Raw genomic sequence first — 115,343 nt, 5'->3', positions numbered from 1 at the left:
CTGCGCGGCAAACACGGCGACCAGCGTACCATAGGCGCCGTTGGCGATGCCGATCATCAGGATGCCGACGAAGGAGACGGGAGAATTGCGATAAAGCCCCGGCAGGTCGAGACTGACCCGTTTCAGCGGTTGCGGCGAGGCCGCCGTCGACAGCGTCGTCGGCAGGATGGCGATGCAATAAAGAATGCCGCAGATCATGAACAGGATCGGCGTCGAGACGTCGATGACGCCGACCAGAAGCTGGCCGCCGACAACGCCGAGCAGGGTAATCGCGATATAGAAGGAGAAGATCGCCCCGCGGCTTTCATTGGTTGCCCGCTCGTTCAGCCAGCTTTCGATGATCATCGAGGTGCCGGCCGTGCAGAAACCGGTGACCGCGCGCAGTGTCAGCCAGGCAACGTCGTTGACGACGATGCCTGTCAGAAGCACGTTGAGGCAGATGATCGCCCCGAAGCCCGAAAAGGCCCGTACATGGCCGATGCGACGCACGAGGATCGGCGCCACGAAACAGCCCGCCACGAAACCGCCGGCCCAGGTGGTGCCGAGCAGGCCCAGCACCTCGTTCGAATACCCCTCCATCGTCCCGCGAACCGGCAGCAGCAGGCCCTGCAAGCCATTGCCGAGAAACAGGAAAAGGGTGCCGAGGAGCAGGCTGAGGACAGGCAGGATGTTGCGTGGCATGAGAAAGACCGTTTGCGTTCCGGTTCAGGTGTCCAGACGATGTTGCACGACAATCGTTAAACTTGCTCCGCGCGAAACCCGCCCGGATCAAGAAAAACGACTTTGAGGAAGACGCGGAGCCAAAAACAACAACCCGTGCACCCGGACCGATTGACGGTTCCGAATCTCTCCCCCGAACGCTATCTGTGGTGACGTGCAAAAATGTCCAGCCTGTGGCTGACGTGATCGTGCTACAGGAAAATCATGACAAAGCTCATCGGCCTTCTGCTCATCCTGGCCATGGTCGTCCAGATCATCAAGCCGCTCGGATGGCCGGGCCTCAGGCGACGTGCAGACTTCTGGAAACTCGCGCTTCTGGCGCTGGCGCTCTGGGCGATCACCCTGCTGTTGCGTGACTTTACCTGAACGGCCCTCACCTCAGAACGCGATCTGGCCTTCCATCACCGCGGCACTTTCGCCGGAAATGACCACGGAACCTGGTTTGCCGTCGCGTTTCTCGACCGTCACCCGAATGATGCTGCGGCGGCCCATTTCCACGCCCTGTTCGATCATCACCTCGAAGAGACCGTCCGCCCGCGGGTCCAGGCTTGCAAGAAGGGCTGCGAGCGCGCCGGACGCGCTCCCCGTTGCCGGATCTTCCGGCACATTGTCGAGCGGCGCGAACATGCGGGCGCGCAGCCGAAACGGATGGGACGGATCGCGGACATAAAGGAAGACGGGAAAGTCGTTCTCCGGCGTCGCATGGCTCTCCCGCGCTTTTTCAAACAGCGAACGATCCGTGCGGGCGGCGGCGAGCGCCGCGAGATCGACAAGTTCGACCATAACGAAGGCAAGCCCGACGGAGGCCATGCATGGCAGATGACTTGCGGTGCGGATCTGCGACGGTTCGAGCGAGAGGCAGGTGGCAACCACTTCGACCGGAACGGTGGACCCGACCTCAAGCGCTTTCGGCGCGCGGATCGCAGCCGCCGTCACACGACCATCCTGCCGCTGCAGCGTGACCTCGACCAGTCCCGCCTTCTCCTCGAACACCAGCCGATCCGCGACCGGCTTGCCGAAAATCTCGCTCCTCTGGCCGATCACATAGGCCGTGCCGACATTCGGGTGGCCGGCAAAGGGCACTTCGGTGACCGGCGTGAAGATGCGCACCCTGGCGTGATGGGCAGGATCATCCGGCGGCAGGATGAAGGTGGATTCGGAATAGCCGAATTCGGCAGCAACGTTCTGCATGTCCTCATCCGACATGCCGCGCGCATCCAGAATGACCGCCAGTGGGTTGCCGGTGAACCTCTCGCCGGTAAACACGTCCACCGTCACGAATGCTGCCTTGCGCATGCCTGCCTCCTCCTGACCCAAACAGCGGAATGGCTAACGTGCCGGGCGGCGATGCGCCAACGAATGTTTGTGACGTCACCCATCAGAAACAGTGAAAGGCCGCCCTCCTGCGAGAACGGCCTTTCGCCTCCCCTCCAAAAAGGGGCTTCAAAGATCAGCCGACCTTGTTGACGCTTGCGGCGTAGATCTGGTCGATCGTCTGGGCGATGCTTGCATTGAACTCGTCGTCGCTCATCGACACACGAAGCCCCTCGGTGAGGCCGCGCGAAAAACTGGCGATCATGCCGTGATTGTGGCTGAGCTTCTCGCAAGCATCCGCCGTGGTGTAACCGCCGGAGAGGGCGACGAGCCGCACGACGGATTTGTGGGCGATGAGCGGCGCATAGAAATCGGCAACCGTCGGGATCGTCAGCTTCAGCATGACGGTTTCGCCAGCGGGAAGCTTGTCGAGCTGTTCAGCAATTTCATCGCGCAGAATGGCTTCGGCTTCCTGCTTGGTCGGGCTCTTGATCGAGACTTCCGGCTCGATGATCGGCATCAGGCCCTGGCCGATGATCTGGCGACCCACCTCGAACTGCTGCTTGACGACGGCCGCGATGCCAGCTTTGTCCGCATGGGCGATCACGGAGCGCATCTTGGTGCCGAAAATTCCCTTCTCGCGGCCACGGATGAGCAGCGCGTCGAGATCCGGCATCGCCTTCATCGTCTGCACGCCGTTCTCTTCAGCATTCAGGCCCTTGTCCACCTTGAGGAAGGGCACGACGCCGCGCTTCTCCCAGAGGAAAGTGGGGACCGGCTCGCCATCCACATCGCCGTCCATCGTCCGCTCGAACAGGATCGCGCCGATCACCTTGTCGCCGGTGAAGGCCGGGGCGCTCATGATGCGCACGCGCATGGCGTGCATCAGGCGGAACATGTCTTCTTCGGTCTGATAATCGGATTCAGACACGCCATAGAGACGCAAGGCTCCCGGTGTTGAACCACCGCTCTGATCCAGCGCCGCAATAAATCCAGGCGCAGAGCTCATCTTGTCCAACATCTTGGCGTACCCCATGCTTACACTCCTGTCCCTCAAGTCGGCGCACAATGCGTCCATATCTCGCTCAATATCATTCGCGGATAACAGAAGTTTTTTAACAGGGAAATCCTACGCTTAGCGCTTGAAACGATTGAATTTTTTTCAATCGTTTAAAACATAAAAAATTATTTAAACCGATTTACCGGAGAGCGCACCTTTCTATATAGGTGCGCTCCCGTTTTTTAGGGCTGACGCATCAACCGGCCTTGGTGAGGACGGAAACGCCCGGCAGTTCCTTGCCTTCCATCCATTCCAGGAAGGCACCGCCGGCGGTCGAGACATACGAGAAGTCGTCGGCGACACCGGCATGGTTGAGGGCCGCGACCGTATCACCGCCACCGGCGACGGAGACGAGCTGGCCGGCCTTGGTGCGTTCGGCGGCATGTTTTGCGGCTGCGACGGTTGCGGCATCGAAGGGTTCGATTTCGAAGGCGCCGAGCGGACCGTTCCAGACCAGCGTCTGGGCGCGGCTGATCCAGTCATTGATCGCCTCGATCGACTTCGGGCCGACATCGAGCACCATGGCATCGGCCGGGATCGCGTCGATCGCGACCACTTCGTTTGCGGCACCCGCCTTAAACTCGCGGGCAACCACGCCGTCGATCGGCAGGATGATGGCGCACTGGGCGCTCGCCGCCTCGATCATGATCTGCTTGGCAGTTTCGGCAAGGTCATGCTCGCAGAGCGACTTGCCGACATTGGTGCCGCGTGCGGCGATGAAGGTGTTGGCCATGCCGCCACCGATCACCAGCGCGTCGACCTTCTTGACGAGGTTCATCAGGAGGTCGATCTTGGTGGAGACTTTTGCGCCGCCGACGATCGCGACGACCGGGCGAACCGGGTTGCCGAGGCCCTTTTCCAGCGCCTCCAGTTCCTGCTGCATGGTGCGGCCGGCATAGGCCGGCATATGGTGGGCAAGACCTTCCGTCGAGGCATGCGCACGGTGGGCAGCCGAGAAAGCGTCATTGACGAAAATATCGCCATTGGCCGCGAGTGCCGCGGTGAAATCGGCGTCGTTCTTTTCTTCGCCCTTGTGGAAGCGGGTGTTTTCCAGAAGCAGGATGTCGCCGTTTTCCATCTTGGCAACGGCGGAGGCTGCCGCCTCGCCGATGCAATCATCGGCAAACAGGACCGCATGGTCGAGAACCGCCTCGACAGCCGGCGCGATCAGCTTCAGCGACATGTCGGCGACCGGCGCGCCCTTCGGGCGGCCGAAATGGGCGAGCAGGATCACCTTGGCGCCCTTGCCGGACAGTTCGAGAATGGTGGGCGCCACGCGCTCGATGCGCGTCGCGTCCGTCACCTTCCCGTCCGCAACCGGGACGTTGAGATCGACGCGCACGAGAACGCGCTTGCCCGCGATGTCGGAGAGGTCGTCAAGGGTCTTGAAGGCCGGCATGGTATGGATCCGTTCTGGTGTTGAATTTCGAAGCGGACCATAACCGACCTGACCGGGGACGCAAAGACATTCAGGGGCGTTTTTCGCCCTCGCCGGATGCATTGGCGGCCGGCGTCCCGTCAATCGGTTTCTCGGTCTTTTCGGCAGGTCCAGCTGACGCCGGAACCGGGGCTGCGGGCACAGGCTTGCCGCGATAACGCCGCAGCGTGTCGCGCACCCGGTGAGCGATTTCGCGCATGTTGATGAAGATCGGCAGGCGGGTGGCGGGCTCGACCGCTTCGAGCGAAATCCCGACGGATTCGATGTGCCCGTGTTCGTCGATGTCGCGCACGATCAGGATGATCGAGCCGAGCCGGACGCGGTCGGCATATTCCGCCCGGCCGCCCAGCCTATAGGTCATCAGATCGCCGATCGACATCGCCTGCTCGGCGACGCTGAGGAGCCCTGGACCATAAGCCGCATCCAGTTCCTTGGCCGGGCGAGAGGGCGAGATGGCAAAGGCGCCGAAGAAATCCGCATCGTCCTCGTCCACCGGCGCACGGCTGGCAAACAGACGGTCGAGCAGGCGCGAATAGCCGGGAGCAATGAAAAGATAGACCTGATCGTTCTCGCGCAGGCGACCGGCATACTGGTAGCGCATGCTGCGCCCGTCGCGGATGACGAGCGAAGGCGTTGCCCAGCGCGGAATGCGCTCGCCGCGCAAGACCGGGCTGTCACGGATGACACGGTAGGAGATCAGCTCGTGATTGGCGCGTCCCGGCAGGTCGAGTTCCACCTTGTCCACCTCGCCGATGCGCGGCGGGATGATGAGGCCGAGCCGCTCGGCAACCGGTTTGATCGTCCAGCCCTGCAACAGAAGCGAAACCAGCACGATGATGAAGGCGCTGTTGAAATAGACATGCGCATGATCGATGCCGCCGAGGATCGGCATGATGCCGAGAAGCACCGACACGGCGCCGCGCAGGCCGACCCAGGCGACGAAGCCGATTTCCTGCTGGGTGAAATCGAAGGGCAGCAGGCTGAGCCAGACCGCGATCGGTCGTGCGACGAAGATGAGGAAAAGCGCCAGCCCGACCGCCGGCAGCAGGAGTGACGGGAATTCCGATGGCGTTGCGAGCAGGCCGAGCAACAGGAACATAATGATCTGCGCAAGCCAGGTCATGCCGTCCTGGAACCGCGAGATTGCCTCCTTGGCGAATATCTTGCGATTGCCGGCGTAAATTCCGGCGACATAAACCGCAAGGAAGCCGCTGCCATCCAGCGCACCGGTAATGGAGAAGACGAGGAGCGCAAGGGCGAGCACGAAGATCGGTGCCAAACCCCGGTCGACCGGCAGGCGGTTCAGCACGTTGACGATCATTATGCCGCCCAGCAGGCCCATCACGCCGCCGAGCCCCATCTGCTTGACGAACATCGCAAAAAGCTCGAGGTTGAAGCCGCTGCTTCCCTGCCCCGAACTGATCAGCTCCACCAGCGCAATCGTCAGGAACACCGCCATCGGATCGTTGGTGCCCGATTCGACTTCGAGCGACGAACGCACCTTGTCGCGGATGTGGATGCCGCCGATACGCAGCAGGAAAAAGACGGCCGCCGCATCCGTCGAGGCGACGATCGAGCCGAGCAACATGCCTTCGAGCCAGCTGAGGCCGAGCAGAAGAGAGGCGGCAAAGGCAAAGATGGCAGCGGTCAGCACCACGCCGATCGACGCCATGGTAATGGCCGGCACCGCGGCAATCCGGAAGGAATGCAGCGAGGTTCCGAAACCGGAATCGAACAGGATGACCGCCAGCGCCAGCGAACCCAGCATATAGGCCAGCGGGAAATTGCTGAAATTGATGCCGAGACCATCGACGCCGGCAAGCAGGCCGATCATCAGGAAGACAAGAAGCAAGGGGGCGCCGAAGCGGAAGGCGAGCAGACTGGAGAAGGCGGCGACCAGCACGAGAATAGTGCCGACCAACACGATGAGATAAAAAGCCTCCAACCTGACACCCTCTTTCCAACTGGCCTGTTGCCTTGATCCGCAGCGGCAGCGCGTATGTCGCGTGCCGCGGGATCCCCTGCGCAAGACGCCATCCTGCCCGCCATCTCCGCATCCGGCACGAGACACCTGCTAAAGTTGCCATGAGAGATGTGTCGCAACGGCGGGAATCAGGCGACGGTCCATTAGACCTGTTCAAATCCGGCAAGAGAAGGGCAAACCGACCATTCGTGTCAGAAAGTTCCACGCCCGCAACCGGCGATCAGCCGGAAGAATGTGCAAAAGAAGGATTGGTTTCAATTCGAACGACGAAGGCAACGGAAAAGCAGAGAATTTGCAGTATTGGGTCGAAGTCGAGATCCGAATTCCCGGGATGAGAGCACCATGTCGTTCAATATGCCGCGCTCCAGATCATTGACTGCATCGTATCTTGCAAACCGCGATGGAAATTTCGGAATGCTGACGGCGCTTCTATTGCCGCTTCTTCTTGTGGCGGCAGGCGGATCGGTCGATCTTTACGCAGCCTACAATCAAAGGCTGCAGATGCAAACCCAGTTGGATGGCGCAATGCTGGCGGCAGCGCGCGAAAGCGATTACGACAGTCAGAAGCAAACGGTCACGAATTTCTTGTCTGCATTCGATGGAGAAACCAACGACCCCGACGAGGAGATCTCGCTCGCAGACCGCCTCGAGGTGACGCAGAACAAGGATGGCAGCCTGACCGGCGGTTATGCGCAGAACTACCCGACGAGCTTCCTCGGGCTCATTGGTCTCTCTACTCTGCCGCTCAGTGTCGAATCCTCCGTGCTGGGCTCCGTTTCCACCGAGACCAGCAGCCCGGCCTCCTGCATCTACGTGCTCGGCAACAAGAGCCAGGCGGTGCTGATCAACTCGGGCGTCAACCTGAAGTCGACGAACTGCCGCGTCGATGTCGCCTCGACCTCTGCCCCGGCGTTCATCATGAACGGCGGTTCGACAGTTCAGACGGCAAAATTCTGCGTCAAGGGAACGAACTATATCAAGAACGGCGGCACGCTGACCAATCTGGAGGTGGGCTGCCAGATCAATACCGATCCCTATGCCGGCCAGCTTCCGGAACCGGCGGTACCCTCGACCTGCACCACGAGCGGCGTGAAGGACGTCAAGACGATCACGCTCGAGCCAGGCGTCCATTGCGACGTGATTTTCAACGGCAGCCCGACGATCACCTTCAAACCCGGCCTGCACATCATCAAGGGCCGCATGATCGTCAATTCGGGCTCGACCATCATCGCCAATGGCGTGACCTTCTATTTCCCGGACGTCTACAGCGAACTGCGCGCCAATGGCGGCCTCACCTTTACGGGCACGGCCCCGACCAGCGGAACCTACAAGGGCATCCTGATGTTCGAGAAAACCTCGAACGCCGCCAACAACGCCAACAAACAGCAATATGTCTTCAACGGATCCAAAGGCGAGACCCTCGAAGGGATCATCTACCTGCCGAACCGCGACGTGACCTACAATTCGACCACCAACCAGACGTCCAGGATCAGCCTGGTGGTCAACACCGTCATCATGAATTCGTCCAACTGGATGGTCGAACCCTATGACGGCGGTCCGTCCAATGGCGGCAGCGGTTCGCAGACGATCCGATTGACCAAGTAAGAGAAGATCATCCGACGTGAAACGAAGAGGGCGGCCCGGAGATCCGGACCGCCCTTTATTGCCTGCGATGATCAATAGATCAGATCAGCTTTGCGAGCGCCACGGCCGTGTCCGACATACGGTTGGAGAAGCCCCACTCGTTGTCGTACCAGGTCAGGATGCGCACGAAATTGCCTTCCAGAACCTTGGTCTGGTCGAGTGCGAAGATCGACGAATGGCTGTCGTGGTTGAAGTCACGGGAGACGAGCGGCTCGTCGGTGTAACCGAGAATGCCCTTCAGCGCGCCGTTCGAAGCAGCGATGATGGCCTCGTTGACTTCGTCCTTCGTGGTGTTCTTCTTGGCGACGAACTTGAAATCGACGACCGAGACGTTCGGGGTAGGCACGCGGATCGAGGTGCCGTCGAGCTTGCCCTTCAGTTCCGGCAGAACCAGGCCGACGGCCTTTGCGGCACCGGTCGAGGTCGGGATCATCGAGAGCGCTGCCGCGCGGGCGCGGTAGAGATCCTTGTGCATGGTGTCGAGCGTCGGCTGGTCACCCGTGTAGGAGTGGATCGTGGTCATGAAACCATGATCGATGCCGAGCGCGTCGTTCAGAACCTTGACGACCGGAACCAGGCAGTTCGTCGTGCAGGATGCGTTGGAGATGACCAGGTGATCCTTGGTCAGCTTGTCGTGGTTGACGCCGTAGACGACCGTCAGGTCGGCACCATCGGCCGGAGCCGAAACGATGACGCGCTTGGCGCCAGCCGTCAGGTGGGCTGCAGCCTTGTCACGGGCGGTGAAGATACCGGTGCATTCCATGGCGATGTCAACGCCGAGTTCGCCGTGCGGCAGTGTCGACGGATCCTTGATCGCCGTGACCTTGATCGGCTTGCCGCCGCCCACGATGATGCTGTCGCCGTCGACCTTCACATCGGCCGGAAACTTGCCGTGGATCGAATCGTAGCGCAGCAGGTGCGCATTGGTCTCAACCGGACCGAGGTCGTTGATCGCGACCACTTCGATATCGGTACGACCCGACTCGACGATGGCACGCAGCACGTTGCGGCCGATGCGGCCGAAGCCATTGATGGCAACCTTCACAGTCATTTACGTCCACTCCCTTAACATGGGCTTTTCTGAAATCGCGGAAGGCGCCTGACGGCGCCTCCCAGAATGGCTCAGAGCTTGGCTTCTGCCGCAGCAACAACGGCGTCTACCGTGATGCCGAAATGCTTGTAGAGATCCTTGGCCGGGCCGGAGGCGCCGAAGGACTTCATGCCGATGAAGGTGCTGTCGCTGCCGATGAAGGCATCCCAGCCCTCACGCACCGCCGCTTCCACGGCAATCTTGACCGGCGAGGTGCCGAGGATCGCCTCACGGTAATCCTCCGACTGCTCGAAGAACAGCTCGACGCAGGGCACGGAAACGACGCGGGTTGCAATGCCCTTGCCTTCCAGAACCTCGGCGGCCTTGACGGCGATCTCGACTTCCGAACCGGAGGCGAAGATCGAGACCTTCGCATCGGCAGAGGGCACCAGTTCGTAGGCGCCGTGAGAAGACAGGTTCTTCTCTTCATATTCCTTGCGCACCGGCATCAGGTTCTGGCGGGTCAGCGCCAGGCCCGACGGACGATCCTTCGTCTTCAGCGCGATCTGCCAGCATTCGGCCGTCTCGGTCTCATCGGCCGGACGGAAGAGCAGCAGGTTCGGGATCGCACGCAACGCCGCCACATGTTCGACCGGCTGGTGCGTCGGGCCGTCTTCGCCGACGCCGATGGAATCATGCGTCCAGACATGCACGACACGGATGCCCATGAGGGCCGCCAGGCGAACGGACGGACGGCAATAATCGGAGAAGATCAGGAAGCCGCCCGAATAGGGGATGAGACCGCCATGCAGCGCAATACCGTTCATCGCGGCAGCGGTCGCATGCTCGCGGATGCCCCAGTGCATGTAGCGACCGGAGAAGTCCGTCGGCGTGATCGCCTTCATCTGGCTGGTCTTGGTGTTGTTGGACGGCGTCAGGTCGGCCGAACCACCGAGCGTTTCCGGCAGCAGGCCGTTGATGACTTCGAGCACGTCTTCGGAAGCCTTGCGGGTGGCAACCGTCGGCGGGTTGGCGGCAACCTTCTGCTTGAACGCGTCGATCGCGCTGTCGAAGCCGCCCGGCAGGTCGCCGGCAAAACGACGCACGAACTCGGCGCGGGTCTCGGCAGCAGCAAGACGCTCTTCCCATTCCTTGCGCGCCTTGGTGGAGCGCAGGCCAACGAGGCGCCAGGCATCCAGCACGTCCGCCGGAACGACGAAGGCTTCCGCCTCCCAGTTCAGCGCCTTGCGGGCAGCAGCGATTTCTTCCGCGCCGAGCGGCGAGCCGTGCACCTTGTGCGTGCCCTGCTTGTTCGGCGCGCCGAAGCCGATGATGGTCTTGGCGGCAATGAAGGTCGGGCGATCGGACGTCTGGGCTGCTTCGATGGCGGCAGCGATCGCGTCCGGATCATGGCCGTCGATCTCGATCGTGTTCCAGTGCACCGACTTGAAGCGGGCGATCTGATCCGTCGAATCCGACAGCGAGACCGCACCGTCGATCGTGATGTTGTTGTTATCCCAGAAGACGATCAGCTTGTTGAGCTTCAGGTGACCGGCAAGCGCAATCGCTTCCTGGCTGATGCCTTCCATCAGGCAACCATCGCCGACGAGTGCATAGGTGAAGTGGTTCTGCAAGCCCGCGCCGAATTCTTCCGACAGCTTGCGTTCGGCGATTGCCATGCCGACGGCGTTTGCGATGCCCTGGCCGAGCGGGCCGGTCGTCGTCTCGATGCCGGACGCATGACCGTATTCCGGATGGCCGGCGGTCTTGGAACCGAGCTGACGGAACTGCTTGATGTCCTCGATCGTCATGTCCTCGTAACCGGTGAGGTAGAGGAGCGAATAGAGAAGCATCGAGCCATGGCCGGCAGACAGCACGAAACGATCGCGGTCCGGCCAGAGCGGGTTCTTCGGATCGAACTTCAGGTAGCGGCTAAAAAGGACCGTGGCGACATCGGCAGCCCCGAGAGGCAGGCCGGGATGGCCGGAATTGGCCTTCTCGACAGCATCCATCGAGAGGAAACGGATCGCATTTGCCATCCGGTTGTGTTTTTCGCGAGAGGTCATGGCTAGTCCGCTGTTTTCGGTGTCAATCACGGCCCTGGACGGACCAAGTGAGGCGCGGCTGATCCTTAGCAGGTGCAACGGCCAAGTCAACAAAAGGCACGGACGCCGACGCATTGCGAAAGTATTTCGCCCCCTGTTAACTAGGCCTCCCTCCAGCGCCGTAAAGGGCGCGATCCACAGCTTAGCGGCGGCACGCATCCCGCCACTTTATTGACCGCCCGGTGCGCCCCGCTTAGGGTGCCGCCTATATTAGTTGGCGAAGGGACGCGATTCGCGTCTGATTGTCGCGCGGACCCGAGTACCAGCAGGATGCCGGTGGAAAAGACCTTAGACGCTGCCATTTCAGACCTCTGGGCCGCGGTCAACAGCCTCGAAAACGCTGTGGATGCCCGCATCGAGCGCCAGCGTGAGGCCGTCGATGCGGAAAACGAGGTCCGTCGGGTGCATGCCGACCGCGCTCGCCTTGCCCAGGAGCTGGACCAGTCGGAATTCCGTGCGAACCGCCTGGAAGAAGTCAACCGCGAAGTCTCCCGCAGGCTTGTGACGGCCATGGAAACCATCCGCGCGGTCCTCGACCGGTAATCCTAAAGGGATCAACAGCCCCATGGCGCAAGTGACCGTAACGATCGATGGCAAGGCCTATCGCATGGCCTGCGAGGAAGGCCAGGAAGGCCATCTGGAAGAGCTCGCCCAACGTTTCGACCGTTATGTCGGTCACCTGAAGACACAGTTCGGCGAGATCGGCGACCTGCGCGTTACGGTGATGGCCGGCATCATGGTGATGGACGAGCTGGCCGAGACCAATCGTCGGCTGGCAAACCTCGAACGTGAGGTGGAGGCACTGCGCACCGTGCGTGAGGGGGCCGCGGAGGCCAGGCAGAAAAGCGAGGCGGCGGTGGTCGACGTGCTGAGTGAACTCGCCACCCGGCTGAACGGCATTACCGCCAAGCTGAACGCGCGTCCGCAAACACCGGTGAATTGATCCGCCCCCTCTGGCGGACCCCATCATCATCCCCTATATTGATTTTGCGGTCTGCGCTTCCCGACAGGAACCACAATCCCTGGGGCCATACTCGATCCAAAGGGAGCTGTCCCTGACCAGGCCCGTGGGCTTGGACATATGGCGCCCACCTACGTTTGTAGGCACCCAGGATCGTAAATCTCCATCGGTCGTCGTGGATCGCACCCTTCCCAATCGGCGACAGGGTCTCTCGGATGCCAGGGCTCTCGGACGAAGGTCCGGCACGGCATTCACGCAAGGCGGCTGCAACCGCCGGGTCAGGGTCATCGCCTCACAAAAAGCAAGGCAAATCCCCTGCCCTGCGCTTTCGCGGGTCTGGCTGATTGCAAATGACGGTTGGTGCCCCTATTATTCGGGCACGCCAGCTGCCCTGCAAGGTCATCGATCATAGAACCTGCAGTCGACGCGGCAGGATTGGCCGGTTCATCGTGCCGATCCGGGATACAGGCCGCATCATTTCGCGGTATGATCCTTGGCGATACCCAATGAGCGCGTTTTGATAACCGAAATTCTCATCGTCGTCCTTCTCACCTTCCTGAACGGCGTCCTCGCCATGTCCGAGCTGGCCGTGGTCTCGGCAAGACCCGTTCGCCTGAAGATCCTTGCCGATGACGGCAACAAGGGTGCGGCCCTTGCCATGCGGCTGGCGGAAGATCCCGGCCGTTTCCTCTCCACCGTGCAGATCGGCATCACCCTGGTCGGCGTCCTGTCCGGCGCCTTTTCCGGCGCCACGCTCGGCGCACGGCTGGCCGACTGGCTGGAGCTGCAGGGTCTCTCCGATGGCGTTGCTGATGGTCTCGGCGTCGGTTCCGTCGTCGTCGCCATCACCTATCTGTCGCTCATCATCGGCGAACTGGTGCCGAAGCAGATTGCGCTGCGCGCGCCCGAAGCGATCGCCGCGCGGGTTGCGCCGGCCATGGTGCTGCTGTCGAAGCTGGCTTTGCCGCTCGTCTGGCTGCTGAATGCCTCGGGAAGTGCCGTCCTTGCCCTGCTTGGCCAGAAGGGGGAGACGGACGAGCGCATGACCGACCAGGAAATCCGCAACGTGCTGGCCGAAGCCCAGAGCGCCGGCGTCATCGAGACCGAGGAATCGGCGATGATTTCCGGCGTGATGCGCCTCGCCGACCGCGCCGCCCGTGGCCTGATGACGCCGCGCCGCGATGTCGAGGTGATCGATATCGAGGACGATGCGCAGGAAATCCGCGAGCAGCTCAGAAAGACGCAACGTTCGCGCCTGCCGGTGCGCAACGGCGCCTCCGACGAGATCCTCGGCGTGCTGTTCGTCAAGGACGCCTACGAGGCGATCAGCCGCGGTGAGGCACTCGATGTGCGCCAGCACATGCGCGAAGCGCCGGTGGTTTCCGACCTGACCGGTGCGATCGACGTGATCCAGGCCCTGCGCCGCGCGCCGGCCCAGATGGTGCTGGTCTATGACGAATACGGCCATTTCGAAGGCATCATCACCTCGGGCGACATTCTGGAAGCCATCACCGGCGTTTTCCAGGAGGATGAGGTCGAGGAACCGGCGCTGATGCAGCGCGAGGACGGCTCCTTCCTCGTCGCCGGCTGGATGCCGGTCGATGAATTTGCCCACCAGATGGGCTTTAACATGAAGGACGACCCCGACTACGAGACGGTGGCCGGTTTCGTTCTCGACGAGTTGAAACGCCTGCCCGAGCTTGGCGAGCGGTTTACCTGGAACGGCTGGTCCTTCGAAGTGATCGACCTTGACGGCCGGCGCATCGACAAGCTTCTCGTGCAGAAGATGCCGGAGCCGGCATGAGCGAGGTGGTGCTCGAAAAGAGCCGCCTCCGCTCCGAACGGCTCGCCGAACGCGACCGGATCGCCGCAGACCTGCGCATCGAAAAGAGCCTCGAACTGTGCGACCATGGCAGCGCGAGCCTGGCAATCGAGCCCGGCACCATCGTGTCGGGTTTTTCGCCGATCCGCTCGGAGGCCGACATTCGCCCGCTGATGGCAGACCTGAAACGGCGCGGCGCCCGGCTCTGCCTGCCGGTGATTGTCGACAAGCAGACCATCATCTTCCGCGAACTCGTGCCGGGCGCAGACCTCGTGCCGATGGGTTTTGGCACCTTCGGTCCCGGCCCGGAAGCGGAAGAACTCGACCCGGACCTGATGCTGGTTCCCCTCTCCGCCTTCGATGCGCAAGGACAACGGATCGGTTATGGCGGCGGTTATTATGACCGCGCCATTGACCGTCTCAACAAAAAAGGCCTCTTTCCGGAGCTGATCGGCATTGCCTTTGATTGCCAGGAGGTGGCATCAGTTCCGGTAGAACAACACGACGTCCGGCTGCATGCGATCTTGACCGAAAGCGGGCTGAGACGCTTCAACCCTTGATCGGACAGGTATGCGACTTCTGTTTCTCGGCGACATGGTAGGCAAGACGGGCCGGACGGCCGTCTGGGATCGCCTGCCGGGCCTCATTTCGGATCTCAAGCTGGATTTCGTCATCGTCAACGGCGAAAACGCCGCCGGCGGCTTCGGCATCACCGAAGACATCTTTCTCGAGACCATCAATGCCGGCGCCGATGTGGTGACCACCGGCAACCATGTCTGGGACCAGAAGGATGCGGTGGCCTTTGCCGGCCGACACGACCAGTTCCTGCGCCCCCGCCAATTATCCCGCCGGCACGCCCGGCCGCGGCTCCGGCCTGTTTTATGCCCGCAACGGGGCGCGCATCCTGGTCGCCAACATCATGGGCCGGGTTTTCATGCATCCGGAACTGGACGACCCCTTCAAGAGCGCTGAAAGCATCCTCGATGCCTGCCCGCTGAAGGAACAGGCCGACGCCATCATCTTCGATTTCCATGCCGAGGCGACGAGCGAAAAACAGTGTTTTGGCCATTTCGTCGATGGCCGCGCAAGCTTCGTCGTCGGCACCCATACGCATGTGCCGACCGCCGACCACCAGATCTTGAACGGCGGCACCGCCTACATGTCGGATGCCGGCATGTGCGGTGATTACGACTCCTCCCTCGGCATGGACAAGGAAGAACCGCTGAACCGCTTCATCTCCAAGATGCCGAAGGGCCGTTTTGAGGCGGCCTCCGGCCCGGCCACCATCTGCGGCGTCGGCGTGGAGATTTCCGACACGACGGGACTGGCGGAGAAGATCGAACCCTTGCGCATCGGCCCGCGGCTTGCCGAAGCGATCCCGTCATTCTGGCGATAGGAAGAGGCGCCCCATGAGCTTTCTGGACGACGACAGACCAAAGAAGCCGGTTGCTCACGAGGTGGGCTGCGACCTCTCCTCCCTCTCCGTCGAGGAGATCGACAGGCGAATCGGACTGCTCGAGGAGGAGATCGTACGTTTGCGGACGGATCGGGCTCAAAAGCAGGCCGGCAGGGCTGCCGCCGACAGCATCTTCAAGCGGTGAAACGGACCAAAGCAATACGTCTGGCAAGAAGAAACTATACTTGGATCTTCTTTGTTAACCGCCCATTAAGCATTCTGTCAGATGATGATTATGCCTGGTTTGCCCGGGCTCAGACGGTTTCTCCAGTCGGCGAATAGGTCTGATTTCTCCCTGTTTTACCTTGAGAGCCGCTTTCGCGGCTCTTCTTTTTACCCGCACATTTGCGTGTTCCAGCCCCATGTAAACTGTGGGAATTAACCTTTCCTTAAGAATTGGCTTGCGGATTTCGGCTACTGGTATCATCCTCCGAGCATGAACGAAGGAACGCGGAACTTTTTCTGCCCTCCTTCATTGCCTGATCAAGTGGATGCGTTAGCAGGATAATCTCGATGTCAGAACAGGTATTGAATACCGTCAGTTTCGCCGGCCGCGCCGCTAACTCGCCGCAGTTCAAGGCGCTGTATTCGGAAGGCATGTCGCTGGTCGAAGAGACCGCCGCCTATCTGGATGGCCCGGGCCGCGCTGCCTCCAAGGTTCTGCCGCGCCAGGCGACCGTGCTTTATGCAGCCGAATCCATGCGGCTGACCACCCGCCTGATGCAGATGGCCTCCTGGCTGCTCCTGCAGCGCGCCGTCAACAATGGCGAGATGAGCTACGAGCAGGTGCTCTCCGAAAAGAGCAAGGTGCGCCTCGACGGCTTCAACGTTGACCGCATGGCACCCGGCTGGGGCGACCTGCCGGAATCCTTCCGTGACCTCGTCGAACGGTCGCTGCGCCTGCAGAACCGCGTCGCCATCCTCGACCGCGAAATCTACCGCCCGCAGGAAGCCATCGTTCCCGACAACGAAAACGGCGTCCGCGCCCAGCTCGACCTTTTGCGCACGGCGTTTACCGCGAACTGAGCGGGGCAGATGATTTTGGAATGAGGGAAGCGGGCCGGGTGCCCGCTTTTTTGTGCGTGGGGATGGGGGAGGCGCGTCAGACTGCATCACAGCGAGAGGCGACAGCGGTAAGGCTGCCGATGTTCGCCATATGCCCGTCACGGATTATTTCGGATCTCCGCAAGCCAAAGTAGTAAATTTGTGAGACGCTGCCTGGCCATTTGCCGGGGATAGTTGCAATGGTTAAAAGGCGAAGTTTGTTGCGCTGGTCGGCCTCCTGATAACCGCATTCGGCCGTCCACTCTATAGTACGATTTTCTACGGGCTGACTTACGTCAAGCGACGGGGCTGGCGAACCAACGAAGAAGCTCCCACCGTTTTCATCTTCAACACTGCACTTTCATGCATCGCTTTATTGGCATTGCCGGGGAATCCCTGTGACAAAAGCAACTTGATGATCTGCTCTTCTTTGTCGGCAATCGGACGCCATGCCGCGGCCATCGTTTTCGTCCTCAACAATTACGGCGGAAGATGACACGAGATTACACGTTTTTATAACTGCTATTATCGCCATCCGGGCGAAGTCGTTTCTCGGCGCCGACCTTCAGTCGAATGTCTCAACCACTCGTCCTTCGCTGACTGATAGGTAGGATAGCTTCTTCCCGTCTTCAGAGCGCTTGAATAGGGTCCATGCAGGTTGGCCGTCACAGGTCATGAAGGATGAGACATATCGCCCGCCTTCAAGCTCAATCAGTAATTCCGGCAGACGGCCAACGATTTTCACATCCTCAACGCGAAGTCCGACGAGGGAGTTAAAAGCGCTTTCCCATTTTGCTTCGTCGCTCCAACTACCTGCTAGAATTGCCTGCTCTGTTTCTATCCGCCAACTCCATTCGATCATAATTGTATATTCACCATATGGCTTTCCATCAGAACCGTCATTCCTATGGCTAGGAAATAATTCTCCTATCTCCAAGAAAACAGTAGAACCATGCCCGCGCCAAACGGCCGCAACGCGCCGCTTATGCAGACCAGCCTGGTATGACTCGAATAGTGAAGGCAACATTGAAGCCCTGCTTCGCCCGTTCTGATGGAGACAAGCTAGGTCGTCCGCGAGTTTTGGGCAATGACCGCTAATGGCGCATCAGCGCCATGAGGCTATCGGCCCATGTCGGTCATCTTGACTGGATAGAAGGGCGATGATTGCCATGATGGCGCGTTTCGATGATCTTGATAGGTCGACGGTTATGAGTGAGTTGCTGAATTTCCTCGGTCAACTAATAAGCGGCTTTTTCGATGGCGCGGCCGCCAAGTCGCGCTGGCGTCGGCGGGCCGAGAGGGCGTTTGCAGCCATGGCGATGTTATTCGCCGCCCTGGTCATTTACCAGATGTGTAAGTAGGAACGTTCACACATGGCGCCAATCCGCCTCTCACCATCACGCAACACCAGCCGCCGCCCCCATCACCCCGCAAACACCACCATCACCCCACGCTGGCGAAAATAGGCCTGCATCAGCTTGCGGCCGGCGCGGTTGTTCTGCACGAGGCGGGAGGGATCGAACACGGCTTGCTTCTGGCCGGCTTTGGCGAGCGCTGCCTTCAGCGTGGCGATGTGCAGGTCGATGTCCACGTTGTCGTTCTGCAGCGACTGGTAGATACGGTCTGTCGCCTCGGCGACGGTCGGTTCGCTCATCGGTCTCTCCTGTCGAAAATCTTTTGAAATCGGGATGGGGGCCATCTGTCCTGGGCTGTAGCAGATGGAACGCGAGAGGCAAGCGGCAGCGGTGTTCACCACCGGTCGGCCCGCCTCCCCCGATAGGCTCTGTCAGGGTTTTGCCGCCACCATCGCGGCTTTCGTCACCGGCTTTGGCGCAACCACGGCCTTCATCTGCGGCAGGTGCTTATCCAGCATCGCCTTCATCTCCTCGTCGCGTTCCTGCGCCGTCTTGCCGCCCATCACGACGCCGATCAGCCGGTGGCCGTCGCGGTCCACGCTGGTCACGAGATTGTAGCCGGAGGCATTGGTAAAGCCGGTCTTCAGGCCCGTGGCGCCCGGATAGGTGTTGAGCACGCCGTTATGGCCGCGCAGCTTCATGCCGCGAAACACCATGCGCTTCTGCGAGAACAGCTTGAACTCTTCCGGATAGTCGCGCATCAGCGCAAGCCCGAGTTTGGCGAGATCCTTCGCCGTGGTCACCTGCGCGGGGTCCGGCAGGCCGGCCGGGTTGCGGAACACCGTCTGCGCCATGCCGAGCTGGCGGGCCTTTGCCGTCATCATCTCGCCGAACTTTTCCTCGGAACCGCCGAGCTTTTCGGCAACGGCGACGGCCGCATCATTGGTGGAGAGCACGATCATGCCGGTCACCGCCTCGGTGACGCTGATCGTATTGCCGGCGCCAATCGCAAACTTGAACGGCTCCTTGCTATTGGCGTTTTCCGAGATCGGCAGCCTTGTGTCCCAGGTCAGGCGGCCGTCATGCAGCGCCTCGAAGGTCATGTAGAGCGTCATCATCTTCGTCAGCGAGGCCGGATAGTTCAGCTCTTCGGCATTGTCCGATTCCAGCACCACGCCGCTATCGGCATCGACCAGAAATTTAGCATGGCCGGCAAAGGCCGGCGAGAGCGACAGCGCCATCAGCGCGGAGGACAGGAGAAGGACGCGGAGACTGGAAAACATGGCAAACCTTGGCAAGACGGCAGACTGAGGCACGGGAAAACCGGCCCGAAACGAAAAACCGCCCGAAGCAGGCTTCGGACGGTCGCGATAGGATACGACAAGGTCGCCGGGCGCAAGCCCCGGGCAACGAAGCGGATCGATTAGAGGCCGAGGCCGCCGAAACGCTTGTTGAACTTGGACACGCGGCCACCGCGGTCCATCAGCTGCTGGTTGCCGCCGGTCCAAGCCGGGTGCGACTTGGAATCGATTTCGAGGTTCATGACCGCGCCTTCCGAGCCCCAGGTGGAATAGGTCTCGTATTCGGTGCCGTCGGTCATGACGACCTTGATCTTGTGGTAGTCGGGATGAATGTTGGCCTTCATGACACTCTGTTCCTGCTGTGCGGGGTCCATTTGTCGCAATTGCAGCGGAGGCCCCTAGTTCGTAAATGAAGCCGCACACCGGAACCGGCGACGGCTTCCCAATTTAATGCGGAGCCTATACAGGAAGGTCTCCCAAAGCACAAGTACCCGCACCCGACTGTTGCCGGGGCAAAAAACGGGGCCAGCGTGAGCGATAACCAGAACAGATCCGACAAGACCCGCCGCACACCGCAGCCGCTGCTGCGCCTTGTGCCTTATGTTCTGCGCTACCGGTCGCTGGTGCTGGCGGCCGCCTGTTTCCTGGTCTTTGCCGCAGCAACGACGCTTGCCCTGCCGCTGGCCGTGCGCCGCATGATCGACCACGGGTTTGTGGCCGCCGACGGCGCCTTCATCAACAGCTATTTTGCCATGCTGATGGCGCTCGCCGCGGTGCTCGCTCTCTCCAGCGCGCTGCGTTATTATTATGTCATCACCATCGGCGAACGGGTGGTGGCGGATCTGCGGCGCGAGGTGTTCAACAGCGTCACCGCGCTGTCGCCCGCCTTCTTCGACGTCAACCAGTCGGGCGAGATCGTCTCGCGGCTGACGGCGGATACGACGCAGATCAAGTCCGCCTTCGGCTCCGCCGCCTCGCAGGCGCTGCGCAATGTCATCCTCTGTCTCGGCGCCATGATCATGATGATCCTGACGAGCGCAAAACTCTCGGGCCTGGTGCTCGCCGCCATTCCGCTGATCGTCTTCCCGCTGGTGGGCTTCGGCCGTTCCGTGCGGGGCAGAGCTCGCGCCGCGCAGGACACGCTTGCCGCAACTTCCGCCTTTGCCTCGGAAACCGTTGCCGCCTCCCGCACGGTACAGGCCTTCGGCGCGGAAAAGGCTGCCGGCGAACGTTATGGCCGGACCGTGGAGGCCGCTTACGATGCCGCCCGCTCCGCCATCCGTTCACGCGCTTTTCTGACCGGTTTTGCCATCCTGATGGTGTTCGGCAGCATTGTCGGCGTCCTGTGGTACGGCGCGCAGAGCGTGCTCGCCGGCACCATGACGGCGGGAACGCTCAGCCAGTTCGTGCTCTATTCGGTGATTGCCGCAAGCTCGCTCGGCCAGCTCTCGGAAGTCTGGGGGGAACTCTCGCAGGCCGGCGGCGCTGCCGAACGGCTGACGGAACTGTTGCGCGAAGTACCGGCGATCCGCGATCCGGAACAGCCGGTCGCGCTGCCTGTGCCTGCCCGCGGCGAAGTGGCTTTCGACAACGTCTCCTTCTCCTATCCGTCACGGGTGAGCGCCGTCACCCTGCACGACCTGTCGTTTACGGTGCGCTCCGCCGAGACGGTCGCGATTGTCGGCCCCTCCGGTGCGGGAAAAAGCACGATCCTGTCGCTGCTGATGCGCTTCTACGATCCGACCGCCGGAGCCGTGCGGCTCGATGGCGTCGATCTGCGCGACGCCCGGCTTCATGATCTGCGCAGCCGCTTGGCCATCGTGCCGCAGGACGTGACGATCTTTGCCGCCTCGATCCACGACAACATCGCCTTCGGCCTGCCGGACGCCAGCCGCGAGGCCGTGCGTCAGGCAGCGATTGCGGCGCAGGCGGACGAGTTCATCTCCCGCCTCGACAAGGGGTATGACACGCTCGCCGGCGAACGGGGCGTGACGCTCTCCGGCGGCCAGCGTCAGCGCATCGCGATTGCCCGCGCCATCCTGAAGAACGCGCCCGTGCTGCTGCTCGACGAGGCGACCTCGGCGCTCGATGCCGAAAGCGAAACACTGGTGCAAAAGGCGCTCGACGGGCTGATGCGCGACCGCACGACGATCGTAATCGCCCACCGCCTCGCCACCGTGCTGAAGGCGGACCGCATTCTGGTGATGGACGATGGCCGTATCGTCGAGGAAGGCACGCACCAGCAACTGGTGGCGCAGAACGGGCTTTATGCCAGCCTCGCAAGGCTGCAATTCGATGCCGGCGCGCAAGGATTCATGGCCGCGCAGTAAAGCGCGGCCAAAGCGGGGTCACACGCTGCGCCCGGCCACCCGACCGGAAAACAGGCAACCGCCGAGGAAAGTGCCTTCCAGCGCGCTGTAACCATGCATGCCGCCGCCGCCGAACCCGGCCGCCTCGCCCACCGCATAAAGCCCCGGCACCGGCTCTCCACCGGCATCCAGCACCCGCGCCGAAAGATCCGTGTGGATGCCGCCCAGCGTCTTGCGCGTCAGGATATGCAGGCGAACCCCGATCAGCGGCCCGGCCTTCGGATCGAGCAGCCGGTGCGGTTTGGCGGTGCGCATCAGTTTGTCGCCAAGATAAGCGCGGGCGCCGCGGATCGCCGTCACCTGCTGATCCTTGGCGAACGGGTTGTCGATCTGCCGGTCGCGCGCCTCCACCTGGGCGCGGATATGGCGGGCGTCCAGCCGGTTCTCGCCGCTGATTGCATTCATCGCCTGAACGAGATCCTCCAGCGTATCGCGAACGGCAAAATCCTCGCCCTTGTCCATGAAGGCCTGCACCGGGCCCGGCGGGTTGCGCCCCAGCCGTTTCAGCAGAAGCGGGATGTCCTTGCCCGTCAGGTCCGGGTTCTGTTCGGAACCGGAGAGCGCAAATTCCTTCTTGATGATCGCCTTGGTCAGAATGAACCAGCTGTAGTCGGACTTGCGCTCGCGCAGGATCTTCAGCGTCGAAAGCGTATCGAAGCCCGGCATGGCGGGTGACGGCAGCCGGTTGCCGTCGGCATCGCACCAGAAGGAGGACGGCCCGGGCAGGATGCGGATACCGTGGTTCGGCCAGATCGGGTCCCAGTTCTTCAGGCCTTCCGTGTAGTGCCACATGCGGTCGCGGTTGATGATCGATGCGCCCGCCGCTTCCGAAATTCCGATCATCCGGCCATCGACATGCGCCGGCACACCGCAGACCATGTCCGCCGGCGGCGTGCCCAGCCGCTCCTGCGGCCAGTTGCGCCGCACCAGATCCAGATTGCCGCCAATGCCGCCCGACGCGACGATCACCGCCGAGCCGCGCATCTCGAATTCGGCGATGACATCGCGCGTGCTCTTTTGACCGCGCAGCACCGGATCCTCTGAGAGCCGGCTGCCCGAAACCCCGATCACCCGCCCGTTCTCCTGCAGCAACCGGTCCACCTGGTGGCGAAAGCGCAGCGTCAGGCGCCCTGCCCTCGCCGCCTCTTCGGCACGGGCAACAAAGGGCGCCAGCACGCCGGGGCCTGTGCCCCAGGTCACATGGAAGCGCGGCACGGAATTGCCGTGACCATCCGCCGAACCGCCGCCGCGTTCCGCCCAGCCGACCACCGGAAACCAGCGCATGCCCATCCGGTGCAGCCAGGCGCGTTTTTCGCCGGCAGCGAAATTCAGGTAGGCCTCCGCCCATAACCGCGGCCAGTGATCCTCAGGGCGGTCGAAGGCGGCCGAACCCAGCCAGTCCTGGCGGGCAAGATCGAGGCTGTCGCGGATACGCATGCGCCGCTGTTCGGGACTGTCGATGAGAAACAGGCCGCCCAGCGACCAAAACGCCTGGCCGCCAAGGTTTTGCGTTCCTTCCTGGTCGACAAGGCAAACCTTCCTGCCGCGATCACAGGCTTCTGTTGCCGCAACCAGCCCCGCCAGACCACCGCCGACGACGATGACATCGAATTCGTCCATGCGCCCCTCCCAGAACGTCTCTGCTCTTACTTTTACGCAAACGTAAGTCAGGAGCAAGCCGTGGATTTCCGCCAGCCACGATCTCGTGCGCAAACGACAAGGAAATGCCGGTAGCACAGGCGGCCGATGCAGAAGTGCCTTGGCATATTGCCAATCAGCGCTCGGTCAGCTTGAGTTCGATGCGCCGGTTCTGCGAGCGTACCTCGGGCGTGTCGCCGGACGCGATCGGCTGATATTCGCCAAAGCCGGCGGCCACCAGGCGATTGGCCGGAACGCCCTTGCTGATCAGATATTTGACGACCGACGTGGCGCGTGCGGAGGAGAGCTCCCAGTTGTCGCGGTAACGCCCGGTGCCGGAGAGCGGCGAATTGTCCGTGTGGCCGTCGACGCGCAGCACCCAGTTGATTTCCGCGGGGATTTCCTGCGCCAGCTCGATGATCGCCTGGGCAAGTTTGTCCATCTCGGCCCGTCCGGCATCGTCGAGGTCAGCGCCGCCCACCGGGAACAACACTTCCGACTGGAAGACGAAACGGTCACCGACGATGCGGATGTTTTCGCGATCCGACAGGATTTCGCGCAGGCGACCGAAGAAATCGGACCGGTAGCGGTTGAGTTCCTGCACCCGCTGGGCGAGCGCCACGTTGAGGCGGCGCCCAAGATCGGCGATCTTCGCCTGGGAGGACTGGTCGCGTGCCTCGGAGGCCTGCAACGCCTGTTCGACGGCGGCGATCTGTGCGCGCAGAGCGGCGATCTGCTGGTTCAGCAGCTCCACCTGGCTCATGGCGCGGGCGCTGACCGCCTGTTCTTCCGACAATTTCTGCGTCAGGTCGACGATCTGCGCATTCGCAGCCTCGCTTGAGCCTGCGCCACGCTCCAGCAGTGCCTGCAGCCGCGACCGCTCGCTTTCGGATTGCGCAAGCGAGGCCTGCAGGTTGGCAAGCGAATCCTCGACATCCTGCTTGCCGCTCTTTTCCAGCGCCAGAAGCTCCGTCAGCTCGGCGATCTGACTGTTGAGCCGGTTCAGCACCTCGTCGCGCCCCGTGATTTCCCGGCCCAGGATGAACTGCGCCAGCACGAAGACGGTGAGCAGGAACATGATGGCGAGCAACAGCGTCGACAGGGCGTCGACGAAACCCGGCCAATAATCCACCCCGCGCTCGCGGCGGCGATTTCGCGCAAGCGCCATCGCTCACTTCCCCCCGATCTTGTCGGAGAGGCGGTCGAGCGTGCGGCGCATGGCCTTGGATTCCTCCTGCTGGGCCTCGATCCAGTCGCGCAGCATCTGCTGCTCGTTGCGCATGTTCTTGACGAGTCCCTGGATGCCTTCCGCCAGATTGCTGAGCGCGGTCAGCGATTTTTCCGTCTGCCCGGCCTCCGCCTTCGTCTGGGCGGTTACCAGTTTACGCAGTTGTTCGACGATCCGGCGCATCTCGTCGGAGACATTGCCGGCGGCCGGATTGACCACCGCCTCGCCGCCATCAACTTCCGTCACCGAAGACAGCCAGTTTTCCAGCTCCGTATAGAAACGGTTCTGCGCGCGGCCGGCCTGCAGGTCGAGGAAACCGAGGATCAGCGAGCCGGACAGGCCGAGAAGCGAGGAGGAAAAAGCCGTGCCCATGCCGGCAAGCGGCGCGGTAAGGCCGCTTTTCAGCGCCGTCAGCACGTCATTGCCATTGCCGGAATTCGGATCGAGCCCCTGGATCACCTCGCTGATCGAGCCGATCGTGCCGATCAGGCCCCAGAAGGTGCCGAGCAGGCCGAGAAAGACGAGAAGGCCGATGAGATAACGGGAAATGTCGCGGCTTTCATCGAGCCGCGTGCCGATCGAATCGAGAATCGAGCGCAGAAGCGGCGCGGAGAGCGCCACCCGCTGGCTGCGGCCAATCAGCGCGCGCATCGGGGCCAGCAGTTTCGGATCCCGTCCGACGCGGTCGGCACTGCCAGCGGCGCGGAACGAGTTGAACCAGCGCACCTCCGGAATGAGGCTGATCACCTGCGTGAAGATCAGGATGATGCCGATCGCCAGAACGCCGAGAATGAGGCCGTTCAGGCCCGGATTCGTCATGAAGGCCGTGTGGGCCTGACGGTAGAGGATCGCCGCGATGAAACCGACGATGATCAGGAAGACCACCATGGTCCAGAGAAACGGCACTGGATTCGAAAGCTTGTACCCTTGATTGCGGGGTGCCAATTCGGAACCGTTCACATCCCCGAGGGTATCATTCACCATGACGCACACAACCTCCGTACCACAAGTGGCCGGAGGCTAGTGCAAAAATGAGACGAATTGAAGTGACGCCGGCTCGGAAACGGGCAAGATTTCCGAAGCGTACACAGGACAACCGGAGGGAATGGGCTCAGGCCGTCGGGATCGGGCGGTTGATGACCTCGAGGAGCTGCTTGTGGATCAGCTCGTTGCCAGCCACGACGCTGCCGTGGTCGAAGATATCGTTCGAGCCCTTCATGTCGCTGGCAAAACCGCCTGCTTCGCGGATCAGGATCAGGCCGGCCGCCATGTCCCAGGCCGAAAGGTCGGTTTCCCAGAACCCGTCGATGCGACCGGCGGCCACATAGGCGAGATCGAGTGCTGCGGCACCGAAGCGGCGCACGCCCGCCACTTCACCCATCACATGGCGCAGTTCCACCAGGAACTTGCCGTGGTTGCCACGACCGAGATGCGGGGCCCCGCAGCCGATGACACAGTCGGAAAGAACACGGCGTGCGGCCACGCGCAGGCGACGGTCGTTGAGGAAGGCACCGCCACCCTTTTCAGCCGTGAAGAGTTCGTCGGTCGCCGGATTGAAGATGACGCCGGCGACGATTTCACCATTGCGCTCGAGCGCGATCGAGACGGCGAATTGCGGAATGCCGTGCAGGAAGTTGGTCGTGCCGTCGAGCGGATCGACGATCCAGCGGTGCGAACCGTCGGTGCCCTTCTCCTCGCCGCCTTCTTCGCCGAGGAAACCGTAGGTCGGACGGGCCTTCATCAGCTCGTCATGCACGATCTTCTCGGCCTTCAGGTCGGCCTGGGACACGAAGTCGCTCGGCCCCTTCACCGAAACCTGCAGGTTCTGCACCTCGCCGAAATCGCGCGAGAGAGACTTGCCGGCTTTCAGCGCAGCCTGAACCATGACGTTGAGAAGGGCAGAACGAGCCATTGCGGGGATCCTTGGGATAAAAGGCGGGCGTCCCTCATCATCGGGGACCTTTGTGTGTCAGTCTTTTCAGAATAGCCGCGTTCACAATCACAAAACCGGCGACAATTCAAGTCGCAGGCCAAAACGAGCGTGTCTGTGACAGGTGATCAGCTGCGACGAAACCGGTTGGCGGCCTCGATCGCCTGCTTCTGCTGGTCTTCCTCGATGCCGAGATAGAAATCTTCCAATGCTGGATCCGGCAGGCCGGCACGGCGGGACAGCACATACCATTTGGCCGCCTCGACCGGGTTCGGCCGGGTTCCGAGCGCATTGATGTAGAGATGGGCAAGTTTGTTCTGCGCAACCACATTGCCGCGCAACGCCGCAATGCGCATCCATTCGAAGCCCTTGTCGTAGTCGCGCTCGCCGCCGACACCGTTGACATACCAGAGCCCCATGTCGAGCTGTGCGGTGTCGTAACCGGCCTTGGCCGCCCGCTCCAGCCATTCGCGCGCCTTCGCCTTCTTGTCCGTCGGCAGGTCGTGGATCGCGAGATAAAGCTGCGCCACCGCATATTGCGCGTCGGAAATGCCCTGCTCGGCGGACTTCTCATAAAAGGGCAGAGCGAGCTTCAGGCCCTTTTCGCCTGGATTGTCCGCCACCAGGATCTGCGCCCAGTTGAACTGCGCGGAGGCATTGCCGGCTTCCGCGGCGCGGCGCATGTATTCGTCCGCCTTCGCCTTGTCGCGGGTCACATACCGGCCCTGCATCAGGATCAGCGCATACTGGAACATGGCGGCCGGATCGCCGCGTTCGGCGGCCTGGCCATACCAGAAGGCGGCTCCCTTCGCATCGTGGGCAATGCCCTGCCCGCGCATCATCATCTCGGCGACCAGCGTCTGGGCAACCGCATCGCCGGCTTCCGCCCGTGGCAGAGCCTTGGCGAGCGCCGTGACGTAGAGCCCGCGCTGATAGGCGCCGTAAGCCTCGTCGACGGGCCCATGATACGGCTTTTCCGGCGGCAGAGGCGGAAGCGACGTCCCCATCCGCTCCAGAAGCGTGATGCCGCTCGATGGCTGCTCGCCAGACCGGTCCCCCTTCTGCTGCGAGGACGGGTCGGCAGACGTCTCGCCCTCACGCTGGAGCGTTTCGCCATTGCCCTCGAGTGGTCGGGTCACCGCCTTCTGCGAGCCTTGCGCGAAGGCCGGAACGGCAGGCAACAGCAGCATTGCCGCCGGCGCGGCAGCCACGGCACTCATGAGGATCAGGCGGGCGTTTCGAAACATGGAACCCTTCAAGCGCCAAACCGTGGCGCTTTTTCGTCCAAGATCGCATTGATTTCAGCAACCGCAGCGGCCGCTCCGGCGGGCGCGTCGAAGACGGCGGAGCGCAGCGCGACGAATTCCGCACCGGTCTCGGCCACCGCAAGCGCAGATGAAATGTCCGTGCCGCCCATGACGACGCAAGGGATCTCGACCAGGGCTGCCCACCATTCGCCGAGCGCCAGGTTCTTCGGATGGGCTTCCGGCTTGATGTCGCCGGACAGTTTGCCGAAGAAAATGTAGTCCGGCCGCGCCTCGCCCACTTCGAGCGCCGTGTGACGATCCGCCGCCTGCCCCGCACCGACGATCAGCTTCGGGGAGAACTTCTCGATGGTTTCCGCGAGTTCCTCGATGGAGCCGGTTATATGCAGGCCGTCGGCCTTGGCACGCCCGGCCACACGACTGTCACCGGCGATCAGCGCCGCCGATCCCGCCTCCTGGATGATCGGCACCAACTGCTCGGCACGCTTCTGGAAGGCCTGATCCGACAATTCGTATTGCGGCAGGATGACGGAGGCGACATCGCCGCCCCTCAGCGCGTGGGACAGCGTATCGGCCAGCCACTGGTCATCCTCGTGATCCGGTACGATGAGAACCAGTCGGCAACGATCCTCGGCAAGCGTCATTCTTCATCCCATCTGGCAGCAGACTGCCGGCTTTTTTGTCTTCACGGAGCGGCAAGGGCGCCGCCTGCCCACGGAAATCCCAACGATCAGCTCACGACAGCACCTGAAACGCAAGTTGATACCGTTCACGGGTCGTCATCGTGGACAAAACCCGATAGACCGGACAGGCTCCGCAATCAACACTCATCCCGTCATGCTTGGTTTTCCCCTTCCCGATCCGATCTTTTTTGCCGCCGCGATCCCGGCCGTCGCGCTTGTCGGCCTGTCGAAAGGCGGGCTGGGTGGTGCCTTTGCCCTGATCGGGGTGCCGCTTTTGGCGCTCGTCGTCAGTCCGGTCGATGCAGCGGCGATCTTCCTGCCGATCCTGATCGTCATGGATATCGTCGCTCTTTATTCCTGGCGCCATCACACCGACCGGACGCTGTTGCTGCGTTTCCTGCCCGGCGGCCTCGTCGGCATCGCACTCGGCTGGCTGACCTCGGCCATGGTGCCGCCGGACGCCCTGCGGTTCGTCATCGCGGTGTCGATGATCATCTTTGCGCTTCAGTATTTCTACAAATCCTATGGCCCCGCCGCCGGGCAACCGATCGCTCCCAAACCGCACCGATGGCCACCGGCAATCCTGTGGGGAACTCTCTGCGGTTATGGAAGCTTCGTCGCCCATGCCGGCGGGCCGCCCTTCCAGATCTATGCCCTGCCGCTGAAACTGGACCCGAAGAACTATACCGGCGCCAGCGTGCGTTTCTTCGCGCTGGTCAATGCGATCAAGGTCATTCCCTATGTGGCGCTTGGAGCGCTCGATACGAAGAATTTTGCCATTTCGCTGACCTTGCTGCCGGTTGCGCTGGTCGCGACGGTTGCCGGTGCGGCAATTGTCCGGCGTCTGAAGCCGGAGGTCTTTTATCCGCTCGCCTATGCGCTCGGTCTTCTTGCGGCCCTCAAGCTTTTCTGGGATGCATTGCCGCTTTAGTCAGTAACGTCGAGAAATACGCATTTTGCGGCGCACAATTCTTCTTGCCGCCGCTCGCAACTTGGCGTAGCCTTTCCTCATGGCCACGATCGATCCTTTTGCAGCTATTTCGGACCCCAACCGGCGTCACCTGCTGGAAGAGTTGAGGCGCGCTCCGCGCACCGTCAACGAGCTTGCGGAGGGGCTGCCGATCAGCAGGCCGGCCGTCTCCCAGCATCTGAAGGCGCTGCTCGACAGCAATCTGGTCTCCGTCACGGCCGAGGGCACGAAACGGATCTATTCGGTCAACACGAAGGGCTTTACGAAGCTTAACTTGTGGCTGGATCAGTTCTGGTCCTGATCGTCCTCCCCCGCCTCAGGATATCCACCCGGGATATCGGCAGGCCGCCGTCTGACTGAAGACGATTTCGGCGGCGACCCGTATGACATCGAACTCATAGCGACTTTGAAAAGATCAATGGCGCGTCTTGCGCAACCGCTCCATTTCGTCCTTCAGACGAAGCTTGCGGCGTTTCAACTCTGCTATTTCACGATCATCGGACGAAGGAGACGCGAGAATATTCTGGAGCTCCTCCTCAAGAGCGCCGTGCTTCTTTTCAAGCGATTCGATATGAGCCTGAATGGTCATGTGGCACGTCCTTCCTTGTTCTCCGGCCACCAGCTCCCCTTGAGCCGATGGCATCAGGTTTGCAACAGAACTGTGACATGAACCGCGTCCTTTGTCGAAGGCGAAATGGTGGTTTCATCGTGACAAATCGGTGGATTTGATTAAGCCGGAATGAAGGACTGTCCCACCGCCACGCGCTTGCACCGCAGCAAGACAGAGCCGCGGCAACGCGGCCCCTCCCCGTTAGGGCTTGATTCATCGGGTTTCTTCGGTTGCACTTATTTGGCCACAATTGCTGACGGCCAGACTAGTCGTTCAGGAGGTTTGATGGTAGGAGCTTCGATGCATTCCCCGGCAAGACAAAGACCGGAATGAATAGTGGGGACATTGACAGATGGCTGATCAGGAACAGGCGGATATCAGGCTTGCGCTGGCGAGGTTGCGCCAGGAGCATGAAGACTACGACGCCGCGATCAACGCCATGATCACCACCGGCTGCGAAGCACTGCGCATCCAGCGCATGAAGAAAAAGAAGCTCGCCATCAAGGACAAGATGAGCCAGCTTGAAGACCAGATCATTCCCGACATCATCGCGTGACGACGGAGGACGCAAGCTTGCCGCAGGAGAGACCGCCGGTAGCCATCATCATGGGAAGCCAGTCCGACTGGGAAACCATGAAAAATGCCGCAGACACGCTGGACCAGCTGGATGTGGGATATGAGGCCAGGATCGTCTCCGCGCACCGCACGCCGGACCGCATGGTCGCCTTCGCCAAGGGCGCGCGAGAAGAAGGGTTCCAGGTCATCATTGCCGGCGCCGGCGGCGCCGCCCATCTGCCGGGCATGGTGGCGGCCCTGACGCCGCTCCCCGTGTTCGGCGTTCCTGTCCAGTCCAAGACCATGTCCGGCATGGACAGCCTTTATTCCATCGTGCAAATGCCGGCCGGCATTCCGGTGGGAACGCTGGCGATCGGTCGCGCCGGGGCGGTGAATGCCGCCTTGCTGGCTGCCGCGGTGCTTGCTCTTTCCGACGACGATCTGGCCGACAGGCTGGACGAATACCGCGCGCGCCAGACGGCGTCTGTCGCGGATTACCCCATTGACGAGGCGCCATGACGCTTGACACCATTGGCATTATCGGCGGCGGCCAGCTGGGCCGCATGCTGGCCATTGCCGCCGCACGGCTGAATTTCCGCACCATCATTCTGGAACCGCAGGCCGATTGCCCGGCCGCCCAGGTGGCGAACCGCCAGATCGTTGCCGCTTACGATGATCCGGCAGCGCTCGACGAACTGGCGCGGGAATGCCGTGTCGTCACTTACGAATTCGAAAACGTTCCTGTGGCCGCCGCCGAGCGGCTGGCGGGCTTGCGTCCGGTCTATCCGCCACCGAAGGCTCTGGAAGTGGCGCAGGACCGGCTGACGGAAAAGCGCTTCCTGAACGACTGTGGCATCGAGACGGCGAAATTCCACGCCGTCGATTCGCAGGCCGATCTCGAGCGCGCACTGGATGATTTTGGCGGCATGGGCGTGCTGAAGACCCGCCGCCTCGGTTATGACGGCAAGGGCCAGCGGGTGTTCCGTTCGGCCGAAGACAGCCCCGCCGGCGTCTTCGAGGCGATGGGATCGGTGCCGCTGATTCTGGAAGCCTTCGTACCCTTCGAACGTGAGGTTTCCGTGATTGCCGCGCGCGGTACGGATGGGCATATCGAAGCTTATGACTTGGCGGAAAACGTCCACCGCAACGGCATTCTGCACACCTCCACCCTGCCGGCCCGGATCGGCCAGGCGACCGAGACCGCGGCCCGCGCGGCGGCGGAACGGCTGCTGACGGGGCTCGGTTATGTCGGCGTGATCGGCATGGAATTTTTCGTCATGACGGACGGCACGCTGATTGCCAACGAGATCGCACCGCGCGTGCACAATTCCGGCCACTGGACGGAAGCGGCCTGCGTCGTCTCGCAGTTCGAGCAGCACATCCGGGCCGTTGCAGGCCTCAGCCTCGGCAACCCTGCCCGCCATTCCGACTGCGTGATGACCAATCTGATCGGCGACGACATGGACGATGTCGCCCTCTGGCTCGCCCGACCGCATGTTCTGGCGCATCTTTACGGCAAGGCGGAAGCCCGCCCTGGCCGCAAGATGGGCCATGTGACCGAGCTTTTGCGCTGAAAAGGCTTGATCCATAAGGCGCCTGCGGTTGACAGGCCCGGAGCGAACCTGTATCAGCCGTGCATCCTAAAGAGAGCGCCGTGTGCGCGCTTTTGATTGTAAGAAGATTGTGTGGCCTAAGCGCCAACGAATACGCGGATCAGAGAAATGAAGATCAAGAACTCGCTCAAAGCGCTTAAGGCCCGTCATCGCGAAAACCGTCTGGTTCGCCGCAAGGGCCGCGTTTACATCATCAACAAGCAGAACCCGCGCTTCAAGGCTCGTCAGGGCTGATTGAAGCCGGTTCGGCCGGGACCGGATCACGTTCTCGATAACGGGAATTTTTCGGTTTGAGATAAAGCGCATGCGAGTTACCTTTCTCGCATGCGCTTTTTTCGTTTGCCCGTTCTGATTCTCTCAGCCGTCCTCGCCGGCCCCGCTGCCGCGCAGGATGCACCGGCAACGACCGGGCCTTCAGCCGCGAACCCCTCACCGCCACCATCCGCACCGATGTCGGTCGAGTCGCCCCAGGCGACACAGGACAAGCTTCTGGCCGACCTGAAGCGCGAGCGCGATCCGGACAAGGCCAAACAACTGGCCCAGCAGATCCTCGTCAACTGGTCCTCATCCGGCAGCGCCACGGTCGACCTTTTGATGGAGTGGGCAAACAAGTCCATCAATGACAAGAAGAATGCCGCCGCACTCGATTTCCTCGACCGCGTGACGCTGCTGCAACCGGATTACCCGGAAGTCTTCAACCGCCGGGCGACGCTCTATTACACGATGGGTGACACCCGCAAATCCATGGCCGATGTGCAGAGGGTTTTGGCACTCGAGCCCCGATATTTCCCCGCCATTGCCGGTCTGGCCTCCATCCTGACGGAAGGCGGCCAGGACGAACTGGCGCTGAAGGCCTGGGAGCGATTCCTCGCCATCTACCCCGCCGAACGCACGGCTCAGGAGAACATGCTGAAACTCTCCGAAAAGCTCGCCGGCAGCCGGACCTGAGGCGTTCCATCCTGTCTTACCTGGTCATTTTACTCCTCGTTCTCGCGGCAGGCCTTGCCGGTGCCTTCGGCTTCACCGCCTGGCGGGCGGAAAAGATCGAACGCCGTTACCCCAATATCGGGACGCTGACGGATGTCGGCGGCTTCCGGATGAACGCGCTGCAGGTGCCCGTCGGCCCAGAGGCGGATCTGCCGCCGATCATCTTTATCCACGGCGCAAGCGGCAATCTGCGTGACCAGGAGGCGGCCTTCCTGGCACCGCTGCGCGGCCGTGCCGAACTTCTCTTCATCGACCGCCCCGGCCACGGTTATTCCGAACGTGGCGGCGCGGAAAATGCCACCCCGGACGGACAGGCGGCAGCGATCGCAAAGCTGCTGGAGGCGAAGGGCATCGAGCGGGCGATCATCGTCGGCCATTCCTTCGGCGGCGCGATTGCCGCAAGCTTTGCCCTGTTCCACCCGGACAAGGTAATCGGCACGCTGTTTCTTTCGCCCGCCACCCACCCCTGGCCGGGCGGCATCGACTGGCATTATCATGTGGCCTCGACGCCGGTGCTCGGCTGGTTGTTCAGCCACACGCTGGTGATGCCTGCCGGCATGGTGCTGCTCGATCCGGCAACCCGCTCCGTCTTTGCGCCGAATGCCCGCCGCGAGGCCTATGTGGAAGAAGGGGCGCCAGCGCTTGTGCTGCGACCGGAAAACTTCCGCCACAACGCCCGGGACGTGGCAAACCTCCTCGATTATGTCACGCGCATGGCACCGCGCTATACCGAGATCGAAAGCCCTGCCATCATCATCACCGGCGACAGTGATCCGGTGGTGCTCGCCAATATCCATTCCGTCGGACTGAAGCGCGACATCAAGGACTCGGAACTGATCTGGCTGAAGGGCGTCGGCCACAAGCCGGATTACGTGGCGACCGATCTCGCCATCGCCGCCATCGAGAAGCTGTCGGGCAAGGACCGGGATCTGGACATACTGGCGCGTAAGGTGGAGGTGCGGATTGCGGGAGAGAAGACAGTCGCCCGATAAGGACGTGCTGCCGCCGGCCCTGCCGACTCGGGTTCGACGACACGGCGGCGAACGGAGGCTCTGAAGGCGCAATCTGCAACGGTCTTTTTACCGAGGTCCATTTCACATATATATGTGAAATGACCGGAGGGTTTGCCGATGCTGAAGAACACGTCCATGAATCTGCCGGAGGAACTGGTGGCCCGGGTCAACGCCTATGCCGCACAAAACCGGACAACCATGACCGCCATCGTACGCGAGCACTTTGAAGCGATCACCGAACCGGACGGAGAAATTTCTGACGAGGACCCGCTTCTTGCCTACTCAAAAGGCTTGCTCTCCAGGAGGGACGCTGTTCGCCGTCTTGGACTGAGGGACTATGCCGACCTGCTCGTCGCGCTGGGAGATGCCGACCTTCCCATGCCGCTTCCTCCGGCACACGACATCGAAAACCAGGCTGCCACCTTTGCAAAGCTCTGGAGGATGGGGTGAGGCGATGTACGATCATCCTGCCTGATGCGGGTCCGATCAATAGCCTGTGGGTCGCTGACCGGCTTCACCTCCTCCTCGAACTCGACATGCGCCTCGTCATCGTTGACGCAGTCTACGACGAACTCACCAGCGATCTTTCCTATCTCAAAGACGCCGAGGTGAAAGAGTTCATCGATGGCAACTCTCCACCGTTCGTGATCGAGCGGACTGACATAGGTGAGAGCGAACGGCAAAAGCGGCGGCTGGGGCAAAAACTCAAGAAGAACGCCGGAGAGCTTGCGATGGTAGACTTCGTCTCCGACGAAGGAGGCCTTGAACGCTATCTCAAGACCAATGAACCCGTCGCGATCCTGTTCGAGGACGCTGGCATGAGGTTGTTCAACAGGCCGCCCAATCTCCACCTGATCTCAACCGTGGGCCTGCTGCGTGGATTGGAGGACGTGGGCGTCATTGCCTCAGCGGACGAGGTGATCCATGAAATGCTTCATCCCACCAAGCCCGGCAGACGGCCCGAGGATGCCAGAAAGTTAACCGACCTTCCTGGCGGGATCGATGAGCCCGCGGCCATTGGCAGCTCTTGGAAACCCTGAACGACAAACATCCATTCCGTGTCTGATCGCGACCTTGCAACCGTTTAGGGGGCTGGTCCACAGCCCCCTTCTTCTCTTCGATCCCGAAACCGGCGTCACACGCCGGACTGGCCGTCCGGGCCGATATAGGCCATGCGCAGCATGTTGGTGGCGCCCGGCGTGCCGAGGGGCACGCCGGCGGAGATGATGATGCGGTCGCCCGGCTTGCCGAACCCTTCGGCGGCGACGATGCGGCAGGCCTTGTTGACCATGTCGTCGAGATCCGTCGGCTCTTCCGCCACCACGCAGTGCAGGCCCCAGCAGACCGACAGGCGGCGTGCCGTCTGCACCACCGGCGACAGCGCGATGATCGGCACCTGCGGACGTTCGCGCGAGGCGCGCAGACCGGTATTGCCGGACGAGGTATAGGTGACGATCGCCTGCAGCTTCAGCGTCTCGGCGATCTGGCGGGCGGCGAGCGAAATCGCGTCGGCGCCGGTCGCTTCCGGCTGCGGGCGCTGTGCGTAAATGATGTTGGAGTAGTAGGGATCCTGCTCCACCTTGGTGGCGATGGAGGCCATGGTGGAGACCGCCTCGACCGGGTACTGGCCAGACGCCGATTCGGCCGACAGCATCACGGCATCGGCGCCTTCAAAGACGGCGGTCGCGACGTCGGAGACTTCGGCGCGGGTCGGAACGGCTGCGGTGATCATCGATTCCAGCATCTGGGTGGCAACCACAACCGGCTTGCCGGCGCGGCGACATGCGCGCGTCAGCTGCTTCTGCAGGCCGGGCACCGCTTCCAGCGGCATTTCGACGCCGAGATCGCCGCGCGCCACCATCAGCGCGTCGGACAGCTCGATGATTTCCTCGATCCGTTCGATCGCCTGCGGCTTCTCGATCTTCGACATCAGGCCGACGCGGCCCTTGGAGATCTTGCGCACTTCGGCAAGGTCTTCCGGACGCTGCACGAAGGAGAGCGCCACCCAGTCCACCTGGTTTGTCGCGAGAACGGCGTCGAGATCGGCGCGGTCCTTGTCGGTCAAAACGCCGACGCCGAGCAATGTATCGGGCAGGCTGACGCCCTTGCGGTCGGAGATCGAGGTGCCGGCAACAACCGTGCAGACGATGCTTTTGCCATCGGCCTTTTCGGCACGCAGATGCAGCTTGCCGTCATCGATCAGCAGCCGGTCGCCCGCCTTGACGGCTTCGAGGATTTCCGGATGCGGCAGGAAAACGCGGGTGTTGTCGCCGAGGGCCTCGTTATTGTCGAGCGTGAAGGTCTGGCCGGGCTCCAGCGTCACCTTGGTGTCGGCGAACTTGCCGACGCGCAGTTTTGGGCCCTGCAGATCGGCCAGGATGCCGATCGGGCGGCCGTTGCGGGCTTCGACCGCGCGGATGCGCTCGATCAGGGTGCGCATCAGGTCATGGCTGGCATGGCTCATGTTGATGCGGAAGAGGTCGGCGCCTGCCAGGTGCAGCTTCTCGATCATCGCCTCTTCGGAAGAAGCTGGGCCGAGGGTGGCGAGGATTTTTACTTTGCGGTTTCGCTTCATCAATTCTGGCCTTCTTGCGCGGCCGGCGTGTCAGAAAGCTGGACCATCCAGCTGCCCTGACGGCCGGTGTCATATTCCTTGAACCCCATGCGCTGGTAGCCGCGGGCGAAACAATCGTCGACGCCGACGATCTTGAACTCGTTTTCGGCGACGCACATGTTGATGTCGCCGGTCCATCGGCCGCCCCGGGCCGCATCTTCCGCATAAAGGTAATAATAACGGGACTGCAGTTCGCCCTCGATCAGCGTGGCACAGCTCGAAGCGGGCACCTGCCACCAGCCTTCCGAGATCCAGCCTTCGCTGGCACGGTAACCGATTGCCACACCGACGAGATTCTGCGTGCCGTTGCAGACACGAAAATCAGCATGGGCGGCACTGGCAAAGCCGAAAACGGGAACGCTGACCATCGCAAAGGCAAGCGACGGAACGAGACGCAGGGAGAGAAGAGACAAAAGGCTTTTCGACACGGCTTCCGTTGGGACTCCATGAGGGTTCATCTGCACTGTCTTCGCCCGCTCACTCGCGAAAGTCAATGAAATCAAATCGATTATATTCTCCAAGGCCTTGCTTGACAGAAGACAAGTGATGCTTGCACCGAACCGCATCCCCATGCCATCAGGGCTCTGTCTCAAGTCTTCTCCGGCGTGGCGCAATGCAGTCTTTTAATCCATTCGAACTGATACCCGGCAATCGTGACAGAGGCATGGTGCTTCTGGCGGATCATGCGAAGAACAGTCTTCCACAGGAATATGGGACGCTCGGGCTCGAAGACAGCGTCTTTCGCCGGCACATTGCCTATGACATCGGCGTGGAGGGCCTGACACGCCAACTCGCGGCGCGCCTCGGCGTGCCGGCGGTCATGTCGACCTTTTCGCGGCTGCTGATCGATCCGAACCGTGGCGAGGACGACCCGACGCTGATCATGCGCATCTCCGATGGCGCGATCATTCCCGGCAACCATCCGATCACCGATGAAGAATGGCAGCACCGGCTTCAGACCTATCACCGGCCCTATCACGACGCCGTCGCGCGCGAGATTGCCGCGGTGGCAGAGGCCTGCGGCAGGGCACCCCTCGTGCTGTCGCTGCATTCCTATACGCCCGCCTGGAAGGGCGTGCCGCGCCCCTGGCATGCCGCCGTGTTGTGGGACAGCGATCATCGCGCCGTCAGACCGCTGATCGATCGTCTGTCGGCGGACCGCGATCTCTTGATCGGCGACAACGAACCCTATGACGGGGCGCTGAAGAACGATACCATGTACCGGCACTGCATGATGAAGGGCATTCCGCATGCGCTTCTGGAGGTGCGCCAGGACCTGATCGGCGACGATAACGGCATCACCGACTGGGCAAACCGCCTGGCGCCGATCTTTGAGGCCCTCAACGAGGACCCGGCGCTGCACGAATACCAGCTCTTTGCCTCGCGCACCGGCCCCTACCCTGTCGGATGACAATGCCGGATGACAATAAAGGAGACCGCCCCATGGCCGAACTGACCGAGATGACCGAAGAGCAGCGCACGACCTTCGAAGCCGCCGCCTTCCGCAGGCTGGTCGCGCATCTGAGGGACCGGCACGACGTGCAGAACATCGACCTGATGAACCTCGCGGGCTTCTGCCGCAACTGTCTGTCGAACTGGTATCGCGAAGCGGCGGAAGAGGCCGGCGTCCCCCTCGACAAGGAAGCCTCGCGGGAAATCGTCTACGGCATGCCCTACGAGGAATGGAAAAGCCGCCACCAGGCTGAAGCGAACGATGCTCAAAAAGCCGCATTTGCGCAAAACAACCCGCACAAATGAAGCATCCGCATCCGAATACGCCTTGACCTTGCCGAGACTTCGCGGCAGGTGACAGCCACCCTCAGAGACCGGCCCGCCGGCTTCTGGAACCCAATCATCATCAACCCACCGAATGGCCGCGCAACGAGCGACAGGATCTGTCCCGGGTCCGGCCAAGCAAAAGGAACGACCCATGGAAGAAGTGGCAACGACCGGGGAAGTCAACGTTGCAGCCGCCGAACTGCGCCAGTTCATCGAGCGGATCGAACGCCTGGAAGAAGAAAAGCAGACGATCGCCGACGACATCAAGGACGTCTTCGGCGAAGCCAAGGGCCGCGGTTACGACACCAAGGCCATGAAGACGATCATCCGTCTGCGCAAGAAGGACGCCAACGAGCGCCTGGAAGAAGAAACCATCCTGCAGACCTACATGGCCGCCCTCGGCATGGAATAAGGCGCCATCGGCGTCTCACGCCGCCGCAGGTACGGTTGCGGCGGAGCAGAAACGGACAAGAGCCGCCGGGGTCCTTGTCCAGAAAACCTTTCGCAAGACCATCAGCCGAAAGCTCGCAATTCTGCATCCATCCAATTGCAGAATTGCCTTGCGGCTCTGGATTCCGACTGACGCCGGTAACGGTATGTGCCTGTCTCCACCGGATCGTATCCGCGAATGGTGACCAGCGCGCCAGACGTCAACTCCCGACCCGTCAGAATGGTCGGCGCCAGCATCACTCCAAGGCCAGCAACACAGGCCAAGAGAGCTGCATCATCCGTATCGAATGCATGAGCAAAATGAAGTTCGGTGGGCGCCACATCGAACACGTCACACCAGAGCCTCCAGTCCCAATTGTCCACACAGCACTGAAGAATCGGCATATTCGGCACGGCAATCGCTAAACCTTGGCCATCCTGTTTCAGCAACCTCGGTGAAACAACCGGGCGGCGGAGATCGCGCGCCAAAAATTCCCATCCGTCGGCGGCCTCCCCGTTCCGGAAATAACGGATGCTGATATCCGTATCGGGCACGGTCGGAAAACGGCGTGCAGAGCTTGTTTCTACCCGGACGCGCACCTGAGGGCAGAGAGTGCGAAAACGCTCCAGGGACGGGATGAGCCAGCGCAATGCAAGCGATGTCGTGGCATGCACGACGATTTCATTTTCATCACGATAAAGGGCCGCAGCAGAACGTTCGATGAGTGCTATCGCCGGTGCGACCTCCTGATAAAACCGCCGCCCCGCGTCGGTAAGGGAGACCGTATTGTTCCCCCGGTGAAAGAAGCTCACCCCGAGTTCGTCTTCAAGCTTCTTGAGCTGGTGGCTGACCGCCCCGGAGGTCACGCCGAGTTCAACACCTGCGGCCGTTAGGCTGCCTTTCCGCGCTGCGATCGCAAAGACTCTGACGGCATTGAGAGAGATACGGTGCTTGTCCTGCATTAGTTTTTCTCGCCCTCCCTCTAAATTACTCATTTGAGCATCATCCGAAAACAGAACACAAACAGACGCCAGATATCACCGTTTCGAACAAAAAATGTGTCTGACAAAAAACCAGAGAATGCATGCTGACGCGTACAGCATGAGTTTATTTTACCGTGCTGCCTGGCGATGCGCCATTCTTCTCTTTTCCAAGGGGCTTCGATGCTTTCCCGCCCATACCGCTTTCAAAGCTTCTTTCAACAGTCCGCATTGCTTGGCCGAAGAGCGATGCGCTCGGCCACAGTCCATGTTGTCGCGGCTCTGTCGGTAACACAACTCATCGGATGGGGCGGAATGTTCTACCTGCCGGCAGTGACGGGGCCAGCCATGGCCGCGGATTTGGGACTGGCTCTGCCCCTGGTCATGGCAGGCCCCACCGTTATGTTAATTGTTATGGCAATGGTTTCCTGGCCACTCGGCGCCATGTTCGAGCGCCACGGCGCCCGCCCGATCATGCTTTTTGGATCGATCCTGGGCTCGACAGGTCTCCTGATCATCGCCCTTGCGAGCGGTCCGGCATCCTATTTCCTGTCTTGGGTGATTCTTGGCCTCGCAGGTGCGAGCATGTTGACGACCCCGGCACAGATTGCGGTGATGGAGATCGCCGGTGACAAAACACGCCAAGCACTCAGTGCACTGATCTTGGCTGGCGGGTTGACATCAACCATCGTCTGGCCATTCGCAGGGCTTCTGCAGGCCCACTGGGGCTGGCGTACGGCGACACTCACCTGCTCCGCTATTGTTTTAGGTGTTTGCACGCCTCTGTTTTGGTCCACGCTAGCACGACGACCGAAGGCAAAACCCGATACGAAGGTGATGATCGACGCCCCTCGCCTTGACCGTTTGCGCTTCGCCTTGTTCGCCGTAAGCTTTGCTCTCAATGGCTTCGTCACATGGGGCTTTGCCCTGACCATCATCGTTGTGCTCGAAGCGTCGGGACTGAATCATAGCAGCGCGCTTACGGCTGCAGCCTTCATCGGCATCGCCCAATGGGCGGGGCGTCTGGTCGACCTTGTCGGTGGCCGGCGATTGTCGAGCTTCCTCACAGGCCTTGTTGGCTCGATCCTCTTTCCACTCAGTTTCATCATTCTTGTGCTTACAGACAGCGTTTACGGTGCGATGCTCTTTGCTACACTGTATGGAGTAGCCAGCGGCATAACTGCGGTCACCCGTGCCACATTGCCGCTGCAGATCTTCCCGCCCGATGCCTATGCGCGCGCCTCTGCACGATTGGCGGTACCGCTCAACCTCGCCTTTGCCTCCGCCCCTCCGGCGTTTACCGCGATCTTGGTGCGTGCCGGTCCCCACGCTGCCATATGGCTCGCCTTCGGTAGTTCGATCCTCGCCGTTTGCGCTCTTTTCGGCCTATGGCGACTGCAACTGCACCAAGACGGAAAATTGCAGCAAGGATCTGATTTTAAAGACAAACCGTAAGCGGCGGCCCGCATGAAAACATCGACCGCACAGTAACAGCGCGAAAACCGCCATCTGACCCCAGAGAGTGGGGACGGTGATAGAGCACACCGAGATGGCTCGGTCGGCGCGTGGGCCACAAGTCGGGTCTTCTTTGTCTACGACCGTCCTGAGTTACGGTTTCGGCACGTTCGCGCCGCTGAAGCGGTTGGGGTCGATGGCCACCGCATCCGAGACGGGCCTGAAGCCGCCGCTGTAGCCGGCCGACACATCAGCCGACAGTGCCCGCACCATCATGCGCGGCGCCTTGGTGGACGCGACCGCATCGGTTCGCTTGTTGGCGAGCGCCCACTGCGCCAGCGTATCGCCCGTCAGCACCTTCGTGCCGGGATTGGCCGGACGCCCGCCGAGCTTGGAGACAGCCCCGCCCTTGACAACCTTGGCCGGCTGCGGCGGCTGGGCGGACGGTTTCGGCATATCGAAACCATCGTTGAAAACCATGCCCGAAGCACCACGGGTGACTGTGCTCGGCGCGGCAAGCGCGACCTCCTGCTGCGCCGGGGCGCGGGGCGCCGGTTTCGGCGGCGGAGTTGGTGTATAACCGGCGCTGCGCGCCAATTCCGCCAGAAGTTCCGGCGTCAGTGTCTGCTTCTCGGCTTCCGATTTCGCCTGTTCGACGACCGGCGCGACCGGAGCTGGCGCCGGAGCAGGCTGAGGTTCAGCCATCTTAACCGGTGCGGCGACCGCCACCAGTTCGGCCGTGCGCTGCGGTGCGGTTTCGGGACGATGCGCCGGAACGGGTACGGCCGCCAGAAGCTCCTCGTCCTCGACCGGTGCTGCCGCAAGCGAGGCGGTCTGGATGGGCGAAGCCTGGGCATCCCCCTTCAGTCCACGCGAGCCGAGAAGCGTCGGAACCGGCACCGTCAGGCTGGCGAGATCCACCGCAGGAGCCGGTGCGGGCAGATCAGGCCGCGCGGTCGGCGTCGCAGGAGTTGCCGGCATCACCGCGGCAATTGCCTCCTGTGCCGTGCTCTGCGGCTGCGAATAAAGGGCGGTCAGGCCAGGTGCCGCCGGATCGGCGCGGAAGGCCGGACGCGACAACGGAACGGGAGCGCCGACTTCCGGCATTGCCACGGTCTGAGGTTTGGCAGGGGTTGCCTCCGCCACCAGCACCGGGGCCTCGTCGGCCTCTGCCGGTTCGCGTGCGGCCGGGCGGACCGGAGCCGAAGGACGTTCCGGCACTTCGCTCGGCGCCGCAATTGCATCGGCATCCTCGTCCTCGTCGCCGCTGTTGCCAAACAGCATGGCGAAGAGATTGGCCGGCTTGCGGCCGGCAGATGTCGCGGGCGCATTGCCGGCCGTGCTTGCCACCTGGATGGAACTTGCCCCGACACGGCGTTTGTAATCGGCCACCGCCTGCTCATAACCCGGCAACGGCTGGCCATCGGCCGGCAGGTGCATGGTATTGCCGTTGGGGAAAAGCTTGACGAGTTCCTGGCGCGACATGCGCGGCCAGGCGCGGACACTGCCGACATCGAGATGCACGAAGGGCGAGCCGGAGGTGGGATAATAACCGACGCCGCCCACCTGCAGCTGCATCGCGGTGGCGCGCAGCGTGGCGAGTTTCACGCCCGGAATGAAGAAGTCCATCGCCTTGCCCAGCATGTGCTGGCTGTTTTTCGCGACACCCTTGGTGCGTGAACGCAGCATGCCGTTGGTCGAGGGAGAACGATAGGCGGAGACGACATGGATATAATCGGTTGCACCGACGCGCCGATAGACTTCCCAGACGAGGTCGAACAGCCGCGGATCCATCTTCGTCGGTTCGTTGCGGCGCCAGTCGCGCAGGAAGCGGTTGATCTCCTGAAGCCCCTTCGGATCATATCGCCCGTTGCGCTTGAAGGTGATTTCCGCCCGTTCGCCGGTATGGACGAAATAGAGCTTCAGGCTGCGCGTTTCGCCGGCAGCAGAGGCCGTCTCGGACGGAAAGCTGGCAAGAGACGCAACCAGCGCCAGGGATGCCAGTGCCGCCGTGGCACGCCTGGCGAGACACTTGAACAAGCGCCCCGCAGTCCGCCATCCGCTGTCACCCGAAGGCGTTGAATCTGCATACTGATACGGCAAGTCTATCCCCGTCTGACAGGCAACGTACGGTATTGCCTCACATGACCGTGAAATGCGGTTACACGATGGCAAATGTGCCACACATGCACAAGCGTTTCTTTGATAGTCAACAAATGACTACCGAATGGTTGACGGTCAGTATCAGAACATCCTTGCTTGAAAGTGAACGCCCGCTTACGGGCGTTTACCTTTCGGTGGGTTTAGAGGCGGCGTGGGGGCTACGCCGCCTCCTTCAAAGGGTCGTCAGGATCGATCCCGTAATCCTTGAGTTTCCGGTAGAGCGTGGATCGGCCAATGCCGAGTTTGCGGGCCACCTGGCTCATCTGGCCACGGTAGAACTTCAGCGCAAACCGGATGAGTTCCTCCTCCACATCGGCAAGCTTGCGCACATCGCCGCTGTCATCCGTGCTCACGATCACATTTTCGGGACCGCCGAACATCTGCATCGAACGGGCGGCCTCGGCGCGCGCCACGCGCAGCATGTCCGACATCGAACGCTGTTCGGGATCCTCGTGGGTTTCCGTGTCCTCGACCGGAACCACAGCGGTCGCGAGAAGCTCCTGGCTCTGGTAATCCGGCACCTGGGCGGCGATCTGCGGGAAATCCTTCTCCGTCAGGTCCGAACCTTCGGCAAGAACGACGGCACGGAACACCGCGTTTTCCAGCTGGCGGATATTGCCCGGCCAGTCATAGGCGGTGAGCAGCGCCATGGCGCCGGCACCGACCTGCAGCGTGCGCTCCAGCTTCTGCTCCGCCGAAAACCGCTCGGTGAAGACACGCGCCAGATGCGGAATATCCTCCTTGCGACGGCGCAGCGCCGGGATGGTGATCGGAAACACGTTGAGGCGATAATAGAGGTCCTCGCGGAACCGGCCGGCGCGCACCTCTTCGATCAGGTCCTTGTTGGTGGCCGAGATCAGCCGCACATCGACCTTCTGCACCTTGCCGGCGCCAACCGTCTCGATTTCGCCCTGCTGCACGGCGCGCAGAAGCTTGACCTGAACGTCGAGCGGAAGATCGCCGATCTCATCAAGGAACAGCGTGCCGCCATCGGCTTCCATGAACTTGCCGGTGTGTCGTTCGGTCGCGCCGGTAAAGGCGCCCTTTTCGTGCCCGAACAGGATGCTTTCGACCAGATTGGCGGGGATCGCACCACAGTTGACGGTAATGAAGGGTTTGTTGGCCCGGTCGCCACCGGCCTGGATGGCGCGGGCGATCATTTCCTTGCCCACGCCCGATTCGCCTTCCAGCACCACAGGGATGTTGGATTGCGCCGCACGCTGGGCAAGATCGATGACCCGCAGCATGTCGGGGCTCGCCGAAACAATATCACCGAAGGTGACGCTCGCGCCCTTCGTCTTGCGCACCGCCTTCACCTTGCTTTCGCGGTGATCGACCTTCAGCGCATTGGCGATGGAAGCGGCGATCCGCTCCGGCGAGACCGGCTTGACCACGAAATCGAAGGCACCGGCCCGCATGGCCTGCACCACGGTCTCGATGCCGCCCTGCCCGGTCTGGACGATGACGGGAATTTCGAGCGCCATCTCGCCGGCGGCCTGGAGAAAACCGAGGCCATCGAGCTCCGGCATCATCAGGTCGAGGACGATCACGTTGATCTGACGACGGTTCCGCTTCAGGAACTCGAGCGCAAGACGACCGTTCTCCGCCACATGGGCAACATGGCCATAGCGCTCGACCGCATTCTTCAAAAGGCGGCGCTGGACCGGATCATCATCGACAACAAGGATATGGGCCGTCATGCTTGCTCCGAATTCTCAATCTACCGTCCCATCAGGGACCTTCGAATGGGTTGTGTCATAAAGGGTTAAACATCCCGTTTTGAGAAATGCTTGCATTTTACACTCCGGCCATCAAAACATCCCGACGACTTTGAATTGTACCAAGACGAGGATAGGAGAGAGACCTTGACCGTGTCTGACATCGGCGAGCTAAAATTTGTAAACCATAAGCGGGCGGCTGCCACGGATGCAGCGGGACTTGCCGCATCACCGGATGCGGCGCTGGGCGCCTTGCCGGTGTGGCGCCTGGAAGACCTCTACCCTTCGGCAGACAGCGACGCGTTCCGAAGCGACCTGAACCGCGCCCTCGACATGGCGAAGGCATTCGAGAGCCAGTGGAAGGGCAAGCTTGCCGATGCCGCGTCAAAGGCGGGCGCCGAAGGTCTGGGAGCGGCCGTCGAAGCCTATGAGGCGATCGACGATCTCGTCGGCAAGATCGGCTCCTTTGCCGGCCTCACCTATTTCTCCGACACCTCGAACCCGGCCAACGGCAAGCTCTACGGCGACGTGCAGTCCAAGCTGACGGATCTGTCGGCCCATCTCCTGTTCTTCCCCCTGGAGCTCAACCGGGTGGACGACGCGCTGATCGACGAAGCACTGACGTCCGACGGGAAGGCCGGCCATTATGCGCCCTGGATCCTCGACCTGCGCAAGGACAAACCGCACCAGCTGGATGACCGGCTGGAGCAGCTGTTTCTCGAAAAATCGATGACGAGTGCGGCCGCCTTCAACCGCCTGTTCGACGAGACCATGGCCGACCTGCGCTTTGAGATCGATGGCGAGATGCTGCCCCTGGAGCGCACGCTGAACCTGCTGCAGGAAGCGGATGAGGCGGTGCGCGCCAAGGCGGCCGCAGCACTCTCCGCCACCTTCCAGGCAAACCTGCGCGTCTTCACCCTCATCACCAACACGCTCGCCAAGGACAAGGACATCGCCGACCGCTGGCGGGGCTTCGAGGACATCGCCGACAGCCGCCATCTGGCGAACCGTGTCGAACGCGAGGTGGTCGATGCGCTGGCAGCAGCCGTGCGAGACGCCTATCCGCGGCTTTCGCATCGCTATTACGCGATGAAGGCGAAATGGCTCGGCATGGACCAGATGAACTTCTGGGACCGCAATGCGCCGCTGCCGGAAACCCCGAACGCGCTGATCCCCTGGGCGACCGCACGGGAAACGGTGCTCTCCGCCTACGGCGATTTCGCGCCCGAAATGGCCGACATCGCCCGCCGTTTCTTCGACGAGAACTGGATCGATGCGCCAGCAAGGCCCGGCAAGGCTCCCGGCGCCTTTGCCCATCCGACGGTGCCGTCCGCCCATCCTTACGTGCTGGTGAACTATCTCGGCAAGCCGCGTGACGTCATGACGCTCGCCCATGAACTCGGTCACGGCGTGCACCAGGTTCTGGCCGGCGGCCAGGGCGCACTGATGTGCCAGACACCGCTGACGCTCGCCGAAACCGCCTCCGTCTTCGGCGAAATGCTGACCTTCCGCGCGCTTTTGAACAAAACGACCGACAGGCGCGAACGCAAGGCCATGCTCGCCCAGAAGGTGGAGGACATGATCAACACGGTCGTGCGCCAGATCGCCTTCTACGAGTTCGAGCGCAAGGTGCACACGGCGCGCAAGGAGGGCGAACTGACGGCTGAACAGATCGGCGAACTGTGGCTGTCGGTTCAAAACGAAAGCCTCGGCCCGGCGATCCGGATTTCCGAAGGTTACGAGACCTGGTGGACCTACATCCCCCATTTCATCCACTCGCCCTTCTATGTCTACGCCTATGCCTTCGGTGACTGCCTCGTGAACTCGCTCTATGCGGTCTATCAGAACGCGGACGAGGGTTTTCAGCAGAAGTATTTCGCACTCCTGAAGGCCGGCGGCACGAAGCACCATTCGGAGCTTCTCGCCCCCTTCGGACTGGACGCCACCGATCCTTCCTTCTGGAGCAAGGGCCTGTCGATGATCGAAGGCCTGATCGACGAGCTGGAGGCGCTTGACAGGGCGTGAGCGCTCCCATTTCTGACGATGCCGTCGGCATGGAGCCGGCGGCATCGAAGGACAATAACGCACCTTGAACGCTGACCTAGACATCGGCCCATCTTTCGCTCTCTTCCGCAATGACCGCACCGGCGAGGCGCTCGTCTTCGAACAGCCGCGTGATATCGTCGTCGCCCGGACGGCGGACGCGATCCTGCCGGCATTGGCCCGGCTGGAAAAGGCAAGGCGTGAGGGGTTCTGGCTGGCGGGCTATCTGGCCTATGAGGCCGGGCATATTTTCGAGGAGAAGCTTGCGCACCTCATCGTGCCGCACCGGGCAACGCCGCTGATTGCCATGGGTATCTTTGATCGCCCCGCCGGCAACGACCATCCGCTGGCGCACCCCGCCGCGCCCGCAGCGGACGGCCCGCAGCCATCGCTCAAGGACGCGACGCCCGCCTGGGATTTCGAGACCTACAGAACACGGTTCGACACCTTGCACGAGCATCTGCGCCGTGGCGACTGTTACCAGGCGAACCTCACCATGCCGGTGGAGGCAGAATGGCAGGGCGATCCGGCAGCGCTTTTCTGGTCGCTGGTCGAACGGCAGCCGGTCCGTTACGGCGCCCTCGTTAATCTCGGTGGGCCGGTGATCCTGTCGCGGTCGCCGGAACTCTTTTTCCGGGTCGATGCGGCGGGCATGATCGAGACCCACCCGATGAAGGGCACAGCCCCGCGTGGCGCGTCACCCGCCGACGACGAGCGGATCATCGCGGAAATGCTCGCCGACGAGAAGACGCAGGCGGAAAACCGCATGATCGTCGATCTGCTGCGCAACGACATCTCGATGATCTCGGAGGTCGGCACGCTCTCGGTCCCAAAACTCTTTGCCATCGAGACCTACCCGACCGTGCACCAGATGGTGAGCCACGTCACGGCAAGACTGAAGCCGGAGGTTGGCCTGCCGGAGATCCTTTCCGCCCTCTTTCCCTGTGGTTCTGTCACAGGCGCGCCCAAAATGTGGGCCATGCAGATCCTCGGCCGGTTGGAGGCAGGGCCACGGGATGTCTATTGCGGTGCGATCGGCTGGTGCGATCCGGCCGGACCGATGCAGTTTTCCGTCGCCATCCGCACGCTGACCCTTTTCAACGAAGGCAAGGCGGTCTTCAATGTCGGCGGCGGAATTGTCTTCGATTCGAAGGCCCAGGCGGAATATGACGAATGCCTACTCAAAACGCGCTTCGCAGTAAGCCAGTTAAACAGACCAGACCGAGCACCCGTGCGCCCAAACAGACGGTCGATTTCCTGTTGATTGAAACCCTGCGCTGGGAACCGGAGGCCGGCTTTCTGAGGCTGGACCAGCATCTGAGGCGCCTCAGCCGCTCGGCCGATGCGCTCGGCTTCCGTCAGCCGGTGGACGCGAAGGAGCTGCTCAAGACCGCGGCCTCGGGCGAGGAGACCCTGAGGGTCCGGCTGACAATGAACTTCCGCGGCAAGGTCGAGGTGACGACATCGGTGATCAAGCCGGAGCCGGAGGGGCGGATCTGGCGCCTGAGGATTGCCGAACAGCGGCTGACATCCGACGACGCGCTCTTTCGCCACAAGACCACCCGCCGTGACCCGTATGATGCCGCCCGCGCTGAATTCGGCAAGGATGAGGCGGACGAGGTTCTGTTGCTGAACGAACGCGGCGAGCTTTGCGAAGGCACGATCACCAATCTCTTCGTCGAGGGGGATGGCGGGCAGCTGATCACCCCGCCGCTGAGCTCCGGCCTGCTGCCCGGCGTCCTGCGCGCCGATCTCATCCGCGAGGGAAAGGCTCGCTCCGAGGTTCTTCGTCCGGCCGACCTCAAGGGCCGCAAGGTGTTTGTCGGCAATTCGCTGAGAGGTCTGATTGCGGCCGAACTGGTGGAATAGGGGCGACGGATGATGCCGCCACTCGCCTACACGCCCTATGACGGCTCTGCCACGCCGTTTACCATCGGCCTGTCGCAACTCGATCTTGCCGACTGGATCGAGCCGGACGCCGATCTTTCCGCCTATCTGATGCAAAAGCGCCAGCTGCTTGCAACACACCGCAGCGAGGTTTTTCGTGCAGAAGCCGGGACGGAGGCGGCGCAGTCGGAGGTTCTCACGCTTCTGGCCGACTATCTGCCGGAGCGGTATCCGCAGCTTTATGCGCGAAAAGCAGAATGTCTCGAGGCCGCCGGGGCCGCCCCGGTTGCGCTGCTGGACGATGAAACGCCGCCCCTCATCCGTGCCGGCCTTCTGGTGCAGGATGATCTGGTCATCATGCGCCGTGGCGATGATGGGTGGCGCATTGCCGCCGCCTTCGTCGCCTTTCCCTCCTCCTGGTCGCTGGATGAGAAGTTCGGGCGGGTGATGGATGAGGTGCATGCCGATGTGCCGGACTTTCAGGGCGGCAGCCGCAATGCAGACCTCATCAACCGCATGTTCGACCGGCTGCAGCCGGATCGGTCGGTGAAGCGGATGAACTGGTCGGTCAACTGGAACGACGCCCTGTTTACACCGAAGCCGAAAAGCGAACGTAAGGTGCCGGACCTGCCGGCTGCGGCGAGTTATCTGCGCGTTGAGCGCCAGACATTGCGCAAACTGCCGGAAGCCGGCGACATCCTCTTTACCATCCGCATCTATCTCGATCCGATCACCGCGCTCGGAGAAGCCGACAATGCAGCCGGGCTGATGCGATCGCTGGCCGACCAGCTGGAGGCCATGACACCCGATCAGGCCGCCTACAAGGGGCTGCTCGCCAAGCGCGCGCCGATGATCGCCATGCTGCGGGCGGATGCGGCGCGCCTTCAGGATTCCACACCCACTGCCACAGGCTTGTCGTCTTCAAGCTCTTTATTGTGATCGTGATTTGTGATCTAGACGGCCATCGAGAGGCGCAAGGATCAAGACCGTGCCCAGAAACACCGGCCCTCGGGCATGCGAGCCAAGGGACCGAAGGAGCGACAGCAGATGAGTGAACAGACCTACCCGGTTTACGGCGAAATCACCGGCCCGATCGTGATGATCGGTTTCGGATCGATCGGACGCGGCACGCTGCCGCTGATCGAGCGCCACTTCAAGTTCGACAAGAGCCGGATGGTCGTGATCGACCCGCGCGACGACGACAAGGCGATCCTGGAAAAGCACGGCGTCAAGTTCATCCAGGCGCATGTGACCAAGGAAAACTACGTCGAGCTGCTGACACCGCTTCTGACGGAAGGCGAAGGCCAGGGCTTCTGCGTCAACCTGTCGGTCGACACCGGTTCGCTGGACCTCATCAAGTTCTGCCGCAGCCTGGATGTTCTCTACATCGACACCGTCGTCGAACCCTGGCTCGGCTTCTATTTCGACAAGAGCATGAAGAATGCCGACCGTACGAACTACGCCCTGCGCGAAACCGTACGGACCGAAAAGCGCAAGAACCCGGGCGGCACGACGGCGGTCTCCTGCTGCGGCGCAAATCCCGGCATGGTCTCCTGGTTCGTCAAGCAGGCGCTCGTCAACATTGCCAACGACACCGGTCTGAAGTTCGAGGAACCCTCCGTCGATGACCGTACCGGCTGGGCGAAGCTGATGAAGAAGGTCGGCGTCAAGGGCATCCACATTGCCGAACGCGACACCCAGCGCACGAAGAACCCGAAGCCGCTCAACGTGTTCTGGAACACCTGGTCGGTTGAAGGTTTCATCTCGGAAGGCCTGCAGCCCTCCGAACTCGGCTGGGGCACACACGAGAAGTGGATGCCGAAGAACGCCAAAAAGCATAAGAAGGGCTGCAAGGCGGCGATCTACCTGGAGCAGCCGGGTGCCAACACCCGCGTGCGCACCTGGTGCCCGACGCCCGGCCCGCAATACGGCTTCCTGGTGACGCATAACGAATCCATTTCGATCGCCGATTATTTCACGGTCGAGAAGGATGGCGAGGCCGTCTACCGCCCCACCTGCCACTATGCCTACCATCCGGCCAATGACGCCGTGCTGTCGCTACACGAAATGTTCGGCAATGGCGGCACCGCGCAGCCGGTGCTGCATGTTCTCGACGAGAACGAACTGGTCGATGGCGTCGATGAACTCGGCGTACTGCTCTACGGCCATGACAAGAACGCCTACTGGTACGGCTCGCGCCTGTCGCTGGAAGAAACCCGCCGGATCGCGCCCTACCAGAATGCAACCGGTCTGCAGGTGACCTCCGCCTTGCTCGCCGGCATGGTCTGGGCCCTGGAAAACCCGAAGGCCGGCATCGTGGAAGCTGACGAGATGGATTACAAGCGCTGCCTCGAAGTGCAGTCGCCTTATCTTGGTCCGGTTGAAGGTCATTATACCGACTGGACACCGCTCGACGGCCGTCCGGGGCTCTTCCCGGAAGATCTCGACGAAAAGGACGCGTGGCAGTTCAAGAATATCCTCGTTCGCAGCTGACGATCGACATACCGCGCGTGTCGATCCACGCATAAAACCGCAAGGCGGACTGTGAATGCATCCGCCTTGCATTAGATAGGGGTTCGCGCCATCGTTGCCGCCACGACAGGCGTCCGAATCGCTGGAGAAGAAGAATGAAGATCAAAGGGAGCCTTGGGCTCATTGCCGCAGCCCTCATGCTGACGGCCTGCGTATCGTCCAATGAACCGCGCCAACTTCCGCCCCCCACGCAGCCGCAGGGCGTCGAGGGAACCTGGGTCGATCCGAACGGCATCGTATCCACCTTCCAGGCCGGCACATTCAACACCCGCTCGACGGACACCAACGCGCTTCTCGCCAGCGGCACCTACACGCAGTCCTCACCGACGCTCGTCGAAATCAGCATGACCTCGCTGGTGCGCCAGACCCAGTCACGCGTCAACTGCGCGCTCGTTTCGCCGACGCAGCTGAATTGCACGGCCGACAGCGGCGCACAGTTCTCGCTGACCAGGCGCAGCTGACGCGGCGCGGCCGACAGGCCGCCACTGTGTCTTTGCCAGACTGTCCTTCCGGAAACCCCGCCATCGGCGGGGTTTCCTGTTTCGGTTGTGAAAAATTTCCTCTGCACCACTGTCATATTTCCCTTGCAGTCCACCAGGGCTGATGAAAATGTGCGGCGATGAACGCGTGTCACAATTACCAATTACAAGAGGCGGAACAGGGCGGAAAGACACCGCGCCCGGCTTGAAGGAGAACAGTAAGATGATGAAAAAGCTTGGTTTTGGCGTGCTGGCGGCAAGTGCACTTGCCTTGTCGGCGGGTGCGGCATTTGCAGACTACCAGTTGAACATCCTGCACATCAACGATCTGCATTCGCGCATCGAAGCGATCAACAAGTATGACTCGACCTGCTCGGCCAAGGAAGCGGAAGCCAACGAGTGCTTCGGCGGCATCGCACGCGTCAAGAGTGCCATTGACGGTTTCCGCGCCGCCAATCCGAATGCCAACCTGCTCGTCCTTGACGCCGGCGACCAGTTTCAGGGTTCGCTCTTCTACAGCAAGTTCAAGAGCGGTCCGGTGGCCGATTTCATGAATGGCATCGGTTTCGATGCCATGGCGGTCGGCAACCACGAATTCGATGACGGCCCGGAAGAACTGAACAGGTTCATCGCAGCGCTGAAGTTCCCGATCATCTCGGGCAACACCGTGGCCAAGGCCGGCAGCATGCTGGATGGCAAGTACAAGGGTTATCTGATCAAGGAGGTCGGAGGTCAGAAGATTGGGATCGTTTCCGTTCTTGCGACCGATACGGCTGAAACCTCCTCTCCCGGCCCGGACATCACCTTCCAGGACGAAATCACCTACCTGAAGGGTGCCGTCAAGGAGATCGAAGGCCAGGGCGTCAACAAGATCATCGCGCTGACGCATGTCGGCTACAACAAGGACAAGGCGATCGCCGCTGCCGTCGATGGCATCGACGTGGTCGTGGGCGGTCACAGCCACACCTACCTGTCCTCCACGGACAACAAGTCCTCCGGCCCCTACCCGACCCTGGTCAAGAACCCCTCGGGCGTCGAAGTGCCGGTCGTCACGGCTTATGCCTATTCCAAGTATCTCGGCGAGCTGAAGGTCACCTTCGACGACAAGGGCGTTGTCACCGCCGCGACCGGCGCTCCGAAGCTGCTCGACGCCTCGGTCAAGCCGGATGAAGCCTATGCCGCCAAGGTCAAGGAACTCGGCGTCCCGCTCGAAGAGCTGAAGAAGACCGTCGTCGGTTCGTCGGAAGCTCCGATCGATGGCGACCGCAAGTCTTGCCGTGCCGTCGAGTGCTCGATGGGCAACCTGATCGCCGACGCCTCGCTCGACCGCGTCAAGGACCAGGGCATCACGATCGCCATCGCCAATGGCGGCGGTCTGCGTGCCTCCATCGACCAGGGCGACGTGACGATGGGCGAAGTGCTGACCGTGCTGCCCTTCCAGAACACGCTCTCGACCTTCCAGGTGAAGGGCTCGGATATCCGCGCCGCTCTGGAAAACGGTCTGAGCCAGATCGAGGAAGGCGCTGGCCGCTTCCCGCAGGTGGCTGGCATGAAGTTCACCTTCGACCGCTCCAAGCCGGCCGGCAGCCGCCTGGTTTCCGCCGAAGTCAAGGAAGGTAACGGCTTTGTGGCGCTCGACGATGCCAAGATCTACGGCGTGGTCAGCAACAACTACGTGCGCGGCGGCGGCGACGGCTTCAAGATGTTCGCCACCAACGCCATCAACCCCTATGACTACGGCCCGAATCTGGAACAGGTCGTCGCCGACTATCTGACCAAGCACAACCCCTACAAGCCGTACACGGACGGCCGCATCACCGACGCGACGCCGGCCGGTTATGTCGCGCCGAAGAAGTAAGCCTCTTTGTCGCAACCGCAGTCACGACCCGGGGCTTCCCCGGGTCGTTTTTTGTTTCTACATAGAACCAACAGTGTCCGGCATGCGTAATGAGAGCCGGCCCCGTTCTAATGTCCCAGGAAACCGCAATGATGAATGCTCCCGCCGTCCACCTGCCAGCCGATCACCCTGACGTTCGTTTCGGCAAGGTCGGCGTCCTGCTCGTCAATCTCGGCACGCCCGACGGCACCGACTACTGGTCGATGCGGCGCTACCTCGCGGAGTTCTTGACCGACAAGCGCGTCATCGAATGGTCGCGACTGTTCTGGTATCCGATCCTCTACGGCATCGTGCTGAACAAGCGCCCGCAGAAGGTGGGCAAGGCGTACGAGTCGATCTGGAACAAGGAGCGCGACGAGAGCTACCTGCGCACCTATACGCGCAACCAGGCAGAAATTCTCGCCGAACGTTTCAAGGACATGCCGCATATGCATGTCGATTGGGCGATGCGCTACGGCCAGCCGGCGATCCAGGCGAAGATGAACGAGATGCAGAAGGCGGGCTGCGAAAAGATCCTGCTCTTCCCGCTTTATCCGCAATATGCCGCGGCAACGACGGCGACGGTCAACGACGAGGCTTTCAAGGCGCTTCTGAAGATGCGCTGGCAGCCGGCGCTGCGGACCGTGCCGCGGTATCACGACGACCCGGTCTATATCGATGCTTTGGCCACCTCGATTGAAAAACATCTGGCGACACTGGACTGGGAGCCGGAGATCGTCCTGACCTCCTATCACGGCATCCCGATGTCCTACTTCAAGAAGGGTGATCCCTATCATTGCCAGTGTTACAAGACGACCCGCCTGCTGCGCGACCGGTTGGGCTGGCCGAAGGAGAAACTGATGGTCACCTTCCAGTCCCGTTTCGGGCCGGAGGAATGGCTGCAGCCCTATACCGACAAGACGGTGGAAAAGCTGGCGAAAGAGGGTGTGAAACGCATCGCGATCCTCAATCCCGGCTTCGTCTCCGATTGTCTCGAGACGCTCGAGGAAATCGCCGAGGAAGCCGGCGAGGACTTCCTGCACAATGGCGGCGAGAAATTTGCCCACATCCCCTGCCTCAACGACAGCGAGGACGGCATGCGGGTTCTGGAGCACATCACCCGCCGCGAACTGATGGGCTGGGTCTGATACCAGGCGCAATGCCATAGGAGGAACCGCCCGTGCTGCGGTCACGAAACATGCATGGCGGCCTGTCGATCGCAACCACCGAATTGCGGCCAGCCTCCTTGGCGGCATAAATCGCCTGGTCGGCCTGGAGCAGGATCTGCCGCACGATGTCGGACGGTATTGCCTCGTGGACACCGAAACTTGCGGTGACGCGAGCTTCTCCTTCTGAGTGTCTCAGACGAGCCTCAAACAAGGAAGACCGCACCAACGAAGGGTCAAGCCAGCAGCTAAGATGCGCTGGACCCGGCATTTGACGGGGCGCGTACGGTGGAAGGCAATCGCTTTCCCGCGCGGCTCGTTGTCATGTTCCGGGAGCCGAGACCTCTAGGATCTCGCCGTCCTGCGGTACATGAAACCGGTCTTCCGGAATGGCGTTCTGCCGCACCGCCTCCAGCAGATCGGCCCGTGTCACGGTGGCATGATCGAGGCAATCCATGTGGGTGACGATGACCTTCGTCCCCTCGCCGGCCGCATGCGCGGCGTGGAAAAGCGACAATGTCTGGTCCGTGTCCATCACGATCAGCGAGCCGTCCCACAGCGCCCCGCAGGAATGAGTGACGATGACATCGGGACGCTCCAGCGCGACGGTGGCAAGGACAGGCGGATAAAGAACGGTATCACCGGCCCAGTAGAGGCACGGCTCGGCTTCGGCACGCAACACGAAGCCCATCACCTGGCCCATGATCTCGACCACCGGCCCGAGGCCGTGGCTTGCTGCGCAGCGGCTGAAATGCAGCCCCTGCCAGTCGAGGACATCAATGAGCGGCATCACGCGGGAAAAGCCTGCGCCTTCGATGTCCCCCTCGTTGCCCGGCTGGCAGATGATCGGCATGTTCTTCGGCAGGCGGCTTTTCGCCACACTGTCGAAATGATCGGAATGCAGGTGGGACACAACCACCAGGTCGATGCCGTCGAGAATGTCCTCGACCGGCAGCGGCAGGTCGACGAGCGGATTGGCGGAGCGGCCCGTATAGGAAGGCAGGCTGTGGCGCGGCGCAAAATAGGGATCGACGAGAATGTTGCGGCCGGCATAGGCAAGCTTCAGCGTCGCATTGCGGATCAGTTGAAACCTCATCGGCGACCCTCTGCCAGAAAATGCGTGAGACATTGGACCTCGCAGAGCCCGAGCGAACGCGCAAGTGCAAGCGACGCCGTGTTCGTTTCCTCGACCACATAACGGGCAACAAGGCCGCATCGCTCGACCTCCCGGAAGGCCGACTGGACGACCTGGCGCGCAAGCCCCCGCCGGCGCGCTGCCGGATGGGTCGACAGTCCGCCAATCTCCCACAGACCCGGGCTGTTCTCGAAGGCAAAACAGGTCGACAGGGCAGCCTCCTGTTGCGGCGCCTCGACAACGAAGGCCCGACCGCTGACGAGGAGCGGCATCAGCCAATTGCGCGTGTAACCCCGTTCTTCGAAGAGCCGCCAGCCCGCTTCGCTCGGAACCGCACGCACCAGCCCCGGCACGTCCGTCCAACCGCTTGCATCCGCCATTCGGAACGAATGGAACGCAGTCCTGCGACGAAGGCGAAAACGCTCGCCGGCAGCCCTCTCGTCCGCCGGTGTCGCCAGTTTGAAGACGATCACACCGTCTTCAGGCAATTGCTCGACCAGCCGGAGTGTCAGGTCGGGATGGTCGCTCGCGATGAAACAGACATGGTGGGCGTCCGGATAGGCGTGACGGTCATAGTCGCTGGCAGCAACCCGCAAGAGCAGCAGAACCGCCTCCCCTTCGGCTCCTTCCGCATGCAACAGGCGGGTATCACCGGGAAAGGCCTGCAGATATTTCAGAAGCGAGACCGTCCGCAGTTGATCCCGCCGCAGATAGTCCCTGGCCTTCCCCGTCGTCATCGGCACCGCCATCGCCCTCGTGTGACGCCAAGGCTGGCGGAAACGGCGGTGATGGTCCAATCAACAGATACGATGGATCTTTGCAGACTCTAAACGCCGCGGCGGTTGCCCCACAGAAGCACATGCAGTTGCGGCAGGACGACCGCCTCGAACCAGCCTTCGGCCACCACCCGGTCCACCAGCCAGTGCATGCGCTCCATGATCCCGTCCATGTCGATGACGGCATCATCGGCTTCGGGTGGCGGCGGCGTGTGGTTTCCGGGCTGAAGATAGACCGGAAGGCCGGGACAGAGTGCCGACACGGAGCGGGCGAAGGCGAAATCGACATCATCGAAGACGACGAACTTCAAAACGATACGGGGGCCGGTACCGGCCATGACAAGACAGGACTGCAGCGATTGCGGATCAAACGCCATGCCGCTGGATGGCGGTTTGGGGGACAGCACGAGAACGTCGAGATCCGTGAACCAGGGTTTTGCCACAGAACCCTGCGTTTCAAGTGCGAAGCGGTAACCTCGGGCATGACCGTGATCGATCAGCGGGCCGAGTGGCTGGATGGCCGGGTTGCCGCCGGATAACGACACCATCAGCGGCCGTCCCTTCGACAGGGCATCGACCTGCTGCCAGATCTCCTCGACCCGCATCGGCTGCCAGTCCTCGCGGAACCGGCTTTCCACCGCATGCAGGCTATCGCACCAGGCACAACGATAATCGCAACCGCCGGTCCTGACGAAGACCGTCGGCTGGCCGATCAGCACTCCCTCGCCCTGAATGGTCGGGCCGAAGATCTCGCTGACGCGGATCGACGGCACCGTCGCAGCCGTCACGGACGATACTCCGCCCAGGTCTTCGGCGTCTCGCTCACCTTCACGGCAGAGGTCTCCGGAAAGCGCGCCTTGCACCAGTCGAAGAAATGCTTGGCGAGGGTCTCCGCCGTCGTGAGGCTGTGTCCGAGAACCTCATTCAGATGCCGGTGATCGAAATGCGTATCGATGTAATGCTTCAGCGGCGCCAGATCGTGATAATCGCGCACGAATCCGTCCGCATTCAGGTTCTCGCCCGCAAGCTCCACCACGACGATGTAGTTGTGCCCGTGCAGGCGCGCGCATTGATGATCTGCCGGCAGATGGTGCAGCTGATGCGAGGCGGAAAAGTGGAATTCCTTGGTAATCCGGAACACGCTCAGACCTCCTCGGCCTTGAATGTGGCGATGGCGGATTTCCAGAAATCAGCGTCCTCGTAGTCGGTCGGATCGGCGACACCGGCAAGATGGAAGGCCTCCCGCCGCTCGACACAGGTGCCGCAACGGCCGCAATGCCGCTCTCCGCCCTTGTAACAGGACCATGTCTCGGCAAACGGTGTCTTGTGCCGCGCGCCTTCCGTCACGATGTCGGCCTTGGAAATGGTGACGAAGGGCGAATAAAGCCTAACGGTCGCATACCCGTCCAGCGCATGGTTCTGCATCGTCTGGAAACTGTCGATGAAGGCGGGCCGGCAGTCCGGATAGATGAAGTGGTCGCCGCCATGCACGGCGATGGCAACCGCATCGGCGCCTTGCGCCGCGGCAAGCCCGAAGGCGATCGTCAGCATGATCGCATTGCGGTTCGGCACCACGGTGATCTTCATCGTCTCTTCCGCATAATGCCCGTCCGGCACGGCGAGATCATCGGTCAGCGCGGAACCGGTCAGGTGCTTGCCGATGGTGGTGATGTCGATGACGTGGTGGGGAACCGACAGGCGCTCGGCCGCGCGCGCGGCAAAATGCAGTTCCTTCTTGTGGCGCTGGCCGTAATCGAAGGAGATGAGGCCGACGAGGTCCGCTTCCGCGGCAATCTTGTAGGCCAGGGAAACGGAGTCCAGTCCGCCGGAACAGACGACGAGTGTTTTCATGCTTCAGGTGTCCTTGTTTTGACCGGGTAGGCTGCGACCGGGTTCTTCGGCCGCCTTTTATACCAAAGATCGCCGATGGGAACCCACTCGTTGGCCTGAAAACGGACATGCGGACGTCCGCGATGGAAAGCGATGCAAAACAGGGGTTGAGCAGGTCGTCCAACACGGACGGCATACTTGTCCCAAGACTCTGAAAAACCACCACCTATCGTGTTTATCCCCCTGAAACACTACAATCTGAAGCAATAGTGCAAGAGAAACGACATATGTGCACTGTTTCACGCACAAGTGGCGCGAAACCTCCGCCAGTTCTCGCCAAACAGGGGTAGCGCAAGAGCAACGCCAATTCATCTGTCGCAATTTCAGAGACTTACACCGTTTCGGATGCTGTCTGTCGCTCCCGCCGAAATTGAAAGGTTGCGCACAAATATTGGGCAAACGCCGCTAAGCAGTTGTATTTCAATACAAAATTACACCAGCTATTTCCTGTATTCACGGTAAATTAATCAGTCCAGCCTAAAGTAGCGAATGAAGGGAGAAAAAACATGAACCACAAGATAGTCTACTTTGCTGCGCTGATGCTGAGCACGGGCGTATCCGTTGCACATTCGGAACCGGCAAAGCTCGATCCGACTGCGCTCGTTACACAGGATCTGATCAAGGAAATTCGCGGCTTCATCGACAGCGAGATTGTACGTCTCTCGATCGAAGCGCAGAACAGTCGCCTGTCCGACCTCAAGCAGGAGCAGATCGACACGCTGGACAAGCAGTGGCGGGCAGAGCGTGAAAGCGCCGACAAGCCTCTGATTGCGGCAACGCTGTCCAACCCATTGTCGGTCTACCTGTCGCGTATCCAGGGCCGTTCGCTCGGCCTCTATGCCGAAATCTTCGTGATGGACAAGAACGGCCTCAATGTCGGCCAGAGCTCCGTCACAAGCGACTTCTGGCAGGGTGACGAGGCGAAGTTCAAGAAGACCTTCAACGTATCAGGCGATGCGATGTTTATCGATGAGCCCGAGTGGGACAAGGACGCCAAGATCTGGCGCGGCCAAGTCAGCTTTACGGTGGTCGATCCGAAGACGAAGAAGTCCATTGGTGCAGTCACAGTTGAAATGAACCTGACCGAACTCGCGCGGCGTTCGACGCCGGGCGCTTAATATCGACATGCGAAGAATAGCTGGGTGGGGGCGTCCAGCTATTCAACGCACCTTTTCAAGGTAGGCCAACCATGCTCAAAAATCTGTCCGTCAGTACCAAGGGTTTTGTCGCCTTTGGAATTCTGGCGATCATCGCAATCGTTGCATCGGGCTTCATCTACATGCGTTCGACGACCGCGACGGCGTTGGTCGAGCAGAACCAGCGACTGACGGTGGTTGTCGGTGAGACTGCAACGCTTGTGGATTCCATCACCAAAGCCAATCTCGCGATCAAAAGTTTCCTGCTGACCGGGAACCGTGACTTCCTCGCAGAATACCAGAAGGTCAGCGCCTTCATCGATAAGCAGGCCGCTTCCCTCGAGCCCCTCGTTGCGAAGGAAGTGCCGAACGATCTCGCCAAGTTGAAAGAGGCACTGGCCGCCGTCTCATCCTGGCGCACCCAGGTCATTGCCCGACAGATCGAGCTGATGCGTGACCCGATGACGGTCGACATGGCACGCGCTCTCGAACTGACGGATACGGGCGCGCGCCTGCTGGAGAACTTCAATTCCGCAATCCAGGTGGTAAAGGCCGACATCCAGGCCAGCGCCTCTAATGCCTACACCCAGCAGATGACAGCACTGGGCACCGTCGAGTTCATCTCGTTGTTCGCCTCCTTCGTCGTCGCGACGGCTGCCATTGCGCTTGGCCTCTTGAACTTCCAGCTCGTTTCCCGTCCGCTCGGCCGCCTGGCAAATGCCACAACGCGCCTTGCCAATGGCGAATTGAACGTCGTCATCGACAAGGGTGGCAAGGACGAGATCGGCCGGATGGCGGACGCCATGCAGATCTTCCGCGAGGCAGCTCTTGCCAACCAGCGTCTGCAGGCGGAAGCGGAAGAAAACCGCGCCAAGGCGGAAGCCGACCGCATTGCGGCCCAGCAGCGCGCCGAAAACGATGCAGCAGAACGCCTGCGCGTCGCCACCTCCGGCCTTGCCCAGGGCCTGAAGAGGCTCGCCGAGGGCGACCTTGCCTTCCAGCTGACCGAAGCCTTCGCCGCAGACTTCGAACCCCTGCGCCACGACTTCAACCAGTCGGTCCGTCAGTTGAACCAGACGCTGTCTGCGATCAACAACAGCATCGAGACGATGGAGACGGGTACCCGCGAAATCGCCAATGGTTCCGACCATCTGTCGAAGCGCACCGAGCAGCAGGCTGCAGCCCTTGAGGAAACCGCCGCTGCCGTCGAGGAAATCACGGCGAACGTGCAGAACTCCACCAAACGGACGGAAGAAGCGCGCCGCGTGGCCTCGCAGGCAAACTCGTCCGCCAACGCTTCGTCCGAGGTCGTCGGCCGCGCCGAAGAGGCGATGAAGCGGATCGAGAACAGCTCGCAGCAGATCTCGAACATCATCGGCGTCATCGACGAGATCGCCTTCCAGACCAACCTGCTCGCGCTGAACGCCGGTGTCGAGGCCGCACGCGCCGGGGAAGCCGGCAAGGGTTTTGCGGTCGTCGCCCAGGAAGTGCGCGAACTGGCACAACGGTCCGCCAATGCCGCGAAGGAAATCAAGGCGCTCATCCAGAACTCCAGCTCGGAAGTCGCCGGCGGCGTCGATCTGGTTCGCCAGGCAAGCACGGCATTGCGCACCATCGGCACGTTCATCATCGAGATGAACACCCACATGGATGCAATCGCCATTTCCGCCAAGGAACAGGCAACCGGCCTTTCGGAAGTCAACCAGGCCGTCAACGCCATGGACCAGACGACCCAGCAGAACGCAGCGATGGTCGAGGAATCGAACGCAGCCTCCGCAGCGCTTGCCAACGAAGCCGCCAAGCTGCGCGAACTCATCTCCCAGTTCCGGATCGAGGGCGGTGCAACGGCACAATCCGCGGCCCTTCGCCAGACGGCCCGCGCCATGGCAGCACCCGCCCCATCGATGGCGGCACCTCAGCGCAGCGTACGGCCGGCGGCACCCGCCCGCACCGTGGGCAACACGGCAGTGGCACGAGACAACTGGGAAGAATTCTGAGAACGGCGCAATCCGGCTCATCTTGCCATAGGCGGCGCGGCATCCCCGCGCCGCCTTCTTTGTATCGACCTTGTCAAGACGCGGTTGACTCCCGATGTTAACAGAAGCGGGCCGAACGGCACACGCTCGCTGCGGAGGACATCATGCTTGCAGGTCTCGATATCGTCGTCATCGCCCTTGTGGTCTTCGTCATCCTGGTCCTGTTCACCGGGATCAAGATCGTTCCCCAGGGATATCGCTATACGCTTGAACGGTTCGGCCGTTACACGCGCACACTTGACCCTGGCCTGAACCTCATCGTGCCGTTCATCGAACGCGTCGGTTCGCGCATGAACGTCATGGAACAGGTTCTGGATGTGCCGACGCAGGAAGTGATCACCAAGGACAATGCCAGCGTCTCGGCCGATGCGGTGGCCTTCTACCAGGTGCTGAACCCCGCTCAGGCGGCCTATCAGATCGCCAATCTGGAAAACGCAGTCCAGAACCTCACCATGACCAATATCCGCTCGGTGATGGGGTCAATGGATCTGGACGAACTCCTCTCCAACCGCGAAGTGATCAACGAGCGCCTGCTGCGGGTGGTGGACGAGGCGGTTCAGCCCTGGGGCATCAAGGTGACCCGCGTCGAGATCAAGGACATCCAGCCGCCGACGGATCTGGTCCAGGCCATGGCCCGGCAGATGAAGGCCGAACGCGAAAAGCGCGCCCAGGTTCTGGAAGCGGAAGGATCACGAAACGCCGCCATCCTGCGCGCCGAGGGCGCCAAGCAGGCCGCCGTTCTGCAGGCCGAAGGCGAACGGGAAGCCGCCTTCCGTCAGGCGGAAGCACGCGAACGTCTGGCCGAGGCGGAAGCCAATGCAACCCGGCTGGTCTCCGACGCCATCGCCTCCGGCGACGTGAATGCGATCAACTATTTCGTGGCACAGAAATACACCGAAGCGATGGCGGCGATCGGCACTGCCAACAATTCGAAGATCGTGCTGATGCCGATGGAAGCCTCGTCGCTGATCGGCTCATTGGGTGGCATCGGTGCCATTGCTCGCGAAGTCTTCGGCGAGGGTGGAGATTCCGCCGCCACCGCCACCCGCCGTGTCACCCCGCCCCGTTCCACGCCGCCACGCACGACACCGAACGTCAATCCGTTCGATCCGAACAGACCGGAAAGCTGATCGATGATCGCGGAACTCATCAGAAATCTCGGACCGTGGAGCTGGTGGATCATCGGTCTGCTGCTGCTGGCGGCAGAACTCGCAGCACCGGGCGTGTTCCTGGTCTGGATCGGCCTTGCGGCGTTGATCGTCGGCGCCATTTCACTGCTGGTCTGGGATCTGGCGGCCTGGAGCTGGCAGCTGCAATTGCTGGTCTTCGCCGTCCTGTCCGTCATCCTTACGCTTGCCGGACGGCGTTATTTTGCCCGGCCGGACGCGGACAGTGACCAGCCGCTCCTCAACCGTCGCGGCGAAAGCCTGGTCGGGCGCACCGCCGTGCTGGCCGATCCGATCAGCAACGGCCGCGGCCGCATCCGGCTGGACGATACCTGGTGGTCGGTCAGCGGCCCGGATCTGCCGGCCGGCATGAAGGTGCGTGTCGCGGAATGGACGGGCAGCGAACTGATTGTCGAGCCGATGGTCTGAACCGGTTCAGGCGACACCGATCCTGAGCAGGTCGTGGAAGTGCACGAGGCCGAGCGGCCGATTCGCCTGATCGACGACCACCAGCGCGCCGATGCTGTTTTTCTGCAGGAAGGCAAGCGCTGCCGTTGCAAGCGTTTCCGGTCCGATCGTCTTCGGTGTCTTCGTCATCACGTCGTCCACCACCAGTTCGCCGAGATTGCGCGTCAGGTTGCGAGCAAGATCGCCTTCGGTGATGATACCGGCCAGGGTGCCGTCCTCCTCCAGCACCAGCACACAACCGAAATGCTTGTGCGACAGCGTCGAGACCGCCTCAGGCATGGCAGTGCCGCGCGCCACCGATGGCAGCCGGTCTCCGGTATGCATGATGTCCTTCACATGGGTCAGGCTGGCACCCAGCTTGCCGCCCGGATGGAAGGTGTGGAAGTCGGTCGCCGTAAAGCCGCGCGCCTCCAGAAGCGCGATCGCCAGCGCATCGCCGATCGCAAGCTGCATCAGCGTCGAGGTGGTCGGCGCCAGACCATGCGGGCAGGCCTCCTGCTCGTTCGGCAGCAGAAAAACGAGATCGGACGCCCGGGCGAGCGTGGAGTCGGCGGTGCAGGTCAGCGAAACGAGCGGGATCGAGAAGCGGCGGGTATAGGCAACGATGCTGCGCAGTTCCGCGCTTTCGCCGCCCTTCGAGAGCGCAATCACCAGATCATTGTTGGCGATCATGCCGAGATCGCCGTGATTGGCTTCCGCCGCATGCACGAAGGAGGCTGGTGTGCCGGTCGAAGCAAAGGTCGCCGCGAGCTTCACGCCGATATGGCCGCTTTTGCCGACGCCGGTGACGATGACACGGCCGGTGGTCCTGGAAATCAGGTCCACGGCTTGGCGCATGGTATCGCCGAGTCCGTTCTGCAGGGCTGTTTCCAATGCCTCCAGACCGCGCTTTTCCATCGCGATCGTCCGCAGGGCGGACTGGATAGGGTCGAAGGGCTCAGTCGAAAGGGCGGTGTTCGTCATGCGCGGAGCGATAACGCGCAACGGCGCAAAAGTCCATCGCACCTTCCGCCGCAGCTTCCTCAACCAATCATTAACCAGGCTGCTTTACGTTTGGGTAAGCATTTTCGCGCGGCCAGGCAGACCGAATGATCAACACGATTTCCACCGGCAGACACCCTGCCCGGCAGCTCGGGCCGGTCGCCCTGCTTTTGGCGTCCACGGTCCTTCTGCCGCAGACCCTGCCGGCCCAGACGCTGACCTCCGGTTCCGCGTCCAGCAGCGCCTATCCCGCTTCGACGGCGTCGACGGCGGGCGCGTCCTCGACCAGCACACGCACCTCCGGCTCCAGCGCCTATCGCACGACCACCGCCAATACCTACGGCAGTTCCGCCCCCAGTAATGCGACATCCGTCTACGGCACGGATGACACCGATGCATCGGTCTCGGATCCTTACGGCACGACGACAGGCACAAGCGCCACGACGACCGCTGGCTCGACGGCCCTGCGCGGGACGGGCATGCTGCAGGGAACGCCACTCAACGACGCCGACAGCCTCAATGCCGACGATCTGACCCGGCTGACCGAAGCGCCGCAGAACGAAGCGGAAGCGCCGATCGATGCCGGCGAGGCCGCCATGGCCCGCACGGACGATGGCCTCGGCCTGCGTCTCGGCAGCTTCACCTTGCGGCCGAGCGTCAACCAGAGCATCAATACCGAAACCACCCGCCGCGGCGGCACCGAAACCCGACGCAGTTATCTGGCAACCACCGGCAACTGGGAACTGCGCTCCGACTGGGCCCGCCATGCGCTGACCGTGACTGGTGAGGGAACGTACCAGAGAAACATCAGCGGCAGCGGCGCGACGGAACCGCAGGCCAACATCAACGCCGACCTGCGGCTCGACCTCGCCGACGACACGATCGCCAATCTGACCGCGGGTTATGCCTTCGAACGGGAAGATGCCAACGATCCGAATGCGGTGGCCAACGCGCTCAACCAGGCCGATGTCGATCGTTATACGGCAGGTGCCGCGATCGAACGGGATGCCGGTCTGTTACGTGGCACCGCCGCCCTTGCCCTCACCCGCACCACCTACGGTGACGTACAGCTGAGCGACGGAAGAAACCTCAGCCTCGCGGACCGCGATCGCACCGCCTATCAGGGACGGCTGCGGCTGGGTTACGAACTCTCACCTGCCCTCATTCCGTTCATCGAGGCAACGCTCGGACGCGCCGTCTACGATTCCGATCGTGATGCGTCCGGTTACGCCCGTTCCTCCTACAGCTACGGCGGTCGCGGCGGCATTCAGCTCGATCTCGGCGAAAAACTGCGCGGCGAACTGGGGCTTGGTTATGCGATCGTCGACTACGAGGACTCCCGCCTGTCCTCGATCGATGCCTTTACCGTCGACGGCAATCTCGCCTGGTCACCAAGACGCGGCACGACCATCGATTCGACCCTGCGCACGACGGTGCAGGATGCAACCTCCGCCGGCGCCAATGGCTGGGTGGAGTACCAGCTGACCTCGGGTCTCTCACAACAGATTCTCGACGACCTGACGGGACGCCTGACCGGATCGACAACGCTTCGCGACTTCCCGACGTCCACCAACGAGCTGAACTGGCAGGTGGGTGCCGGGGTGATCTGGAACATCAACCGGTATTTCGACGTCACTGCCAATGTCGGCTACGAGCATACCGACAATGCAAGCGGCGAGGACAGCAAGGTCATCCGCGCCGGTGTCGGCCTGACACTGCGCCGCTAAGACCCGTCGGCGCAGCAAAAAGCCCCACGGAAAACCGCGGGGCTTTGTGTCGTTCGAGACCGTAAAGCATTCAGAGCTTCGCGGTGATGTCTTTCAGCGGGCCTTCGATCAGCGGACGGATATCGTCGCGCTTCAGGGCAAAGGCGAGGTTAGCCAGGATGAAACCATCCTTAGCGCCGCAGTCGAAGGTCTCGCCCTTGAAATGATAAGCGGCGAAGTCCTGGCTCTTGGCAAGCGCCAGCATGCCGTCGGTCAGCTGGATTTCGTTGCCGGCGCCACGCTCCTGGGTTTCGAGGATCTTGAAGATCTCCGGCTGCAGGATGTAGCGGCCGTTGATGAAGAAGTTCGACGGCGCGGTACCCTTGGCCGGCTTTTCGACCATTTCGGTGATCTTGAAGCCTTCCGTGCCGACCTTGTCGCCCATGCCGACGATGCCGTACTTGTGGGCCTGCGAGGGATCGCACTCTTCGACCGCAAGCACGTTGCCGCCGGTCTTTTCATAGAGCTCGACCATGCCCTTGAGGCAGCTCTTCTCCGACGCCATGATCATGTCCGGCAGGAGCACGGCGAAGGGTTCGTTGCCAACGATGTCGCGGGCACACCAGACGGCATGTCCGAGACCGAGCGGTACCTGCTGGCGCGTGAAGCTTGCCGTTCCGGCCTTCGGCAGAAGATCGGCGAGAAGCGTCAGTTCAGCATTCTTGTTGCGCTCGCGCAGCATCTGCTCGAGTTCGTACTGGATGTCGAAATAGTCTTCGATGACGCCCTTGCCACGACCGGTCACGAAAACGAAATGCTCGATGCCGGCAGCAGCGGCCTCATCGACGACATATTGAATGACGGGCTTGTCAACGACCGTCAGCATTTCTTTCGGAACTGCCTTGGTCGCAGGCAGGAAGCGGGTTCCCAAACCTGCAACAGGAAAAACGGCTTTACGGATCTTCTGTCCCACTCATGCCTCCTAAGCACAAACAATCATTGTGGTGCACTGCACCATAGTCGCTAATCGACAAATCACTACCACTTCACAAACAATGACAGAAGCGTGTCCTTATGGTAAAGAAATTGTTGACAACTCCCGGTCTACCCTGTCGTGACGCCAGGGATGTCGTTTGCGATCCTGGCATTGTTGAGACGGAAAGAACCAGGGACACGACTGCTGATGAAATTTTTCCATTCGCATCGCTTCGCGCTCTCCGCGATCGCCGCCATGATGGTTGCGACCAGTCCGATACATGCCCGCGCGGATACGGGTTTCAAGACATGGGTCGCCAAATTCTACGATACGGCTTCGGCGAGCGGCATTAGCCGATCGACCTACAACAAGGCCTTCGCGGGCGTTAACGGACCCGATCCGGACGTTCTGGAGAAGGCGCGCTACCAGCCGGAATTCAAGTCGCAGATCTGGGATTACCTGGATTCGCGCGTCAACCCCTACACCGTGCGCATCGGCCGCGAAATGCTTGCCCGCCATGGCCGTACCCTTGCGGCGCTGGAAAACCATTTCGGCGTCGACAAACATATCCTGCTCGCCATCTGGTCGATGGAATCGAACTACGGCGCCGTGCTGGAAAACCGGGACCGGCTGCACCATGTGCCGCAAGCGCTGGCGACACTCGCCTGGGCCGATCCGAAACGCGCCAGCTTTGCCCGCAAGCAGCTGATCGCCGCGCTGAAGATCCTGCAAAGTGGCGATGTCACGCCCCATCACCTGACCGGCTCCTGGGCCGGTGCCATGGGCCATACCCAGTTCATTCCCACGAGTTACCTGCTTTATGCGGTGGATGCCGACGGCGATGGCCGGCGCGACATCTGGAGTTCGATCCCGGACGCGCTTGCGACCTCGGCCAATCTTCTGTCGAAGAACGGCTGGGAAGGCGGCAAGACCTGGGGTTACGAGGCAGTCCTTCCGGCCGGCGCGGCACGGTATGCCGGCCAGACGAAGACCCTGTCGCAATGGGCAGCGCTCGGTTTTACCCGGCCGAACGGCAAGGACTTCCCACGTCCCTCCGATCGGGCGGAACTGAAGCTGATGGCCGGCAGCAATGGCCCCGCTTTCCTGATGCTGAAGAACTTCTTTGTCATCAAGCGCTATAACGCGGCCGATTCCTATGCGCTCGCCGTCGGCCTTCTCGCCGACGAGATCGCCGGCTTTGGCGGCATGGCTCAGGCGTGGCCGAGACCGAACGGCACGCTCGACATCCGCGAAAAGTTCGAACTGCAGAGCCGTCTCAAGGAACTCGGTTATTATGACGGCGAGATCGACGGCAATTTCGGCTCCGGTTCGAAGGCGGCGATCAGTGCGATCCAGGCCCGTCTCGGGATGGAGAACACCGGCGAGCCGTCAAAGTCGTTGCTGAAAGCCTTGCGCAATTGACGATGTCGAAACGTGCGACACATAGGGGTCGCAGGCAAAGCGTGACAGGATGAGGCAGATGATGGCGGCCGGCCGACGGGGAATGCGCAGTGCAGCAGTTTGGCTCTGCGCGCTTCTTTTTGTTCTCGGGGATATCGCGCCTGCCATCTCCCAGGAACGCCGGACGCTGTTCGACATGATGTTTGGAGAACGTCGTCCGCCGCGTGCCGATCGTTCGATCATCCAGATGGAACAGCGGCGGCCGCGCATGCGGCAGCCATCTGCCTCTCCCCGCACACCACGTCCGGCAAACCCCATCGCAGCGCCGGTGGAGACACCGGCCGTCGAAAAGCTGGAAAACGCCCGCAAGGTGCTGGTCGTCGGTGATTTCACCGCAGGCAGCATCGGAACGGGCCTCGAACTGGCTTTCGCGGAAGACCCCTCTGTTGTGGTCGTCAAGGAAAGTTCCGGCTCCTCCGGTCTGGTGCGGCAGGATTTCTTCGACTGGCCGGGCACGCTGCCCGGCTTGCTCGATGAGGTGAAACCCGCCGTCGTCGTTCTGATGATTGGCGCCAACGACCGCCAGACCATGACGTTCGGCGGCGAGAGCGAAAAATTCAGAACCGAGGCCTGGCTGAAGGAATACGAACGCCGCGTGACGGAACTTGCGACAATCGTCAGCGACCGCAAGCTGCCGCTTCTCTGGGTCGGCCTGCCAGCCTTCCAGTCCTCGTCCCTGTCGGCCGATGCGGTGACGCTGAACGGCATCTATCGGCAGACGGTCGAGAAGACCGGCGGAGAATTCATCGATATCTGGGACGGCTTCGTCAACGAAGACGGCCAGTTCATCATCACCGGTTCGGACATCAACGGCCAGCAGGTGCGGTTGAGAAGCGCGGACGGCATCGGCTTTACCGAAGCCGGCAAACGCAAGCTTGCCTTCTACGTGGAAAAGGTCGCCAAGCGGTACCTGGGCGGGCTTGATGCAGGCGACCTGATCCGGCTTGATGCCGGCAACCTGCCGCTCATCACCAGCCTGCCGCCGGAGGCCGCCGCAACTGTCCCCAGCCAGCCCATCAGCCTCTCCGACCCGCAACTGGATGGCGGCGACAGTCTTCTCGGCGCGGCCGCACCACCGGTCAGCGCACCGGATTCGCCGCGAAATCTGCTGCTCACCAAGGGTAAGCTGCCCGACCCGCCGGTCGGACGCATCGACAATTACCGGATCAACCCGGCCACCAACAGCAATTAGCCGTCAGTGATGCTATCGGTTCAGGCCGCGGCACGCTCCGCAAGAGCCGCAAGGCAGGCCTTGAAGGCAGTCAGATCCGTGTAGAGATCTTTGACGGCCGCATCGTGGATGGCAATGAAGCCGCCGCGGCGTTCGATGCCACCATGCAGCATCAGGTTTTCGATCATGTCGAAATCTTCGAGCGACATGCCATCCGGCCCGCGTTTGCGGCCATCGGCACCTTCGCGCACCTCGCCGCCATAAAAGCCGGACGTGCGGGCATAATGATTGGCCGTGACATTCGTATAGGCCGCCACCAGCTTGCCCTGCGCGCACATATAACCAAGCTCGAAGGCGGCGCCGACATCTGCCGCAATGCCGCGGAAGGGCGTCAGATTGGCGATCACCCCATCGGCACGGTTCATCATGCCTTCGTCAACAGCACTAATTTTCAGGCCGAATTCATGACGCGTCGGCGCAGGCTCGATGAAAATGTCGCCGGGGCAGATCGGCTCGAAGCCATGTGCGCGGGTCAGCGCCGCCTTGGCATCCAGGATATCGCGGGCATTGGGGAGAAAAACCTCCGGCCCGGCGAGATAGAGTTTTAAGGTCATGGGCCGTTTGTCCGGTAAATTCATGCAGAGACGGGTTCGGCCCGGTCTCCCGGGCCGATCTTGCGGTTATGTCTCAGGCCGGAAGCACGGTTGCTCCCATCAGCGCCTCGTCCACCGCGCGTGCCACCTGACGGCCTTCGCGGATCGCCCAGACGACCAGCGACTGGCCGCGGCGCACGTCGCCTGCCGTCCACAGCTTGTCGACCGAGGTCTTGTAGTCCTTTTCGTTGGCAACCACGTTGGTGGAACCACGACGGTCGACATTGAGCTGCAGCTTGTCACCGAGATCCTTCAGCACGCCATCCTGGAACGGGCCGGAGAAACCGATGGCGATGAAGGCGAGATCAGCCTTGATGATGAAATCCGTGCCGGCGATCGGCTTGCGGCGCTCATCGACCTGGCAGCAGCGGACACCCGTCAGCTGACCGTCTTCGCCGACAAATTCGAGCGTTGCCACCTGGAACTCGCGCACGGCGCCTTCCGCCTGCGAGGACGAGGTGCGCATCTTGGTGGCCCAGAACGGCCAGACGGCGAGCTTGTCTTCCTTTTCCGGCGGCATCGGACGGATGTCGAGCTGGGTGACCTTCACCGCACCCTGACGGAAGGCCGTGCCGACGCAGTCCGATGCGGTATCACCACCGCCGACGACGACGACATGCTTGGCACCGGCGAGGATCGGCTCGGCCGGCCAGCCGACGCTTTCGATGTTTTCGCGGCCGACGCGGCGGTTCTGCTGCACGAGATACGGCATCGCATCGTAAACGCCGTGCAGGTCGACACCGGGAATGCCGGCCGGGCGCGGTGTCTCGGAGCCGCCGCAATAGATGACGGCATCATGCTCGTCGAGCAGCGTCTGCATGGCGATATCGACGCCGATATTGGCGCCGTAGTGGAAGGTCACGCCTTCGCCGGTCATCTGCTCGACGCGGCGATCGATGAAGTTCTTCTCCATCTTGAAGTCCGGAATGCCGTAACGCAGCAGGCCGCCGGCCTTGCTCTCGCGCTCGTAGACATGCACCTCGTGGCCGGCGCGGGCCAGCTGCTGCGCCGCCGCCATGCCGGCAGGACCCGAACCGATCACGGCCACCTTCTTGCCGGTCTTCACGGTCGCCGGCTGCGGCACGATGTAGCCAAGCTCGTAGGCCTTGTCGGCAATCGCCTGCTCGACCGTCTTGATCGCCACCGGCGCATCTTCGAGGTTCAGCGTGCAGGCTTCCTCGCACGGAGCCGGACAGACGCGGCCGGTGAATTCCGGGAAGTTGTTGGTGGAATGGAGGTTGCGGATCGCCTCTTCCCACTTGTTGTTGTAGACGAGATCGTTCCAGTCCGGGATCTGGTTATGCACCGGGCAGCCCGTCGGACCATGGCAATAGGGGATGCCGCAGTCCATGCAGCGCGCCGCCTGTTTGGTGACTTCCGCATCCGACATCGGGATGAGAAACTCGCGGAAATGGCGAATACGGTCAGAGGCGGGCTGATACTTCGCCACCTGCCGGTCGATTTCCATGAAACCCGTAACCTTGCCCATTTTCTTTTCCTCAGCTCACAGAGGCGGCCATTGCGGCCCCCAGTACCAGCAGGCGAAACCGATCACCGCCCCAGCACCACGAATTCTAAAACAAGCGCACCATTGACCAGCGCGGCGACCGTTGGAACGGCCGCACCAAGTGCAACGGCCGTTCCGATGTGGACTATACGTCCCTTTCGCATCACTCCGCCGCAACGCCCATGCGCATGCGTTCCATTTCCTCCAGCGCACGGCGGTACTCGACCGGCATGACCTTGCGGAACTTCGGACGGTACTCGCTCCAGCGATCCAGGATCTCCTTGGCACGGTTGGAGCCCGTGTAGTGGAGATGGTTGGAGATCAGCTGGTAGAGGCGCTCCTCATCGTGGCGGGTCATGTCTTCGGAAACGTCCACACGTCCCTTGTGCATGATGTCGCCGCCATGGTGATGCAGCTTCTCCAGCAGTTCGTCCTCTTCCGGCACCGGCTCGAGTTCGACCATCGCCATGTTGCAGCGCTTGGCGAAATCGCCGCTTTCGTCCAGCACATAGGCGACGCCGCCCGACATGCCGGCTGCGAAGTTGCGGCCCGTTTCGCCGAGCACCACCACGATGCCGCCCGTCATGTATTCGCAGCCATGGTCACCCACGCCCTCGACGACGGCAATCGCACCGGAGTTGCGCACGGCAAACCGTTCGCCGGCCACGCCGCGGAAATAGCACTCGCCGGTGATCGCACCGTAGAGCACGGTGTTGCCGACGATGATGGAGTGCTCTGCGGCGAGCTTCGAGTTTTCCGGCGGGCGCACGATGATGCGGCCACCCGAAAGACCCTTGCCGACATAGTCGTTACCGTCGCCCACCAGATCGAAGGTGATGCCGCGGGCGAGGAAGGCACCGAAGGACTGGCCGGCCGTGCCACGCAGCGTGACATGGATCGTGTCGTCCTTCAGCCCCTTGTGACCCCAGCGCTTGGCAAGCGCCCCGGAGAGCATCGCGCCGGCCGAACGGTCGACGTTCTTGATCGGCACTTCGAAGGCGACCGATTCCTTGCTTTCCAGCGCCGGCATCGACTTTTCGATCAGCTTGCGATCGAGAATGTCGTCGATCGGGTGCTTCTGGCGTTCGGTCCAGTAGGTTGCTTCCTTCGGCGCTTCCACCTTGTGGAAGATCCTCGAGAAATCGAGACCCTTGGCCTTCCAGTGCGCCAGCATCTCATCCTTCTCGAGCAGTTCCGAGGCGCCGATGATCTCGTCGAGCTTGGTGAAACCGAGCGAGGCGAGGATTTCGCGCACCTCTTCCGCCACGAAGAAGAAGTAGTTGATGACGTGCTCCGGCGTGCCCTTGAAGCGCTTGCGCAGGACCGGGTCCTGGGTCGCAACGCCCACGGGGCAGGTGTTCAGATGGCACTTGCGCATCATGATGCAGCCGGCGGCGATCAGCGGCGCGGTGGCGAAACCGAACTCGTCGGCCCCGAGCAGCGCACCGATGATGACGTCACGGCCGGTCTTCAGGCCACCATCGACCTGCAGCGCGATGCGCGACCGAAGACCGTTCAGCACCAGCGTCTGCTGGGTTTCGGCAAGGCCGATTTCCCAAGGCGAACCCGCATGCTTCAGCGAGGTGAGCGGGGATGCCCCCGTGCCGCCGTCGAAGCCGGCAATGGTGATGTGGTCGGCGCGTGCCTTTGCAACACCGGCGGCAACCGTTCCAACGCCCACTTCCGAGACCAGCTTGACCGAGATGTCGGAGGTCGGGTTGACGTTCTTCAGGTCGAAGATCAGCTGCGCCAGGTCTTCGATCGAATAAATGTCGTGGTGCGGCGGCGGCGAGATGAGGCCAACGCCCGGCGTGGAGTGACGGGTCTTGGCGACCGTCGCGTCCACCTTGTGGCCGGGCAACTGGCCACCTTCGCCGGGCTTGGCACCCTGCGCCACCTTGATCTGCAGCATATCGGCATTGACGAGATATTCCGTCGTCACGCCGAAGCGGCCCGACGCGATCTGCTTGATGGCCGAACGTTCCGGGTTCATCGAACCGTCGAGCAGCGGCAGGTAACGATCGCTTTCCTCGCCGCCTTCACCGGTGTTCGACTTGCCGCCGATCCGGTTCATGGCAATGGCGAGCGTCGTGTGCGCCTCGCGGCTGATCGAACCGAAGGACATGGCCCCCGTCGAGAAGCGCTTGACGATATCGACCGCCGGTTCGACCTCATCGATGGAGACCGGCTTTCGGCCCGCCTCTTCCGCCGACTTGATCTTGAACAGGCCACGAATGGTGTTCATGCGCAGCGCGGTCTCGTTCACCATCGCGGCGAATTCGCGGTAGCGGTCCTGGCTGTTGCCGCGCACGGCGTGCTGCAGCGAGGCCACCGCATCCGGCGTCCAGGCATGGCTTTCGCCGCGCATGCGATAGGCATATTCGCCGCCGATATCGAGCGTCGACGCGAGGATCGGATCCTTGCCGAAGGCTGCCATGTGGCGGGCAACGGTTTCCTCGGCAATTTCCTTGAGGCCGACACCTTCGATGGTGGTGGCGGTGCCGAAGAAATACTTGTTGACCAGCTCTGAGGCGAGACCGATCGCGTCGAAGATCTGCGCGCCGCAATAGGACTGGTAGGTCGAGATGCCCATCTTGGACATGACCTTCAGGATGCCCTTACCGACAGCCTTGATGTAGCGGTAGACCACTTCGTTCGCATCGACTTCCTTCGGGAATTCGCCGCGGGCATGCATGTCCGTCAGCGTGTCGAAGGCGAGATACGGGTTGATGGCCTCGGCACCGAAACCGGCAAGGCAGCAGAAGTGGTGGATTTCGCGCGGCTCGCCCGATTCCACGACGAGGCCGACCGAGGTGCGCAGGCCCTTGCGGATCAGGTGATGGTGCACGGCAGCCGTCGCCAGCAGCGCCGGGATCGCGATGCGGTCCGGGCCGATCTGGCGGTCGGAGAGCACGATGATGTTGTAGCCGCCCTTGACGGCCGCCTCCGCGCGTTCGCACAGACGGTCGAGCATTTCCGGCATGCCTTCGGCGCCGCGCTCCACATCATAGGTGAAGTCGAGCGTCTTGGTATCGAAATGGTCTTCCATGTGGCCGATGGAACGGATCTTTTCGAGATCGCCATTGGTCAGGATCGGCTGGCGCACTTCCATGCGCTTGGCCTTCGCCATGCCTTCATGGTCGAGAATGTTCGGGCGCGGGCCGATGAACGACACGAGGCTCATGACGAGTTCTTCGCGGATCGGGTCGATCGGCGGGTTCGTCACCTGGGCGAAGTTCTGCTTGAAATAGGTGTAAAGCAGCTTCGACTTCGACGACATCGCCGAAATCGGCGTGTCGGTGCCCATCGAGCCGATGGCTTCCTGGCCGGTCGTCGCCATCGGCGACATCAGGATGCGCGTGTCTTCCGAGGTGTAACCGAAGGCCTGCTGGCGATCGAGCAGCGACACGTCGCGGCGCAGCGCGCGCGGCTCAACCGGCTTCAAGTCTTCCAGGATGATCTGGGTGCGATCCAGCCAGCTGCGATACGGATGCTTGGTGGCAAGCTCGCTCTTCACTTCCTCGTCGGAAATGATGCGGCCCTTTTCCATGTCGATCAGCAGCATCTTGCCGGGCTGCAGGCGCCACTTCTTGATGATCGTCTCTTCCGGAACCGGCAGAACGCCGGCTTCAGACGCCATGATCACCCGGTCGTCGGAGGTGACGACGTAACGGGCCGGACGCAGACCGTTGCGGTCGAGCGTCGCGCCAATCTGCTTGCCATCGGTGAAGGCAACGGCTGCCGGTCCGTCCCACGGCTCCATCAGGGCGGCATGGTACTCGTAGAAGGCCTTGCGTTCCGGGCTCATGGACTGGTTGCCGGCCCAGGCCTCCGGGATCAGCATCATCACGGCATGCGCCATGGAATAACCGCCGCGCACGAGGAATTCGAGCGCGTTGTCGAAGCAGGCCGTATCCGACTGGCCTTCGTAGGAAATCGGCCAGAGCTTGGAGATATCATCGCCGAAGAAGGGCGAGGAGACCGACGCCTGGCGCGCTGCCATCCAGTTGACGTTGCCGCGCAGCGTGTTGATTTCGCCGTTATGGGCGACCATGCGGTACGGGTGCGCCAACTTCCACGACGGGAAGGTGTTGGTGGAGAAACGCTGGTGCACGAGAGCGACTGCGCTTTCGAAACGCGGGTCCGACAGGTCCTTGTAGTAGGCGCCGACCTGATAGGCGAGGAACATGCCCTTGTAGACGATGGTCGAGGACGACAGCGACACCGGGTAGAAGCCGGTTTCCTGGCCGCCGAACTGGTCGTAGATGCGGTTGGAGATCACCTTGCGCAGCAGGAACAGCTTGCGCTCGAAGTCATGGTTGGTCGCCGCGTCGCGGCCCGCACCGATGAAGATCTGACAGTGATAGGGTTCGGTTGCCGCAATATCCGGCGCCTTCGAAAGCGAAGAGTTGTCGACCGGCACGTCGCGGAACCCGAGGAACTGCTGCCCCTCTTCCGCAACCACTTCGATGATCACCTTCTTGAAGTGCTCGATCTGCTCCGGGTCACGCGGCATGAAGATGTGGCCGACCGCATATTCGCCGGCCTTCGGCAGGGTCACGCCCTGCTTCGCCATCTCTTCGCGGAAGAAACGATCCGGGATCTGCACGAGAATGCCGGCCCCATCGCCCATCAGCGGATCGGCGCCGACGGCACCGCGATGCGTCAGGTTTTCCAGTATGAACAGGCCGTCCTTGACGATCTGGTGCGACTTCTGGCCCTTCATATGGGCGATGAAACCGACGCCGCAGGCATCGTGTTCGTTGCGCGGATCATAGAGACCCTGCGCCATCGGCAGACCGGGGAAAGACGGACGAGCCGGAATGACGGCTTTCACGGTCTCGCCTTCGGCGCCATGGTGTCTTTCAGCCTTCGTCATCAATCATTCTCCTTATCGGCCGCCGGGGCGGGCAAAGGTTTAAGGACAGGGCACCGGGGCGCCCGCATCTCTCTACACAGCGCAAGTGAACCGCAGACGACAGCAACCTTCAAGGTAAAGGTTAACAGTTTCTGCGGTCTTTTTCTCAAGATTAGGACAGGAAGGCTGTCCTAGTTCCTGATTTTCTATGACAGAAATCCCCGGCGCGCGCAAGGTGTTCAAACGGAAAAAGAAAGGCGATACAGACGCATTCTGTCGCCACACAAAGCTTGCGCGTAATAAAATTTCTCATTCCCGGCATTCTTTTCCCACTTGCTGCGAGAGAACCAGGTCCGGCCCGGCCAATGCCAGTTCGCTATTGATCGGACGCCCGATCCGCTTAAGCTCTGCGGCTCCCGCTCCTATCCTCTCGCGAGTTGAATGCCATGTTTTTTGCCTCGGACAACTGGGCCGGCGCCCACCCAGCCATCAATGAACGCCTGCTGAAGGAATCCACCCGTTTCGCCGCCGCCTACGGCACGAGCGAACTCGACCAGTCGATCGAGCAGCGCTTCAACGAGATCTTCGAACGGGAGGTCGCGGTCTTCTTCGTCGCCACCGGCACTGCTGCCAATTCTCTGGCGCTCGCAAGCCTAGCCAAGCCGGGCGGCGTGGTGTTCGCCCATTCGGAGGCCCATGTGATCGAAGACGAATGCGGCGCGCCGGATTTCTTCAGCGGCATGCGCATGTCGCCGGTCGAAGGCCCGCTCGGCAAGATGGATCCGAAGCATCTCAGAAGCCGCATCGCGCGCTATCCGCAGGATGCCGTGCACCACGGCCGCGCGACTGCCGTCACCATGACCCAGGCGACCGAAACCGGCACGATCTATACACTGGACGAGATCGACACGATCGCCGCCATCGCCCACGAGCACGGCCTGCCGCTGCACATGGACGGCGCGCGTTTTGCCAATGCTCTCGTCAATCTCGGCGCAACGCCTGCGGAGATGACCTGGAAGCGCGGCGTCGATGTCCTCTCCTTCGGCGGCACGAAGAACGGCTGCTGGTGCGCCGAAGCCATCGTCTTTTTCGAACCGGAAATGGCAAAGGAACTGCCCTTCCTGCGCAAGCGCTCGGCGCAGCTCTTCTCGAAATCCCGCTTTATCGCCGCCCAGTTCGAAGCCTATCTGCAGGACGGCTTGTGGCTCGATCTTGCCCGCCATGCCAACAGCATGGCCGATCGTCTGCGCGCCGGGCTCGATGCCTCCAACAGCGCAAGACAGGCTTGGCCGACGACCTCAAACGAGGTCTTTGCCGTTATCCCGATCGAAACAATGAAGGCAGCTCATAACAAGGGCGCCAAGTTCTACGACTGGCTGGAACCGCATGACATGGTCGAACCGGTCGCCGAAGGCCATATGCTCATTCGCCTCGTCACGAGCTTTGCGACCGAACCGCAGGATGTCGACGCTTTCCTCGACGTGATCGCCGCCGGCTGAGGCGAAAACATGAAACGGCAGGGGGAGATCGCCCTCCCCTCGCCGCTCAGCCCTGCGGCGTGATGCGGTGGGCGATCAGGCTGGAGAGTGCCTCCGTCAGCGCGGCATCCGCGCCACGGCGGGAAACCAGCACGAATTCGACATCCTCCAGCACCGACAGGCGCCCGCCCGTCACTTCACGAAGGCCTTCGGGAGCCATGCTGCGCGGCTGCACCAGAACCCCCATGCCGGCGCGGGCTGCCGCCGTCAGCCCCGCCAGGCTGCCGCAGGTACAGACGATCCGCCAGGGCAGCCTCGCCCGGTCAAGCGTGTCCTGCGCCACCTTGCGGGTAATGCTTGGCTGCGGAAAGGCGATCAGCGGCACCGGATGGTCAGGGCCGACGCTGACGAGATCGGGATCACGCGCCAGCCAGACCAGCGGTTCGCGATAAAGAAGCCGGCCATGCGTCTCGCCAAGATGGCGTTTGGCGAGCACCAGATCAAGCTCGCCGACATCCTGCATCTGGTAAAGCGTGGCGCTCAGCGCCACCGTCAGCTCCAGATCCACCAGCGGATAAAGGCGGATGAAATCCTCCAGGATGCCGGTCAGCCGGTTGGCGACCACATCCTCCGAGACGCCGAGCCTGAGGCGACCGCGCAGGCGCGTCTCGCCGAACAGCGACATCACCTTGCCGTTCATTTCCAGCATGGCACGCGCATAGCTCAACAATGCCTCGCCCTCCGTCGTCAGCTTGACCCGGTGTGTGGTGCGGTCGATCAGCTGCCGCCCAAGGCTCCGTTCCAGCCGCTGGATATGATGGGTGACCGTAGATTGGCCGATGCCGAGCTGCTCCGCGGCAAGCGTGAAGCTGCCGGTCTCGTGCAGATGCAGAAACGTCGTCAGATGCGTGAGATTGAGCATTCATCAAGCTCTTCGATAACTGTTAGTCTTTGCATTCTGCTTCATGATGCGGCAGGCAACAAGGTAGAACCTTTTCGACTGGATCTGCCATGCGCCGTTTTCTGCCCGACACCTTCACGCTTCTGTTGCTCTGCACCGTCCTGACGGCATCCTTGCTGCCGGCCCATGGCGTCTTCGCGCAGTACTTCGGTTATGCGACCGACTGTGCCATCGCGCTGCTGTTTTTCCTGCACGGTGCCCGGCTGTCGCGCGATGTCGTGGTGGCGGGCGTGCTGCACTGGCGCCTGCACCTGACGATCCTTGCCGTCACCTATGCCGTGTTTCCGCTTCTCGGCCTGGGCCTCGGTTACATTCCGGAGACGATCCTGAGGCCGGAACTCTATGTCGGCATCCTGTTCCTCTGCGTGTTGCCCTCCACCGTCCAGTCCTCGATCGCCTTCACCTCGATTGCCGGCGGCAATGTGCCGGCCGCCATTTGTTCGGCCTCCGCCTCAAACCTGTTCGGCATGTTTTTGACCCCGCTTCTGGTTGGCCTGTTGATGACGACGAGCGGCAGCAGCGGCTTTTCGCTCGATGCGCTGGAAACCATCGTGCTGCAGCTGCTCGCACCCTTCATCATCGGCCAGATTCTGGAGCCCTGGATCGGCACATGGATCCGCTCGAAGAAGAAACTGCTCACCCCCGTCGACCGCGGCTCGATCCTGATGGTCGTTTATCTGGCCTTTTCCGAATCCGTGAACGAAGGCCTGTGGCAGACGTTTTCTATCCGCGACATCGGCGTCGTGATCGCGCTCGACGCGGTGCTTCTGGCTCTGGTGCTGTGCATCACCATGTTCGGCAGCCGTCTCTTGGGTTTCAACAAGGAAGACGAGATCACCATCACCTTCTGCGGTTCGAAGAAGAGCCTCGCCTCCGGCGTGCCCATGGCGGGCGCGATCTTCGCCGGCCAGACCATTGGCGCGATCGTGCTGCCGCTGATGCTCTTCCACCAGATCCAGCTGATGGCCTGCGCGGTGATTGCGCAGAAATACGCAAAGCGGCTCGCCAAGACGCCGGTGCCGGCCCCCGCCGCCGCCTGACCAGACGAAAAAGGCCTCTCCCGGAGGGGAGAGGCCCTGTGAAACATCTGTCGAGACGGCGGGAGGTCAGTTGACCTTCTGCGGATCCGGCTGCGCCTCGATCGTCTTCGGCGTGCTGACGGCATCGGCGGCAATCGCAATGCGACGCGGCTTCAGCGTTTCGGGAATGTTGCGCAGAAGATCGATGTGCAGAAGGCCGTTCTTCAGCGAAGCGGCGCGAACCTCCACATGGTCGGCGAGCTGGAAGCGGCGCTCGAAGGCGCGCTTGGCAATGCCACGATAGAGATATTCGGTTTTTTCTGCAGTCTCGTCTTCGGACTTCTCGCCTTTGACGGTCAGCATATGGGCATGCGCCTCAATGCTGAGTTCCTTCTCATCGAAACCGGCCACCGCCATGGTGATGCGGTAGGTGTTTTCGCCGGTACGTTCGATGTTGTAGGGCGGATAGGTCTGGGCCTGCTCCGGCTGGCCGACGCCGTCCAGCATCGAAAAAAGACGGTCGAAACCGACGGTCGAGCGATAGAGCGGCGAAAAATCAATGTGACGCATGGTGTCCTCCTTGAAGCGACGTTTGCGGTTTTCTCATCTCAAGCCCGTGCCCCGACTGGCGACACCGGCTCCTGTCATCCGGACCCTTGCGGCGTCCGTGACCATGAGATGGGAGTTCGAAAATCCGGCTTCAAGACCCTCGAATGAAGAAGAGGCGAGACGTGTTTTCCGGGCCATGAACCGCAGCTGAACCGGCGATTGCGGTTCCGTTCAGCGAGCTTGCCGTAAGAACTGTCCCTGCCGGTCGGATCTGCCGCCGGCGGCCGGAGCAGGTCCCTTCGCTTCGGTTCGCGATCCTTTGCCGGCATGGGCTTTAAACACCCTGCCGGCTTTTTTCTTTGACGGAACGGACGGCAGATCCTATCGCTTTGACCATTGAGGGAGCGCGGCTGATCCATGGACGACATCCTTTTCTCGACACCCGACAACCCCGTGCCAGAGAACCATACGGCCGGTTATTTCGAAGGTGCCCGGAAGACGAAGCTGAGATATGCCCTCTTCCGCTCGGAAGTGTCTCCCGCCCGCGGCACGATCGTGCTGCTGCAGGGGCGCAACGAGTTCATCGAGAAATATTACGAGACGATCCGCGACCTGAATGCCATGGGCCTGTGGGTTGCAACGTTCGATCTGCGCGGACAGGGCGGGTCGGACCGGCTGCTCAAGAACCGCCGCAAGGGCCATGTCCGTCGTTTTGCCGACTACGAACGCGACCTCGAACTGTTCCTGGAAAAGGTCGTGCTGCCGGATGCGCGCCTGCCCTTCTTTATCCTGGCCCATTCGACCGGCGCGCTCATTGCGCTCGCGGCTGCGCCCCGTCTGGCGAACCGCGTCGATCGTATGGCGCTGGCCGCCCCCTTTGTCGGCCTCACCAACCAGTCGATGTCGGAGAACGCAATCCGCAGACTGTCCGCCCTCTTCTCTTTCACCGGGTTTGGCCAGAAATCGATGGGCGAGGACAGCAGCCAGCGTCCCTTCGACGGCAATCCCCTGACGGGTGACCGGGCGCGCTTCGAACGCAATGCCGCCGTGATTGCCGCCCGGCCGGATCTGACGATCGGCGCACCGACCGCGCGCTGGCTGCACGAGACGCTGACGGCCGCCACCCGCATCTCGCAGCAGGCGCATCTGACGCACATCACCATCCCGACGCTGATCCTGGCACCGATGCGGGATGGCGTGGTGCCCTACATCGCGCAGGAAACCCTGTCGCGGAATTTCCGTGCCGGCCAGTTGATCACGATTACCGGCGCCCGCCACGAACTCTTGCAGGAGCGCGATATCTACCGCGCCCAGGTGCTGGCGGCGATCGAGGCCTTCATGCCGGGTTCCGACCCGATGCCGGAGGTCGCCGAATCGGCAGCATGACCTGCTGCTCTTCTCCTCAGGAGAGCAGCGCCCTTGCCTCGTCATAGACGGCGCGGCAGCCGGCAGCGATGATATTGCCGCCCTGCTCCGGACGTCCGCCGTCCCAGGTGGTGATGATGCCGCCGGCCTGTTCGATGAGCGGGATCAGCGCGCCGACATCGTAGGGTTTCAGATTGTTCTCGACCACCAGATCGACGTGTCCGCCAGCCAGAAGCGCATAGGCATAACAATCGACGCCGTAGCGGAAGAGCCGAACTTTTTCCTCGACCGAACGATACCGGACAAGATCCGGGCCCTCGAAGATGTGTGGCGAGGTTGTGAACAGCACCGCATCAGACAACGAAGCGCAGTCGCGCACGCGGATCTGTCGCTCGCCATCCGGCCCGCGATACCAGGAGGCGGAGCCATCGGCAAAATAACGCTCGCCGGTAAAGGGCTGGTCCACCATGCCCATGTGTCCGCGACCTTTGGAATAGAAGCCGATCAGCGTTCCCCAGACCGGCACGCCGGAGATGAAAGCGCGTGTGCCGTCGATCGGATCGATCACCCAGACATGCTCCTTGTCGAGCCCGAAGCTTTCATGCTCCTCGCCAAGCATTCCGTGATCGGGAAACTCGGCCGTCACCAGATCGCGTATCGCGAGTTCCGCCGCCCGGTCCGCTTCCGTCACCGGATCGAAGCCGGAAGCGAGCTTGTTGGTCACCGAGGTACCCGTGCGAAACCGTGACAGCGTCTCCTTTTTGGCGGCATCGGCGAGGCGGTCGAAAAAGGCGCGATCTGGCAGCATTGCGGTCCATCCTGTTGGCGAGGGTTCCTCTTTCTAGTCGATCGGCATGGATCGGCAAGCCGGGAGCCCAAAGAAGAATGTGCCTGAAGAATAATCAACTCGATTCACTGCTTGACAATTGTGCAGTGCGATCGTAGGGTCAACTTACAGTCTTTTGACTGTAAATACCCTCCTTGGGTGTTTCCTCCCTAGACTTAGCCGCGCCATAGGCGCGGTTTTTTTTGCCAGCACGGCACACACGCGCCGGCACGCAAGCGGCCCGACACAGGCAATCGGCTTTCGGGAAAATGGAAAAGTTGGCTATTCGGCCGCCAGCGTCGCATCCAGGCTGAAATCGGCGGCGAACTCCACCATCCGGCGCATGAAGGTGGAAAGCGCAGCCGCCACCAGGTCGAATTCCGGCTTCTTGTCGAGCGTCATCTCGTCCACATAAAGCGCACGGTTCACCTCGATCTGCAGCGCATGCAGCCCGCGCACCGGACGGCCGTAATGTTCGGTGATGAAACCGCCGGCATAGGGTTTGTTGCGCACGGCATTAAAGCCCATGTCTTCCAGGACATGCAGCGCCGCCCGCGACAGTTCCGCCGAGGCGCTGGTGCCGTAACGGTCGCCGATGATGAAGTCGGGGCGCAGATCCGAACCGGACAGGCGGATATTGCCGGGCATCGAATGGCAATCGATGAGGATCGCCAGCCCGAAGCGCGCATGGGTGCGGGCAATCAGCCGTCTCAGGCAGGCATGATAGGGTTTGTAGATCGTCTCGACGCGGGCAAGCGCCTCGCTCACCGGCAGCCGGTGCCGGTAGATCTCCATGTTTTCGGCAACGATGCGCGGAACCGTTCCAAGACCACCGGCGACCCGCATGGACCCGATATTGGCATAGGACGGCAGCGCACTGTCGAACATGCGGGGGTCAAGTTCGTAAGGCTCCCGGTTGACATCGAGATAAGCACGCGGGAAATGCGCAACAAGCAGCGGCGCGCCGAACAGCGGCGCATCGGCAAACAGTTCGTCGACGAAATGGTCTTCCGAGCGGCGGATGCCGAGCGCATCAAGGCGCGACGATTCGAGGAAGGCCTGTGGATAAGTTCGTCCGCTATGCGGCGAGTTGAAAACGAAGGGGATGGTCTGCGTGTCAGGCTCCCGCACCTCGAAGGGATCAAAATCGCCCGTCACCCAATCCATGCGGTCTTTACCATGTCGCGAACTCGTTGATTGGCCATGTTGCCAGTTGCACGGTTGGAAGTCCATACTATCTCAAGCCCTACAACGGACGCAGAATGCCTGCCATTCACCGCTTTTTTACTGCGGCATGGCTAGTGTGAGAGCCTCCGGAACCATGAAAACCCAAAAACGGTCCTGATGATGCAAAAAATCCTTCTCGCCGAAGATGACAATGATATGCGCCGCTTCCTGGTGAAGGCGCTGGAAAAGGCTGGTTACAAGGTGACGTCCTTCGACAACGGAGCGAGCGCCTATGACCGCCTGCGCGAGGAGCCTTTCTCCCTGCTGCTGACGGACATCGTGATGCCGGAGATGGACGGTATCGAACTGGCCCGCCGCGCCACCGAACTCGACCCGGACCTCAAGGTGATGTTCATCACCGGCTTTGCCGCGGTTGCTCTCAATGCCGATTCGAAGGCTCCGAAGGACGCCAAGGTCCTCTCCAAGCCCTTCCACCTGCGTGACCTCGTCGACGAGGTGAACAAGCTTCTCGCCGCCTGAGCCCGGTTTTTCGGGCTTTCTCATGCGACTTTAAAAAAAGCGTCACATGAGAGAAAAAAGCGGTTGACGGGTCGGCCGATTTTATGGTCTATCCGCCGCCACGGAAGGGCGTGTAGCTCAGCGGGAGAGCACTACGTTGACATCGTAGGGGTCACAGGTTCAATCCCTGTCACGCCCACCATTCCATTCTAAACGTTGAGAAATCCGCTTCGGCGGATTTCTCCGTTTTAGGGCCTGAGCATGGTCCGGCACAGGACATTGCCTCACTTCAACGATAAACGAATCAGTCCGCAGGCGATGTAATTGTCCACCGCCTTGCCTATCTCCCGTTCAGTCTGGCCAACCGGGAGAATGGATATGGGTCTTTTTGACAGCCTGCTGGGACACGGATCGAGCGTCGATCCGGCGGATCTGAAAAAACGCCTCGATGGCGTTCTGATCGAGGGTGAACAGCCGCAGCTGGCCTTCCGGATCGTGCGGGATTTTTTCGTTTTCACCCAGCATCGCCTGATCCTGGTCGACATCCAGGGCATGACCGGCAGCAAGGTGGAATATACCACCATCCCCTACCGCGCGATCACCCGGTTTTCGGTCGAGACCGCCGGCACCTTCGATCTCGATTCGGAACTCAGGATCTGGGTTTCGGGCAGTTCAACGCCCATCCAGCGCACACTCGGCAAGGGCAGCGATGTGCGCGGCATCCAGCGGGCGCTCGCGACCGGCATCTGCCGATAGGGCAAACGCTGATGGCGGAGTGACCTCCCGAGGATCACCCCGCCATCCGGCCTCACCAGCGATCCGGCGGGCCCCAGTGCCGACGCGGGGGCGGACCCCAGCCCCAGGACGGCGGTGGCGGTGGTGGACGGTAACGCGGCGGCGGCGGACCCCAGCCCCAATCACGGTCACGATGGAAATGACGGGGCGGCGGGCCGCGCCTCGGCACACAGTCTCCCCAGCGGTTCAACCGCCAGCCAGGGCCGCAGGCCCAGTCGACCTTCTGCACCAGGTCGCCTTGAACGGGAGACGGTAGAACCGTCCGCTCGGCACGGGGTTGGGCGTTGGCCGAGAACGCACCCGCAACCAGCACGGCAGCGGCAATCAGAAGAGTCTTCATGGTCAGACCTCGACGTGTTCGATGATCCGATCCTGCGCGGTTGCGCCTGAACCGAGGCTGAATCTGCCGTTCATGAAGAGGAAGGGCTTGCGGCGGTATCCTCGACACGTCGCCACCACGGAATGCCGGCTGTCCGGCGCCTTGAAACATGCGGGTTCCGGCCCATTTCCGGCCTTGCATGAGACGTCCAAGTCTGCTTCCAGACGTGGCATTGAGAAACACAACGGGCCGCCGGGCTCATCCTGTGAAAGGGATGACCCGGCTTCTGCCCATGGCAGATGTTCGGATTGATAATGCGTTCGGTAAAGACCCTATCCCCGGTAGCCTTGCTCAAAGCGCTGCAGGCCCGGGCGAAACTGGTGAAGAAAAAGGCCTTTGCCCGCGGCAGTGAGATCGGTCTCATCCTATCCAGCATCGCGATCGGCCTTGCCGCCGGTGCAGCCGTCAGCGGCATGAGCTGGATCTCGCGTGCCATGCACAACCTCATCTTCGGCATCGAAATGTCCGAATGGCTGAGTGCCTCCGAGATCGAGAACAAGACGGTCGTGCTGATCGCGCCCGTGTGCGGCGGCATCCTTCTCGGGCTCTTTCTCTTTATTCTGGCGCGCCGGCGCAAACGCCAGATCGTCGACCCCATCGAGGCCAATGCGCTTTATGGCGGTCGTATTTCGCTGACCGACAGTTTCATCGTGGCGGCGCAGAACCTGATCTCCAACGGTTTCGGTGCTTCGGTGGGGCTGGAGGCCGGTTACACCCAGCTGTCTGCCGGCATCGGCTCAAAGATCGGCACGAAGCTGAAGCTGCGCCGCGAGGACATGCGTATCCTCGTCGGCTGCGGTGCGGCCGGTGCCATTGCCGCGGCCTTCAACGCCCCGCTCACCGGCGCCTTTTACGCCTTCGAACTGATCATCGGCACCTACAGCATGGTGGCACTCGCCCCCGTGGTGATCTCCGCGATCATTGCCACCTTCGTCGCACGCGCCCTTTCCGGAAACAGCTTTGTCATCGAAGTCGGCGAGATCGGCGTCATCACCCCGGCCGATTACCTGCCCGCCATCCTGCTTGGCGCGATCTGCGCCGTCATCGGCATCGTCATCATGCAAGGCGTCGCCTTCATCGAGGAAATGGCGCGCAAAAGCTCGATTCCGCCCTATGTGCGGCCCGCGCTCGGCGGCATCATTGTCGGCCTGCTTGGCATGGTGACCCCGCAAGTGCTCTCCGCCGGCCACGGTGCGCTGCACCTCAACCTCGACAGCGACGCACCGGTGAAGATCCTGATCGGCATCTTCCTGCTGAAATCCCTGGCGTCCGCCGTCTCGATCGGCTCCGGTTTCCGCGGCGGCCTGTTTTTTGCCTCACTGTTCATGGGGTCGCTGCTCGGCAAGATTTTCGGCATGCCGGCCGACCTCATCACCACCGGCTCCCTGACACCGACCGTGCTGGCCGTCGTCGGCATGAGCGCACTTGCGGTCGCCATCATTGGCGGTCCGTTGACCATGACCTTCCTGGCACTGGAAATCACTGCCGACTTCCCGATCACCGCGCTGGTGCTCGCCGCCGTCATCACCTCGTCGGTGGTCGTGCGCACCACCTTCGGTTATTCCTTCGCCACCTGGCGTTTCCACCTGCGCGGCGAAAGCATTCGCAGCGCCCATGATGTCGGATGGATCCGCAACCTGACGGTGGACAAGATGATGCGCGCCGATGTGAAATGCGCGCGGCTGGGCACAGGCCTCGACGCCTTCCGCGAGACGTTTCCGCTCGGTTCGGCCAAACGCGTCATCCTGCTCGACGACAGCGACCGGTATGCGGGCATCATCTCGCTTCCCGATATTTATGCGGATGAAGCGGAAGCCACCCGGCCACGCACGAGCCTGGTGGAATTTCTCAGCCACCAGAACGATTTCCTGCTGCCACAGATGAATGCGCGCCAAGCCGCCGCCATCTTCGACCAGAGCCATGCGGAGGCGCTGGCGGTGGTCAACAACCTGATCGAACGCAAGGTGATCGGCCAGTTGAGCGAAGCCCACACGCTGCGTCGTTACAGCGAGGAACTGGACCGCCAGCGGCGCGAGGCGGTCGGCGAGGTCACCTGAAAACCGACGCCCGGGCGGAAGGCACCGGCTCTCTCAACAAGCCCAAACCCAAACGAAAAACGGCACCGGATTGCTCCGATGCCGTCGAAATAGCATTCACCCGATCGATCAGGCGGCAGCGGAAGCAGCCGTCGGGACTTCGGCGATCGTTGCCAGAACGCGCGAAGCGATCGCGTAGGGGTCGCCCTGGGAGTTCGGACGGCGGTCTTCGAGGTAACCGCGATAGCCGTTGTTGACGAAGGAGTGCGGAACGCGGATCGAGGCACCACGGTCGGCAACGCCGTAGGAGAACTTGTTCCACGGAGCGGTTTCGTGCTTGCCGGTCAGGCGCAGGTGGTTGTCCGGACCGTAAACGTCGATGTGCTCCTTCCAGTTCTTCGCAAACGCGGCCATGAGCGCTTCGAAATATTCCTTGCCACCCACTTCACGCATGTAGGTGGTGGAGAAGTTGCAGTGCATGCCCGAGCCGTTCCAGTCGGTATCGCCGAGCGGCTTGCAGTGGAATTCGACGTCGATGCCGTACTTTTCGCAGAGGCGGAGCAGCAGGTAACGGGCCATCCAGATCTGGTCGGCGGCCTTCTTGGAGCCCTTGCCGAACACCTGGAATTCCCACTGACCCTTGGCCACTTCGGCATTGATGCCTTCGTGGTTGATGCCGGCGGCGAGGCAGAGGTCGAGGTGCTCTTCAACGATTTCGCGGGCAACCGAACCGACGTTCTTGTAGCCAACGCCCGTGTAATACGGACCCTGCGGAGCCGGGTAGCCCTGCTCCGGGAAGCCGAGCGGACGGCCGTTTTCGTAGAAGAAGTATTCCTGTTCGAAACCGAACCATGCGCCTTCGTCGTCGAGGATCGTCGCGCGGCTGTTCGATGCATGCGGCGTGACGCCATCCGGCATCATGACTTCGCACATGACCAGCGCACCATTGGTGCGGGCCGGATCCGGATAGATGGCAACCGGCTTCAGAACGCAGTCCGAGCTATGACCTTCGGCCTGCATCGTGGACGAACCATCGAAGCCCCACAGCGGCAGCTGTTCCAGCGTCGGGAACGCGTCGAATTCCTTGATCTGGGTCTTCCCGCGAAGGTTCGGCACCGGCTTGTAGCCGTCGAGCCAGATATACTCGAGCTTGTACTTTGTCATAGGTCTCTCTCGTTTCTACGCTGCGAGGTGTGAGCAGATCCCGACCCGCGGCACCAATCATGACGCCGCCTCCGGGACTGCGATACGAAATGCATTTTGCGTGCCAGTTTGCCAGCGGCGCCAGCGAGCGCCTGAAGTTCGCCGGAGCGGACCCGGCCGGACCGGTAGATTTCCGGTCGGCAGCACAGGGTCGGCGGGAACAGGTCGCGCCCCGCAACCGTTGTACGAAGATGACGTCAAACGCACCGGCGAAGACATCCGCCCCCCTCATGATGACAGTTGCATGAAGACCAGAAAATGTGCATAATGCACACAAAGAAAGCAGCAATGTCGCTGCAATTTAATGCATCATGCACAAAAAATGATCAAATAATCTCCTGGAATGGAAGAATGAACGAAGGATAAGGCCATGAACGCAGCACCCGAAAGACAGACTGCCACCATCATCCAGTTCCCCGTCGGCGGCCTTCGCGGCCGGCGCCTGCGGAGCGATCGGACGGAGGTGAAAGTCGAGGCGGAGACGGCGCGTTACAGCGATCTTGCTTTCGGGGGCGGCTGGTATCACGACAACGCGATCCAGGCAGGCCCCGATTCGACGAGCAAGCTCAGCTGAGCCGTCTGCATATAAAATGAGCAGAATGGGTGAATTGTTAGGCGAAAGCCTGCTTGGTGTGCACCACCACGCAGGCTTTTTGTTTATGCTTGATGACAGCCACCCCGAAACGCCTGCGATTGCGGCATTCGAAACATAAACGGGCAGAAGAAAGACAAGCCCCAGAGACGCCAAGATGCGCCCCTCGCCCGGCCAAGACCCGCCGCCGGACACCGCTCGTAGAGCCTTGATTTCTATTAGAAACAACTTTCAGACAAGCTTTCGACCTGGCAGGGCAGAGGCAAAACAACCTTGCTTTATTGTCCTGCATTGCACAAACTCAACTCCTTCGTTTCAGTGCGGGCCCGCTTCAACGGTCCGGCAAGGAGTTCCATGTCGATCAAGGCCAGTATCTATCACCTGACGCATTACAAATATGACAAACCGGTTCGCCTTGGACCCCAGATCATACGGCTGAAACCGGCCGCGCATTCCCGCACCAGAGTTCTCAGCCATTCGCTGAAGGTCACCCCCGCCAATCACTTCGTGAACCTGCAGCAGGATCCTTACGGAAACTACCTCGCACGTTTCGTCTTTCCGGACCCGGTGACGGAGTTCAAGATCGAGGTCGACCTGGTCGCCGACATGTCGGTCTACAATCCCTTCGACTTCTTCGTCGAAGAGGAGGCGATGAAATGGCCCTTCGCCTATCCGGACACGCTGGTCGAGGATCTGTCGATCTACCGCAAGCCGGAACCCACCGGCCCGCTGCTTGAGGCCTTCCTGAAAACCATCGACCGCAGCAGCGAACAGCCGACGGTCGATATGGTCGTTGGTCTGAATGCCCGCCTGCAGCAGGAAATCGGTTATGTGATCCGCCTGGAGCCCGGCGTGCAGACGCCGGAGGAAACGCTGGAACGTGCCAAGGGCTCCTGCCGCGACACGAGCTGGCTTCTGGTGCAGGTGCTGCGGCACTTAGGCTTCGCCGCCCGCTTTGTCTCCGGCTACCTGATCCAGCTCACCCCGGATCTGAAGGCGCTTGACGGTCCTTCCGGCACGGAGGTGGATTTCACCGACCTGCATGCCTGGGCGGAAGTCTATCTCCCCGGCGCCGGGTGGATCGGGCTTGACCCGACCTCCGGCCTGCTGACCGGCGAAAGCCACATCCCGCTCGCCGCAACTCCGCATTACAAGAATGCCGCGCCGATTTCCGGCGGTTATTACGGCGAGGCCGAGACCGAATTCGATTTCGCCATGAAGGTGATGCGTGTTGCCGAACATCCGCGCATCACCAAGCCGTTTTCCGACGAAAGCTGGGAGGCGCTGAATGCGCTTGGCGAACGGGTGGATGATCTCCTCAAGGCGCAGGATGTACGCCTCACTATGGGGGGCGAACCGACCTTCGTCTCGATCGACGACTTCCAGTCCGACGAATGGAATACGGCTGCCGTCGGCCCGACGAAACGGGACCGCGCCGATGTGCTGATCCGCAAGCTGCGCCAGCGCTTTGCACCGGGCGGTTTCCTGCATTACGGTCAGGGCAAGTGGTATCCGGGCGAAAGCCTGCCGCGCTGGACCTTCTCGCTCTACTGGCGCAAGGACGGAAAGCCGATCTGGAGCGATCCGGATCTGATTGCCGTCGAGAGCCGCAATCACGAGGTCGATCATACCGATGCAGCCCGCCTGCTGCAGGCGATCGCCATCGAGCTGGATCTCACGCCGGAAAACGTGACACCCGCCTATGAAGATCCGGCCGAATGGATCGTCAAGGAAGCCAATCTGCCGGAAAACGTCGATCCGTCGAATTCCAAGCTGAAGGACCCGGAGGAGCGCAACCGCATCGCCAAGGTCTTTTCGCAGGGACTGACGACACCGGCGGGTTACGTGTTGCCCGTACAGGCCTGGCAGACGCGCGCCTCCGGCCGCACCTGGGTCAGCGAAAAATGGCGCACCCGCCGCGGCCGGCTTTACCTCATCCCCGGCGACAGCCCGGTCGGCTTCCGCCTGCCGCTGAACTCACTGCCCTATATCACGCCCTCCTGGTATCCCTATATCAACCCGGTCGACCCGACCGTCGAGCGCCCGCCGCTGCCGGATTTTTCGACGGAAAAGGGCCGCGTGATGCCGGAGCATTCGCTGCGCCGGGACATTGCCCAGCAGACCCAGATGGGCCAGTCCTACGAGGAGATCGGCGGGCGCGTGAGGACCGCAATCTCGGTCGAGGTGCGCGATGGCAGGCTCTGCGTCTTCATGCCGCCGACCGCAGCGCTCGAGGAATATCTCGACCTCATCGCATCGGCGGAACGTGCCGCCAAAGCGTTGAACCTGCCGGTGCATATCGAGGGTTACACGCCACCGCATGACGAGCGGCTGAACGTCATCCGTGTCGCGCCCGATCCGGGCGTCATCGAGGTCAACATTCATCCGGCCTCCAATTGGCAGGAATGCGTCGAGATCACGACGGCGATCTACGAGGAAGCACGCCTGAGCCGTCTCGGTGCCGACAAGTTCATGATCGACGGGCGCCACACCGGCACCGGCGGCGGCAACCATGTGGTCGTCGGCGGGGCCAACCCGAACGACAGCCCCTTCCTGCGCCGCCCGGACGTGCTGAAAAGCATCGTGCTGCACTGGCAGCGCCATCCCTCGCTCTCCTATCTCTTTTCGGGCCTTTTCATCGGTCCGACGAGCCAGGCGCCGCGCATCGACGAGGCCCGCCACGACAGCCTCTACGAGCTGGAGATCGCGCTTGCCCAGGTGCCGGCACCGGGCCAGGGTCTGCCGCCGCTTCCCTGGCTGGTTGACCGCCTGTTCCGCAACCTCCTGACGGACGTGACCGGCAATACGCACCGGTCCGAGATCTGCATCGACAAGCTGTTTTCGCCCGACGGGCCGACGGGCCGCCTTGGCCTGATCGAGTTCCGCGGTTTCGAAATGCCGCCGAATGCCCGCATGTCGCTCGCCCAGCAGCTTCTTGTCCGCGCCCTCATCGCGCGTTTCTGGAAGAACCCGGTCCAGGGCTCCTTCGTGCGCTGGGGAACGGCACTCGCCGACCGTTTCATGCTGCCGCATTTCGTCTGGGCGGATTTTATGGATGTGCTTTCGGACCTGCGCCAGAACGGCTTTGACTTCCGACCGGAATGGTTCGCGGCCCAGCTGGAATTCCGGTTCCCCTTCTTCGGCGAAGTGGAATACGAAGGCGCCCGGCTGGAACTGCGTCAGGCGCTGGAGCCGTGGCATGTCATGGGCGAACAGGGCGCGATCGGCGGCACGGTCCGTTACGTCGATTCCTCCGTCGAGCGTCTGCAGGTCAAGCTGGAGACCAGCAATCCGGAACGCTATCGCGTCGCCTGCAATGGCCGCGCCGTGCCGCTGACGAAGACCGGCGAACAGGGCGTGGCGGTGGCCGGCGTGCGCTTCAAGGCCTGGCAGCCGGCCTCCGGCCTGCATCCGGTGCTGCCGGTTAATTCGCCGCTCACCTTTGACATCTATGATTGCTGGTCCGAGCGTTCGATTGGCGGTTGCGTCTATCACGTTGCACATCCCGGTGGGCGCAACTACGAGACTTTCCCCGTCAATGGCAATGAGGCGGAGGCACGAAGGCTTGCGCGTTTCGAACCTTGGGGGCATACGGCTGGCCGGTATGTTTTGATGTCGGAGCAGGTGTCGCCGGAATTTCCGCTGACACTCGACTTGCGCCGGCCGATAGGAGTCTGACGTGGCAATTGATCCGGCAAGCGAGATCGCCGAGCATAATGAGGAGATCGGTGACGATCCCATCCTCGGCTATCGCGCCTTGCCGGGCGTTTCCGACGAAATGCTGGACCGGGACGGGCAGATCCGCCCGGTCTGGCAGACCCTCATAGATGCGCTGGGCCGCATGTCGGAGGGCGAACTGCACGAACGTTTTGCCCGCGCCGATCGTTACCTGCGTGATGCTGGCGTCTTTTATCGCTCCTACGGCGCCCAGGGCAATGCCGAGCGCAGCTGGCCGATCTCGCATGTGCCTGTGCTGATCGACGGCAAGGAATGGGAAAAGGTCTCCGCCGGTCTCGTCCAGCGCGCGGAACTTCTCGAAAAGATCGTCGCCGATATCTACAGCGACAATACGCTCGTGAAAGAAGGCATCCTGCCGCCGGCCCTGGTTGCCTCCAATCCGGAATTCCTGCGACCGCTGGTCGGGGTGAAACCCGCCCGTGGCCATTACCTGCATTTCTGTTCGTTCGAGATCGGCCGTGGGCCGGATGGCAACTGGTGGGTTCTGACGGATCGCACGCAAGCCCCCTCCGGCGCGGGTTTCGCGCTGGAAAACCGTGTCGCCACCACCCGCGCCTTCTCCGATATCTATGGCGAAACGCATGTGCATCGGCTGGCCTCCTTCTTCGGCGCCTTCCGCGATGCGCTGCAGGCCCACAAGCGTTATCCGGACGACCGGATCGCGGTTCTGACGCCGGGTCCCGCCAACGAGACCTATTTCGAACACGCCTATATTGCCCGTTACCTCGGCTTCATGCTGCTGGAAGGCGAGGATCTGACGGTGGTCAACGACCGGGTGATGGTGCGCACCGTCGCTGGCTTGAAGCCGATCGGCGTTCTCTGGCGCCGCCTCGATGCCTCTTACGCCGATCCGCTTGAGTTGAACCAGAACTCGCATATCGGCACTGCCGGCATGGTGCAGGCGCTGCGCGCCGGTTCGGTCACCATCGTTAATGCGCTGGGCTCCGGCATTCTGGAAACCCGCGCACTGCTTGCCTTTACACCGACCATCTGTCGTCGCCTGCTGGGCGAAGAGCTTATTCTGCCCTCGATCGCTACCTGGTGGTGCGGTCAGAAAGCGGAACGCCAGCATGTGGCGGAAAACATCAAGAAGATGGTGATCGGCCCGGCCTATTCCCGTGCCCCCTTCTTTGACGACAACGGCCAGTCGGTGCTCGGCGAAAAGCGCGGCGGCACCAAGGCGGAGATCGAGGCCTGGCTGGCGGCGGAAGCCAACCAGCTGGTAGGCCAGGAAGTGGTGACGCTGTCGACCACGCCGGCCTTCGTCGACGGCAAGCTGACGCCGCGGCCGATGTCGCTGCGCGTCTTTGCGGCGCGCACGGAAAAGGGCTGGCAGATCATGCCGGGTGGCTTTGCCCGCATCGGTTCCGGCGACGATGTGGCGGCAATTGCCATGCAGGCCGGCGGCAGTGCGGCGGATGTGTGGATCGTTTCCGACAAGCCCGTCGAACGCCAGACGCTTCTGCCACCGGAAGAAATCTTCTCGCGCAACATGCCGGGCAGCCTGCCGAGCCGCGCCGCCGACAACCTGTTCTGGCTTGGCCGTTATATCGAGCGGGCGGAAGGCGCGCTACGCATCCTGCGCTCCTGGCACATGCGTTTTGCCGAAAGCGCCGATCCGGAACAGCCGCTGCTCGCCGATGTGACGCGCTATATGAAGAGCATCGACATGGACATGGCGAAAGCCGTGCCCGCACCCCTGATCCGCAACATCGACAGCGCCATCTATTCCGCCAGCAATATCCGCGACCGCTTCTCGCCGGATGGCTGGCTGGCGCTGAACGATCTGGCCAAGACCGCCAAGCGTTTTCACGAGGCCGTGCAGCACGGCGACGATGCGGCGCATGCCATGACCGTGCTCTTGCGCAAGCTCGCGGGCTTTGCCGGTCTGGTGCATGAAAACATGTACCGCTTCACAGGCTGGCGTTTCCTCTCCATCGGTCGTTATCTGGAACGCGGCCTGCACATGACCCGCCTGCTCGGCCATATGTCCGGCCCCGATGCGCCGGACGGCTCGCTCGACATGCTGCTGGAGATCGGCGACAGCGTGATGACCCATCGCCGCCGCTACAACGTCAACACGGCCCGCCTGACGGTAACCGATCTTCTGGCGCTCGACCCGCTGAACCCGCGCTCGATCCTCTTCCAGTTGAACGAGATCCGCACCGAGGTGGAACAGCTTCCTCACCCGCATGGCACGGGCCAGATGTCGGCCCTCGAGCGGGAATCGATGCGCCTGCATTCGGGGCTCGCGGTGATGACGCCGGAGACGATGACGACCGAGATCTACCAGAAGCTGGAGGCCGAGATGGAAAAGCTGTCCGACCTCATTGGCCAGACCTATTTTGGATAAGAGAGCCCCATGCTTTACGATCTCTCGCTGCACATGGGCTACATCTACGACGTGCCGGCTTCGGGAGCCCGGCATATCCTGCGGGTCATGCCGCTGTCGATCGCCCATCGCCAGCGCCTGATCGCGGGTTCGATCACCATCTCGCCGACCGCGGACGAACGCGGCGGCTTCACGGATTTTTTCGGCCAACCGGCAACCTCCATCGCCTTCCGCTCTCCGCATGAAAGACTCGATATCCGCATGCAGGCGCGGGTTCAGGTGGAGGCATTGCCGCTGACCGCCGACCTTTCGCCGGAACTGCCCAAACTCCAGGCCGAACTGTCGGATCTGCGCTCCGTTGATCCGGATTCCCCGCATCACCTGATCGGCACCAGCCCGCGCCTTCCCGCAGACAAGCAGATCGCCGCCTATGCCCGCGACCTTGTCAAACCCGGTCAGACGGTGCGCGAGATTGCGGCAGCGCTCTGCCAGCGCATCCACAAGGACTTCAAATACGACGCGGAAGCAACGACCGTCGACACCACGCCGCAGGAGGCCTTCAAGCTGAAGCGCGGCGTCTGCCAGGATTTCTCCCACGTGATGATCGTCGGCCTGCGCAGCCTCGGCATTCCGGCAGGTTATGTCAGCGGTTTTCTGCGCACCATCCCGCCGCCGGGCAAGGAGCGCCTGGAAGGGGCGGACGCCATGCATGCCTGGGTCAGGATCTGGTGCGGCAAGGCCGCCGGTTACATCGAGCTTGATCCGACCAACAACATTCCCGCAGGATCCGATCATATCGTCGTCGGTTATGGCCGGGATTATTCCGACATCGCGCCCGTGATCGGCGTATTGAAGAGTTACGGCAGTCATCAGACGGTGCAGGCCGTGGACGTTGTTCCCCTCAAGCAATAGTTAACCAGGACATAAATCGCGCCGCTTTCGGTCGCTTGGCTAAAATTGTAGCATTTACATTAGCGTTTCCTCCATCGCCCACCGGTATTCGTACATTCAGTTCTTATGAACAGAAACGGATGGCGATGATGACCAGCTTTTCACTCCTGCGCCTTATGAAGGACCGCCGCGGCAACTTCGGCATGATGACCGCTCTGCTTTTGCCGTTGTCGATCGGCGTGGGTGGTATGGCAATCGATCTGACCAACGTGATGCAGCAGAAGGCCGATCTGCAAGCCATGGCCGATGCGGCAACCCTGGCCGCCGCCGCCAAGCTCTCGACCACCGATGCGATGACGGAGGAGGAAGCCGAGGCCTTGGCGACGGAATATATGGTCGGCCAGAAGCTCCAGGAACTGGAACAACAGGGCCTGACCGAGGAGCAGCTTGCCGCCGCCAAGGCCGAATTGCTGGGATCGACATCCGCCGAGGCGACGATCACCTCAACGGGTGGCTCCAGCAAGGCCTTCGAAGTCACGATGAACACCACCTACGCCATCGAGCTCAATCCGCTGACACAGATGCTGGGTTTCAAGACGGTACCCATCAGCATTTCCAGCACCGCCAACAGCGCCCGCGAGGGAAATGCACTGTCGATGTATCTGGTGCTCGACCGGTCCGGTTCGATGGCCTGGGATACGACGACAGTGGACCCGGTGACGCCCACAAAGACGGTCACCGGGTGGCACAAGTGTGGTTGGTACGACTGCTGGGGTACGTATGAGACGACCAACTACGTGACCAAGATTGCGGCTCTGAAGACCGCCGCCTCCGTCATGTTCACCGAACTGCTGAAGGCGTCCGCCCCCGATGTGACGAGCGTCAGCCTGCAGCAGGAGGAAGCCAAGAAGCTCATCCGCGTTGGTGCCGTGTCGTACACACACGAAACCCAAAAGGAACAGAAGCCGGCTTGGGGCACGACCAAGGCGGCCGAATATGTGGAAGCGCTGCCATCGGTACCGACCGGCGGCACCGATGCAACCGGTGCACTGGACGTCGCGCTGACCGCCTTCAAGAGTTCCAACGACACCGAAGCGACGCAGCACAAGGCGAAGGGCAATGACAATTTCGGCCGCTTCATCGTGCTGATGACGGACGGTGAGATGACCGGCTACAGCTCAAGTTGGAACCAGACGATCGACAACAAGGTCCGCGCCCAGTGCCAGACCGCAAAGGATGACGACATTACCGTCTTCACGGTCGCCTTCATGGCACCCGACCGCGGTAAGTCGCTTCTGAAGGCCTGCGCAAGCGGCGACGAAAATTACTACGAGTCGGACAACATGACCGATTTGGTCAAAGCCTTCGGGGATATTGGCCGCAAGGCAGCAAAAACCGCGGTCCGCCTGACCAATTGAACCTGCAAATACGCGATCCTTGAAGCGCCCGCACCGGAACAAGTGCGGGCGCTTCGTGTTTTTTTACAAATACTTGTCACATGTTCGATCACGATTTTTGCAAAGCAGCGAAGAACATCGCACCTGGAAGATTGCATGTGTCCCGCAACGGTGCATAAACTGTCGGCAGACACTGTAACGGATAATTTGAACCTAGCTCGATCTCGTTCAGAACAGAAAAGTTGGCGACCTGATGAACAACTCCCTCTCCCCGGTAGACATCCCCCAGCCCGCTCCCCGCAGTTCCAATCCGAAGATCCTGGCGGAAGAGATTATCGAGCGCCTGACCTATCGCATCGGCAAGGATGCCAAGGTCGCCAAGCCGCACGACTGGCTGACGGCCTCCATTCTGGTGGTCCGCGACCGCATCATCGACAAGTGGATGGAATCCACCCGCAAGGTGTACCGGACCGGCGACAAGCGCGTTTATTATCTTTCGCTGGAGTTCCTCATCGGTCGCCTGATGCGCGATGCGGTCACCAATCTCGGCCTGATGTCGGAAATGCGCGATGCCCTGAAATCGCTCGGCGTCGATATCGACGTGATCGCCGGGCTTGAACCGGATGCGGCCCTTGGCAATGGCGGTCTCGGTCGTCTGGCTGCCTGTTTCATGGAAAGCATGGCGACGGTCGACATCCCCGCCTATGGTTATGGCATCCGTTACGTGCACGGTCTCTTCCGCCAGCAGATGGCAGACGGCTGGCAAGTGGAGCTGCCGGAAACCTGGCTTGCCCACGGCAATCCGTGGGAATTCGAGCGCCGCGAAAGCTCCTACGAAATCGGCTACGGCGGTTCGGTGGAAAGCGTCGGCGGTTATGACGAGGCACCGCGTTACGTGTGGAAGCCGGCCGAGCGCGTCATCGCCATGGCCTACGACACGCCGATCGTCGGCTGGCGCGGCAAACGCGTCAACACGTTGCGCCTCTGGTCGGCCCAGCCGATCGACCCGATCCTGCTTGATGCCTTCAACGCCGGTGACCATATCGGCGCGCTGCGCGAGAGCAACAAGGCGGAAGCGCTGACCCGCGTTCTTTATCCGGCAGATGCCAATCCGGCCGGCCAGGAACTGCGCCTGCGCCAGGAGTATTTCTTCTCGTCCGCCTCGCTGCAGGACATCCTGCGCCGCCATCTGCAGCAGTATCCGGACTTCACCAACCTGCACGACAAGGTGTCGATCCAGCTCAACGACACGCACCCGGCGGTCTCGATTGCCGAACTCATGCGCCTGCTGACCGACGTGCACGGCATGGACTTCGACGAGGCCTGGGAGATCACCCGCCAGACCTTCTCCTATACCAACCACACGCTTCTGCCGGAGGCGCTGGAAAGCTGGCCGGTGCCGCTGTTCGAGCGCCTTCTGCCGCGCCATATGCAGATCGTCTATGCGGTCAACACGAAGATCCTGCTGGACGCCCGCAAGGAAAAGAAGTTCGGCGACGCGCAGATCCGCGCGATTTCGCTGATCGACGAGAACGGCGACCGCCGCGTGCGGATGGGCAACCTGGCCTTCGTCGGCTCCCATTCCATCAACGGCGTTTCGGCCCTGCACACGGACCTGATGAAGGAGACGGTGTTTGCCGATCTCCATGCGCTTTATCCGACCCGCATCAACAACAAGACGAACGGGATCACGCCGCGCCGCTGGCTGATGCAGTGCAATCCCGGCCTCACCAACCTGCTGCGCGAGGCGATCGGCGATGCCTTCGAGGATGACACCGAAAAGCTGACGGCGCTCGATGCCTTCGCAACGGACGCCTCCTTCCAGGAAAAGTTTGCCGCGGTGAAACGCGCCAACAAGGTACAGCTCGCCAATCTCGTCGGTAGCCGCATGGGCATCCGGCTCGACCCGTCGGCCATGTTCGACATCCAGATCAAGCGCATCCACGAATACAAACGCCAGCTTCTCAACATCATCGAAGCGGTCGCGCTTTATGATCAGATCCGTTCGCACCCGGAACTCGACTGGGTGCCGCGCGTGAAATTCTTCGCCGGCAAGGCGGCGCCGAGTTATCACAACGCCAAGCTGATCATCAAACTGGCCAATGACGTTGCGCGCGTGATCAACAACGATCCGGCGGTCCGCGGCCTGCTGAAGGTCGTCTTCGTGCCGAACTACAATGTCTCGCTCGCCGAGATCATGGTGCCCGCCGCCGATCTTTCCGAGCAGATTTCGACCGCCGGCATGGAAGCCTCCGGCACCGGCAACATGAAGTTTGCGCTGAACGGCGCGCTGACGATCGGCACGCTCGATGGCGCAAACGTCGAGATGCGGGATCATGTGGGCGCAGAAAACATCGTGATCTTCGGCATGACGGCGGAGGAAGTGGCCCGCACGCGGGCCGATGGCCACAATCCGCGCGCCCTCATCGAAGGTTCGCGCGAGCTTTCGCAGGCGCTGTCGGCGATCGCCTCCGGCGTGTTCTCGCCCGACGACCGCTCGCGCTTCTCCGGCCTGATCGACGGGCTCTACAATCACGACTGGTTCATGGTGGCGGCCGATTTCGATGCCTATGCCAAGGCTCAGCGCGATGTCGACCAGATCTGGAGCGAACCCGCCCAGTGGTTCGAAAAGACAATCCGCAACACCGCACGTATGGGATGGTTCTCTTCCGACCGCACCATCCGTCAATATGCGACGGAGATCTGGAGAGCCTGATGAACCATACGCCCAAAACCCTCGGCAAGGACGGACAGAAGAGTAGCGGTGAACTTCCACTTTCCGAGATTGAGGCGATAACCCGCGGTTCTCATGGCAACCCCTTCGCCGTCCTCGGCCCGCACAAGATCGGCGGCGGCGTTATTGCCCGCTGCTTTATTCCCGGCGCCGAGGCGGTTACCGCATTGTCCCTCGACGGGCAGGAGGTGGGCGAACTCGCCCGCCGCCATGACGAAGGTTTTTTCGAAGGTATCGTTTCGATGCCGCAACCGCGCCCGTTGCGCTATCGTGCCCGGCGCGGTGACGTGGAATGGGCTCTCACCGACCCTTACAGCTTCGGTCCGGTGCTCGGGCCGATGGACGATTATCTGCTCCGCGAGGGGTCCCACCTGCGCCTCTTTGACAAGATGGGCGCCCATCCGCTGAAGCATGAAGGAGCCGAGGGTTTCCATTTCGCCGTCTGGGCACCGAATGCCTCGCGCGTGTCCGTCGTCGGCGACTTCAACAACTGGGATGGCCGCCGTCACGTGATGCGGCTGCGTGTCGACACCGGCATCTGGGAGATCTTTGCCCCCGATGTCCGCCCCGGCGCCACCTACAAGTTCGAGATCGTCGACAAGACCGGCCACATCCTGCCGCTGAAGGCGGACCCCTACGCCCGCCGGGCCGAGCTTCGCCCGCAGACGGCCTCCATCGCGGCACCGGAACTGGACCAGAAATGGGACGACACGGCCCACCGCGAGTTCTGGGCCAAGGCCGACCACCGTCGCCAGCCGATCTCCATCTATGAGGTGCATGCCGGGTCCTGGCGCCGTCGCACCGACGGCACCTTCATGAGCTGGGACGAACTTGCCTCCGAACTGATCCCCTACGTGGTCGATATGGGTTTTACCCATATCGAATTCCTGCCGATCACCGAACATCCCTATGATCCGTCCTGGGGTTACCAGACGACCGGGCTTTATGCGCCGACCGCCCGTTTCGGCGAGCCGGAAGGTTTTGCCCGCTTCGTCAACGGCTGCCACAAGGTCGGCGTCGGCGTGATCCTCGACTGGGTGCCGGCGCATTTCCCGACCGATGCCCATGGGCTTCGGGAATTCGATGGCACCGCCCTTTACGAGCATGCCGATCCGCGCCAGGGCTACCACCCGGACTGGAACACGGCGATCTACAATTTCGGGCGCATTGAGGTCCTGTCCTACTTGATCAACAACGCGCTCTACTGGTCTGAGAAATTCCACCTCGACGGTCTGCGCGTCGATGCCGTCGCCTCCATGCTCTACCTCGATTATTCGCGCAAGGAAGGCCAGTGGATCCCCAACGAATATGGCGGGCGTGAAAACCTGGAGGCCGTGCGTTTCCTGCAGAAGCTGAACGCCATCAATTACGGTACGCATCCCGGCGTCATGACGATCGCGGAGGAAAGCACCTCCTGGCCGAAGGTCTCGCATCCGGTGCATGAAGGCGGCCTCGGTTTCGGCTTCAAGTGGAACATGGGTTTCATGCACGACACGCTGAGCTATCTGAAGCGCGAGCCGGTGCACCGCAAATTCCACCACAACGAGCTGACCTTCGGCCTGCTCTATGCCTTTTCGGAAAACTTCGTCCTGCCGCTCAGCCATGACGAGGTGGTGCACGGAAAAGGCTCGCTGATCGCCAAGATGGCGGGCGATGACTGGCAGAAATTTGCCAATCTGCGCGCCTATTATGCCTTCATGTGGGGGTATCCCGGCAAGAAGCTCTTGTTCATGGGCCAGGAATTTGCCCAATGGAGCGAGTGGAGCGAGGAACGGTCACTCGACTGGAACCTGCTGCATTACCACCCGCACGAAGGCATCCGCCGACTGGTGCGCGATCTCAACTTCACCTACCGCTCCAAACCTGCCCTGCATGCACGCGATTGCGAGCCGGAGGGTTTCGAGTGGCTGCTGGCGGACGACGCGGAGGCCTCCGTCTATGCCTGGCTGCGCAAGGCGCCGGGTGAAAAGCCGGTGGCGGTCATTACCAATTTCACGCCTGTCTATCGGGAGAGCTACCGGGTGCCGCTGCCGTTTGCCGGGCGCTGGCGGGAAATTCTCAATACCGATGCCGAAATCTATGGCGGCAGCGGCAAGGGCAATGGCGGCAGGGTGCAGGCGGTTTCCGCCGGGGGGAGCATCCATGCCGAAGTGACGCTGCCGCCGCTTGCCACCATCATGCTTCAACCGGAAAATTGATTGCGTAAAGGGAGGGACCATTCATGACAACAATAAAGAGAAGCCAACCGCTCGCCCGTGATGCCATGGCCTATGTTCTGGCCGGAGGCCGCGGCAGCCGCCTGAAAGAACTGACCGACCGCCGCGCCAAGCCGGCCGTCTATTTCGGCGGCAAGGCCCGCATCATCGATTTCGCCCTCTCCAATGCCCTGAACTCCGGTATTCGCCGTTTCGGGGTGGCGACCCAATACAAGGCCCATTCGCTGATCCGCCACCTGCAGCGCGGCTGGAACTTCCTGAGGCCGGAGCGTAACGAAAGCTTCGACATCCTGCCCGCCTCCCAGCGCGTCTCGGAAACGCAATGGTATGAAGGCACGGCCGATGCCGTCTACCAGAACATCGACATCATCGAGGCCTACAATCCGGAATACATGGTCATCCTTGCCGGCGACCACATCTACAAGATGGACTACGAGCTGATGCTGCAGCAGCATGTGGATTCCGGCGCGGACGTCACCGTCGGCTGCCTGGAAGTGCCGCGCATGGATGCGACCGGCTTCGGTGTGATGCATGTGAACGAAAAGGACGAGATCATCAATTTCGTCGAAAAGCCCGCCGACCCGCCGGGCATTCCCGGCAGACCGGATTTCGCGCTCGCCTCCATGGGCATCTACGTCTTCCACACGAAGTTCCTGATGGAATGCCTGCGCAAGGATGCCGCCGACCCCAATTCCAGCCGCGATTTCGGCAAGGACATCATTCCGTGGATCGTCGCGAACGGCAAAGCGGTCGCACATCGCTTCACCCAGTCTTGCGTGCGCTCCGATTTCGAGAAGGAAGCCTATTGGCGCGACGTCGGCACGATCGATGCTTACTGGCAGGCCAATATCGACCTGACCGCGATCGTTCCCGAACTCGACATCTACGACAAGTCCTGGCCGATCTGGACCTATGCGGAAATCACCCCGCCGGCGAAGTTCGTGCATGACGACGAAGACCGCCGCGGTTCGGCCGTCTCTTCCGTGGTCTCCGGCGATTGCATCATCTCCGGCTCCTCGCTTTACAACAGCCTGCTGTTTACCGGTGTGAGGGCCAATTCCTATTCCCGTCTTGAAGGTGCCGTCATCCTGCCGAATGTCCGCATCGGCCGGCGTGCGCAGCTTCGCAATGTCGTCATCGATGCCGGTGTAACCATCCCGGAGGGCCTGATCGTGGGCGAAGATCCGGAACTGGACGCCAAGCGCTTCCGGCGCAGTGACAGCGGCATCTGCCTGATCACCCAGCCGATGATCGACAAACTCGATCTCTAACCAAGCGCCCGCCGAGGGGATGAAGGGAAACGCATGAAGGTTCTTTCGGTCGCGTCCGAAATCTACCCACTGATCAAGACCGGGGGGCTTGCCGATGTGGCAGGCGCCCTGCCGCTCGCGCTCGCCACACGCGGCGTGGAGACCCGAAGCCTCATCCCCGGTTATCCCGCCGTTATGGCGGCGCTTGACGACGTGTCGATCGTGATGCGTTTCGAGGACCTGCTCGGCGTGCGGGGCGATATCCTTCAAGCCAGGGTGGCGGGCCTCGACCTTCTCGTTCTCGATGCGCCGACGCTCTTCGACCGCCCGGGCGGTCCTTATGTCGACCAGCAGGGCAAGGACCATCCGGACAACTGGCACCGTTTTGCCGCCCTCTCGCTCGCCGGTGCCGAGATTGCCGGCGGCGGGCTTGCCGGCTGGCAGCCGGATCTCGTGCATGTGCATGACTGGCAGACGGGTCTCGTGCCGGCCTATATGCGTTATGCCGAGACGCCGGCTTTGCCGAGCGTCATGACCATCCACAACATCGCCTTCCAGGGCAATTTCCCGGCCGCCATCTTCCCCGAACTTCGCCTGCCCGCGCATGCCTTCGACATAGAAGGCGTCGAATATTACGGCCAGGTGGGTTACCTGAAGGCCGGCATCCAGACCGCCTGGGCCGTCAGCACGGTCAGCCCCTCTTACGCGGAGGAAATCCTGACACCGGAATTCGGCATGGGCCTGGAAGGCCTGCTGAACCGCCGGGCACCGGACCTGCACGGCATCGTCAACGGCATCGACGTCGATGTCTGGAATCCGCAGACCGACTCCTCCATCGCCCGCACCTATGGCGCCGGCGACACGAAGGCTCGGTTGGAAAACAAACGTGCGGTGGAAGCCCATTTCGGTTTGATTGAAGACGACGGTCCGCTGTTCTGCGTCATCTCGCGCCTGACCTGGCAAAAAGGCATGGACCTGGTGGCCGAGGCCGTCGACGAGATCGTCGCCCTCGGCGGCAAGCTGGCGGTACTGGGTTCGGGCGATGCCGCACTCGTTGGCGCGCTGCAGGCGGCCGCGGCCCGCCATCCGGGACGTGTCGCGATCACCGTCAGCTACAACGAACCGCTGTCGCATCTGATGCAGGCGGGCTGCGACGCCATCCTGATCCCGTCGCGTTTCGAGCCCTGCGGGCTGACCCAGCTTTATGGCCTGCGGTATGGTTGCGTGCCGGTCGTATCGCGCACCGGCGGGCTGAACGACACGGTGATCGACGCCAATCCGGCCGCGCTGGCGGCCAAGGTCGCGACCGGCGTTTCCTTCGGGCCCGTCACCCTCGACAGCCTGAAACGCGCCATCCGGCGCACCGTCCGCCTTTATGGCGACACAAAAACATGGGCCCAAATCCAGAAGCAGGGCATGAAGTCCGACGTCTCGTGGGACAAGAGTGCCGCGCTTTACGAAAAGCTCTATTCCAGCCTTCTACCGAAAGGTTCGCATTGATGATCAAGACCGTTTCCACCGCCCCTTATCAGGATCAGAAACCGGGCACCTCCGGCCTGCGCAAGAAGGTCCCGGTGTTCCAGCAGGAAAACTATGCGGAGAACTTCATCCAGTCGATTTTCGACAGCCTGGAAGGCTTTGGCGGCAAGGCTCTGGTGATTGGTGGCGACGGCCGGTATTACAACCGCGAGGTCATCCAGGTGGCGCTGAAAATGGCGGCAGCCAGCGGCTTCGGCAAGGTCATGGTCGGCAAGGGCGGCATTCTCTCGACGCCGGCTGCCTCGCATGTCATCCGCAAATACGGCGCCTTCGGCGGCATCGTGCTGTCTGCCAGCCACAATCCCGGCGGACCGACGGAAGATTTTGGCATCAAGTATAATATCGGCAATGGCGGCCCGGCCCCGGAAAAGATCACCGATGCCATCTATGCCCGCACCAAGGTGATCGACAGCTACAAGATCATCGACGCCGCCGATGTCGATCTCGATACGGTTGGCACGGTGGCACTCGGCGAGATGACCGTCGAGATCATCGATCCGGTCAAGGACTATGCCGACCTGATGGAAAGCCTGTTCGATTTCGACGCGATCCGCGACCTGATCGGCTCGGGCTTCCGAGTCGTCATCGACTCGATGAGCGCCGTCACCGGCCCCTATGCGGTGGAAATCCTGGAAAAGCGCCTCGGCGCACCGGCAGGCTCCGTGCGTAATGCCGAACCGCTGCCGGATTTCGGCCACCACCATCCGGACCCGAACCTGGTGCATGCCAAGGAACTTTATGACGACGTGATGAGCCCGGACGGCCCCGATTTCGGCGCCGCCTCCGACGGTGACGGTGACCGCAACATGGTCGTCGGCAAGGGCATGTTCGTCACCCCCTCCGACAGCCTGGCGGTGATTGCTGCCAACGCCACCTGCGCACCGGGCTACAAGGAAGGCATCGCCGGTATCGCCCGCTCCATGCCGACGAGTGCGGCCGCCGACCGCGTGGCCGAAAAGCTCGGCATCGGCATGTACGAGACGCCGACCGGCTGGAAGTTCTTCGGCAACCTGCTGGACGCCGGCAAGGCGACCGTCTGCGGCGAGGAAAGTTTTGGCACCGGTTCTAACCATGTGCGCGAAAAGGACGGCCTCTGGGCCGTGCTCTTCTGGCTGAACATCGTGGCCGCCAAGAAGAAGACGGTCAAGGAGATCGTCGAAGCGCACTGGGCAGAGTATGGCCGCAACTATTATTCGCGCCACGATTATGAAGAGGTCGATACGGACGCCGCCAACGGTCTCGTCGCAAACCTGCGCGACAAGCTCGCCACCCTGCCCGGCCAGTCCTTCGGCGCGCTGACCGTCGAGAGCGCCGATGATTTTGCCTATAACGATCCCGTCGATGGCTCCGTCTCGAAGAACCAGGGCATTCGCGTGCTCTTCAAGGGCGGCAGCCGCGTCGTCTTCCGCCTGTCCGGCACCGGTACCTCCGGCGCGACGCTGCGCGTCTACGTCGAGCGCTACGAACCGGACGTTTCCCGCCACGGCATCGAGACCCAGGAAGCGCTCGCCGACCTGATCGCCGCCGCCGACGCAATCGCCGAGATCAAGGCACGTACGGGGCGCAATGCCCCCACGGTCATTACGTGATCCCTCGGTTCAACGGGGAGGCCTTCGCCTCCCCGTTGCGCAGCCCCAATATTTCGCGTCACCTCCCCTGCCGCGTCATCCATTTCTGAACTATGAGTGGGAGATCAGAAAATCGGGCGGGGGCAGAGCATGGGCAGCGATTCGTTGGGCGTGACGCTTCACGAGGCAGGGGCGCGTTTTTCCGTCTATTCCGCGAATGCGGCTGGCATCGATCTTTGCCTCTTCCACGAGGACGGCGCGCATGAATTGGCGCGCCTTGCGATGCAGACGGTGGGTGACGGCCGTTTCGAAATCGATGTGGCGGATGTCAGTGATGGAGCGCGCTACGGTTTTCGTGCCCACGGCACCTACGATCCCGACCGCGGCCTGTGGTTCGATCCGGCAAAGCTGCTGGTCGATCCTTATGCAAAACAGCTCGACCGGCCCTTCCGCCACGATTCCCGCCTCTGGCTGCAGGGCAAAGATACCGCCTCCCTGGTGCCGAAGGCGATCGTGACCCGTGACCGGCCAGTGGCTCTGGCCCGACCGCTGCTGCCGAAGGGCGGTCTGATCTACGAAGTTGCCGTGCGCCCCTTCACCATCTTGCACCCGGAGGTGCCGGAAGCACAGCGCGGCACCGTCTCAGCGCTCGCCCATCCGGCCGTTCTGGAACATCTGAAACGTCTCGGTGTCGATGCGGTCGAGCTGATGCCGATCACCGCCTGGATCGATGAGCGGCATCTGCCGGGCCTCGGTCTTACCAATGGCTGGGGGTATAATCCCGTCGCCTTCATGGCGCTCGATCCGCGCCTCGTGCCGGGCGGGGTCCCGGAACTGGCCGAAACGGTGAAGACCCTCCACGACAACGGTATCGGCGTCATCCTCGATCTCGTCTTCAACCATACCGGCGAAAGCGACCGTTTTGGCGCGACCCTTTCGCTGCGCGGCCTCGACAACCTCACCTATTATCGCCATGTGCCGGGCGAGCCCGGCCATCTGGTCAACGATACCGGCACCGGCAATACGGTCGCCTGCGATCATCCGGTGGTGCGCCGGCTGATCCTCGACACGCTCCGGCACTTCGTGCTGCAGGCGGGTGTCGACGGTTTCCGTTTTGATCTCGCGACCATCCTTGGCCGCAGCGCCGACGGGTTTTCACGCGACAGCGAGACGCTGGCGGCGATCCTTGCCGACGACGTGCTCCGCGACCGGGTGATGATTGCAGAGCCCTGGGATATCGGGCCGGGCGGTTACCAGCTCGGCAACTTCCCCGCCCCGTTCCTTGAATGGAACGACCGGACGCGCGACGATCTGCGCTGCTACTGGCGCGGCGATGGCTGGAAGACCGGCCGGCTTGCCCATGCGCTCGCCGGCTCGTCGGAAATTTTTGCCCGCCATGGCGAGAGCAAAACCCGCAGCGTCAATTTTCTCGCCGCCCATGACGGTTTTACGCTGATGGATCTCGTCTCCCACGCTCACAAGCACAACGAGGCGAATGGCGAGGACAACCGCGACGGCCACAACGAGAACCATTCCTGGAACAATGGCGTCGAGGGCCCGAGCGACGAGCCCGCCGTGGTGGCCGCCCGCTGGCAGGACGTAAAGGCGCTGCTGTCGACGCTCTTTGCCACCCGCGGTACGATCATGCTGACGGCCGGCGACGAAGGCGGGCGCTCGCAGGGCGGCAACAACAATGCCTATGCACAGGACAACCGTATCACCTGGCTGGACTGGACCATGCTGGATGACGAACTCGTCCAGCACACCGCAACGCTTGCCGCTCTTCGCCGCCGCTTTTCCGTCTTCTCCGAAACCGCCTTTTTCACGGGGCGGCAGGGCGATGTGGAATGGCTGAACGAACACGGCGCGCCGATGACGGTTGCCGAATGGGAAACGGCAGACCGAGGCCAGTTGACCATGCTGGTGAAAACGCATGATCGCGAGTTTGCCTGCGACACCCGGCTGGCGATCCTGTTCAACCGGCATTTTTCGCCGATCCACGTCATGTTGCCGGGCGGACCGTGGACGGACCTGTTCACCGGCGCAAGCGCCAACCGTTTCAGGCTTCCCGCCCGCAGCGTTTCCTGGCAGGTTGAAGGTGCGGGCAACGGTATCAAAGTCAGGGAAAGCCTGTAAGATTTCCGAGTGTCTCTGGTGGCGAATCAGGAGTATCGATGCCGCGTGAAATCGCACTGAGAGAAGTAAAGGATCTGGTAGGCAAGGAAATCGGCGTATCCGACTGGATCACGGTCGATCAGACCATGATCGACCAGTTTGCCGATGCCACGCATGATCATCAATTCATCCATACGGATCCGGAAAAGGCCGCTGCGGAAAGTCCCTTCGGCGGCACGATCGCCCACGGTTTCCTGACGCTCTCGCTGCTGTCGGCGATGAACTACAATTCGCTGCCGCACATCCGCGAACAGACGATGGGGTTGAACTACGGGTTCGACAAGATCCGCTTCGGCTCGCCGGTACGCAGCGGCAAACGCATTCGCGGACGCTTCACGCTGACCGAAGCACGCCTGCGCGGTGCCGGCATGCTGATGACGACCTACGACGTCACTGTGGACATCGAAAACGAACGCAAGCCGGCGCTCGCCGCCACCTGGACAACCATCGTGCAGTTCGATCCCAAGGACCGGCCCGACGACTGGTCGTCATGATCCCCAGCCATCGTTTTGTGGTGGCCATACCGGGTGGCGACACCCGGCAGAATACAGATGAGACGTATATGCCCTGATGCCGATTGTTCTTCGGAGGTTGACTGATGTTTCCGCTGTCACACATGATGAAATCCTTCATCCGCAAGGGCCGGCTGACGGTCATTGATGCAGAGGGACAACGGCATGTCTTCGAGGGAACACCGGGCATTGCCGTCACCATGCGGCTGACCGACCCGAAGCTCTACAAGAGCCTCGTCTTCAACCCGGAACTGGCCGCCGGCGAAGCCTATATGGACGGCACCATGCGCTTCGAGGAAGGCTCGACGCTCAAGGATTTCCTCAGACTGTTTTCGGTCAACCGCCTGTCACTCGGCTCCTATCCGCTGCAGAAACTGCTGCGCGCGATCAAGATGCGCTTCCGCAAACGCCAGCAATCGAACCGCAAGGGCCAGGCACAGCAGAACGTTGCGCATCATTACGATCTCGGCAACGACTTCTACAAACTTTTCCTCGACGAAAACATGCTCTATTCCTGCGCCTATTTCCGAGAGGAAGGTGAGACGCTGGAACAGGCACAGCGCAACAAGCTGCGCTTGCTGGCCGCCAAGCTCTGCCTGAAACCCGGCATGAAGGTGCTCGACATCGGCTGCGGCTGGGGCGATCTGGCGCTTTATCTCGCGACACTCGAGGACGTGACGGTCACCGGCGTGACGCTCTCCAAAGAGCAGCAGGCGTTGGCCTCGGAGCGCGCTCAAAAGGCGGGACTGGCGGACCGCGTCCGATTCGAACTGAGAGATTACCGCGACGTCGAGGACACGTTCGACCGGATCGTCTCGGTCGGCATGTTCGAACATGTCGGCGTCCATCATTACGACGAGTTCTTCAAGAAGCTCAACGCGCTGATGCCGGATGACGGGCTTGCCGTCATCCACTCCATCGGCCACATGAGCCCTCCCGGCATGGCAAGCCCGTGGCTGAGAAAATACATTTTTCCCGGCGCCTATTCGCCGGCGCTTTCAGAAGTCTTCGAGGTCGTGGAGCAGAACAGCCTCTGGGTCACGGATCTGGAGTTCCTGCGGCTTCACTACGCCGAAACGCTGCGCCACTGGACGGAACGGTTCGAGGCGAACCGCGACAAGGTCATCGCCCTGTATGACGAACGTTTTGCCCGCATGTGGGAATTCTACCTGATCAGTGCCGAGATGATGTTTCGCACCGGCAGCCAACTCGTCTTCCACATGCAACTCTCCCGCTCCCGCGACGCCGCTCCCATCGTGCGCGACTATGTGACGGACCGGCAGCGTGTTTATATCGAGCGGGAAAAGCAGTTGGGCATTGCCGTTTCCGGCTGACTGAGATGATATCAGGTAGCAGGCGACGGTCGCTGAACCGCCGCCTGTTCAATGCTTAAGAACAGGCATCCTCCGCCGCCTCTGCCAAGAGGCCGAAGGCGTAGTCGGAAAACGAACGCCAGCATTCCAGGCGAAAGCTGTCTTCGGCAGTGCGCAGAAGAACAACCTCGATCTTGCCGAACAGGGTGCGCGCGCAGGCCCCCACGGGAAACGCCTTCAGCGACAGGTCGAGCGGGCAGCCGCCGTTCAGCGTCGCCACGGCACCGGGGCCGGAGACCAGGATCGCGGTGTTGCGATGGGAGACATCCGTCGCGGAATGCAGCGCACCGGATGAAGCCGCCGCTTCGACCAGCCCGCCCTCGCCTTCATCGATCACCAGCCATTCATCCGGGCCGAGCCAGAGTGCGGTACGGGTGCCGTTCATGGCGGAGGTCTTCGGAGCCGTCGGCAGGGCAAGCTTCAGCGCCGAGGAGAGGGCCGCGACATCGTCTGGCCGGGCGCGCAGCGAGATGCGGTTGGCCGGAGCGGCCGGCTGCAGGCGCACGCTGGCGGAACCGCCATGGGCGCCGGCAAGCGGCAGGGTGCGGGTGGCAAGCTCAGCCATGGATACGGCCTCCTTCCTTGTCGAAGAACACCATGTCGGTCACGGTGGCGGCGATCGTCTTGTCTTTCATCGGAATATAGACCGTTTCGCCCATCCGAGCCCGGCCGCCGGCGACGAGCGCAATCGCAATCGACCGGCCCAGATTCTCCGACCAGTAGGCGGAGGTGACATGGCCAAGCATGGTCATCGGTTTTGCCTGGTTCGGGTTGGCAACGATCTGGCCGCCCTCCTCCAGCACCTCGGTCGGATCGGCCGTCAGCAGGCCGACCAGTTGCTTGCGGCCCTCGCGCATCAGGTCCGGGCGCTTCAGGCCACGGATGCCGACGAAATCCGTCTTCTTCTTGGAAACGGCCCAGCCATAACCGGCATCGTCCGGTGTTACCGTGCCATCGGTATCCTGGCCGACGATGATATAACCCTTTTCAGCGCGCAGTACATGCATGGTTTCCGTACCGTAGAGGCAGGCGCCCAAGGCCTGGCCACGCTCCCAGATGGCTTTCCAGACGGCAGCGCCGTAATCGGCCGGGACGTTGACCTCGAAGCCCACTTCGCCGGTGAACGACACGCGGAACAGCCGGGCCGGTACACCCATCACGGTGCATTCGGCCACGCTCATATGCGGGAAGGCTTCGTTGGAGAGATCGAGCCCCTCCACCAGCGGCGCGATGATCTCGCGTGCCTTCGGCCCCTGCACAGCAATCACTGCCCATTGTTCGGTGGTGGAGGTGAGCCAGACCTTGAGATCCGGGAATTCGGTCTGGAGATAATCCTCCATGTGATGCAGCACGCGCGGCGCACCGCCCGTCGTCGTCGTTACGTGGAAACGGTCTTCCGCCAGCCGACCGACAACGCCATCGTCATAGACGAAACCGTCTTCGCGGGTCATGATGCCATAACGGCATTTGCCGGGCTTCAGCGTATCCCAGGCATTGGTGTAGAGGAGGTTCAGGAATTTCGCCGCATCCGGGCCGACCACCTCGATCTTGCCGAGCGTCGAGGCATCGAAGATCCCGGCCACCTCGCGCGCAGTCCTGCACTCGCGGTTGACGGCGGCATGCATATCCTCGCCGCGGCGCGGGAAATACCAGGCGCGTTTCCAGTTGCCGACATCCTCGAACTCGGCGCCGGCTTTCACGAGCTCCGCATGCAGCGGCGTCTTGCGCGCCGGATCGAACAGATCGCCACGCGAATGGGCAATCAGCGTGCCATAGGTCACCGGCGTATAGGGCGCACGGAAGGTGGTGAGGCCGACCTGTGGAATCTCCTTGCCGAGCATTTCCGCAGCAATCGCCAGGCCATGCATGTTGGAGAGCTTGCCCTGGTCGGACGCCATGCCATTCGTCGTGAAGCGCTTGATGTGCTCGATCGAATGCATACCTTCGCGCACGGCAAGGCGAATGTCCTTCGCCGTCACATCGTGCTGAAAATCGACGAAGGCCTTGACGGTCGTTTCCTTGCCCGCCCCTTCGGCAGCCCCGATCATGCCGCCGGTCCAGCCGAAGGCCGCTTCACCCGAGACGGACAGCGATCCACCACCGGCCTCTGCCGCTTCGGCGAGAAGCGCGCCGAGTTCGTCGGTGCCGTTGCAGGCGCCAACGGAAACACAGTTTTCCGCATAGATGTTCGGCAGGAACCGCTGGTTCTCCGCGTCAAACTTCAGCTTGCCGCGCGACTGCGAGAAGAGATGCACCGACGGCGTCCAGCCGCCGGACATCAGAAGCGCATCCACCGGGATCTTGCGGTGATTGGTCGAGCCGTTGCGCGCCACCGTCATCGACGAGATGCGCAGCCGGCCGGCCGTGTCGATGACGGAATAACCGGTCAGCACCTCGATGCCGAGATTGCGCGCCGCCGAGACCAGCGCCTCGCCGGGCTTGGCGCGGCAATCGACAATCGCGGCAATCTCCACACCCGCCTTTTTCAGGTCGATGGCCGCCTCATAAGCGGAATCATGGGCGGTGTAGACACCGATCCTCGAACCAACGGCGACGCCGTAATGGTTGAGGTAGAGCCGGGCCGCCGAGGCCAGCATGATACCGGGGCGATCATTGTTGGCAAACACCATGTGGCGTTCGATGGCGCCGGTGGCGAGCATCACCTTTTTTGCGCGCACCTGCCACAGCCGCTCGCGCGGCAGCGATCGGTTCGGGTTCGGCAGGTGATCCGTCACCCGCTCCACGAGACCAAGGAAATTGTGGTTGTAATAACCGAACACGGTCGTGCGCGTCAGCACCCGCACATTCGCCATGGCCGTCAGTTCGGCCAGCACGCCTTGCGCCCAGTCATAACCCGGCTTGCCGTCGATCATGGTCGAGGTGTCGAACAGGAGCGCGCCGCCAACGTCGGCCCGCTCATCGACGAGGATGACCTCCGCACCGGTCTTTGCGGCAGACAGCGCCGCCGTCAGGCCGGCCGCACCGGCACCCGCCACCAGCACGTCGCAATGGGCAAACCGGTTGGCATAATGATCCGGATCGGTTTCCGTCGGCGCAACACCGAGGCCGGCGGCACGGCGGATGATCGGCTCGTAGAGCTTTGCCCAGGCCTCGCGCGGCCACATGAAGGTCTTGTAGTAGAAACCGGCCGCGAAGAAGGGCGACAGCAGGTTGTTGAGCGAGCCGATATCGAAACCGAGGGTCGGCCAGCGGTTCTGCGAACGGATGATCGCGCCGTCGAACACTTCCTGCACACTGGCGCGCACATTCGGCTGGCGGCGGGCGGCATCGCGCGCCACGTCGAGCAGCGCATTCGGCTCTTCCGGCCCGGCGGAAAGAACGCCGCGCGGACGGTGATATTTGAACGAGCGGCCCATCAGGTGCACGCCATTGGCAAGCAGCGCGGAGGCGACCGTATCGCCTTCCAGCGCCGTGTAGATCTTGCCGTCGAAGGTGAAACGCGCGGTGCGGGCCGGTGTCAGGCGACCGGCGCCCTTGATGCGGTAATTGCTCATGCGGCACCTCCTTCAGCGCCGCCGGCACTGACCGGCTCGGTTCCCGGCACCGGCTGGCGCGGCAGGCCGGCCTCGTA

The 115,343-nt window shown here is 61.9% G+C and carries 99 protein-coding genes, 1 tRNA gene, 1 other RNA gene and 4 pseudogenes (2 of these 105 cut by a window edge); 61 read left to right on the top strand and 44 right to left on the bottom strand.

The window, feature by feature from the left end:
* A protein-coding gene (locus OU993_RS11995) for an MFS transporter (RefSeq protein ID WP_268157308.1) crosses the window boundary here: on the bottom strand, nt 1–681 show its 5' portion. 576 nt of this gene lie to the left of the window's left edge; 681 of the gene's 1,257 nt are visible here — the first part of the coding sequence; it begins with the start codon at nt 679–681; its stop codon lies beyond the left edge, outside the window.
* 243 nt (nt 682–924) lie between these two features.
* On the opposite strand from OU993_RS11995, the gene OU993_RS11990 reads away from it, so the two are divergent.
* Nucleotides 925–1,086: a hypothetical protein gene (locus tag OU993_RS11990; RefSeq protein ID WP_268157306.1), complete on the top strand. Its 162-nt coding sequence runs from the start codon at nt 925–927 to the stop codon at nt 1,084–1,086.
* Nucleotides 1,087–1,098: 12 nt separating this feature from the next.
* Here OU993_RS11990 and OU993_RS11985 read toward each other — a convergent pair whose 3' ends face one another.
* The 4 genes from OU993_RS11985 to OU993_RS11970 all read right to left on the bottom strand — a co-directional run bounded on the left by OU993_RS11985 (nt 1,099) and on the right by OU993_RS11970 (nt 6,477).
* Entirely contained in the window at nt 1,099–2,016 is a 918-nt protein-coding gene (locus OU993_RS11985; protein ID WP_268157304.1) for a PhzF family phenazine biosynthesis protein, read from the bottom strand.
* Nucleotides 2,017–2,170: 154 nt separating this feature from the next.
* Nucleotides 2,171–3,070, bottom strand: a complete 900-nt coding sequence (locus OU993_RS11980) for a fructose bisphosphate aldolase (RefSeq protein WP_268157302.1) — start codon at nt 3,068–3,070, stop codon at nt 2,171–2,173.
* A 220-nt stretch (nt 3,071–3,290) separates the two neighbouring features.
* Nucleotides 3,291–4,493: a phosphoglycerate kinase gene (locus OU993_RS11975; protein WP_268157300.1), complete on the bottom strand. Its 1,203-nt coding sequence runs from the start codon at nt 4,491–4,493 to the stop codon at nt 3,291–3,293.
* 70 nt (nt 4,494–4,563) lie between these two features.
* The gene (locus OU993_RS11970; RefSeq protein ID WP_268157299.1) at nt 4,564–6,477 is read right to left on the bottom strand and encodes a potassium/proton antiporter; all 1,914 of its coding nucleotides are present in this window, start codon (nt 6,475–6,477) and stop codon (nt 4,564–4,566) included.
* Nucleotides 6,478–6,930: 453 nt separating this feature from the next.
* Between OU993_RS11970 and OU993_RS11965 the strand changes: the two genes are divergently transcribed.
* Nucleotides 6,931–8,121 (top strand): pilus assembly protein TadG-related protein, encoded by a 1,191-nt coding sequence (locus OU993_RS11965; protein ID WP_268157297.1) that lies wholly within the window; start codon nt 6,931–6,933, stop codon nt 8,119–8,121.
* Nucleotides 8,122–8,200: 79 nt separating this feature from the next.
* On the opposite strand, the gene gap is transcribed toward OU993_RS11965, so the two are convergent.
* Together gap and tkt are read right to left on the bottom strand one after the other, a co-directional pair.
* Nucleotides 8,201–9,211, bottom strand: coding sequence for a type I glyceraldehyde-3-phosphate dehydrogenase (gap, locus tag OU993_RS11960; protein ID WP_268157295.1), 1,011 nt, complete (start codon nt 9,209–9,211; stop codon nt 8,201–8,203).
* Nucleotides 9,212–9,282: 71 nt separating this feature from the next.
* Nucleotides 9,283–11,256, bottom strand: a complete 1,974-nt coding sequence (gene tkt / locus OU993_RS11955) for a transketolase (protein ID WP_268157294.1) — start codon at nt 11,254–11,256, stop codon at nt 9,283–9,285.
* Nucleotides 11,257–11,565: 309 nt separating this feature from the next.
* On the opposite strand from tkt, the gene OU993_RS11950 reads away from it, so the two are divergent.
* The 8 genes and pseudogenes from OU993_RS11950 (at nt 11,566) to rcdA (ending at nt 16,560) form a co-directional block, all read left to right on the top strand.
* Nucleotides 11,566–11,838, top strand: coding sequence for a DUF4164 domain-containing protein (locus OU993_RS11950; RefSeq protein WP_268157292.1), 273 nt, complete (start codon nt 11,566–11,568; stop codon nt 11,836–11,838).
* A 22-nt stretch (nt 11,839–11,860) separates the two neighbouring features.
* Nucleotides 11,861–12,238 carry a cell division protein ZapA gene (locus OU993_RS11945; RefSeq protein ID WP_268157289.1) on the top strand — a complete coding sequence of 126 codons (378 nt, stop codon included), beginning with the start codon at nt 11,861–11,863 and terminating at the stop codon, nt 12,236–12,238.
* A 45-nt stretch (nt 12,239–12,283) separates the two neighbouring features.
* Nucleotides 12,284–12,442: non-coding RNA, 6S RNA (gene ssrS, locus OU993_RS11940), on the top strand.
* Between the two features lie 331 nt (nt 12,443–12,773).
* Nucleotides 12,774–14,060 carry a hemolysin family protein gene (locus tag OU993_RS11935; protein ID WP_268157286.1) on the top strand — a complete coding sequence of 429 codons (1,287 nt, stop codon included), beginning with the start codon at nt 12,774–12,776 and terminating at the stop codon, nt 14,058–14,060.
* A complete protein-coding gene (locus OU993_RS11930) occupies nt 14,057–14,638 on the top strand; it encodes a 5-formyltetrahydrofolate cyclo-ligase (RefSeq protein ID WP_268157284.1) in 582 nt (193 codons plus the stop codon). The genes OU993_RS11935 and OU993_RS11930 overlap by 4 nt, the downstream gene beginning before the upstream one ends.
* A 10-nt stretch (nt 14,639–14,648) precedes the next feature.
* Nucleotides 14,649–15,474, top strand: a pseudogene (locus tag OU993_RS11925) (TIGR00282 family metallophosphoesterase).
* Nucleotides 15,475–15,487: 13 nt separating this feature from the next.
* Nucleotides 15,488–15,679, top strand: a complete 192-nt coding sequence (locus OU993_RS11920) for a DUF1192 domain-containing protein (RefSeq protein WP_268157283.1) — start codon at nt 15,488–15,490, stop codon at nt 15,677–15,679.
* Between the two features lie 368 nt (nt 15,680–16,047).
* Complete coding sequence (gene rcdA / locus OU993_RS11915; protein ID WP_268157282.1) at nt 16,048–16,560, top strand: protease adaptor protein RcdA; 513 nt, start codon at nt 16,048–16,050, stop codon at nt 16,558–16,560.
* Between the two features lie 309 nt (nt 16,561–16,869).
* On the opposite strand, the gene OU993_RS11910 is transcribed toward rcdA, so the two are convergent.
* Together OU993_RS11910 and OU993_RS11905 are read right to left on the bottom strand one after the other, a co-directional pair.
* On the bottom strand, nt 16,870–17,040 hold the full coding sequence (locus OU993_RS11910) for a hypothetical protein (RefSeq protein WP_268157281.1): 171 nt from the start codon (nt 17,038–17,040) through the stop codon (nt 16,870–16,872).
* A gap of 103 nt (nt 17,041–17,143) precedes the next feature.
* Nucleotides 17,144–17,605 (bottom strand): hypothetical protein, encoded by a 462-nt coding sequence (locus OU993_RS11905; protein ID WP_268157279.1) that lies wholly within the window; start codon nt 17,603–17,605, stop codon nt 17,144–17,146.
* Nucleotides 17,606–17,738: 133 nt separating this feature from the next.
* Between OU993_RS11905 and OU993_RS11900 the strand changes: the two genes are divergently transcribed.
* Nucleotides 17,739–17,939, top strand: coding sequence for a hypothetical protein (locus OU993_RS11900; protein WP_268157276.1), 201 nt, complete (start codon nt 17,739–17,741; stop codon nt 17,937–17,939).
* A 62-nt stretch (nt 17,940–18,001) separates the two neighbouring features.
* On the opposite strand, the gene OU993_RS11895 is transcribed toward OU993_RS11900, so the two are convergent.
* The 3 genes from OU993_RS11895 to rpmE all read right to left on the bottom strand — a co-directional run bounded on the left by OU993_RS11895 (nt 18,002) and on the right by rpmE (nt 19,578).
* Nucleotides 18,002–18,232 carry a hypothetical protein gene (locus OU993_RS11895; RefSeq protein WP_268157274.1) on the bottom strand — a complete coding sequence of 77 codons (231 nt, stop codon included), beginning with the start codon at nt 18,230–18,232 and terminating at the stop codon, nt 18,002–18,004.
* Between the two features lie 132 nt (nt 18,233–18,364).
* Nucleotides 18,365–19,216 (bottom strand): D-alanyl-D-alanine carboxypeptidase family protein, encoded by an 852-nt coding sequence (locus tag OU993_RS11890; RefSeq protein WP_268157272.1) that lies wholly within the window; start codon nt 19,214–19,216, stop codon nt 18,365–18,367.
* 140 nt (nt 19,217–19,356) lie between these two features.
* Nucleotides 19,357–19,578 carry a 50S ribosomal protein L31 gene (gene rpmE / locus OU993_RS11885; protein ID WP_268157271.1) on the bottom strand — a complete coding sequence of 74 codons (222 nt, stop codon included), beginning with the start codon at nt 19,576–19,578 and terminating at the stop codon, nt 19,357–19,359.
* A gap of 186 nt (nt 19,579–19,764) precedes the next feature.
* Between rpmE and OU993_RS11880 the strand changes: the two genes are divergently transcribed.
* Nucleotides 19,765–21,564 (top strand): ABC transporter transmembrane domain-containing protein, encoded by a 1,800-nt coding sequence (locus OU993_RS11880; RefSeq protein WP_268157269.1) that lies wholly within the window; start codon nt 19,765–19,767, stop codon nt 21,562–21,564.
* An 18-nt stretch (nt 21,565–21,582) separates the two neighbouring features.
* Here the strand turns inward: OU993_RS11880 and OU993_RS11875 are convergent, their stop codons facing one another.
* The 6 genes from OU993_RS11875 to OU993_RS11850 form a co-directional block, all read right to left on the bottom strand.
* A complete protein-coding gene (locus OU993_RS11875) occupies nt 21,583–23,223 on the bottom strand; it encodes an FAD-binding dehydrogenase (protein ID WP_268157267.1) in 1,641 nt (546 codons plus the stop codon).
* A 154-nt stretch (nt 23,224–23,377) separates the two neighbouring features.
* On the bottom strand, nt 23,378–24,409 hold the full coding sequence (locus OU993_RS11870) for a peptidoglycan -binding protein (RefSeq protein ID WP_268157265.1): 1,032 nt from the start codon (nt 24,407–24,409) through the stop codon (nt 23,378–23,380).
* A 3-nt stretch (nt 24,410–24,412) separates the two neighbouring features.
* Complete coding sequence (locus tag OU993_RS11865; protein ID WP_268157264.1) at nt 24,413–25,453, bottom strand: flagellar motor protein MotA; 1,041 nt, start codon at nt 25,451–25,453, stop codon at nt 24,413–24,415.
* Nucleotides 25,454–25,580: 127 nt separating this feature from the next.
* On the bottom strand, nt 25,581–26,381 hold the full coding sequence (locus OU993_RS11860; RefSeq protein WP_268157261.1) for an inositol monophosphatase family protein: 801 nt from the start codon (nt 26,379–26,381) through the stop codon (nt 25,581–25,583).
* Between the two features lie 146 nt (nt 26,382–26,527).
* Complete coding sequence (locus OU993_RS11855) at nt 26,528–27,646, bottom strand: tetratricopeptide repeat protein (RefSeq protein ID WP_268157258.1); 1,119 nt, start codon at nt 27,644–27,646, stop codon at nt 26,528–26,530.
* Nucleotides 27,647–27,654: 8 nt separating this feature from the next.
* The gene (locus OU993_RS11850) at nt 27,655–28,308 is read right to left on the bottom strand and encodes a thiamine phosphate synthase (RefSeq protein ID WP_268157257.1); all 654 of its coding nucleotides are present in this window, start codon (nt 28,306–28,308) and stop codon (nt 27,655–27,657) included.
* Between the two features lie 193 nt (nt 28,309–28,501).
* On the opposite strand from OU993_RS11850, the gene OU993_RS11845 reads away from it, so the two are divergent.
* Together OU993_RS11845 and OU993_RS11840 are read left to right on the top strand one after the other, a co-directional pair.
* Entirely contained in the window at nt 28,502–29,278 is a 777-nt protein-coding gene (locus OU993_RS11845) for a sulfite exporter TauE/SafE family protein (protein ID WP_268157254.1), read from the top strand.
* A gap of 79 nt (nt 29,279–29,357) precedes the next feature.
* Nucleotides 29,358–29,618, top strand: coding sequence for an ArsR/SmtB family transcription factor (locus OU993_RS11840; RefSeq protein ID WP_268157251.1), 261 nt, complete (start codon nt 29,358–29,360; stop codon nt 29,616–29,618).
* 114 nt (nt 29,619–29,732) lie between these two features.
* Here the strand turns inward: OU993_RS11840 and OU993_RS11835 are convergent, their stop codons facing one another.
* Nucleotides 29,733–29,906, bottom strand: coding sequence for a YdcH family protein (locus OU993_RS11835; protein ID WP_165217830.1), 174 nt, complete (start codon nt 29,904–29,906; stop codon nt 29,733–29,735).
* 373 nt (nt 29,907–30,279) lie between these two features.
* On the opposite strand from OU993_RS11835, the gene OU993_RS11830 reads away from it, so the two are divergent.
* From OU993_RS11830 to OU993_RS11795, 8 genes are all read left to right on the top strand, one after another.
* Nucleotides 30,280–30,483, top strand: coding sequence for a YdcH family protein (locus OU993_RS11830; protein ID WP_268157248.1), 204 nt, complete (start codon nt 30,280–30,282; stop codon nt 30,481–30,483).
* Nucleotides 30,484–30,533: 50 nt separating this feature from the next.
* Nucleotides 30,534–31,001, top strand: coding sequence for a 5-(carboxyamino)imidazole ribonucleotide mutase (gene purE, locus OU993_RS11825; protein WP_268157702.1), 468 nt, complete (start codon nt 30,534–30,536; stop codon nt 30,999–31,001).
* Nucleotides 30,998–32,056 (top strand): 5-(carboxyamino)imidazole ribonucleotide synthase, encoded by a 1,059-nt coding sequence (locus OU993_RS11820; protein WP_268157246.1) that lies wholly within the window; start codon nt 30,998–31,000, stop codon nt 32,054–32,056. Before purE ends, OU993_RS11820 begins: the two co-directional genes overlap by 4 nt.
* 147 nt (nt 32,057–32,203) lie before the next feature.
* A complete protein-coding gene (gene ykgO, locus OU993_RS11815) occupies nt 32,204–32,329 on the top strand; it encodes a type B 50S ribosomal protein L36 (protein WP_165217824.1) in 126 nt (41 codons plus the stop codon).
* 90 nt (nt 32,330–32,419) lie between these two features.
* Nucleotides 32,420–33,043, top strand: coding sequence for a tetratricopeptide repeat protein (locus OU993_RS11810; protein ID WP_268157244.1), 624 nt, complete (start codon nt 32,420–32,422; stop codon nt 33,041–33,043).
* A gap of 20 nt (nt 33,044–33,063) precedes the next feature.
* A complete protein-coding gene (locus OU993_RS11805) occupies nt 33,064–34,074 on the top strand; it encodes an alpha/beta fold hydrolase (protein WP_268157700.1) in 1,011 nt (336 codons plus the stop codon).
* Between the two features lie 138 nt (nt 34,075–34,212).
* Nucleotides 34,213–34,545: a hypothetical protein gene (locus OU993_RS11800; protein ID WP_268157243.1), complete on the top strand. Its 333-nt coding sequence runs from the start codon at nt 34,213–34,215 to the stop codon at nt 34,543–34,545.
* A gap of 86 nt (nt 34,546–34,631) precedes the next feature.
* Nucleotides 34,632–35,135 (top strand): hypothetical protein, encoded by a 504-nt coding sequence (locus tag OU993_RS11795; protein ID WP_268157241.1) that lies wholly within the window; start codon nt 34,632–34,634, stop codon nt 35,133–35,135.
* A 95-nt stretch (nt 35,136–35,230) separates the two neighbouring features.
* Here OU993_RS11795 and pyk read toward each other — a convergent pair whose 3' ends face one another.
* Nucleotides 35,231–36,670 (bottom strand): pyruvate kinase, encoded by a 1,440-nt coding sequence (gene pyk, locus OU993_RS11790; protein ID WP_268157239.1) that lies wholly within the window; start codon nt 36,668–36,670, stop codon nt 35,231–35,233.
* Nucleotides 36,670–37,053: pseudogene (locus tag OU993_RS11785) on the bottom strand (DUF1036 domain-containing protein); the annotation flags it as partial. The pseudogene OU993_RS11785 and the gene pyk, both read right to left, overlap by 1 nt.
* A gap of 269 nt (nt 37,054–37,322) precedes the next feature.
* On the opposite strand from OU993_RS11785, the gene OU993_RS11780 reads away from it, so the two are divergent.
* The 3 genes from OU993_RS11780 (at nt 37,323) to OU993_RS11770 (ending at nt 38,900) form a co-directional block, all read left to right on the top strand.
* On the top strand, nt 37,323–38,120 hold the full coding sequence (locus tag OU993_RS11780; protein WP_268157237.1) for an N-formylglutamate amidohydrolase: 798 nt from the start codon (nt 37,323–37,325) through the stop codon (nt 38,118–38,120).
* Nucleotides 38,121–38,152: 32 nt separating this feature from the next.
* Nucleotides 38,153–38,467: a DUF1244 domain-containing protein gene (locus OU993_RS11775; RefSeq protein WP_442792912.1), complete on the top strand. Its 315-nt coding sequence runs from the start codon at nt 38,153–38,155 to the stop codon at nt 38,465–38,467.
* Nucleotides 38,468–38,639: 172 nt separating this feature from the next.
* Entirely contained in the window at nt 38,640–38,900 is a 261-nt protein-coding gene (locus OU993_RS11770) for a DUF2312 domain-containing protein (protein WP_268157236.1), read from the top strand.
* A gap of 101 nt (nt 38,901–39,001) precedes the next feature.
* Here the strand turns inward: OU993_RS11770 and OU993_RS11765 are convergent, their stop codons facing one another.
* Nucleotides 39,002–39,880, bottom strand: a complete 879-nt coding sequence (locus OU993_RS11765; RefSeq protein WP_268157234.1) for a LysR family transcriptional regulator — start codon at nt 39,878–39,880, stop codon at nt 39,002–39,004.
* A 168-nt stretch (nt 39,881–40,048) separates the two neighbouring features.
* On the opposite strand from OU993_RS11765, the gene OU993_RS11760 reads away from it, so the two are divergent.
* Entirely contained in the window at nt 40,049–41,353 is a 1,305-nt protein-coding gene (locus OU993_RS11760) for an MFS transporter (RefSeq protein ID WP_442792911.1), read from the top strand.
* A 153-nt stretch (nt 41,354–41,506) separates the two neighbouring features.
* On the opposite strand, the gene OU993_RS11755 is transcribed toward OU993_RS11760, so the two are convergent.
* The 3 genes and pseudogenes from OU993_RS11755 to OU993_RS11750 all read right to left on the bottom strand — a co-directional run.
* Complete coding sequence (locus OU993_RS11755) at nt 41,507–43,393, bottom strand: DUF882 domain-containing protein (protein ID WP_268157233.1); 1,887 nt, start codon at nt 43,391–43,393, stop codon at nt 41,507–41,509.
* 281 nt (nt 43,394–43,674) lie between these two features.
* Nucleotides 43,675–43,866, bottom strand: a pseudogene (locus OU993_RS28870) (helix-turn-helix domain-containing protein); the annotation flags it as partial.
* Nucleotides 43,867–44,024: 158 nt separating this feature from the next.
* Nucleotides 44,025–45,216 (bottom strand): annotated as a pseudogene (locus tag OU993_RS11750) (sigma-54-dependent transcriptional regulator); the annotation flags it as partial.
* A gap of 180 nt (nt 45,217–45,396) precedes the next feature.
* Between OU993_RS11750 and OU993_RS11745 the strand changes: the two are divergent.
* From OU993_RS11745 to hemH, 8 genes are all read left to right on the top strand, one after another.
* Nucleotides 45,397–47,259, top strand: a complete 1,863-nt coding sequence (locus OU993_RS11745) for a M3 family oligoendopeptidase (RefSeq protein WP_442792952.1) — start codon at nt 45,397–45,399, stop codon at nt 47,257–47,259.
* An 82-nt stretch (nt 47,260–47,341) separates the two neighbouring features.
* Nucleotides 47,342–48,541, top strand: a complete 1,200-nt coding sequence (locus tag OU993_RS11740; protein ID WP_268157694.1) for an aminodeoxychorismate synthase component I — start codon at nt 47,342–47,344, stop codon at nt 48,539–48,541.
* Entirely contained in the window at nt 48,538–49,146 is a 609-nt protein-coding gene (locus OU993_RS11735) for an aminotransferase class IV family protein (protein WP_268157230.1), read from the top strand. Before OU993_RS11740 ends, OU993_RS11735 begins: the two co-directional genes overlap by 4 nt.
* 12 nt (nt 49,147–49,158) lie before the next feature.
* A complete protein-coding gene (locus OU993_RS11730; RefSeq protein WP_268157693.1) occupies nt 49,159–50,103 on the top strand; it encodes a heme-dependent oxidative N-demethylase family protein in 945 nt (314 codons plus the stop codon).
* A 108-nt stretch (nt 50,104–50,211) separates the two neighbouring features.
* The gene (locus tag OU993_RS11725) at nt 50,212–51,657 is read left to right on the top strand and encodes a homospermidine synthase (RefSeq protein ID WP_268157227.1); all 1,446 of its coding nucleotides are present in this window, start codon (nt 50,212–50,214) and stop codon (nt 51,655–51,657) included.
* Between the two features lie 134 nt (nt 51,658–51,791).
* Nucleotides 51,792–52,157, top strand: coding sequence for an outer membrane lipoprotein Omp10 (gene omp10 / locus OU993_RS11720; RefSeq protein ID WP_268157225.1), 366 nt, complete (start codon nt 51,792–51,794; stop codon nt 52,155–52,157).
* 241 nt (nt 52,158–52,398) lie between these two features.
* Complete coding sequence (locus OU993_RS11715; protein WP_268157223.1) at nt 52,399–54,033, top strand: bifunctional metallophosphatase/5'-nucleotidase; 1,635 nt, start codon at nt 52,399–52,401, stop codon at nt 54,031–54,033.
* 131 nt (nt 54,034–54,164) lie between these two features.
* Complete coding sequence (gene hemH / locus OU993_RS11710; RefSeq protein ID WP_268157691.1) at nt 54,165–55,199, top strand: ferrochelatase; 1,035 nt, start codon at nt 54,165–54,167, stop codon at nt 55,197–55,199.
* A gap of 340 nt (nt 55,200–55,539) precedes the next feature.
* On the opposite strand, the gene OU993_RS11705 is transcribed toward hemH, so the two are convergent.
* From OU993_RS11705 to queC, 5 genes are all read right to left on the bottom strand, one after another.
* A complete protein-coding gene (locus tag OU993_RS11705; RefSeq protein WP_268157221.1) occupies nt 55,540–56,313 on the bottom strand; it encodes an MBL fold metallo-hydrolase in 774 nt (257 codons plus the stop codon).
* Nucleotides 56,310–57,089 (bottom strand): GNAT family N-acetyltransferase, encoded by a 780-nt coding sequence (locus OU993_RS11700; protein WP_268157219.1) that lies wholly within the window; start codon nt 57,087–57,089, stop codon nt 56,310–56,312. The genes OU993_RS11705 and OU993_RS11700 overlap by 4 nt, the downstream gene beginning before the upstream one ends.
* A gap of 89 nt (nt 57,090–57,178) precedes the next feature.
* Nucleotides 57,179–57,934, bottom strand: coding sequence for a 7-carboxy-7-deazaguanine synthase QueE (gene queE / locus OU993_RS11695; RefSeq protein ID WP_268157689.1), 756 nt, complete (start codon nt 57,932–57,934; stop codon nt 57,179–57,181).
* Nucleotides 57,913–58,269, bottom strand: a complete 357-nt coding sequence (queD, locus tag OU993_RS11690; protein WP_268157217.1) for a 6-carboxytetrahydropterin synthase QueD — start codon at nt 58,267–58,269, stop codon at nt 57,913–57,915. Before queD ends, queE begins: the two co-directional genes overlap by 22 nt.
* A 2-nt stretch (nt 58,270–58,271) precedes the next feature.
* Nucleotides 58,272–58,979 carry a 7-cyano-7-deazaguanine synthase QueC gene (gene queC / locus OU993_RS11685; RefSeq protein ID WP_268157215.1) on the bottom strand — a complete coding sequence of 236 codons (708 nt, stop codon included), beginning with the start codon at nt 58,977–58,979 and terminating at the stop codon, nt 58,272–58,274.
* Between the two features lie 545 nt (nt 58,980–59,524).
* Between queC and OU993_RS11680 the strand changes: the two genes are divergently transcribed.
* From OU993_RS11680 to OU993_RS11665, 4 genes are all read left to right on the top strand, one after another.
* Entirely contained in the window at nt 59,525–60,136 is a 612-nt protein-coding gene (locus tag OU993_RS11680) for a hypothetical protein (protein WP_268157213.1), read from the top strand.
* A gap of 71 nt (nt 60,137–60,207) precedes the next feature.
* On the top strand, nt 60,208–62,151 hold the full coding sequence (locus OU993_RS11675; protein WP_268157210.1) for a methyl-accepting chemotaxis protein: 1,944 nt from the start codon (nt 60,208–60,210) through the stop codon (nt 62,149–62,151).
* Nucleotides 62,152–62,294: 143 nt separating this feature from the next.
* A complete protein-coding gene (locus OU993_RS11670) occupies nt 62,295–63,320 on the top strand; it encodes an SPFH domain-containing protein (protein ID WP_442792910.1) in 1,026 nt (341 codons plus the stop codon).
* 3 nt (nt 63,321–63,323) lie between these two features.
* Nucleotides 63,324–63,785 carry an NfeD family protein gene (locus tag OU993_RS11665; RefSeq protein ID WP_268157208.1) on the top strand — a complete coding sequence of 154 codons (462 nt, stop codon included), beginning with the start codon at nt 63,324–63,326 and terminating at the stop codon, nt 63,783–63,785.
* Nucleotides 63,786–63,791: 6 nt separating this feature from the next.
* Here OU993_RS11665 and OU993_RS11660 read toward each other — a convergent pair whose 3' ends face one another.
* On the bottom strand, nt 63,792–64,787 hold the full coding sequence (locus OU993_RS11660; protein WP_268157207.1) for a KpsF/GutQ family sugar-phosphate isomerase: 996 nt from the start codon (nt 64,785–64,787) through the stop codon (nt 63,792–63,794).
* A 125-nt stretch (nt 64,788–64,912) separates the two neighbouring features.
* Here OU993_RS11660 and OU993_RS11655 point away from each other — a divergent pair, with 125 nt between their 5' ends.
* Nucleotides 64,913–66,532 carry an outer membrane beta-barrel protein gene (locus OU993_RS11655; RefSeq protein ID WP_268157206.1) on the top strand — a complete coding sequence of 540 codons (1,620 nt, stop codon included), beginning with the start codon at nt 64,913–64,915 and terminating at the stop codon, nt 66,530–66,532.
* Between the two features lie 70 nt (nt 66,533–66,602).
* Here the strand turns inward: OU993_RS11655 and galU are convergent, their stop codons facing one another.
* On the bottom strand, nt 66,603–67,484 hold the full coding sequence (gene galU, locus OU993_RS11650) for a UTP--glucose-1-phosphate uridylyltransferase GalU (protein ID WP_268157203.1): 882 nt from the start codon (nt 67,482–67,484) through the stop codon (nt 66,603–66,605).
* A 258-nt stretch (nt 67,485–67,742) separates the two neighbouring features.
* Here galU and OU993_RS11645 point away from each other — a divergent pair, with 258 nt between their 5' ends.
* Entirely contained in the window at nt 67,743–68,909 is a 1,167-nt protein-coding gene (locus OU993_RS11645) for a lytic murein transglycosylase (protein WP_442792951.1), read from the top strand.
* Nucleotides 68,910–68,958: 49 nt separating this feature from the next.
* Nucleotides 68,959–70,140 (top strand): SGNH/GDSL hydrolase family protein, encoded by a 1,182-nt coding sequence (locus tag OU993_RS11640; RefSeq protein WP_442792909.1) that lies wholly within the window; start codon nt 68,959–68,961, stop codon nt 70,138–70,140.
* A gap of 20 nt (nt 70,141–70,160) precedes the next feature.
* Here OU993_RS11640 and OU993_RS11635 read toward each other — a convergent pair whose 3' ends face one another.
* The 3 genes from OU993_RS11635 to gltB form a co-directional block, all read right to left on the bottom strand.
* Nucleotides 70,161–70,733 (bottom strand): nucleoside 2-deoxyribosyltransferase, encoded by a 573-nt coding sequence (locus OU993_RS11635; RefSeq protein ID WP_268157197.1) that lies wholly within the window; start codon nt 70,731–70,733, stop codon nt 70,161–70,163.
* Nucleotides 70,734–70,806: 73 nt separating this feature from the next.
* Entirely contained in the window at nt 70,807–72,261 is a 1,455-nt protein-coding gene (locus OU993_RS11630) for a glutamate synthase subunit beta (RefSeq protein WP_268157195.1), read from the bottom strand.
* Nucleotides 72,262–72,442: 181 nt separating this feature from the next.
* Nucleotides 72,443–77,158 (bottom strand): glutamate synthase large subunit, encoded by a 4,716-nt coding sequence (gene gltB / locus OU993_RS11625; RefSeq protein ID WP_268157193.1) that lies wholly within the window; start codon nt 77,156–77,158, stop codon nt 72,443–72,445.
* A 425-nt stretch (nt 77,159–77,583) separates the two neighbouring features.
* On the opposite strand from gltB, the gene OU993_RS11620 reads away from it, so the two are divergent.
* Nucleotides 77,584–78,636 (top strand): threonine aldolase family protein, encoded by a 1,053-nt coding sequence (locus OU993_RS11620; protein ID WP_268157190.1) that lies wholly within the window; start codon nt 77,584–77,586, stop codon nt 78,634–78,636.
* 46 nt (nt 78,637–78,682) lie between these two features.
* Here OU993_RS11620 and OU993_RS11615 read toward each other — a convergent pair whose 3' ends face one another.
* Nucleotides 78,683–79,537, bottom strand: a complete 855-nt coding sequence (locus OU993_RS11615) for a LysR family transcriptional regulator (protein ID WP_268157189.1) — start codon at nt 79,535–79,537, stop codon at nt 78,683–78,685.
* 89 nt (nt 79,538–79,626) lie between these two features.
* On the opposite strand from OU993_RS11615, the gene OU993_RS11610 reads away from it, so the two are divergent.
* Nucleotides 79,627–80,616: a bile acid:sodium symporter family protein gene (locus tag OU993_RS11610; RefSeq protein ID WP_268157187.1), complete on the top strand. Its 990-nt coding sequence runs from the start codon at nt 79,627–79,629 to the stop codon at nt 80,614–80,616.
* Nucleotides 80,617–80,682: 66 nt separating this feature from the next.
* Here OU993_RS11610 and OU993_RS11605 read toward each other — a convergent pair whose 3' ends face one another.
* Nucleotides 80,683–81,165, bottom strand: a complete 483-nt coding sequence (locus OU993_RS11605) for an Hsp20 family protein (RefSeq protein ID WP_268157186.1) — start codon at nt 81,163–81,165, stop codon at nt 80,683–80,685.
* 396 nt (nt 81,166–81,561) lie between these two features.
* On the opposite strand from OU993_RS11605, the gene OU993_RS11600 reads away from it, so the two are divergent.
* Entirely contained in the window at nt 81,562–82,530 is a 969-nt protein-coding gene (locus OU993_RS11600; protein ID WP_268157184.1) for an alpha/beta fold hydrolase, read from the top strand.
* 16 nt (nt 82,531–82,546) lie between these two features.
* Here OU993_RS11600 and hisN read toward each other — a convergent pair whose 3' ends face one another.
* Nucleotides 82,547–83,317 carry a histidinol-phosphatase gene (gene hisN / locus OU993_RS11595; RefSeq protein ID WP_268157182.1) on the bottom strand — a complete coding sequence of 257 codons (771 nt, stop codon included), beginning with the start codon at nt 83,315–83,317 and terminating at the stop codon, nt 82,547–82,549.
* 300 nt (nt 83,318–83,617) lie between these two features.
* Nucleotides 83,618–84,502: an N-formylglutamate amidohydrolase gene (locus OU993_RS11590; protein ID WP_268157180.1), complete on the bottom strand. Its 885-nt coding sequence runs from the start codon at nt 84,500–84,502 to the stop codon at nt 83,618–83,620.
* 177 nt (nt 84,503–84,679) lie between these two features.
* Here OU993_RS11590 and cpdR1 point away from each other — a divergent pair, with 177 nt between their 5' ends.
* The 3 genes from cpdR1 (at nt 84,680) to OU993_RS11575 (ending at nt 85,777) form a co-directional block, all read left to right on the top strand.
* A complete protein-coding gene (gene cpdR1, locus OU993_RS11585; RefSeq protein WP_165217739.1) occupies nt 84,680–85,042 on the top strand; it encodes a response regulator CpdR1 in 363 nt (120 codons plus the stop codon).
* 106 nt (nt 85,043–85,148) lie between these two features.
* Nucleotides 85,149–85,223: transfer RNA gene (locus OU993_RS11580), tRNA-Val, on the top strand.
* Nucleotides 85,224–85,399: 176 nt separating this feature from the next.
* Nucleotides 85,400–85,777 (top strand): PH domain-containing protein, encoded by a 378-nt coding sequence (locus OU993_RS11575; protein WP_268157179.1) that lies wholly within the window; start codon nt 85,400–85,402, stop codon nt 85,775–85,777.
* 52 nt (nt 85,778–85,829) lie between these two features.
* Here the strand turns inward: OU993_RS11575 and OU993_RS11570 are convergent, their stop codons facing one another.
* Nucleotides 85,830–86,156, bottom strand: coding sequence for a GCG_CRPN prefix-to-repeats domain-containing protein (locus tag OU993_RS11570; protein ID WP_268157178.1), 327 nt, complete (start codon nt 86,154–86,156; stop codon nt 85,830–85,832).
* Between the two features lie 293 nt (nt 86,157–86,449).
* Here OU993_RS11570 and OU993_RS11565 point away from each other — a divergent pair, with 293 nt between their 5' ends.
* Nucleotides 86,450–88,252: a chloride channel protein gene (locus tag OU993_RS11565; RefSeq protein ID WP_268157177.1), complete on the top strand. Its 1,803-nt coding sequence runs from the start codon at nt 86,450–86,452 to the stop codon at nt 88,250–88,252.
* Between the two features lie 108 nt (nt 88,253–88,360).
* On the opposite strand, the gene OU993_RS11560 is transcribed toward OU993_RS11565, so the two are convergent.
* Nucleotides 88,361–89,395 (bottom strand): glutamine synthetase beta-grasp domain-containing protein, encoded by a 1,035-nt coding sequence (locus OU993_RS11560; RefSeq protein ID WP_268157175.1) that lies wholly within the window; start codon nt 89,393–89,395, stop codon nt 88,361–88,363.
* Between the two features lie 409 nt (nt 89,396–89,804).
* Between OU993_RS11560 and OU993_RS11555 the strand changes: the two genes are divergently transcribed.
* From OU993_RS11555 to OU993_RS11495, 13 genes are all read left to right on the top strand, one after another.
* Entirely contained in the window at nt 89,805–90,008 is a 204-nt protein-coding gene (locus tag OU993_RS11555; protein ID WP_268157174.1) for a DUF2735 domain-containing protein, read from the top strand.
* A 372-nt stretch (nt 90,009–90,380) separates the two neighbouring features.
* Nucleotides 90,381–93,704 carry a transglutaminase family protein gene (locus tag OU993_RS11550; protein WP_268157173.1) on the top strand — a complete coding sequence of 1,108 codons (3,324 nt, stop codon included), beginning with the start codon at nt 90,381–90,383 and terminating at the stop codon, nt 93,702–93,704.
* 7 nt (nt 93,705–93,711) lie between these two features.
* Nucleotides 93,712–96,117, top strand: coding sequence for a circularly permuted type 2 ATP-grasp protein (locus tag OU993_RS11545; protein WP_442792950.1), 2,406 nt, complete (start codon nt 93,712–93,714; stop codon nt 96,115–96,117).
* A 9-nt stretch (nt 96,118–96,126) separates the two neighbouring features.
* Nucleotides 96,127–97,008 (top strand): transglutaminase family protein, encoded by an 882-nt coding sequence (locus tag OU993_RS11540; RefSeq protein WP_268157172.1) that lies wholly within the window; start codon nt 96,127–96,129, stop codon nt 97,006–97,008.
* 128 nt (nt 97,009–97,136) lie between these two features.
* Nucleotides 97,137–98,405, top strand: a complete 1,269-nt coding sequence (locus OU993_RS11535; protein ID WP_268157170.1) for a vWA domain-containing protein — start codon at nt 97,137–97,139, stop codon at nt 98,403–98,405.
* A 232-nt stretch (nt 98,406–98,637) separates the two neighbouring features.
* Nucleotides 98,638–101,100 carry a glycogen/starch/alpha-glucan phosphorylase gene (locus tag OU993_RS11530; protein ID WP_268157168.1) on the top strand — a complete coding sequence of 821 codons (2,463 nt, stop codon included), beginning with the start codon at nt 98,638–98,640 and terminating at the stop codon, nt 101,098–101,100.
* Nucleotides 101,100–103,316 carry a 1,4-alpha-glucan branching protein GlgB gene (gene glgB, locus OU993_RS11525; protein WP_268157166.1) on the top strand — a complete coding sequence of 739 codons (2,217 nt, stop codon included), beginning with the start codon at nt 101,100–101,102 and terminating at the stop codon, nt 103,314–103,316. The genes OU993_RS11530 and glgB overlap by 1 nt, the downstream gene beginning before the upstream one ends.
* A 23-nt stretch (nt 103,317–103,339) precedes the next feature.
* The gene (glgC, locus tag OU993_RS11520) at nt 103,340–104,605 is read left to right on the top strand and encodes a glucose-1-phosphate adenylyltransferase (protein WP_268157164.1); all 1,266 of its coding nucleotides are present in this window, start codon (nt 103,340–103,342) and stop codon (nt 104,603–104,605) included.
* 33 nt (nt 104,606–104,638) lie between these two features.
* The gene (gene glgA, locus OU993_RS11515) at nt 104,639–106,084 is read left to right on the top strand and encodes a glycogen synthase GlgA (RefSeq protein ID WP_268157162.1); all 1,446 of its coding nucleotides are present in this window, start codon (nt 104,639–104,641) and stop codon (nt 106,082–106,084) included.
* Entirely contained in the window at nt 106,084–107,712 is a 1,629-nt protein-coding gene (locus tag OU993_RS11510) for an alpha-D-glucose phosphate-specific phosphoglucomutase (protein ID WP_268157159.1), read from the top strand. Before glgA ends, OU993_RS11510 begins: the two co-directional genes overlap by 1 nt.
* Before the next feature lie 129 nt (nt 107,713–107,841).
* Complete coding sequence (glgX, locus tag OU993_RS11505) at nt 107,842–109,827, top strand: glycogen debranching protein GlgX (RefSeq protein WP_268157157.1); 1,986 nt, start codon at nt 107,842–107,844, stop codon at nt 109,825–109,827.
* Between the two features lie 38 nt (nt 109,828–109,865).
* Nucleotides 109,866–110,360: a MaoC family dehydratase gene (locus tag OU993_RS11500; protein WP_268157155.1), complete on the top strand. Its 495-nt coding sequence runs from the start codon at nt 109,866–109,868 to the stop codon at nt 110,358–110,360.
* Between the two features lie 104 nt (nt 110,361–110,464).
* Nucleotides 110,465–111,712 (top strand): SAM-dependent methyltransferase, encoded by a 1,248-nt coding sequence (locus tag OU993_RS11495; protein ID WP_268157153.1) that lies wholly within the window; start codon nt 110,465–110,467, stop codon nt 111,710–111,712.
* Nucleotides 111,713–111,767: 55 nt separating this feature from the next.
* Here OU993_RS11495 and OU993_RS11490 read toward each other — a convergent pair whose 3' ends face one another.
* The 3 genes in view from OU993_RS11490 to OU993_RS11480 are tightly spaced (each overlapping or abutting the next) and all read right to left on the bottom strand, a layout consistent with a single transcriptional unit that may run on beyond the window.
* Nucleotides 111,768–112,316 carry a sarcosine oxidase subunit gamma gene (locus OU993_RS11490; RefSeq protein WP_268157151.1) on the bottom strand — a complete coding sequence of 183 codons (549 nt, stop codon included), beginning with the start codon at nt 112,314–112,316 and terminating at the stop codon, nt 111,768–111,770.
* Nucleotides 112,309–115,266, bottom strand: coding sequence for a sarcosine oxidase subunit alpha (locus tag OU993_RS11485; protein WP_268157149.1), 2,958 nt, complete (start codon nt 115,264–115,266; stop codon nt 112,309–112,311). The genes OU993_RS11490 and OU993_RS11485 overlap by 8 nt, the downstream gene beginning before the upstream one ends.
* On the bottom strand, nt 115,263–115,343 hold the 3' end of the coding sequence (locus OU993_RS11480; protein ID WP_268157147.1) for a sarcosine oxidase subunit delta. The gene runs 246 nt beyond the window's last position; the window shows 81 of its 327 coding nt (coding positions 247–327); its start codon lies beyond the right edge, outside the window — the gene reads right to left on this strand; the stop codon is at nt 115,263–115,265. Before OU993_RS11480 ends, OU993_RS11485 begins: the two co-directional genes overlap by 4 nt.

Source organism: Rhizobium sp. SL86 (assembly GCF_026672545.1).
Lineage (GTDB): Bacteria > Pseudomonadota > Alphaproteobacteria > Rhizobiales > Rhizobiaceae > Neorhizobium.
Note: the sequence above shows the minus strand (reverse complement) of the source record. Positions and strands in the feature narration are given on the sequence as shown.

Coding starts and splice junctions, on each gene's coding strand:
- OU993_RS11990 (WP_268157306.1), top strand. CDS start 925: ATGACAAAGCTCATCGGCCTTCTGCTCATCCTGGCCATGGTCGTCCAG.
- OU993_RS11985 (WP_268157304.1), bottom strand. CDS start 2,016: ATGCGCAAGGCAGCATTCGTGACGGTGGACGTGTTTACCGGCGAGAGG.
- OU993_RS11980 (WP_268157302.1), bottom strand. CDS start 3,070: ATGGGGTACGCCAAGATGTTGGACAAGATGAGCTCTGCGCCTGGATTT.
- OU993_RS11975 (WP_268157300.1), bottom strand. CDS start 4,493: ATGCCGGCCTTCAAGACCCTTGACGACCTCTCCGACATCGCGGGCAAG.
- OU993_RS11965 (WP_268157297.1), top strand. CDS start 6,931: ATGCTGACGGCGCTTCTATTGCCGCTTCTTCTTGTGGCGGCAGGCGGA.
- gap (WP_268157295.1), bottom strand. CDS start 9,211: ATGACTGTGAAGGTTGCCATCAATGGCTTCGGCCGCATCGGCCGCAAC.
- tkt (WP_268157294.1), bottom strand. CDS start 11,256: ATGACCTCTCGCGAAAAACACAACCGGATGGCAAATGCGATCCGTTTC.
- OU993_RS11950 (WP_268157292.1), top strand. CDS start 11,566: ATGCCGGTGGAAAAGACCTTAGACGCTGCCATTTCAGACCTCTGGGCC.
- OU993_RS11945 (WP_268157289.1), top strand. CDS start 11,861: ATGGCGCAAGTGACCGTAACGATCGATGGCAAGGCCTATCGCATGGCC.
- OU993_RS11930 (WP_268157284.1), top strand. CDS start 14,057: ATGAGCGAGGTGGTGCTCGAAAAGAGCCGCCTCCGCTCCGAACGGCTC.
- OU993_RS11920 (WP_268157283.1), top strand. CDS start 15,488: ATGAGCTTTCTGGACGACGACAGACCAAAGAAGCCGGTTGCTCACGAG.
- rcdA (WP_268157282.1), top strand. CDS start 16,048: ATGTCAGAACAGGTATTGAATACCGTCAGTTTCGCCGGCCGCGCCGCT.
- OU993_RS11910 (WP_268157281.1), bottom strand. CDS start 17,040: ATGGCCGCGGCATGGCGTCCGATTGCCGACAAAGAAGAGCAGATCATC.
- OU993_RS11905 (WP_268157279.1), bottom strand. CDS start 17,605: ATGTTGCCTTCACTATTCGAGTCATACCAGGCTGGTCTGCATAAGCGG.
- OU993_RS11900 (WP_268157276.1), top strand. CDS start 17,739: ATGATTGCCATGATGGCGCGTTTCGATGATCTTGATAGGTCGACGGTT.
- OU993_RS11895 (WP_268157274.1), bottom strand. CDS start 18,232: ATGAGCGAACCGACCGTCGCCGAGGCGACAGACCGTATCTACCAGTCG.
- OU993_RS11890 (WP_268157272.1), bottom strand. CDS start 19,216: ATGTTTTCCAGTCTCCGCGTCCTTCTCCTGTCCTCCGCGCTGATGGCG.
- rpmE (WP_268157271.1), bottom strand. CDS start 19,578: ATGAAGGCCAACATTCATCCCGACTACCACAAGATCAAGGTCGTCATG.
- OU993_RS11875 (WP_268157267.1), bottom strand. CDS start 23,223: ATGGACGAATTCGATGTCATCGTCGTCGGCGGTGGTCTGGCGGGGCTG.
- OU993_RS11870 (WP_268157265.1), bottom strand. CDS start 24,409: ATGGCGCTTGCGCGAAATCGCCGCCGCGAGCGCGGGGTGGATTATTGG.
- OU993_RS11865 (WP_268157264.1), bottom strand. CDS start 25,453: ATGGTGAATGATACCCTCGGGGATGTGAACGGTTCCGAATTGGCACCC.
- OU993_RS11860 (WP_268157261.1), bottom strand. CDS start 26,381: ATGGCTCGTTCTGCCCTTCTCAACGTCATGGTTCAGGCTGCGCTGAAA.
- OU993_RS11855 (WP_268157258.1), bottom strand. CDS start 27,646: ATGTTTCGAAACGCCCGCCTGATCCTCATGAGTGCCGTGGCTGCCGCG.
- OU993_RS11850 (WP_268157257.1), bottom strand. CDS start 28,308: ATGACGCTTGCCGAGGATCGTTGCCGACTGGTTCTCATCGTACCGGAT.
- OU993_RS11845 (WP_268157254.1), top strand. CDS start 28,502: ATGCTTGGTTTTCCCCTTCCCGATCCGATCTTTTTTGCCGCCGCGATC.
- OU993_RS11840 (WP_268157251.1), top strand. CDS start 29,358: ATGGCCACGATCGATCCTTTTGCAGCTATTTCGGACCCCAACCGGCGT.
- OU993_RS11835 (WP_165217830.1), bottom strand. CDS start 29,906: ATGACCATTCAGGCTCATATCGAATCGCTTGAAAAGAAGCACGGCGCT.
- OU993_RS11830 (WP_268157248.1), top strand. CDS start 30,280: ATGGCTGATCAGGAACAGGCGGATATCAGGCTTGCGCTGGCGAGGTTG.
- purE (WP_268157702.1), top strand. CDS start 30,534: ATGGGAAGCCAGTCCGACTGGGAAACCATGAAAAATGCCGCAGACACG.
- OU993_RS11820 (WP_268157246.1), top strand. CDS start 30,998: ATGACGCTTGACACCATTGGCATTATCGGCGGCGGCCAGCTGGGCCGC.
- ykgO (WP_165217824.1), top strand. CDS start 32,204: ATGAAGATCAAGAACTCGCTCAAAGCGCTTAAGGCCCGTCATCGCGAA.
- OU993_RS11810 (WP_268157244.1), top strand. CDS start 32,420: ATGCGCTTTTTTCGTTTGCCCGTTCTGATTCTCTCAGCCGTCCTCGCC.
- OU993_RS11800 (WP_268157243.1), top strand. CDS start 34,213: ATGCTGAAGAACACGTCCATGAATCTGCCGGAGGAACTGGTGGCCCGG.
- OU993_RS11795 (WP_268157241.1), top strand. CDS start 34,632: ATGCGCCTCGTCATCGTTGACGCAGTCTACGACGAACTCACCAGCGAT.
- pyk (WP_268157239.1), bottom strand. CDS start 36,670: ATGAAGCGAAACCGCAAAGTAAAAATCCTCGCCACCCTCGGCCCAGCT.
- OU993_RS11780 (WP_268157237.1), top strand. CDS start 37,323: ATGCAGTCTTTTAATCCATTCGAACTGATACCCGGCAATCGTGACAGA.
- OU993_RS11775 (WP_442792912.1), top strand. CDS start 38,153: ATGGCCGAACTGACCGAGATGACCGAAGAGCAGCGCACGACCTTCGAA.
- OU993_RS11770 (WP_268157236.1), top strand. CDS start 38,640: ATGGAAGAAGTGGCAACGACCGGGGAAGTCAACGTTGCAGCCGCCGAA.
- OU993_RS11765 (WP_268157234.1), bottom strand. CDS start 39,880: ATGCAGGACAAGCACCGTATCTCTCTCAATGCCGTCAGAGTCTTTGCG.
- OU993_RS11760 (WP_442792911.1), top strand. CDS start 40,049: ATGCGCCATTCTTCTCTTTTCCAAGGGGCTTCGATGCTTTCCCGCCCA.
- OU993_RS11730 (WP_268157693.1), top strand. CDS start 49,159: ATGCCGCCACTCGCCTACACGCCCTATGACGGCTCTGCCACGCCGTTT.
- OU993_RS11725 (WP_268157227.1), top strand. CDS start 50,212: ATGAGTGAACAGACCTACCCGGTTTACGGCGAAATCACCGGCCCGATC.
- omp10 (WP_268157225.1), top strand. CDS start 51,792: ATGAAGATCAAAGGGAGCCTTGGGCTCATTGCCGCAGCCCTCATGCTG.
- OU993_RS11715 (WP_268157223.1), top strand. CDS start 52,399: ATGATGAAAAAGCTTGGTTTTGGCGTGCTGGCGGCAAGTGCACTTGCC.
- hemH (WP_268157691.1), top strand. CDS start 54,165: ATGAATGCTCCCGCCGTCCACCTGCCAGCCGATCACCCTGACGTTCGT.
- OU993_RS11705 (WP_268157221.1), bottom strand. CDS start 56,313: ATGAGGTTTCAACTGATCCGCAATGCGACGCTGAAGCTTGCCTATGCC.
- OU993_RS11700 (WP_268157219.1), bottom strand. CDS start 57,089: ATGACGACGGGGAAGGCCAGGGACTATCTGCGGCGGGATCAACTGCGG.
- queC (WP_268157215.1), bottom strand. CDS start 58,979: ATGAAAACACTCGTCGTCTGTTCCGGCGGACTGGACTCCGTTTCCCTG.
- OU993_RS11680 (WP_268157213.1), top strand. CDS start 59,525: ATGAACCACAAGATAGTCTACTTTGCTGCGCTGATGCTGAGCACGGGC.
- OU993_RS11675 (WP_268157210.1), top strand. CDS start 60,208: ATGCTCAAAAATCTGTCCGTCAGTACCAAGGGTTTTGTCGCCTTTGGA.
- OU993_RS11670 (WP_442792910.1), top strand. CDS start 62,295: ATGCTTGCAGGTCTCGATATCGTCGTCATCGCCCTTGTGGTCTTCGTC.
- OU993_RS11665 (WP_268157208.1), top strand. CDS start 63,324: ATGATCGCGGAACTCATCAGAAATCTCGGACCGTGGAGCTGGTGGATC.
- OU993_RS11660 (WP_268157207.1), bottom strand. CDS start 64,787: ATGACGAACACCGCCCTTTCGACTGAGCCCTTCGACCCTATCCAGTCC.
- OU993_RS11655 (WP_268157206.1), top strand. CDS start 64,913: ATGATCAACACGATTTCCACCGGCAGACACCCTGCCCGGCAGCTCGGG.
- OU993_RS11645 (WP_442792951.1), top strand. CDS start 67,743: ATGATGGTTGCGACCAGTCCGATACATGCCCGCGCGGATACGGGTTTC.
- OU993_RS11640 (WP_442792909.1), top strand. CDS start 68,959: ATGAGGCAGATGATGGCGGCCGGCCGACGGGGAATGCGCAGTGCAGCA.
- OU993_RS11635 (WP_268157197.1), bottom strand. CDS start 70,733: ATGACCTTAAAACTCTATCTCGCCGGGCCGGAGGTTTTTCTCCCCAAT.
- OU993_RS11630 (WP_268157195.1), bottom strand. CDS start 72,261: ATGGGCAAGGTTACGGGTTTCATGGAAATCGACCGGCAGGTGGCGAAG.
- gltB (WP_268157193.1), bottom strand. CDS start 77,158: ATGACGAAGGCTGAAAGACACCATGGCGCCGAAGGCGAGACCGTGAAA.
- OU993_RS11620 (WP_268157190.1), top strand. CDS start 77,584: ATGTTTTTTGCCTCGGACAACTGGGCCGGCGCCCACCCAGCCATCAAT.
- OU993_RS11615 (WP_268157189.1), bottom strand. CDS start 79,537: ATGCTCAATCTCACGCATCTGACGACGTTTCTGCATCTGCACGAGACC.
- OU993_RS11610 (WP_268157187.1), top strand. CDS start 79,627: ATGCGCCGTTTTCTGCCCGACACCTTCACGCTTCTGTTGCTCTGCACC.
- OU993_RS11605 (WP_268157186.1), bottom strand. CDS start 81,165: ATGCGTCACATTGATTTTTCGCCGCTCTATCGCTCGACCGTCGGTTTC.
- OU993_RS11600 (WP_268157184.1), top strand. CDS start 81,562: ATGGACGACATCCTTTTCTCGACACCCGACAACCCCGTGCCAGAGAAC.
- hisN (WP_268157182.1), bottom strand. CDS start 83,317: ATGCTGCCAGATCGCGCCTTTTTCGACCGCCTCGCCGATGCCGCCAAA.
- OU993_RS11590 (WP_268157180.1), bottom strand. CDS start 84,502: ATGGATTGGGTGACGGGCGATTTTGATCCCTTCGAGGTGCGGGAGCCT.
- cpdR1 (WP_165217739.1), top strand. CDS start 84,680: ATGATGCAAAAAATCCTTCTCGCCGAAGATGACAATGATATGCGCCGC.
- OU993_RS11575 (WP_268157179.1), top strand. CDS start 85,400: ATGGGTCTTTTTGACAGCCTGCTGGGACACGGATCGAGCGTCGATCCG.
- OU993_RS11570 (WP_268157178.1), bottom strand. CDS start 86,156: ATGAAGACTCTTCTGATTGCCGCTGCCGTGCTGGTTGCGGGTGCGTTC.
- OU993_RS11565 (WP_268157177.1), top strand. CDS start 86,450: ATGCGTTCGGTAAAGACCCTATCCCCGGTAGCCTTGCTCAAAGCGCTG.
- OU993_RS11560 (WP_268157175.1), bottom strand. CDS start 89,395: ATGACAAAGTACAAGCTCGAGTATATCTGGCTCGACGGCTACAAGCCG.
- OU993_RS11555 (WP_268157174.1), top strand. CDS start 89,805: ATGAACGCAGCACCCGAAAGACAGACTGCCACCATCATCCAGTTCCCC.
- OU993_RS11550 (WP_268157173.1), top strand. CDS start 90,381: ATGTCGATCAAGGCCAGTATCTATCACCTGACGCATTACAAATATGAC.
- OU993_RS11540 (WP_268157172.1), top strand. CDS start 96,127: ATGCTTTACGATCTCTCGCTGCACATGGGCTACATCTACGACGTGCCG.
- OU993_RS11535 (WP_268157170.1), top strand. CDS start 97,137: ATGACCAGCTTTTCACTCCTGCGCCTTATGAAGGACCGCCGCGGCAAC.
- OU993_RS11530 (WP_268157168.1), top strand. CDS start 98,638: ATGAACAACTCCCTCTCCCCGGTAGACATCCCCCAGCCCGCTCCCCGC.
- glgB (WP_268157166.1), top strand. CDS start 101,100: ATGAACCATACGCCCAAAACCCTCGGCAAGGACGGACAGAAGAGTAGC.
- glgC (WP_268157164.1), top strand. CDS start 103,340: ATGACAACAATAAAGAGAAGCCAACCGCTCGCCCGTGATGCCATGGCC.
- glgA (WP_268157162.1), top strand. CDS start 104,639: ATGAAGGTTCTTTCGGTCGCGTCCGAAATCTACCCACTGATCAAGACC.
- OU993_RS11510 (WP_268157159.1), top strand. CDS start 106,084: ATGATCAAGACCGTTTCCACCGCCCCTTATCAGGATCAGAAACCGGGC.
- glgX (WP_268157157.1), top strand. CDS start 107,842: ATGGGCAGCGATTCGTTGGGCGTGACGCTTCACGAGGCAGGGGCGCGT.
- OU993_RS11500 (WP_268157155.1), top strand. CDS start 109,866: ATGCCGCGTGAAATCGCACTGAGAGAAGTAAAGGATCTGGTAGGCAAG.
- OU993_RS11495 (WP_268157153.1), top strand. CDS start 110,465: ATGTTTCCGCTGTCACACATGATGAAATCCTTCATCCGCAAGGGCCGG.
- OU993_RS11490 (WP_268157151.1), bottom strand. CDS start 112,316: ATGGCTGAGCTTGCCACCCGCACCCTGCCGCTTGCCGGCGCCCATGGC.
- OU993_RS11485 (WP_268157149.1), bottom strand. CDS start 115,266: ATGAGCAATTACCGCATCAAGGGCGCCGGTCGCCTGACACCGGCCCGC.